This window comes from Ectopseudomonas khazarica (genome assembly GCF_017915135.1).
Classification (GTDB): Bacteria; Pseudomonadota; Gammaproteobacteria; order Pseudomonadales; family Pseudomonadaceae; genus Aquipseudomonas; species Aquipseudomonas khazarica.
Genome location: NZ_CP068551.1, coordinates 3,780,027 through 3,888,493, shown reverse-complemented (window position 1 = coordinate 3,888,493; position 108,467 = coordinate 3,780,027). Strand labels below are relative to the sequence as shown.

At 63.2% G+C, this 108,467-nt stretch carries 110 protein-coding genes and 1 tRNA gene (2 of these 111 cut by a window edge); 38 read left to right on the top strand and 73 right to left on the bottom strand.

The annotated features are described in order from the left end of the window. Positions 1-87 carry the 5' portion of an SMP-30/gluconolactonase/LRE family protein gene (locus JLK41_RS18345; RefSeq protein ID WP_210389545.1) on the bottom strand. 789 nt of this gene lie to the left of the window's left edge, so the window shows 87 of its 876 coding nt (coding positions 1-87); its start codon is at positions 85-87; its stop codon lies off the left edge, out of view. Between the two features lie 51 nt (positions 88-138). Next, on the bottom strand, positions 139-966 hold the full coding sequence (locus tag JLK41_RS18340; protein ID WP_210389544.1) for an NAD-dependent epimerase/dehydratase family protein: 828 nt from the start codon (positions 964-966) through the stop codon (positions 139-141). A 160-nt stretch (positions 967-1,126) separates the two neighbouring features. Between JLK41_RS18340 and JLK41_RS25495 the strand changes: the two genes are divergently transcribed. After that, the gene (locus JLK41_RS25495) at positions 1,127-1,249 is read left to right on the top strand and encodes a hypothetical protein (RefSeq protein ID WP_269814719.1); all 123 of its coding nucleotides are present in this window, start codon (positions 1,127-1,129) and stop codon (positions 1,247-1,249) included. A gap of 74 nt (positions 1,250-1,323) precedes the next feature. After that, the gene (locus tag JLK41_RS18335) at positions 1,324-2,349 is read left to right on the top strand and encodes a LacI family DNA-binding transcriptional regulator (RefSeq protein ID WP_134677106.1); all 1,026 of its coding nucleotides are present in this window, start codon (positions 1,324-1,326) and stop codon (positions 2,347-2,349) included. A 35-nt stretch (positions 2,350-2,384) separates the two neighbouring features. On the opposite strand, the gene JLK41_RS18330 is transcribed toward JLK41_RS18335, so the two are convergent. The 12 genes from JLK41_RS18330 to JLK41_RS18275 all read right to left on the bottom strand — a co-directional run bounded on the left by JLK41_RS18330 (position 2,385) and on the right by JLK41_RS18275 (position 16,894). Continuing rightward, on the bottom strand, positions 2,385-3,488 hold the full coding sequence (locus tag JLK41_RS18330) for a DUF1513 domain-containing protein (RefSeq protein WP_210389543.1): 1,104 nt from the start codon (positions 3,486-3,488) through the stop codon (positions 2,385-2,387). A 2-nt stretch (positions 3,489-3,490) separates the two neighbouring features. Next, on the bottom strand, positions 3,491-4,552 hold the full coding sequence (locus JLK41_RS18325) for an imelysin family protein (protein ID WP_210389542.1): 1,062 nt from the start codon (positions 4,550-4,552) through the stop codon (positions 3,491-3,493). Positions 4,553-4,700: 148 nt separating this feature from the next. Continuing rightward, positions 4,701-6,113 carry a di-heme oxidoreductase family protein gene (locus JLK41_RS18320; RefSeq protein WP_210389541.1) on the bottom strand — a complete coding sequence of 471 codons (1,413 nt, stop codon included), beginning with the start codon at positions 6,111-6,113 and terminating at the stop codon, positions 4,701-4,703. Positions 6,114-6,293: 180 nt separating this feature from the next. Further along, positions 6,294-8,255: a HAMP domain-containing methyl-accepting chemotaxis protein gene (locus JLK41_RS18315; RefSeq protein WP_210389540.1), complete on the bottom strand. Its 1,962-nt coding sequence runs from the start codon at positions 8,253-8,255 to the stop codon at positions 6,294-6,296. 264 nt (positions 8,256-8,519) lie between these two features. Then, positions 8,520-9,299: an IclR family transcriptional regulator gene (locus tag JLK41_RS18310; RefSeq protein WP_047584622.1), complete on the bottom strand. Its 780-nt coding sequence runs from the start codon at positions 9,297-9,299 to the stop codon at positions 8,520-8,522. A 76-nt stretch (positions 9,300-9,375) separates the two neighbouring features. After that, positions 9,376-10,053, bottom strand: a complete 678-nt coding sequence (locus JLK41_RS18305) for a sarcosine oxidase subunit gamma (RefSeq protein WP_210389539.1) — start codon at positions 10,051-10,053, stop codon at positions 9,376-9,378. A gap of 2 nt (positions 10,054-10,055) precedes the next feature. Further along, positions 10,056-12,968, bottom strand: a complete 2,913-nt coding sequence (locus tag JLK41_RS18300; RefSeq protein WP_210389538.1) for a 2Fe-2S iron-sulfur cluster-binding protein — start codon at positions 12,966-12,968, stop codon at positions 10,056-10,058. Next, positions 12,965-13,276, bottom strand: a complete 312-nt coding sequence (locus JLK41_RS18295; RefSeq protein ID WP_037049167.1) for a sarcosine oxidase subunit delta — start codon at positions 13,274-13,276, stop codon at positions 12,965-12,967. Before JLK41_RS18295 ends, JLK41_RS18300 begins: the two co-directional genes overlap by 4 nt. 139 nt (positions 13,277-13,415) lie before the next feature. Next, on the bottom strand, positions 13,416-14,657 hold the full coding sequence (locus JLK41_RS18290; RefSeq protein WP_134677112.1) for an FAD-dependent oxidoreductase: 1,242 nt from the start codon (positions 14,655-14,657) through the stop codon (positions 13,416-13,418). Between the two features lie 5 nt (positions 14,658-14,662). Beyond that, entirely contained in the window at positions 14,663-15,538 is an 876-nt protein-coding gene (gene folD, locus JLK41_RS18285; RefSeq protein WP_134677113.1) for a bifunctional methylenetetrahydrofolate dehydrogenase/methenyltetrahydrofolate cyclohydrolase FolD, read from the bottom strand. Continuing rightward, a complete protein-coding gene (gene purU, locus JLK41_RS18280; RefSeq protein WP_210389537.1) occupies positions 15,535-16,401 on the bottom strand; it encodes a formyltetrahydrofolate deformylase in 867 nt (288 codons plus the stop codon). The genes folD and purU overlap by 4 nt, the downstream gene beginning before the upstream one ends. A gap of 277 nt (positions 16,402-16,678) precedes the next feature. Next, complete coding sequence (locus tag JLK41_RS18275) at positions 16,679-16,894, bottom strand: helix-turn-helix domain-containing protein (protein WP_167494363.1); 216 nt, start codon at positions 16,892-16,894, stop codon at positions 16,679-16,681. A 121-nt stretch (positions 16,895-17,015) separates the two neighbouring features. Here JLK41_RS18275 and JLK41_RS18270 point away from each other — a divergent pair, with 121 nt between their 5' ends. From JLK41_RS18270 to JLK41_RS18250, 5 genes are all read left to right on the top strand, one after another. Then, entirely contained in the window at positions 17,016-18,206 is a 1,191-nt protein-coding gene (locus JLK41_RS18270) for an aromatic ring-hydroxylating oxygenase subunit alpha (protein ID WP_134677116.1), read from the top strand. A gap of 281 nt (positions 18,207-18,487) precedes the next feature. Next, a complete protein-coding gene (locus tag JLK41_RS18265) occupies positions 18,488-20,158 on the top strand; it encodes an alkaline phosphatase D family protein (protein WP_167494364.1) in 1,671 nt (556 codons plus the stop codon). A 427-nt stretch (positions 20,159-20,585) separates the two neighbouring features. Then, positions 20,586-21,116: a sensor histidine kinase gene (locus JLK41_RS18260; protein ID WP_134677120.1), complete on the top strand. Its 531-nt coding sequence runs from the start codon at positions 20,586-20,588 to the stop codon at positions 21,114-21,116. Next, positions 21,113-21,433 carry an STAS-like domain-containing protein gene (locus tag JLK41_RS18255; protein WP_134677119.1) on the top strand — a complete coding sequence of 107 codons (321 nt, stop codon included), beginning with the start codon at positions 21,113-21,115 and terminating at the stop codon, positions 21,431-21,433. The genes JLK41_RS18260 and JLK41_RS18255 overlap by 4 nt, the downstream gene beginning before the upstream one ends. Beyond that, positions 21,430-21,927 (top strand): hypothetical protein, encoded by a 498-nt coding sequence (locus JLK41_RS18250; protein ID WP_134677118.1) that lies wholly within the window; start codon positions 21,430-21,432, stop codon positions 21,925-21,927. The genes JLK41_RS18255 and JLK41_RS18250 overlap by 4 nt, the downstream gene beginning before the upstream one ends. 297 nt (positions 21,928-22,224) lie before the next feature. Here the strand turns inward: JLK41_RS18250 and JLK41_RS18245 are convergent, their stop codons facing one another. The 8 genes from JLK41_RS18245 to JLK41_RS18210 all read right to left on the bottom strand — a co-directional run bounded on the left by JLK41_RS18245 (position 22,225) and on the right by JLK41_RS18210 (position 31,843). Continuing rightward, positions 22,225-25,293: an error-prone DNA polymerase gene (locus tag JLK41_RS18245; protein ID WP_210389536.1), complete on the bottom strand. Its 3,069-nt coding sequence runs from the start codon at positions 25,291-25,293 to the stop codon at positions 22,225-22,227. Next, on the bottom strand, positions 25,290-26,699 hold the full coding sequence (locus JLK41_RS18240; RefSeq protein ID WP_210389535.1) for a Y-family DNA polymerase: 1,410 nt from the start codon (positions 26,697-26,699) through the stop codon (positions 25,290-25,292). Before JLK41_RS18240 ends, JLK41_RS18245 begins: the two co-directional genes overlap by 4 nt. 7 nt (positions 26,700-26,706) lie before the next feature. Next, complete coding sequence (gene imuA, locus JLK41_RS18235) at positions 26,707-27,324, bottom strand: translesion DNA synthesis-associated protein ImuA (protein WP_134677123.1); 618 nt, start codon at positions 27,322-27,324, stop codon at positions 26,707-26,709. Positions 27,325-27,440: 116 nt separating this feature from the next. After that, entirely contained in the window at positions 27,441-28,469 is a 1,029-nt protein-coding gene (locus JLK41_RS18230; RefSeq protein ID WP_152489340.1) for a GGDEF domain-containing protein, read from the bottom strand. A 143-nt stretch (positions 28,470-28,612) separates the two neighbouring features. Then, positions 28,613-29,377: a phosphonate ABC transporter, permease protein PhnE gene (gene phnE / locus JLK41_RS18225; protein ID WP_134677125.1), complete on the bottom strand. Its 765-nt coding sequence runs from the start codon at positions 29,375-29,377 to the stop codon at positions 28,613-28,615. Then, on the bottom strand, positions 29,374-30,201 hold the full coding sequence (locus tag JLK41_RS18220) for a PhnE/PtxC family ABC transporter permease (protein ID WP_047586323.1): 828 nt from the start codon (positions 30,199-30,201) through the stop codon (positions 29,374-29,376). Before JLK41_RS18220 ends, phnE begins: the two co-directional genes overlap by 4 nt. Next, on the bottom strand, positions 30,195-30,995 hold the full coding sequence (locus tag JLK41_RS18215; RefSeq protein ID WP_210389534.1) for a phosphonate ABC transporter ATP-binding protein: 801 nt from the start codon (positions 30,993-30,995) through the stop codon (positions 30,195-30,197). Before JLK41_RS18215 ends, JLK41_RS18220 begins: the two co-directional genes overlap by 7 nt. Continuing rightward, a complete protein-coding gene (locus JLK41_RS18210; RefSeq protein ID WP_047586185.1) occupies positions 30,992-31,843 on the bottom strand; it encodes a putative selenate ABC transporter substrate-binding protein in 852 nt (283 codons plus the stop codon). Before JLK41_RS18210 ends, JLK41_RS18215 begins: the two co-directional genes overlap by 4 nt. A 129-nt stretch (positions 31,844-31,972) precedes the next feature. Here JLK41_RS18210 and JLK41_RS18205 point away from each other — a divergent pair, with 129 nt between their 5' ends. Both JLK41_RS18205 and JLK41_RS18200 read left to right on the top strand, forming a co-directional pair. Then, entirely contained in the window at positions 31,973-32,863 is an 891-nt protein-coding gene (locus tag JLK41_RS18205; RefSeq protein ID WP_210389533.1) for an NAD(P)-dependent oxidoreductase, read from the top strand. Then, the gene (locus tag JLK41_RS18200; RefSeq protein WP_210389532.1) at positions 32,860-33,639 is read left to right on the top strand and encodes a hydroxypyruvate isomerase family protein; all 780 of its coding nucleotides are present in this window, start codon (positions 32,860-32,862) and stop codon (positions 33,637-33,639) included. The genes JLK41_RS18205 and JLK41_RS18200 overlap by 4 nt, the downstream gene beginning before the upstream one ends. 247 nt (positions 33,640-33,886) lie before the next feature. Here JLK41_RS18200 and JLK41_RS18195 read toward each other — a convergent pair whose 3' ends face one another. Beyond that, positions 33,887-36,067: a putative bifunctional diguanylate cyclase/phosphodiesterase gene (locus JLK41_RS18195; protein WP_210389531.1), complete on the bottom strand. Its 2,181-nt coding sequence runs from the start codon at positions 36,065-36,067 to the stop codon at positions 33,887-33,889. Between the two features lie 65 nt (positions 36,068-36,132). Beyond that, the gene (locus JLK41_RS18190) at positions 36,133-38,304 is read right to left on the bottom strand and encodes a hypothetical protein (protein ID WP_134677130.1); all 2,172 of its coding nucleotides are present in this window, start codon (positions 38,302-38,304) and stop codon (positions 36,133-36,135) included. Positions 38,305-38,580: 276 nt separating this feature from the next. Here JLK41_RS18190 and JLK41_RS18185 point away from each other — a divergent pair, with 276 nt between their 5' ends. Beyond that, positions 38,581-39,909 carry a spinster family MFS transporter gene (locus JLK41_RS18185; protein WP_210389530.1) on the top strand — a complete coding sequence of 443 codons (1,329 nt, stop codon included), beginning with the start codon at positions 38,581-38,583 and terminating at the stop codon, positions 39,907-39,909. A gap of 76 nt (positions 39,910-39,985) precedes the next feature. Here JLK41_RS18185 and JLK41_RS18180 read toward each other — a convergent pair whose 3' ends face one another. Beyond that, positions 39,986-40,963 (bottom strand): zinc-dependent alcohol dehydrogenase family protein, encoded by a 978-nt coding sequence (locus JLK41_RS18180; protein ID WP_047586196.1) that lies wholly within the window; start codon positions 40,961-40,963, stop codon positions 39,986-39,988. Positions 40,964-41,110: 147 nt separating this feature from the next. Here JLK41_RS18180 and JLK41_RS18175 point away from each other — a divergent pair, with 147 nt between their 5' ends. Together JLK41_RS18175 and JLK41_RS18170 are read left to right on the top strand one after the other, a co-directional pair. Next, positions 41,111-41,836, top strand: coding sequence for a substrate-binding periplasmic protein (locus tag JLK41_RS18175; protein WP_210389529.1), 726 nt, complete (start codon positions 41,111-41,113; stop codon positions 41,834-41,836). Between the two features lie 87 nt (positions 41,837-41,923). Continuing rightward, complete coding sequence (locus tag JLK41_RS18170) at positions 41,924-43,066, top strand: PQQ-dependent sugar dehydrogenase (RefSeq protein ID WP_210389528.1); 1,143 nt, start codon at positions 41,924-41,926, stop codon at positions 43,064-43,066. A 44-nt stretch (positions 43,067-43,110) separates the two neighbouring features. Here JLK41_RS18170 and JLK41_RS18165 read toward each other — a convergent pair whose 3' ends face one another. Then, positions 43,111-43,302 (bottom strand): hypothetical protein, encoded by a 192-nt coding sequence (locus JLK41_RS18165; protein ID WP_013716575.1) that lies wholly within the window; start codon positions 43,300-43,302, stop codon positions 43,111-43,113. A 241-nt stretch (positions 43,303-43,543) separates the two neighbouring features. On the opposite strand from JLK41_RS18165, the gene JLK41_RS18160 reads away from it, so the two are divergent. The 3 genes from JLK41_RS18160 (at position 43,544) to JLK41_RS18150 (ending at position 45,714) form a co-directional block, all read left to right on the top strand. After that, the gene (locus tag JLK41_RS18160; protein ID WP_037056125.1) at positions 43,544-44,386 is read left to right on the top strand and encodes a CvfB family protein; all 843 of its coding nucleotides are present in this window, start codon (positions 43,544-43,546) and stop codon (positions 44,384-44,386) included. Positions 44,387-44,441: 55 nt separating this feature from the next. Next, positions 44,442-44,517 (top strand) — tRNA-Thr (locus JLK41_RS18155). Positions 44,518-44,631: 114 nt separating this feature from the next. Next, the gene (locus JLK41_RS18150) at positions 44,632-45,714 is read left to right on the top strand and encodes a site-specific integrase (protein ID WP_210389527.1); all 1,083 of its coding nucleotides are present in this window, start codon (positions 44,632-44,634) and stop codon (positions 45,712-45,714) included. 174 nt (positions 45,715-45,888) lie between these two features. On the opposite strand, the gene JLK41_RS18145 is transcribed toward JLK41_RS18150, so the two are convergent. The 7 genes from JLK41_RS18145 to JLK41_RS18115 all read right to left on the bottom strand — a co-directional run bounded on the left by JLK41_RS18145 (position 45,889) and on the right by JLK41_RS18115 (position 54,372). Then, positions 45,889-46,374 (bottom strand): hypothetical protein, encoded by a 486-nt coding sequence (locus tag JLK41_RS18145; protein WP_210389526.1) that lies wholly within the window; start codon positions 46,372-46,374, stop codon positions 45,889-45,891. A gap of 214 nt (positions 46,375-46,588) precedes the next feature. Beyond that, positions 46,589-47,398, bottom strand: a complete 810-nt coding sequence (locus JLK41_RS18140) for an HNH endonuclease family protein (RefSeq protein ID WP_210389525.1) — start codon at positions 47,396-47,398, stop codon at positions 46,589-46,591. Then, positions 47,398-48,996, bottom strand: a complete 1,599-nt coding sequence (locus tag JLK41_RS18135) for an AAA family ATPase (protein ID WP_210389524.1) — start codon at positions 48,994-48,996, stop codon at positions 47,398-47,400. Before JLK41_RS18135 ends, JLK41_RS18140 begins: the two co-directional genes overlap by 1 nt. Before the next feature lie 18 nt (positions 48,997-49,014). Beyond that, positions 49,015-50,739, bottom strand: a complete 1,725-nt coding sequence (locus tag JLK41_RS18130) for a restriction endonuclease subunit S (RefSeq protein WP_210389523.1) — start codon at positions 50,737-50,739, stop codon at positions 49,015-49,017. Next, positions 50,732-52,210, bottom strand: coding sequence for a class I SAM-dependent DNA methyltransferase (locus tag JLK41_RS18125; RefSeq protein ID WP_210389522.1), 1,479 nt, complete (start codon positions 52,208-52,210; stop codon positions 50,732-50,734). Before JLK41_RS18125 ends, JLK41_RS18130 begins: the two co-directional genes overlap by 8 nt. 3 nt (positions 52,211-52,213) lie before the next feature. Further along, a complete protein-coding gene (locus JLK41_RS18120; protein ID WP_210389521.1) occupies positions 52,214-53,368 on the bottom strand; it encodes a Fic family protein in 1,155 nt (384 codons plus the stop codon). A gap of 125 nt (positions 53,369-53,493) precedes the next feature. After that, positions 53,494-54,372 carry a DUF7828 domain-containing protein gene (locus JLK41_RS18115; protein ID WP_210389520.1) on the bottom strand — a complete coding sequence of 293 codons (879 nt, stop codon included), beginning with the start codon at positions 54,370-54,372 and terminating at the stop codon, positions 53,494-53,496. Positions 54,373-54,503: 131 nt separating this feature from the next. On the opposite strand from JLK41_RS18115, the gene JLK41_RS18110 reads away from it, so the two are divergent. After that, entirely contained in the window at positions 54,504-55,487 is a 984-nt protein-coding gene (locus JLK41_RS18110; protein ID WP_210389519.1) for a hypothetical protein, read from the top strand. Positions 55,488-55,586: 99 nt separating this feature from the next. Here JLK41_RS18110 and JLK41_RS18105 read toward each other — a convergent pair whose 3' ends face one another. Then, a complete protein-coding gene (locus tag JLK41_RS18105; RefSeq protein ID WP_210389518.1) occupies positions 55,587-56,015 on the bottom strand; it encodes a hypothetical protein in 429 nt (142 codons plus the stop codon). A gap of 482 nt (positions 56,016-56,497) precedes the next feature. Between JLK41_RS18105 and JLK41_RS18100 the strand changes: the two genes are divergently transcribed. From JLK41_RS18100 to JLK41_RS18090, 3 genes are all read left to right on the top strand, one after another. Continuing rightward, positions 56,498-57,211, top strand: a complete 714-nt coding sequence (locus tag JLK41_RS18100; protein WP_280527656.1) for a TrbJ/VirB5 family protein — start codon at positions 56,498-56,500, stop codon at positions 57,209-57,211. A gap of 237 nt (positions 57,212-57,448) precedes the next feature. Further along, entirely contained in the window at positions 57,449-58,513 is a 1,065-nt protein-coding gene (locus tag JLK41_RS18095) for a TrbL/VirB6 family protein (RefSeq protein ID WP_210389516.1), read from the top strand. A 464-nt stretch (positions 58,514-58,977) separates the two neighbouring features. Continuing rightward, complete coding sequence (locus JLK41_RS18090) at positions 58,978-60,180, top strand: ISL3 family transposase (RefSeq protein ID WP_150605811.1); 1,203 nt, start codon at positions 58,978-58,980, stop codon at positions 60,178-60,180. On the opposite strand, the gene JLK41_RS18085 is transcribed toward JLK41_RS18090, so the two are convergent. The 3 genes from JLK41_RS18085 to JLK41_RS18075 all read right to left on the bottom strand — a co-directional run bounded on the left by JLK41_RS18085 (position 60,149) and on the right by JLK41_RS18075 (position 62,176). Beyond that, complete coding sequence (locus JLK41_RS18085) at positions 60,149-60,427, bottom strand: HigA family addiction module antitoxin (RefSeq protein WP_210391252.1); 279 nt, start codon at positions 60,425-60,427, stop codon at positions 60,149-60,151. The genes JLK41_RS18090 and JLK41_RS18085 overlap by 32 nt on opposite strands. A gap of 444 nt (positions 60,428-60,871) precedes the next feature. Further along, complete coding sequence (locus JLK41_RS18080; protein WP_210389515.1) at positions 60,872-61,828, bottom strand: replication initiation protein; 957 nt, start codon at positions 61,826-61,828, stop codon at positions 60,872-60,874. Positions 61,829-61,831: 3 nt separating this feature from the next. Then, positions 61,832-62,176 (bottom strand): helix-turn-helix domain-containing protein, encoded by a 345-nt coding sequence (locus JLK41_RS18075; RefSeq protein WP_210389514.1) that lies wholly within the window; start codon positions 62,174-62,176, stop codon positions 61,832-61,834. A gap of 789 nt (positions 62,177-62,965) precedes the next feature. Here JLK41_RS18075 and JLK41_RS18070 point away from each other — a divergent pair. Further along, the gene (locus JLK41_RS18070) at positions 62,966-63,292 is read left to right on the top strand and encodes a hypothetical protein (RefSeq protein WP_210389513.1); all 327 of its coding nucleotides are present in this window, start codon (positions 62,966-62,968) and stop codon (positions 63,290-63,292) included. Positions 63,293-63,296: 4 nt separating this feature from the next. On the opposite strand, the gene JLK41_RS18065 is transcribed toward JLK41_RS18070, so the two are convergent. Beyond that, complete coding sequence (locus JLK41_RS18065) at positions 63,297-64,343, bottom strand: GGDEF domain-containing protein (RefSeq protein ID WP_210389512.1); 1,047 nt, start codon at positions 64,341-64,343, stop codon at positions 63,297-63,299. 108 nt (positions 64,344-64,451) lie between these two features. Continuing rightward, on the bottom strand, positions 64,452-64,862 hold the full coding sequence (locus JLK41_RS18060) for a GNAT family N-acetyltransferase (RefSeq protein ID WP_210389511.1): 411 nt from the start codon (positions 64,860-64,862) through the stop codon (positions 64,452-64,454). A 143-nt stretch (positions 64,863-65,005) separates the two neighbouring features. Between JLK41_RS18060 and JLK41_RS18055 the strand changes: the two genes are divergently transcribed. From JLK41_RS18055 to JLK41_RS18045, 3 genes are read left to right on the top strand one after another with little or no spacing between them, the layout of a single operon-like run. Continuing rightward, positions 65,006-65,794: a PP2C family protein-serine/threonine phosphatase gene (locus JLK41_RS18055; RefSeq protein WP_210389510.1), complete on the top strand. Its 789-nt coding sequence runs from the start codon at positions 65,006-65,008 to the stop codon at positions 65,792-65,794. 16 nt (positions 65,795-65,810) lie between these two features. Then, the gene (locus tag JLK41_RS18050) at positions 65,811-67,292 is read left to right on the top strand and encodes a serine/threonine-protein kinase (RefSeq protein WP_210389509.1); all 1,482 of its coding nucleotides are present in this window, start codon (positions 65,811-65,813) and stop codon (positions 67,290-67,292) included. 15 nt (positions 67,293-67,307) lie between these two features. Further along, entirely contained in the window at positions 67,308-68,195 is an 888-nt protein-coding gene (locus tag JLK41_RS18045; protein ID WP_210389508.1) for an FHA domain-containing protein, read from the top strand. On the opposite strand, the gene JLK41_RS18040 is transcribed toward JLK41_RS18045, so the two are convergent. The 4 genes from JLK41_RS18040 to JLK41_RS18025 all read right to left on the bottom strand — a co-directional run bounded on the left by JLK41_RS18040 (position 68,192) and on the right by JLK41_RS18025 (position 70,861). After that, positions 68,192-69,139, bottom strand: coding sequence for an IS481 family transposase (locus JLK41_RS18040; RefSeq protein ID WP_210389341.1), 948 nt, complete (start codon positions 69,137-69,139; stop codon positions 68,192-68,194). The two genes, JLK41_RS18045 and JLK41_RS18040, sit on opposite strands and share 4 nt — an antisense overlap. A gap of 105 nt (positions 69,140-69,244) precedes the next feature. Further along, positions 69,245-69,574: a DUF2025 family protein gene (locus tag JLK41_RS18035; protein ID WP_037056138.1), complete on the bottom strand. Its 330-nt coding sequence runs from the start codon at positions 69,572-69,574 to the stop codon at positions 69,245-69,247. A 127-nt stretch (positions 69,575-69,701) separates the two neighbouring features. Beyond that, positions 69,702-70,121: an NUDIX hydrolase gene (locus JLK41_RS18030; RefSeq protein ID WP_210389507.1), complete on the bottom strand. Its 420-nt coding sequence runs from the start codon at positions 70,119-70,121 to the stop codon at positions 69,702-69,704. 38 nt (positions 70,122-70,159) lie between these two features. Continuing rightward, positions 70,160-70,861 (bottom strand): YebC/PmpR family DNA-binding transcriptional regulator, encoded by a 702-nt coding sequence (locus tag JLK41_RS18025; protein WP_210389506.1) that lies wholly within the window; start codon positions 70,859-70,861, stop codon positions 70,160-70,162. A 217-nt stretch (positions 70,862-71,078) separates the two neighbouring features. Between JLK41_RS18025 and JLK41_RS18020 the strand changes: the two genes are divergently transcribed. Then, on the top strand, positions 71,079-72,119 hold the full coding sequence (locus JLK41_RS18020; RefSeq protein WP_037056143.1) for a DUF1176 domain-containing protein: 1,041 nt from the start codon (positions 71,079-71,081) through the stop codon (positions 72,117-72,119). On the opposite strand, the gene JLK41_RS18015 is transcribed toward JLK41_RS18020, so the two are convergent. Next, positions 72,116-72,850, bottom strand: coding sequence for a sulfite exporter TauE/SafE family protein (locus JLK41_RS18015; RefSeq protein ID WP_037056145.1), 735 nt, complete (start codon positions 72,848-72,850; stop codon positions 72,116-72,118). The two genes, JLK41_RS18020 and JLK41_RS18015, sit on opposite strands and share 4 nt — an antisense overlap. Before the next feature lie 185 nt (positions 72,851-73,035). Here JLK41_RS18015 and JLK41_RS18010 point away from each other — a divergent pair, with 185 nt between their 5' ends. Continuing rightward, positions 73,036-73,929 carry an EamA family transporter gene (locus JLK41_RS18010; protein ID WP_210389505.1) on the top strand — a complete coding sequence of 298 codons (894 nt, stop codon included), beginning with the start codon at positions 73,036-73,038 and terminating at the stop codon, positions 73,927-73,929. A 19-nt stretch (positions 73,930-73,948) separates the two neighbouring features. On the opposite strand, the gene JLK41_RS18005 is transcribed toward JLK41_RS18010, so the two are convergent. The 4 genes from JLK41_RS18005 to JLK41_RS17990 form a co-directional block, all read right to left on the bottom strand. Further along, positions 73,949-74,482 (bottom strand): DUF1003 domain-containing protein, encoded by a 534-nt coding sequence (locus JLK41_RS18005; protein ID WP_175252836.1) that lies wholly within the window; start codon positions 74,480-74,482, stop codon positions 73,949-73,951. 119 nt (positions 74,483-74,601) lie between these two features. Further along, positions 74,602-74,901 (bottom strand): peptidylprolyl isomerase, encoded by a 300-nt coding sequence (locus JLK41_RS18000; RefSeq protein ID WP_268988773.1) that lies wholly within the window; start codon positions 74,899-74,901, stop codon positions 74,602-74,604. A gap of 72 nt (positions 74,902-74,973) precedes the next feature. Continuing rightward, entirely contained in the window at positions 74,974-75,552 is a 579-nt protein-coding gene (locus tag JLK41_RS17995) for a hypothetical protein (protein ID WP_037056153.1), read from the bottom strand. Positions 75,553-75,565: 13 nt separating this feature from the next. Beyond that, the gene (locus tag JLK41_RS17990) at positions 75,566-76,168 is read right to left on the bottom strand and encodes a hypothetical protein (protein ID WP_150605969.1); all 603 of its coding nucleotides are present in this window, start codon (positions 76,166-76,168) and stop codon (positions 75,566-75,568) included. 289 nt (positions 76,169-76,457) lie between these two features. On the opposite strand from JLK41_RS17990, the gene JLK41_RS17985 reads away from it, so the two are divergent. Then, on the top strand, positions 76,458-76,907 hold the full coding sequence (locus tag JLK41_RS17985; protein ID WP_152489298.1) for a hypothetical protein: 450 nt from the start codon (positions 76,458-76,460) through the stop codon (positions 76,905-76,907). A 10-nt stretch (positions 76,908-76,917) separates the two neighbouring features. Here the strand turns inward: JLK41_RS17985 and JLK41_RS17980 are convergent, their stop codons facing one another. Then, positions 76,918-77,970 (bottom strand): GGDEF domain-containing protein, encoded by a 1,053-nt coding sequence (locus JLK41_RS17980; protein WP_037056159.1) that lies wholly within the window; start codon positions 77,968-77,970, stop codon positions 76,918-76,920. A gap of 241 nt (positions 77,971-78,211) precedes the next feature. Here JLK41_RS17980 and JLK41_RS17975 point away from each other — a divergent pair, with 241 nt between their 5' ends. Next, positions 78,212-79,018 (top strand): CAP domain-containing protein, encoded by an 807-nt coding sequence (locus JLK41_RS17975; RefSeq protein WP_244976527.1) that lies wholly within the window; start codon positions 78,212-78,214, stop codon positions 79,016-79,018. Positions 79,019-79,027: 9 nt separating this feature from the next. Here the strand turns inward: JLK41_RS17975 and mdaB are convergent, their stop codons facing one another. Then, positions 79,028-79,615 (bottom strand): NADPH:quinone oxidoreductase MdaB, encoded by a 588-nt coding sequence (gene mdaB, locus JLK41_RS17970; RefSeq protein ID WP_210389503.1) that lies wholly within the window; start codon positions 79,613-79,615, stop codon positions 79,028-79,030. Between the two features lie 151 nt (positions 79,616-79,766). On the opposite strand from mdaB, the gene JLK41_RS17965 reads away from it, so the two are divergent. Further along, positions 79,767-80,075 (top strand): putative quinol monooxygenase, encoded by a 309-nt coding sequence (locus tag JLK41_RS17965; RefSeq protein ID WP_152489295.1) that lies wholly within the window; start codon positions 79,767-79,769, stop codon positions 80,073-80,075. Here JLK41_RS17965 and JLK41_RS17960 read toward each other — a convergent pair. Then, positions 80,062-80,481 carry a helix-turn-helix domain-containing protein gene (locus tag JLK41_RS17960; RefSeq protein WP_037056167.1) on the bottom strand — a complete coding sequence of 140 codons (420 nt, stop codon included), beginning with the start codon at positions 80,479-80,481 and terminating at the stop codon, positions 80,062-80,064. The genes JLK41_RS17965 and JLK41_RS17960 overlap by 14 nt on opposite strands. 73 nt (positions 80,482-80,554) lie before the next feature. Between JLK41_RS17960 and JLK41_RS17955 the strand changes: the two genes are divergently transcribed. Further along, on the top strand, positions 80,555-81,034 hold the full coding sequence (locus JLK41_RS17955) for a DUF2938 domain-containing protein (RefSeq protein WP_244229988.1): 480 nt from the start codon (positions 80,555-80,557) through the stop codon (positions 81,032-81,034). A gap of 8 nt (positions 81,035-81,042) precedes the next feature. Here the strand turns inward: JLK41_RS17955 and JLK41_RS17950 are convergent, their stop codons facing one another. From JLK41_RS17950 to JLK41_RS17940, 3 genes are all read right to left on the bottom strand, one after another. Beyond that, positions 81,043-82,251 (bottom strand): hypothetical protein, encoded by a 1,209-nt coding sequence (locus JLK41_RS17950; protein ID WP_197035125.1) that lies wholly within the window; start codon positions 82,249-82,251, stop codon positions 81,043-81,045. A gap of 88 nt (positions 82,252-82,339) precedes the next feature. Then, positions 82,340-84,349 (bottom strand): peptidase U32 family protein, encoded by a 2,010-nt coding sequence (locus JLK41_RS17945; protein ID WP_047585131.1) that lies wholly within the window; start codon positions 84,347-84,349, stop codon positions 82,340-82,342. An 81-nt stretch (positions 84,350-84,430) separates the two neighbouring features. Beyond that, entirely contained in the window at positions 84,431-84,889 is a 459-nt protein-coding gene (locus JLK41_RS17940) for a BRO-N domain-containing protein (protein WP_134677171.1), read from the bottom strand. A gap of 117 nt (positions 84,890-85,006) precedes the next feature. Between JLK41_RS17940 and JLK41_RS17935 the strand changes: the two genes are divergently transcribed. Continuing rightward, a complete protein-coding gene (locus JLK41_RS17935; RefSeq protein ID WP_037056173.1) occupies positions 85,007-85,417 on the top strand; it encodes a transcriptional regulator in 411 nt (136 codons plus the stop codon). Positions 85,418-85,430: 13 nt separating this feature from the next. Here the strand turns inward: JLK41_RS17935 and JLK41_RS17930 are convergent, their stop codons facing one another. Then, positions 85,431-86,195, bottom strand: coding sequence for an AraC family transcriptional regulator (locus tag JLK41_RS17930; RefSeq protein ID WP_037056175.1), 765 nt, complete (start codon positions 86,193-86,195; stop codon positions 85,431-85,433). Between the two features lie 306 nt (positions 86,196-86,501). Between JLK41_RS17930 and leuA the strand changes: the two genes are divergently transcribed. Then, a complete protein-coding gene (leuA, locus tag JLK41_RS17925) occupies positions 86,502-88,187 on the top strand; it encodes a 2-isopropylmalate synthase (RefSeq protein ID WP_210389502.1) in 1,686 nt (561 codons plus the stop codon). A gap of 52 nt (positions 88,188-88,239) precedes the next feature. Here the strand turns inward: leuA and JLK41_RS17920 are convergent, their stop codons facing one another. From JLK41_RS17920 to JLK41_RS17895, 6 genes are all read right to left on the bottom strand, one after another. Further along, positions 88,240-89,061: an HDOD domain-containing protein gene (locus JLK41_RS17920; protein WP_037056180.1), complete on the bottom strand. Its 822-nt coding sequence runs from the start codon at positions 89,059-89,061 to the stop codon at positions 88,240-88,242. A 186-nt stretch (positions 89,062-89,247) separates the two neighbouring features. Beyond that, positions 89,248-89,724, bottom strand: a complete 477-nt coding sequence (gene eco, locus JLK41_RS17915) for a serine protease inhibitor ecotin (protein ID WP_210389501.1) — start codon at positions 89,722-89,724, stop codon at positions 89,248-89,250. Between the two features lie 165 nt (positions 89,725-89,889). Continuing rightward, complete coding sequence (locus tag JLK41_RS17910; protein ID WP_037056186.1) at positions 89,890-90,237, bottom strand: cupin domain-containing protein; 348 nt, start codon at positions 90,235-90,237, stop codon at positions 89,890-89,892. A 210-nt stretch (positions 90,238-90,447) separates the two neighbouring features. Next, positions 90,448-91,044, bottom strand: a complete 597-nt coding sequence (locus JLK41_RS17905) for a phage infection protein (protein ID WP_210389500.1) — start codon at positions 91,042-91,044, stop codon at positions 90,448-90,450. A gap of 211 nt (positions 91,045-91,255) precedes the next feature. After that, the gene (locus JLK41_RS17900; RefSeq protein WP_210389499.1) at positions 91,256-92,347 is read right to left on the bottom strand and encodes an SMP-30/gluconolactonase/LRE family protein; all 1,092 of its coding nucleotides are present in this window, start codon (positions 92,345-92,347) and stop codon (positions 91,256-91,258) included. Positions 92,348-92,571: 224 nt separating this feature from the next. Next, complete coding sequence (locus JLK41_RS17895; protein WP_210389498.1) at positions 92,572-93,882, bottom strand: methyl-accepting chemotaxis protein; 1,311 nt, start codon at positions 93,880-93,882, stop codon at positions 92,572-92,574. 252 nt (positions 93,883-94,134) lie between these two features. On the opposite strand from JLK41_RS17895, the gene JLK41_RS17890 reads away from it, so the two are divergent. Then, complete coding sequence (locus tag JLK41_RS17890; protein WP_210389497.1) at positions 94,135-94,878, top strand: class I SAM-dependent DNA methyltransferase; 744 nt, start codon at positions 94,135-94,137, stop codon at positions 94,876-94,878. A gap of 9 nt (positions 94,879-94,887) precedes the next feature. On the opposite strand, the gene JLK41_RS17885 is transcribed toward JLK41_RS17890, so the two are convergent. From JLK41_RS17885 to JLK41_RS17875, 3 genes are all read right to left on the bottom strand, one after another. Further along, complete coding sequence (locus JLK41_RS17885; RefSeq protein WP_150605943.1) at positions 94,888-95,238, bottom strand: hypothetical protein; 351 nt, start codon at positions 95,236-95,238, stop codon at positions 94,888-94,890. A gap of 58 nt (positions 95,239-95,296) precedes the next feature. Next, a complete protein-coding gene (locus JLK41_RS17880) occupies positions 95,297-95,545 on the bottom strand; it encodes a hypothetical protein (RefSeq protein WP_037057327.1) in 249 nt (82 codons plus the stop codon). Between the two features lie 158 nt (positions 95,546-95,703). Beyond that, positions 95,704-96,405: an FMN-dependent NADH-azoreductase gene (locus JLK41_RS17875; RefSeq protein ID WP_210389496.1), complete on the bottom strand. Its 702-nt coding sequence runs from the start codon at positions 96,403-96,405 to the stop codon at positions 95,704-95,706. A gap of 119 nt (positions 96,406-96,524) precedes the next feature. Here JLK41_RS17875 and JLK41_RS17870 point away from each other — a divergent pair, with 119 nt between their 5' ends. Further along, entirely contained in the window at positions 96,525-97,424 is a 900-nt protein-coding gene (locus JLK41_RS17870; RefSeq protein ID WP_210389495.1) for a LysR substrate-binding domain-containing protein, read from the top strand. 10 nt (positions 97,425-97,434) lie between these two features. Here JLK41_RS17870 and JLK41_RS17865 read toward each other — a convergent pair whose 3' ends face one another. Continuing rightward, positions 97,435-98,292 carry a DMT family transporter gene (locus JLK41_RS17865; protein ID WP_210389494.1) on the bottom strand — a complete coding sequence of 286 codons (858 nt, stop codon included), beginning with the start codon at positions 98,290-98,292 and terminating at the stop codon, positions 97,435-97,437. 194 nt (positions 98,293-98,486) lie between these two features. Beyond that, entirely contained in the window at positions 98,487-99,194 is a 708-nt protein-coding gene (locus JLK41_RS17860; protein ID WP_047586864.1) for a helix-turn-helix transcriptional regulator, read from the bottom strand. Positions 99,195-99,263: 69 nt separating this feature from the next. On the opposite strand from JLK41_RS17860, the gene JLK41_RS17855 reads away from it, so the two are divergent. Further along, positions 99,264-99,635, top strand: a complete 372-nt coding sequence (locus JLK41_RS17855) for a VOC family protein (RefSeq protein ID WP_037057337.1) — start codon at positions 99,264-99,266, stop codon at positions 99,633-99,635. A gap of 61 nt (positions 99,636-99,696) precedes the next feature. On the opposite strand, the gene JLK41_RS17850 is transcribed toward JLK41_RS17855, so the two are convergent. Both JLK41_RS17850 and JLK41_RS17845 read right to left on the bottom strand, forming a co-directional pair. After that, positions 99,697-100,392 (bottom strand): GNAT family N-acetyltransferase, encoded by a 696-nt coding sequence (locus tag JLK41_RS17850; protein ID WP_210389493.1) that lies wholly within the window; start codon positions 100,390-100,392, stop codon positions 99,697-99,699. Positions 100,393-100,456: 64 nt separating this feature from the next. Continuing rightward, entirely contained in the window at positions 100,457-100,810 is a 354-nt protein-coding gene (locus JLK41_RS17845; RefSeq protein ID WP_134677187.1) for a MerR family transcriptional regulator, read from the bottom strand. A gap of 83 nt (positions 100,811-100,893) precedes the next feature. Here JLK41_RS17845 and JLK41_RS17840 point away from each other — a divergent pair, with 83 nt between their 5' ends. Next, positions 100,894-101,709: an aminotransferase class IV family protein gene (locus tag JLK41_RS17840; protein WP_210389492.1), complete on the top strand. Its 816-nt coding sequence runs from the start codon at positions 100,894-100,896 to the stop codon at positions 101,707-101,709. Positions 101,710-101,791: 82 nt separating this feature from the next. Here the strand turns inward: JLK41_RS17840 and JLK41_RS17835 are convergent, their stop codons facing one another. Beyond that, the gene (locus JLK41_RS17835; RefSeq protein ID WP_210389491.1) at positions 101,792-102,187 is read right to left on the bottom strand and encodes an Ig domain-containing protein; all 396 of its coding nucleotides are present in this window, start codon (positions 102,185-102,187) and stop codon (positions 101,792-101,794) included. Positions 102,188-102,456: 269 nt separating this feature from the next. On the opposite strand from JLK41_RS17835, the gene JLK41_RS17830 reads away from it, so the two are divergent. Together JLK41_RS17830 and JLK41_RS17825 are read left to right on the top strand one after the other, a co-directional pair. Further along, complete coding sequence (locus tag JLK41_RS17830) at positions 102,457-102,792, top strand: hypothetical protein (RefSeq protein WP_210389490.1); 336 nt, start codon at positions 102,457-102,459, stop codon at positions 102,790-102,792. Further along, on the top strand, positions 102,776-102,967 hold the full coding sequence (locus JLK41_RS17825) for a DUF1289 domain-containing protein (RefSeq protein ID WP_210389489.1): 192 nt from the start codon (positions 102,776-102,778) through the stop codon (positions 102,965-102,967). The genes JLK41_RS17830 and JLK41_RS17825 overlap by 17 nt, the downstream gene beginning before the upstream one ends. 35 nt (positions 102,968-103,002) lie before the next feature. On the opposite strand, the gene JLK41_RS17820 is transcribed toward JLK41_RS17825, so the two are convergent. Beyond that, positions 103,003-103,533 (bottom strand): REP-associated tyrosine transposase, encoded by a 531-nt coding sequence (locus JLK41_RS17820; protein ID WP_210389488.1) that lies wholly within the window; start codon positions 103,531-103,533, stop codon positions 103,003-103,005. Positions 103,534-103,686: 153 nt separating this feature from the next. After that, positions 103,687-104,253 (bottom strand): isochorismatase family protein, encoded by a 567-nt coding sequence (locus JLK41_RS17815; protein WP_210389487.1) that lies wholly within the window; start codon positions 104,251-104,253, stop codon positions 103,687-103,689. 359 nt (positions 104,254-104,612) lie between these two features. Between JLK41_RS17815 and JLK41_RS17810 the strand changes: the two genes are divergently transcribed. Continuing rightward, positions 104,613-105,125 carry a hypothetical protein gene (locus JLK41_RS17810; protein ID WP_210389486.1) on the top strand — a complete coding sequence of 171 codons (513 nt, stop codon included), beginning with the start codon at positions 104,613-104,615 and terminating at the stop codon, positions 105,123-105,125. Between the two features lie 249 nt (positions 105,126-105,374). Here the strand turns inward: JLK41_RS17810 and JLK41_RS17805 are convergent, their stop codons facing one another. Then, positions 105,375-106,625: a ribonucleotide-diphosphate reductase subunit beta gene (locus tag JLK41_RS17805; RefSeq protein ID WP_037056419.1), complete on the bottom strand. Its 1,251-nt coding sequence runs from the start codon at positions 106,623-106,625 to the stop codon at positions 105,375-105,377. Between the two features lie 454 nt (positions 106,626-107,079). Further along, positions 107,080-108,467 carry the end of a ribonucleoside-diphosphate reductase subunit alpha gene (locus tag JLK41_RS17800; RefSeq protein WP_175254230.1) on the bottom strand. 1,522 nt of this gene lie beyond the right edge of the window, so the window shows 1,388 of its 2,910 coding nt (coding positions 1,523-2,910); its start codon lies beyond the right edge, outside the window — the gene reads right to left on this strand; the stop codon is at positions 107,080-107,082.

The following is a 108,467-nucleotide window of genomic DNA, read 5'->3' as shown; positions in this document are numbered from 1 at the left end:
GACCCAGTACAGTGCCTGTTCCGCGGCGTTCCATACCGGGCTTTCTCCGGTCGCGTTGCGTGCGTCGACAATCAGTTCTGCTGACATGGCCGTGGTGTGCTCTGGTTGTTGTCGGGGCAGGAGCGGGGCGTGCAGGCGTCAGTCGTCGCCGAACGGGCCGGCGGCCACGAAGGCGCCGCCCTGGTAGATGCGCGCGGGGTCGTCGGCGGCTGGCAGCGGTTGCGCCTCGACCTTGTCGCGGAACACTTCGGAGCTGTCCCTGGCCTGGAAACCGAGGTGGGCGGCGAGGTGGTTGTCCCACCAGACGTCGCGATTGTCCGACATGCCGTAGACCACGGTATGGCCGACGTTGGCCGTGTACAGGCAGCGTTCGATCAGCTGGGTGAGGTCGTCATAGCTCAGCCAGGTACTCATCATGCGGCGATTGGCCGGCTCGGGAAACGACGAGCCGATGCGGATGCTGACGGTCTCGATGCCGTAGCGGTCGAAGTAGAAGCTGGCCATGTCCTCGCCATAGGACTTGGAGAGGCCGTAGTAGCCGTCCGGGCGCCGCGCCGAGCGGGCGTCGAGCCGTTCGTCCTGCTGGTAGAAACCGATGACGTGGTTGGAGCTGGCGAACACCACGCGCTTCACGCCATGGCGGCGCGCCGCTTCGTAGATGTGGAACACGCCGCAGATATTGGCGCCGAGGATTTCCTCGAAGGGGCGTTCGACCGAGACACCGCCGAAATGCAGGATGGCATCGACGCCTTCGACCAGGCGATGGACCTCGGCCTTGTCGGCCAGGTCGCAGTGCACCACTTCTTCGTGCGGGCCGGCGGCGGGGGCCATCTCGCCGATGTCGGACAGGCGCAGGATGTTGGCGTAGGGGCGCAGGCGTTCACGCAGTACCTTGCCCAGCCCGCCAGCGGCACCGGTCAGGAGAATGCGGTCGAAGGGGCGTAGCTCTCGGGACGTGCTGCTCATGCTGGGGCCTGGACTCTTGTTGTTGTTTTGGTGTCATACGTTGTCGTATGACATGGATCGATTATCAGCAGCACCCGATGCGCTGTCAACGTGATAATCGAGGCTTTTCCTCAGGCTTTGCTCTGCGCACGGGTATGCCTCTATAGTCGGCCTGGAACGGATGAAGCCGCATGCCATCTGCATTGCTGCCGTGTTCTGCGCATTCCAGGCGATGGCGCGAGGCCTGTTCCAGGTGTCGCACGATGGCGTTTCGGATATCGGCCAGCGCTGGCCGTTCGACTAAAGTTGTATGATGACTGCGGCTCGGGGGTACTGACGCGAGCCGGGGTGTGAAACCCTGCATGATGGAGCCGTGAGATGAGCCGGAGACCTGCCGGGATACGTAGCAGCACAGCGCCCACACTGATCGACGTGGCCAGGGTCGCAGGGGTATCGCCGATCACCGTGTCGCGCGCCCTGGGGCGGCCGGAGGTGGTTACCGATGCCACGCGCAAGCGGGTGCTGGAGGCGGTGCGAGCTACCGGCTACGTGCCCAACCTGGCGGCGGGTTCGCTGGCCTCCAGCCGCAGCCGGCTGGTGGCGATCTTCCTGCCGACCATCGCCAACTCGATCTTCGCCGACACCGTGCAGGCACTGACCGACCACCTGGCGGCGGCGGGCTACCAGACCCTGCTGGGGCTGACCGGCTACCGCCCGGAGCAGGAGGAGGCGCTGCTCGAGGCGGTGCTGGGGCGGCGCCCCGACGGCATCGTCCTGACCGGCACCGAGCACACCCAGGCCAGCCGTGAGCGCCTGGCGCGGGTTGGCATTCCGCTGGTCGAGGCATGGGACCTGTGCGAGCGGCCACTGGACATGCTGGTCGGCTTCTCTCACGAGGCGGTTGGCCAGGCAGTGGCGACCTACCTGCTCGGCAAGGGCTACCGGCGTGTGTCGGTGGTGGGCATCGACGACCCGCGCGGCCTGCGCCGTTATCGCAGTCTGGTGGCGGCCCTGGAGGGACGTCTGGAGGCACCCGTCAGCGCGCAGCTGTTGCCGGCGCCGGCGACCCTGGCGGTCGGTCGCGAAGGCCTGGCGCGACTGCTGCAGGCCGGCGCGGCCGGGGAGGTGGTGGTGTGCAGTTCCGATACCCTGGCGCAGGGGGTGATGGCCGAGGCGGCCAGCCGTGGCTTGCGCGTACCCGAGGACCTGGCGGTGATGGGCTTTGGCGACCTGTCCAGTGCGGCGCACACCCATCCGCCCCTGTCCACGGTGCGGGTGGACGGGGCGCGCATCGGCCGCGCCATCGCCGAGGCTCTGCTGGCGCGCATTGCCGAGCCGGCCAGCGGACGCCAGCCGCTGCGCCTGGACGTGGGCTTCGAACTCATCGAGCGCAGCAGTGCCTGAGCCTGCTGCGCATTGCCGACCGCTTGCTGCAGCGCCTAGCCCAGGCGCAGGTGGTTGTCCCAGAGCCCGGCCGGCAGGTCCAGGGCCTTGGCCACGATGCGCTCGCCGCGGCAGTCGTACAGGCGGCAGCGGCCCTGGCCCGAGGTCACGACGAAACCGTCGGCGACGGCGCCCACCCCGGCACAGTCCGGCAGCGGCACGTCCAGGCGCACCTCGGCGCTGTCCAGGTCCCAGACGAAGAAGCGATTGCCGCGCGGTGCGGTCATCGCCAGCAGGCGCAGGTCGTCATGGATCGCCAGGCTGGCGGTGTACTGGCTCATCATCGCCCGTTGCGCCTCGCCCAGCGGGAACGCCTGGAGGGCCTGGCCGGGACGCTTGATGGCGAGCAGCGGCACGGCGTCATGCAGGTCGCCCATGTACTGCTGGCCGCTGACCACGGTGCCGTCGCGGGCCACGGCGAGGTGGCGGACGCTGTTCTGCTGGTCGGCCAGCTTCTCCTGGCTGACCAGGCTGCCATCGCGGTGCATCAGCACCAGGCTGGAGTCCATGGCGTCAAGGTTCATCTCCACGCGGCTTTCCGCCTCGGTGCGGATGCCGCCGTTGGCGACCACCAGGGTCTCGCCGTCGGGCATCCACAGCAGCTGGTGAGGGCCCACGCCGTGGGTGCTGTGTTCGCCGCTGCGCTCGAGTCGTTCGCCGTTCAGGCGATAGACGCCCAGCACGCCGCGCCCTGGCTCCGTGGTGTCGTTCTCGGTGGCGTAGAGCCAGTCGCCGCCCTGGTGAAACACCGCGTGGCCGTTGTAGTGGCGGCCTTCGGCAGCGACCAGGGTCTGCAGCAGACGGCCGTCGCGGGTGTCGATCAGGTAACTCTCGGTGCTCGGCCGGCGGCCGACGAACAGCGCCAGCGGCAGGCTCGGGTGCGGCACCACGTCGTGGCAGCGCTCGGTCACGGCGGTGGCGAAGGCCTGCTGCCCATCGAGGTGATAGCCCACGGCATAGTGCTTGCCGTCGGCATCGTCGCGGGCCGACAGCACCAGGGGCTGGCCGGACGGGCCGAACAGGGTCCAGCTGCCGAAGGCGCCGGCGGCGGCCAGGCTCGCCGCCACGGCGCCCAGGCCGAGGAAGGTTCTGCGCTGCATGCTCAGTCTCCGTCGTGGGCGTTGAAGCCGATCTGCACGCCCAGGGCCTTGGCCAGGTCGCTTTCCTGCAGGCGGTGCAGGCGGTTGAGACTGTCGTACAGCTCGTTCAGGCTGGCGCGGCCGGCCTCGTCGGCGAGCAGTTCACCCAGCGGGCGCTCCAGCGCGGCGAGGCGCTGACGGGTCTCCTGGTAGGCCGCGTCGATACGTTGGGCCAGCTCGGCCTGGTCATCGCCGAGCAGCGCCTGGATGCCGTCGCGATTGCCGCCATGCCACAGCAGTTCGGCGCTGGCCAGCGCCGCGCCGAGGTTGGCCAGGCTGGCGGTGCTGCGCCAGGCCTCGGCCTGGTACGGCTGGGGGATGCCCTTGGTCTGGCGGCCGAGCGGGGCGCCGAGCTTCTTCTTCAGGCCATCGATGCCGCTGATCTGCACGCGCAGCAGTTCGGCGATGGCCTCGTTGGCGTCGGCGTAACGGTCGTTGGGGAAGGTCTTCAGCTGTTCGGCCATGCCCGACTTGCCCTGCCACTCGCCGACGATGTTGCCGGCCAGCTCCTGCTGGTGCACGCCGATCGCCTGCAGCAGCGCGCAGTAGCGGGTTTTCTGCTCGGGCTGGGACAGGTCCAGCTCGGGGTCGAAGAGGATGTACTCGTAGGCGGTCAGGCCCTGTACCACCACGCTGGCGTTCGCCAGGTCGTCCGGGGTCAGCTGCGGCTTGTTCTTCAGCAGGGCTTCGACCTGCCGCTGCACCAGGTTCTTCTTGTCCGGCCAGAACTGGATCTGCCAGGCGCGGTTGCCTTCGGCCAGCGGGCCGATCAGCAGCGGCTGCAGGCCGGCCCAGGCGCTCTGCGCGCCGAGAAAGGCCTGGCGGGCGGTCGTCAGGTCGGCGCTGCCGGCGCAGAATGCGGCGGAGCTGGTGGCCAGCTGGCGATCGGCTTCCTGCCAGCTGGTGTAGGCCGGCAGCAGTACGCCGTCGGCCAGCGCGGCGCTGACCTTGGCTTTGGGGTCCTGCTGGCCGCAGCCGACCAGGGCCAGGCCGAGCAGGGAGGCGATCAGGGTTTTGGGCAACATCGCAGGCTCCTTAGAGGGTGTTCACACGATCGATGAGCGAAGACGGGACGAAGCGGTTCGAGGATGCGCAGTTTACTGCGCCGAACACGCAGTCCGGGGGCAATTTCAAGGCCGTGTGGTCGAATGCAGGCATGTTGGCGGCGCTCTCCTAGAGGGAGTTGAGGAAGGCGAGCAGCGCGGCCCGCTCATCGCTGTCGAACTGCAGCACGCGCTGGCGGGCCGCCTCGGCCTCGCCGCCATGCCAGAGAATCGCCTCCAGCAGGTTGCGCGCGCGTCCGTCATGCAGGAACTGGGTATGGCCGTTGACCGCCTCGGTCAGGCCGATGCCCCACAGCGGCGGGGTACGCCACTCGCGACCGCTGGCGAGAAATTCCTCGCGGCCATCGGCCAGGCCTTCGCCCATGTCGTGCAGCAGCAGGTCGGTATAGGGGCGGATCACCTGGTTGGCCAGCTCCGGCTCGGCGGCTTCGGCCGAGGTGGTGAAGCTCGGGGTATGGCATTTCTGGCAGCCGGCCTGGTGGAACAGGCTCTTGCCCTTGAGCACCTCGGGGGCATCGACATCGCGCCGCGCCGGCACGCCGAGGTTGCGGCTGTAGAACAGGACGCTGGCGAGGATGGTGTCGCTGACCTCCGGCTCACCGCCGTGCGCTGCGGCGAGGCAGTCGGCTTGCGCGGCGGTGCAGTTGTCGTGGGGGATCAGCGAACTGGTCAGGCCCATGTCGTTGGCGAAGGCATCCGCGTTCTGCTGGTTGAGGCTGGGCTGGCCGGCCTTCCAGCCGAAACGACCCAGTGCGCTGCGCTGCTGCTGGCGATCCCAGACGCGGTTGGCGCGTCCGGAGATGCCATCGCCATCGGCGTCGTCCGGGTCGGCGGCGGCGAGGATGTCGGCTTCGGCGATGGCTTCGAGCAGGCCCAGGCCGATCATCGGCGGGGCGATGCGCACCGAGAACAGGGTATCCGGGTGCATCGCGCCGTAGCCCAGCTGGCTGATTTCCAGGCGCGGCTTGCGCAGTTCTACCTCGGTGCCGTCGGCGAAACTCACCGGCACGCTGCTGTAGCTGACGCGCACCTTGCCCTCGGGCGCCACCCCGGGGTTGGCCATGTCCTGCAACTGGGTGCCATAGGTCGGCTCGGCGACCACACCCTGTTGCAGCAGGCGCTCGGCATCCTCCGGGCGCGCCGGCAGGGACAGGCGCACCAGCATCGACGCGGCGCTCCGCGCATCCGCCGCCGGGGGATGGCCACGGCCGTCCTTGATGTGGCAGTTCTGGCAGGCGTTGGTGTTGAACAGTGGGCCCAGGCCGTCACGCGCGGTGGTAGTGGCGGGGGCCGTGACCCAGGGGTTGCGGAAGAAGCTGTTGCCTACCGAGAAGTCCAGGCGCCGGCTCGGCGCCAGGTTCGCCGATGGCAGGGAGAAGGCGTTGTGGTCGAACTTGCGCACGGTGGCCGCACCGGCGGACAGCGCTTCGCCGGGCTCCGCTGCGGTGAAGTTCGCTTGCTGTTCGCAAGCGATCAGGGGCAGGACCAGAAGAGGCAGCAAACAGCGCTGGAGCGGCGACATCGGGAGAGCTATCCGGGCGGGCAGGGGAACGGGGCGCCAAGATTAGCAGGCTAACGGAATTTAAATAAGATCAATTAGCGTTATCTGCCGGGGCAAAAGGTCGCGTGCCAGCGGCATGTGCCCGTTGCGGCACGAGTGGCGCGCAAGCGGGCACGGCGCCAACGCCGTGCCCTCGCGGGCTCAGCTGACCCGGAAGCGATTGATCTGTTGTTGCAGGTCGCTGCCCAGGCGCGCCAGGTCGACGCTGGCGGTGGAGGTCTCCTCGGTCGCGGCGGCCGATTGCTCGGCGATATCGCGGATATTGGCGATGCTCCGGTTGATCTCCTCGGCGACCGAACTCTGCTCCTCGGAGGCCGTGGCGATCTGCTGGTTCATCTGCTGGATGCGCGACACCGCTTCGTCGATCCGCGTCAGGGCGGTACCGGCGTGGCGCGCCGCCTCCACGGTCTCGCCAGCCATGCTGCGGCTCTGCGCCATGACGCTCACCGCGCTCTCGGCGCCGTTCTGCAGCGCGGCGACCAGCTGTTCGATCTGCTGGGTGGACTCCTGCGTGCGACGCGCCAGGGCGCGCACCTCGTCGGCGACCACGGCGAAGCCACGGCCCGCTTCGCCAGCGCGCGCGGCCTCGATGGCGGCGTTGAGTGCCAGCAGGTTGGTCTGCTCGGCGATGCTCTTGATCACGTCCAGCACCGTGCCGATGTTGGCGCTGTCGCCCTTGAGCCGGCCGATGGCCTCGGCGGAGGCTTCCACGGTGCTGGCCAGCTGTTCGATGCGGGTGATGGCCTGCTGCACCACCTTGTCGCCCTCGCGGGTCTGGTCTTCCGCGTCTCTGGCCGAGCTGGCGGCGTTCTCGGCGTTGTGCGCGACATCATGCACGGTGGCCGCCATCTGGTTCATGGCGGTGGCGACCTGGTCGGTCTCCATGCGCTGCTGGGTGACGCCGGCGCTGGTCTGCTCGGTCACCGCCGAGAGCTCTTCCGCCGCCGTGGCGAGCTGGGTGATGCCCGCGCCGAGCTGGCCGATCAGGTCCCGCAGGCTCAGGGTCATGGCCTGCATGGCCTGCATCAACTGGCCCAGTTCGTCGCGGCGGTCGCTCTCGATATTGGTGGTCAGGTCGCCGTCGGCGACCTGCCGGGCGATGCCGACCACGCGCTGCAGCGGGGTGACGATGGCCTGGGTGATGAACAGTGCGCAGAGCACGCCGAGCACGAAGGCGATCGCGGCGGCGATCAGCAGGGTCTGTTTGGCGTGGCTGGAGTCGCTCGCCAGCAGCTCGCGCTGCAGCTTGAGCGACTGGCTCGACGCGGCCGTGACCTCGCGCGCGCGGGAGGTCATGTCTTCTTCGCTCTGGTCCAGCTCGCCCAGGTTGTTCTTCAGCTGGGCGAAGTGGCTGCGGTAGGCGGCCAGTTGCTGCAGCGCCTCTTCCACCTCGGCGCGCGCGGCGTCGTCCTGCAGCGTATTGAGCAGTTGCCGGCTCTTGTCGTCGAGCGACTGGAAGTGGCCATCGAGGAGCTGTGCGTACTGGTCGTCGCGGCGCAGCAGGAAGTCCTTCTCGCGACGCCGCGCTTCCAGCAGCTCGCGTGCCAGTTGGCTGGCCTGGTTGGCGCGGTCCAGGGTGTCGATGCTGCTCTGCGCGCCGCTCAGGCGGATCTGTTCGACGGCCAGCTGGCGCAGCTTGGCCTCCAGCTCGGTGAAGCGTTTGAGCGCTGCACGGGCGGACTCTTCCATGGCTTGCTGCGCCTCGCTGCTGGCCTTGCCGGCGGCCTGCAGTTGCGCCAGCTCGTCGCGGTAGCCGCTGGCGTCTTCCTGGATCTGGCGCATCAGCGCCTTGTTCTCCGGGCGCGCCAGCTCCGCTTCCTTCGCGGCGGCCTGCTCCTGTATCTGCTGCGACAGGCTCAGGGCCTGCTGCATGGCGGTTTGATCGTCGCGCAGCAGGTAGTTCTTTTCCTGCTGGCGCGCGCGCATCAGGTTGGCGTCGATCTCGCTGACGCCCAGCAGGCTGTCGATGCGATCGAGGGTGCTGTCCAGGCTGGTGTTGCCGATCCAGGCCGTGGCCAGGGTGATGAACAGGATCAGGCCGAAGCCGCCGAGCAGTTTTTTACGAACACTAAGGTCAAGAAGCATGCGAGTGACAGTTTTCATGACGATTCCCTGTGCTGTGTGGCGGCTGACAACCTCGAACTGGCCTGATGGATCGGCTGTGGCGAACGGGTCGTTGCCGCCGAGGGACGCCGGCAGGGTAAGGCGTGCCCCGGCGTCCATGCGGCTTGCTGCGTGTTCCTGCCAGGAAAGCAGCGCTGCCCTGTTCACAAGGCAGCATAGCAGGCGAAAGGGTGATGACAATTTGATGTCAGTTGCGCGAGGCGGGGCCGCGCGGCGTTGCAGGCGACTGCCTGAACGCCGGAGTCAGCGCCGGGGCGAGGCCCCCAGTTCGGCGGCGATCTCGTCGGCGCACTGCTGCAGGCTCTCGCGGTAGCGTTCGCGCGCCACCGGGCTGTCCATCACCGCCTCAGGGCCGGACAGGTTGATCGCCGCGACCACCTCGCCCCGGTGGTTGCGTATGGCGCAGGCGATGGCGGTGGAGTAGTCGGAGCGGTGCATGACCCAGCCACGCTCGCGGTCACGCTCGATCAGCTGCTGCAGCTCGGGCAGGGTCTTCGGCGCGGGCGGCGGGTAGTCGTCGAGGCGCACGTGCTGGTAGAGCTTGTCCAGCTCCATGGGCGTCAGCGCACACAGCAGCATGCGCCCCATGGCCGTGCAGTGGCAGGGGATGCGGGTGCCGATGGGGATGTTCACCGACAGCCGCTGGGCGGCGAAAGCGCGGCCGACGTAGAGGCTGTCGGTGTGCTCGCGGATGGACAGGTGGCAGGACAGCGAGGTGCGATCGCGCAGCGCATTGAGGTGCGGCATGGCGATGTCCACCAGGTCGCGGCTGGCCAGGTAGGCGAAGCCGTCGCAGAGCACCTGCGGGCCCAGCTCGTAGCTGTTCTTGCCGAGCTTGCGCAGGTAGCCCATGTCGGTGAGCGTGATGAGGATACGGTAGATGGCCGAGACGCTGACGCCCAGGCGCTCGGCGATCGCGTTGCTGCTCAGGCTGCGCACCTCGGCGTTGAACATCTGCAGGATGCTCAGGCCGCGTTGCAGCGCCGGCACGCGGTAGTCCAGCTCGTCTTCGTGGATGCCCATGGCGTTGGCCTCCTGGAGGATGAAGCGCCATCCACCCTGCGCTCGGTCGTGGCCGCGCAGGGTGGATCACGTGGTGTCAGGGCAGGGCGTCGATGCCCACGGGGTGTCCATCGAATTCCTGCATGGCATCGAGCAGCGCGCCCCAGAAGTAATGCGCCGAGGCGCGGTCGCAGAGGAGGTGCAGGCCAGGCAGTTCGTCCTGGGGCAGGTTGGCGACGATGACGTTGACCCGTGCCGCCGAGGTCTGCGCCACGCTGCCGGGCGGGAAGGCTTCGGCGCGCAGGTTGACGCCGCACAGCTTGGCCATCACCTCGCTGCCGTGGCGCCCACTCAGCAGCAACCAGGCATGGCTGTCCTGGCGTGGCAGTAGGTAGTTGGGGCTGCCGTCGAACTGCCAGTCCTGCTCCTGCTGACGTACGCGCGCGCCGGCGTCGAGCAGGCTGCCCAGCAGCAGGTATTCGTTCTGCGACAAGCGCAGCACGGCACTCCCGTCGGCCTGGGCGAGCGCCTGGTTGGGCGCGCCCGGCAGGACGAAGCCCTGCGCCTGCAGGCAGGCCGCGCTGGCGACGCCGCGAAACCCGACCCGTGGCAGATTGCTCAGGTCCAGCAGCGCGCAGCGGGCGGCAATGACGCGCTCGTCCTGGTCGCCATGCGCGGTGGCGATGCAGCTGTCGCCAATCCGGCCCAGGCGGGCCTCGGCGTGCAACCGGTAGAGCGGGCTGCGTTCGCTGAAGTGTTCGGCTTCGATGCTCATGCTCACAGCTCCTGGCGTTGGTTTTCGGGGTCGTAGAAGGGCAGCTGCACCACCGTGGCCTGGACCATCTCGCCGCCTTCGACGCGGATCGGCAACAGCTGGCCGGGTGTGGCCTGCTCGGGCGCGCAGTAGGCCAGGCCGATGATCTGGCCGAGGGTCTGCGAGTATTCGCAGGAGGTGACGTTGCCGCTGATGTCCGCGCCCTTGAGCACCAGATGGCCTTCCAGCGGCTGGCTGCTGCCCCGGGGCAGGGTGAAACCGACCAGTTTGCGGATCGGCGCCTGCGCCTCGAGGATCTCCACGGCGCGCTTGCCGACGAAGAACGGCTTGCTGCGGGCGATGGCCCAGCGCATGTCGATCTCGGCCGGGCTGGTCATGCCGTCGGTGTCCTGGCCGATGATCACGTGGCCCTTTTCCAGGCGCAGCAGGCGCTGGGTCTCGACCCCGAACGGACGAATGTCATGCGCCTTGCCGGCCTCCATCAGCGCGTCCCACAACGCCTCGCCGTAGCGCGCCGGTGCGTGGATCTCGTACCCCAGCTCGCCGACGAAACCCACCCGTAGCAGGCGCACTGGAATACGTGTGCCGCAGAGGGTGAGCAGGCTGCCCTGGCGCACTGCCAGGTAGGGAAAACCCTCGGCGGACAGGTCGACGTCGTGGCACAGCCGGGCCAGCACCTGGCGTGACTCCGGCCCGGCCAGGTTGACGGCGGCCAGGGCGGCGCTGACGTTGGTGATGTCGACGTTCAGGCGCCACTGCGCATTCCACTTGAGCATCTGCTGGTAGACACGGTCGACGCCGCTGGTGGTGGCGCTGACATAGAAGTGCTGCTCTTTGAGGCGCGCGCAGACGCCATCGTCGATCACCACGCCCTGTTCGTTGGTCATCAGCGCGTAGCGCGAACGGCCCACCGGCTGCTTGGCGAAGGCGAAGGTGTAGAGGCGGTTGAGCAGTTCGGCGGCGTCCGGGCCACGCACGTCCAGGCCGCCGAGGGTGGACACGTCGATCAGCCCGACCTTCTCGCGCACGTGGCGCGCCTCGGCCTGCATGCAGGCCTCGCGTTGCTCGGGCGCGCCGTAGTAGGCCGGGCGCTGCCAGATGCCGGCGGGCATCATCTTCGCCCCCAGCTCCAGGTGGCGGGCGTGCATGGCGGTCTGCCGATACGGGTCGAAGCCACGCCCGGCGACCTGCGCCAGGGTTTCCGGACAGAACGGCGGGCGCGCCGTGGTCACCCCGGTTTCACTGACGCTACGCCCGGTGGCCTGGGCCACCAGGCGCGCGGTGGGCAGCGCCGAGTGGCGCCCCTGCGAAGGGCCCATGCCGACGGTGGAGAAGCGCTTGACCAGTTGCACGTCGCGGTAGCCGTGGCGGGTGGCGTTGACGATATCGCGTACCTGCAGGTCTTCGTCGAAGTCGACGAACTCCTTGCCCTTGGGGTGAGGGAAGATCGGCCAGGGGAAGTTGACCCGCGCCTCGCCCGCCAGCTCGCGCAGGGGCTGGCCGCTTTCCAGGCCCAGCGCCTGCAGGGCACGCAGGGCGCCATTGCTGGCGTCGGCCAGCAGCGTGTCGAGGGCGTTGCGCCCGTTCACCGAGCCGACCACCTGCAGCCCGGCAGGCAGGCCGGACAGACTGAAGGCGGCGCTGGCGTCGTCGTAGGCCAGCTTGCCGCCGGCCTGGCACGGCAACTGGTATGCCGGCATGTAACCGGCGGACATGCACAACAGGTCGCAGTCGATGCGCAGGCCGCTGCTCGTGACCTCGCCCTGGGCGGTGATGCGGCGCACGTCGACGGCGCTCAGGTGGTTGTCGCCGAGCGCCTCGTACACGGTGCTGCCGACATGGCAGGCAACGCCCCGGGTCTGCAGGGCGGTGACCAGGCTGCCGTCGCTGGCGCGCTCGCGCAGGTCCACCAGGGCGGCGACCTCGACCCCGGCATCGAGCAGGTCGAGGGCGGCCAGGTAGCCGTCGTCGTTGCCGGTCAGCAGCACGGCACGGGTGCCCGGCTTGACCGCATAGAGGCGGATCAGGCGCTGGGCGGCGCTGGTCAGCATCACCCCGGGCAGGTCGTTGTTGCGGAACACCACCGGCTGCTCGAAGGCGCCGGCGGCGACGATGCACTGGCGCGCGCGTACCTTGTACAGGCGGTTGCCCTGGAGCACCGGCAGGTAGTGGTCGGTGAACCAGGCGTTGCAGGTGGCCTGCCTGAGCACGCGGATATTGGCGTGGCCCTCGACGGCGGCCAGCAGTTCGCTGCGCAGCTCGCCCGCGCGCTTGCCCTCGACGTCGAAACGGGCCCAGGCCAGTGCGCCGCCGAGGTAGCTGTGCTGCTCGATCAGCAGCACCTTGGCGCCGGCATTGGCAGCGGTCAGCGCGGCACTCAGGCCGGCAGGGCCGGCACCGATCACCGCGAGGTCGGTGAACAGGAAGGCCTTGTCGTGGTACTGCGGCTGCAACGCCAGGTTCAGCACGCCGAGGCCGGCTTTCTTGCGCACCAGCGGCTCCCAGACCTTCCACATGCCTTTCGGCTTGTAGAAGGCGCGGTAGTAGAAACCCACCGGCATGAACCTGGAGAAATGCCCGAGCAGGGCGTCGCGGTCCCTGTCCAGGCTGCCGCTGTAGTTCTGCGCGCTGACCTGGAGGTCGGCGGCCAGCGGCTGCAGGTCGGCCAGCACATTGGGCTCGTCCGGCAGCTGCACCAGGGTATTGGCGTCCTGCCCGGCCATCGACAGCGGGCCGCGTGGGCGGTGGTACTTGAACGAACGCGACAGCAGCCAGCGCCGGTTGGCCAGCAGCGCGCTGGCGATGCTGTCGCCAGCCAGGCCCTGGTAGGTGCGGCCCTCGAAGTCGAAGCTGAGCGGCTGGTTGCGGTCGATCAGCAGGCCCAGCGGGGCCGGCAGGCGGACGTCGGCGCTCATGCGCTCACCTCTTCAGGCTGCTTGGCGGGGAGGGTGAAGTCGACGCGCTGGTCGAACAGTTCCTTCGGGTCGAAGGTGCGCAGGATCTCGTCGCTGACGGTGTGGCGCTCGGCGAGGAACCAGTAGCTGGAGGCGTTGTGCAGCCACCATTCGGTGACGACCCCGGCGCGGTTGTCGCAGTTGAACACGTAGTCGGCCCATTCGGCGTCCGAGCAGGTGCCTGGATCGGGCATGCGCCTGAGTTCGCCTCCGTAGGTGAATTCGTTGATGTTGCGGGGCCCGTTGAGCGGGCAGGGCATGATCTTCATTGCGCGTGACTCCTTGGCGAGCCAGGTTGAGCTGATCGTTGTAAGAACCGCGGGGGCGCCTGGCCTTGCCGGCGATCATCGCGGTCTGCCGAATGGATCGCCCGCAAGCGGACTCCTGCGGCACATGTCGTGCGTGTCTTCAGTGGCTCGCCGCCGTGGCGCCCATCTCGTTGACCTGGCGGAAGCTGGCGAAGCGCTCCAGGGCGAAGGGCTGGATCAGCGCGGGCGTCCTGCCGCCGCTGGCGACCAGCTCGGCCATGGTCCAGCCGCAGATCGGCGTGGCCTTGAAGCCCCAGGTGCCCCAGCCGGCGTCCAGGTAGTAGTTGTCCAGCGGCGAGCGACCCATGATCGGGCTGTAGTCCGGGGTCATGTCGGTGCTGCCGGTCCACTGGCGCATCAGCTTGGCGCCGGCCATGAACGGGAACATCTCGATGGCATGGGCCAGCAGGCTTTCCTTCAGGTCCAGGGTCGAGCGCGTGTTGTACAGCGGGTACGGGTCGGAGCCGCCGCCGAAGACGATCTCGCCACGGCTGGTCTGCTGCACGTAGCAGTGCAGCGCGCTGGAGCTCACCAGCGGGTCGAGGAACGGCTTGAACGGCTGGGTGACCATGGCCTGCAGCGGGTAGGTGTGGATCGGCGCCCTGATCCCCAGCTTGTTCATCAGCAGCGAGCTGGCCCCGGCCACCGCCTGTACCACGCAGCCGCAGCGCACGTCGCCGCGATTGGTGCGCAGGGTGGTGACCTTGCCGTTCTCGACGATGAAATCCTGCACCTCGGTGAGCTGGTGGATCTCCACGCCGCGCTTGGCCGCCTGCTTGGCGTAGCCCCAGGCCACGGCGTCGTGGCGCGCCGTGGCACCGTCGATGTGCCAGAGCCCGGCGAGCACGGGGAGGTGGCCGGGGTCGAGGTTGAGCATCGGCACCAGCTCGCGGATCTGCTGACGGTCGATCATCTCGGTGCGGCCACCGAAGTGCTTGTTCACTTCGGCGCGCTGGCGGAAGGCGCGTACCGTGGCGTCGGTGTGGGCCAGGGTGAGCTGGCCGCGCTCGGAATACATGATGTTGAAGTCGAACTCGTTGGACAGCGCCTTGAACATCCGCACCGACTCGGCGTAGAAGCGTACGCCCTCGCTGGTCAGGTAGTTGGAGCGGATCACCGCCGTGTTGCGCGCGGTGTTGCCGCTCCCCAGGTAGGACTTCTCCAGCACCGCGACGTTGGTCACGCCGTGGTACTTGGCCAGGTAGTAGGCGGTGGCCAGTCCATGGCCGCCACCGCCGATGATGACCACGTCATAGGCCGGCTTGAGGTCCTTTGGCGCAGGCAGGTCGACCTCCACGGGGTACTCCGAGGACAGGCCGTACTTGAGCAGGGCAAGGGGCATGGCGGTTACTCCTGGGCGCTCGGCGCATGTTGCTGGCGGGCAGCGGTGACGGTGTTGTGCATCAGCATGGCGATGGTCATCGGGCCGACCCCGCCGGGCACCGGGGTGATGGCCGAGGCCACCGGCTGCACGGCGTCGAAGTCGACGTCGCCGACCAGACGCGAGCGGCCGTCGTCCTCGATGCGGTTGATGCCGACGTCGATCACCACCGCGCCCGGCTTGATCCAGTCGGCGTCGATCATGCGCGGGCGGCCGACGGCGGCGACCACGATGTCGGCCTGACCGCAGAGGCGTTGCGGCTTGACGCTGCGCGAGTGCAGCACGGTGACGCTGCAGTCGGCGGCCAGCAGCAGCGCCGCCATCGGCTTGCCGACGATGTTCGAGCGCCCGACCACCACGGCGTGCTTGCCGGCCAGGTCGCCCAGGGTGTCGCGCAGCAGGCGCATGCAGCCCGCTGGTGTGCAGGGCGTGAGCACCGGGCGCCCCTGGCTGAGGCCGCCGACGTTCTCGCTGTGAAAGCCATCGACATCCTTGGCCGGGTCGATGGCCTGCAGCACCTGTGTCTCGCTGATGTGCGCCGGCAGCGGCAGCTGCACCAGGATGCCGTGCACAGAGGCATCGGCATTGAGCCCTTCGACCACCTCCAGCACCTCCGCCGCGCTGGCTTCGGCGCCCAGGCAGTATTCCAGCGAGCGGATGCCCACCTCACCGGCGCGCAGCACCTTGTTGCGCACGTAGACCTGGCTGGCCGGATCACTGCCGACCAGCACCACCGCCAGCGCCGGCTCGATGCCGCGCGCCTTGAGCGCGGCCACGTCGCCGGCGACTTCGGCGAGCACGCGGGCGGCGGTCGCCTTGCCGTCGATCAGTCGTGCGCTCATCGGAAGATCACCGTCTTGTCGTGGTTGAGGAACACGCGGTGTTCGAGGTGGTACTTGACCGCCTTGGACAGCGCCACCGTCTCGGTATCGCGGCCCACCGCCACCAGGGCATCGGGGGTGTAGTTGTGGTCCACGCGCTGCACTTCCTGCTCGATGATCGGGCCCTCGTCGAGGTCCGAGGTGACGTAGTGCGCGGTGGCGCCGATCAGCTTCACGCCACGGTCGAAGGCCTGGTGGTAGGGCTTGGCCCCCTTGAAACCGGGCAGGAACGAGTGGTGGATGTTGATGGCGCGGCCGGACAGCTGCTGGCACAGGTCATCGGAGAGGATCTGCATGTAGCGCGCCAGTACCACCAGTTCGGTCTGGGTCTCCTCGACGATCCTCAGCAGCTCGGCCTCCTGCTGGGCCTTGGTCTCGCGGGTCACCGGCAGGTAGATGAAGCGGATGCCCTCGCGCTCGGCCATCGGCCGCAGGTCGAGGTGGTTGGAGACGATGGCGGTGATCTGCATCTGCAGCTCGCCCTTCTGGTGGCGATAGAGCAGGTCGGCCAGGCAGTGGTCGTACTTGCTGACCATCAGCAGCACGCGCATCGGCTCGGTGCTGTCGTGCAGCTCCCAGGTCATCTCGAAGCGTTTGGCGACATCGACGAAACCGTCATGGATCTGCCGGATATCGCCGGCGAAATCACTGTTGAAACGAAACACCGCACGCATGAAGAACGCGCCGCTGATCTCGTCGTCGAACTGCGCCATCTCGCTGATGTAGCAACCATGGTCGGCGAGGTAGGAGGTCACGGCGGCGACGATGCCGGACGTGGCCGGGCAACTGATCTTGATCACGTACGGGTGCTTGGCGGGCTGCATGGCGAATCCTCTGCTGGGGGCTGCGGCAGGAAAATCTTCATGAGTGAAAGCGCTGTTCGTCTACGAATAAAATTTACTGTGACGAATCTATTTTTCGTGCTGGTGATTTTTATAAGTGAATGAACGTGCGCTGTCCATGCCTCTTGGGAATTTTTTTATCCCCAGGGGAAACATTGCGACAGAAGGCATCCGGGCGTGATGGGGCTGCATCGGGGGGCAGGGGAGCAGGCCGACACGGCCCGTCGTGAGGCACCTGCGCGCGTCAGCCTGACGGGCCTCACTGGCGGGTGGTGGGCAGTGATTGCCGGTAGGCGCGTGGCGTTTGCGCGAAGGCGCGCTTGAAGCAACGGCCGAACACGGTGGCCGAGGCGAAGCCCGCCTGCTCGGCGACCTGCTGTATCTGCAGGTCGGTGGACTGCAGCAGGCGTCGGGCGATCTTGTGTCGCTCTCGGCGGTGCTGCGCGCGAAGTGGCCCGCGCGAAGGGTTGTCCATTTGCGTCGAGAATACGTCCGCAGAGGTCGAATTTGGTCGATTTTGCCTTGCTAGAGTGAACGCCACCGGCCCGACCCGGTGCCGCGAGTCATCCACAACGGCCGCCCAGAGAGGACCGAGCATGGACAGAGCCACCGAGATTCGCCTGATCGCGCAACTGCTGGAACTCCACGCACGCGGCGAAACCCAGTACCACGAGACGACCCGGAGCCACGCCACCGAGCGCTACACCCGTGCGCAGTGGTTTGCCCGCGAGAAAGAGCGGATCTTTCGCAACCAGCCGCTGGCCATCGGTGCCGCCAACGAGGTGCCCAACCCGGGCGACTACCTGGCTCTGGACTGGCTCGACGGCGTGTCGCTGCTGATGGTGCGTGGCGAGGACGGTCAGGTGCGCGTGTTCGCCAATACCTGCCGGCACCGCAATGCACGGCTGGTGGCCAATGGCGAAAGCGGCTGCAGGAACAGGTTCGTCTGCCCCTACCACGCCTGGACCTACGACAGCCAAGGCCAACTGGCCGGCGCGCCGGATTTCGAGCGTGGTTTCGTCGGGCTGGACAAGGGCCGGCTGGGCCTGATCGAGTTCCCCAGCCGGGTCATCGGCGGCATCGTCTTCGTCCATCCGGACCGCAACCGGCAGGTACCTGCAGACCTGCTCGGCGCAGAGATGCTGTCCGGCATGCGCTACCTGGATATCGAGAACCAGCAGGTCTACAAGCGCCGCAGCTATGTGATCAAGGCCAACTGGAAGGTCCTGCTCGAGGGAGGGATCGAGGCCTATCACTTCAACGTGGCGCACAAGCACACCCTGGCGCCGTTCTTCCTGGGCAACCTGTCCACCTGGGAGAGCTGGGGCGGCCTGTACATGCGCATGATCCTGCCGAAGAAGCCGCTGCTCGAAGCGCCCGACCTGCCCGAGACGCAATGGGACATGCGCCGGATGGCCAACATCATCTACACCCTGTCGCCCACCGTGCTGTTGCTCGCCCAGCCGGACAACATCTCGCTGATCCGCATGGTGCCGCTGGCAGTCGGGGAAACCCGCATCGAAGAAGTGCTGCTGGTCGATCGCCCGCAAGACGGCGGCAGCGAGTGGTCGGCTGACGAACTGCGCAGGCACGAGACCAACCACAATCTGGTGAACAAGATCCTCATGGAGGACTGGGTACTTGGCGAAACCATCCAGGCCAACATGCAGAGCGGAGTGGTCGATGAAGTCCACTTCGGCCGCTTCGAATCGGCCCTGACCTGGCTGCACGACGAATACGAACGCGCGATGGATGTCGAGCAGATGGTCGTCGCCAGGCAGGTATGAGCGGCGAGCGATACAGTACGGAATGAGCGGTGTTCCCTGGACTTGTGTGCCCGGACGGTCGCTGAGCTACGCTCAGTACCGGAGCGCTCGCTTCTTGGGGCCAGGCATTTATCTGCAGTCATCTGGCCTCCTACGGTGTTGTAAAAGTGCGCAATACGATTCGCTATTGGCCTGGACCAGCCTTTTATAGCCGGTCGTTTGCAGCGAGAAGTGCGCAGTCATCCCGATAAATGAACCTGTCTCCCTGTTCGCTCAGCTACCCAAAAACCAGGAGGGTTTTCATGAGCAATGATCATCTCAAGTTCTATGACAAGGAAGATCGCGCTTCTGCGCTGCCGAGATTGTTTGCTGGGGCCATTGTTGGCCACACCACGACCAACACCGCTCGTATCTGGGTGCGCGCCCATACACCGGGAGATTACTACCTGATTGTCTCCGCTGATCCATTGCCAGAAAGCGGCCAACCCTACGACATACATGGCCAGCAATTACGCGTGGAGGACAGTACAGGTTTGACGACTGTGATTGGTGAGTTGCATGAAATCTCACTGAAATACAGTACCGATGTAACCGGTGTGATAGACCTCGACAACTTGAAGGCCGGGACACGCTATTACTACGGGCTTTTCAGTCTGCTCAAAAAGCGCTCTGAGCGTTGGGAGGTTGGCCGGGACGCACAACTATCCTTCTGCACGCAGCCTGCCGACGTCGAGCGCTGTGTTTTTGGCTTCTACAGTTGTCACATGCCCTTTAAGGGTGGCAATGCTTACAACATGGACATGTGGTCCATGTTTGCGGATGTCCTAGAGGACAACGACTCGGACTTTCTGATTGGCGGCGGAGACCAAGTCTATACCGATGGAGACAAGAGCATTGACATCTGGCGCTGGCTCGTCAAGCACCTCAAAGAGGTAGCTCAACTGAGTGACAGCAAACAGCGAGATGTCATGCTCTCCTGGTACCGTGACATCTATCGCTCATATTGGGGCGCTAACTCGACCAAGCAGGTGTATCGCTCCTACCCCAACTACATGATTTGGGATGATCACGAAATCATGGATGGATGGGGCTCTTACACTGATGCTGAATTAGCAGACAAGCTGGACACGATATTTCAGTGGCAGAACACAGCCACCAATCTGACCCTGGCCCGTAACATGTTTTATTGCGCGCGGCAGGTCTATTACGAGTACCAGCATTCCCACAATCCACACACGCCATTCGGTCCCAAGGCAGAAGACTGCCAGTGGGACTACACGTTTCGTTGGGGACCGCTGTCTTTCTTTGTCATGGACATGCGCGGGCATCGTCGATACGACCCGGCACAGAAAGCCAATCCTGCCTATAACCCTGTCCTTGGTGATGACCAGTGGGCACGTCTCACGAGTTGGTTAAGCGCACCTGACAATAACGAGGATGCCTTCTTCCTGGTATCACCGGTACCTGTCATTCATGCCAACGACTATATCGTCAACGTCGCTGATATCAACGCCTTGGGTCTGGCTGACGACCTTCGGGACGAGTGGGATCACTACAGCAACCAGCATGAGCGGAACCGCTTGCTGAAAGAGTGCTTCACATTGTCACAGAACACCGGAAAACCAGTGGTCTTTCTCAGTGGTGATGTCCATGTCGGCGCATCGTTCTCGCTGTTCTGTCGACAGTATCCGGGCGCACGTCTCTATCAAATCACATCGAGTGCCATAACTTATGCCAAGACACCAGGGGGGTTACTGAAGCTTATCGTCAAGAATCGCGGAAAACTTTCCAATTCGGATCTGGATATTGACTATGAGCGGCTCGGCGACGTTTTTCCGGGGCGGAATTTCAGTTTGATGAAATATCAAAAGGTCAACGGAAAATCGCAGCTATTCTGGGACCTCTATGGTAAATCTGGTGAAATTGATAATGCGGTGATCAAGCTGAAGCGAGTGCACATCCTGTATCCGTGAGAGACGGTGGCCGCCGGACCGGAAAAGGGGGCAAATTTATTTACTGTGTGGCTGTCCGCTTGTGGCCGCTTTGAGCCTGTCGCATCAGGCTGGAATCGGCCAGAAGCAGCCGCTTGGTATGCAGTCGCCCAATCCGTGAGCCACTTGCTTTAGCGAGACTAGGATTTGTCAATGGCGTGTAAACGGCACTAAAGTCCAAGTTGATGTCGTCGATCTGGCACCCTTGGCAATCACGCCTGTTTAGAGGTCGGGGTTAGAGGAGGTTAGCCTCTCCAACCTGCGCCTAATGAGCGTAGGTGCTGAGGTTTTCACCTTTTAGCGCCGCTGATATGATGCCACTCGGATCTTGAGCAAAAGCTACTATCGTCATGAACGGCACGCGAAATAGGCGGCAGCTTTCGGCACCGCCCACTTTAGGGAGTAAAAAATGGCGCTTCCAATGTTGCGCGAGCAATACGATTTCAGAGTACGAAGTACTGGCGAACCTATCGATATGCAGGTCTTCTGCCGGCATGTCTGTGCTAATGGCGGTGAATCGGTACTGAAGGAAATTTACGCGCACGCATCTGAAGTCATTTCAAATGTCTATCAGCATGCTCCACGTAGTGAAGGAGATATCGTGGAGTGGTTTTTTGACTGCCGGGTCATTGGAAATGACTTCCAGGTGGCTATCGAGGATGACGGTGTTGGTATATTCGAGTCATTGAAGATCAGTCACGGTTCCAAATTGCCGCTCGAAAAGTTACTACAACCTCCTATCAAAAGGTTGGCACATCGTGGAATGGGACTTTCAGCTCTATTTCGCGACTTTGATAAGGGTAGAGTGTCGAGCGCTATGTTCCAGAGTCCCGCAGGTACGGTCAAACTCGGGTCACCAAATCTTAATTCCATTCCTCTTTCGATAGCCCAGGGTACACGTGTCGTATTTACCGTTCCGCTATGGGTTAGATCGGTATGAAAGGGAAAATAATTGAGGTGAAAAATACCTGCCCCTACCCAGGTGGGCGATACAGACAACATGGCTCGGGAAGTGGCGAAGAGTTTCGTGATGATGTGCTCCAGCCGGCCTTAGAAAACGAGAGGCTAGTAACCCTGGACTTCTCAGGCATATATGGGATGGGTGAGTCTTTTCTTGAGGAGGTATTTGGGGGGCTGGTGAGGATACACGGCCACTCGGAGCAGGAACTAATGGCACGATTAAACGTTATTGCAGATACAGACACCGAACGATCGTTAATCGTCAACAGCATTAAGTCTTATACAAAGCTCCCATGAGTGAGCTTAATTTTATCCCACTCATAACCGGTGTCATTGGTGCCGCGCTTGGCGTATGGATTACCATATCCAGAACCAAATACACGGTTTATTCAGCTGACTTTTCAAAGCGGATGGAACAACTTGTCGCCTTGGTTGACAAGTTTAGCGATTGCGCTTGCCGATATTGGATAAAAGATGCATCCGACCGGCTCAAGATCGAGGCTGATTATGTTCTCGGACTGAAGTCTAGCCTGACTGTAGCAATTGATGCTCTGAATAGAGATTATAAAGGTTTCAATGGCAAACAGATTCTCGATGCACTTAGTAAATTTAATGTAGCGTGTACGGGGCACAATTTTCCAAGTAGAGAGATGACTCAGGGCCATACCGCGCCTCTTGCGGAAATACTTAACACGGCGGAAAAACTGAAATGTGAAATTTTGCGCGCGCGTAAAAATAACTATGGATGGCGCGACGCTGTGAGAAGACCGAAAGCTTCAGTTGAACAATGATGTAAGGCCTACTCAGGGCCTGAAGAAACCTATCGAAAGCGACATTACCGGCTCTTACCGGTTTATAGCGATTGCGGAATCTCAGGCAACGAAGCTTGTGACGAAGCTGAGGAGAGAGGGATCGCAGGTCGGGAGCTATTTATAAGTTCGATTACCAAGCGCTTAGATGGTTTTCATCATGCAGTCCTGCTGTGTGATGGTCGAATCGTTATAGACAACAGAGAGTTGATCGCAATTAATTTATCAGGTGCACTGTCCGCTTTTGGCCGAAAGCAGCCAACCTCCTAACCACTGCAGCTACCTGAAATCCCGGCTCCGTATATCCAGCCCGGTCAGCAGCTGGGTCAGGTCGATCAGGCGGCCGGCGATGAGGTGGCGTACGCCGTCCACCGTTTCCAGGTGGCCGTCGATGCGCAGCAGTTGTGACTGCACGAGTACGCGGCGTTGGCGTTCGGCGAGGTCGTGCCAGACGACCACGTTGATCATGCCGAACTCGTCTTCGAGGGTGACGAAGATGACGCCGCTGGCGGTTTGCGGTCGTTGCCGGCCGATCACCAGGCCGGCGACGCTGACGGCGCGGCCGTGTTCGACCGCCTGCAGGTCGTGCGAGCTTTTGCAGCGCTCGGCGCGCAGCGTTTCGCGCAGCAGGGCCAGGGGATGGGGGCCGAGGGTGGTGCCGAGGGTGTCGTAGTCGGTGAGCAGGTTCTCGCCCACCGTGGGTTCGGGCAGGCTCAGCGCGCTTTCCTGAGAGGCGGCGATGCCGGCGAACAGCGGTAGTTGTTCCTCGACGCCGGCGACGGCCCAGCGGGCCTGGTAGCGGTGCCCGACCAGGCCGCTCAGGGCGCCGGCATCGGCCAGGCGTTCGCTGGCGCTGGCATCCAGGCGGGCGCGGCGGCAGAGGTCTTCCACGCCACTGAACGCGGCGGCCTGGCGGGCCGTTTCGATCCGTCGGGCTTCCTCTTCACGCATGCCGCGAATCATCCGCAGCCCCAGGCGGATGGCCGGCTGCATGCCGTCGCTGGCTTCGAGGCTGCAGTCCCAGTCGCTGTGGCGGACGTCGACCGGGCGTACCTGAATGCCGTGGCGCCGAGCATCCTGCAGTATCTGGTCGGGGCTGTAGAAGCCCATGGGCCAGCTGTTGACCAAGGCGCAGGCGTAGGCGGCGGGTTCGTGGCATTTCAGCCAGCAGCTGGCGTAGGCGAGGAGGGCGAAGCTGGCGGCGTGGGATTCGGGAAAGCCATAGCTGCCGAAGCCTTCGATCTGCCTGAAGATGCGCTCGGTGAACTCCACCGTGTAGCCCTTTTCCAGCATGCGTGAGGTCAGCCGCTGGCGGTGTGGTTCGAGCCCGCCATGGCGCTTCCAGGCGGCCATGCTGCGGCGCAGTTCGTCGGCCTCGCCGGGCGTGTAGTCGGCGGCGACGATGGCCAGTTCCATCACCTGTTCCTGGAACAGCGGCACGCCCAGGGTGCGCTCGAACACCGGCTTCAATTCCGCCGAGGGGAAGTCGACGGGTTCTTCGCCATTCCGGCGGCGCAGGTAGGGATGCACCATGTCGCCCTGGATCGGCCCGGGGCGGACGATGGCGACCTGGATCACCAGGTCGTAGAAGGTCTGCGGGCGCAGGCGCGGGAGCATGGCCATCTGCGCGCGGGATTCGATCTGGAAGGCGCCGATGGTGTCCGCACGGCTGATCATGGCGTAGGTGGCCGGGTCGTTGGCGGGCAGGGTGGCCAGGGTCCAGTGCGTGCCACGGTAGCGCTCGATCAGGGCGAAGCAGCGGCGCAGGGCGCTGAGCATGCCGAGGGCGAGCACGTCGACCTTGAGCAGGCCGACCAGGTCCAGGTCGTCCTTGTCCCACTGGATGACGGTGCGCTCGGCCATGCTGGCGTTCTCCACCGGCACCAGGGTGTCGAGTGCGTGTTCGGAGACCACGAAACCGCCAGGGTGCTGCGACAGGTGACGAGGAAAGCCGATCAGCTCACCGGTCAGCACCAGCACCCGGCGCAGCAGCGGGTTGTGCGGGTCGAATCCGGCCTCCTGCAGACGCTCGGCCGAGGGTGGTTCGTTGCTCCAGCGACCGCAGCAGTCGGCCAGCGCGTTGACCTGGTCGGGCGGCAGGCCGAGCGCCTTGGCGACGTCGCGCACCGCGCCGGCGCCGTGGTAGGTGTTGACCACGGCGGTCAGCGCCGCGCGGGTGCGGCCGTAGCGGCGGAACACGTACTGAATGACTTCCTCGCGGCGCTCGTGTTCGAAGTCCACGTCGATGTCCGGCGGCTCGTTGCGCTCGCGCGAGAGAAAACGCTCGAACAGTAGCCGGTTGCAGGTGGGGTCGAGTTCGGTGATACCGAGCACGAAGCACACTGCCGAGTTGGCCGCCGAGCCGCGTCCCTGGCAGAGGATGCTGTGTTCGCGGGCGAACTGGACGATGTCGTGGACGGTGAGGAAGTAGCTCTCGTACTGCAGCTCGGCGATCAGGCTCAGTTCGTGTTCCAGCTGGGCGCGCGCCCGTTCGGGCACGGCCTGGGGCCAGCGCCAGCAGGCACCGCGCTCGACCAGATGGCGCAGCCAGGAGGTGGCGTCATGGCCCGCAGGCACCAGTTCGCGGGGGTAGCGATACTGCAGTTGGCCGAGGTCGAAGCGGCAGCGTTCGGCGATGCGCAGGGTCTCGTCGAGCAGGGCCCCCGGGTACAGCTCGGCCAGTTCCTCATACCGGCGCAGGTGGCGCTCTCCGTTGGCGAACAGGTAGGCGCCCGCGTCGGCCACGGGCAGGTGCTGGCGGATGGCGCTCATGCAGTCCTGCAGGGCGCGGCGGCCACGGGCGTGCATGTGTACATCGCCGCAGGCCACGGCGGGCAGGGCGCAGGCCTGGGCCAGGTCGAGCAGTCGCTGCAGGCGAGCGTTGTCGTCCGCGCCCCGGTGCAGTTCGACGCCGAGCCACAGACGTTCGCGGAAGCGGCTGCGCAGCCAGGGCAGGGGCTGGGCATCCTGGGCTTCCAGCCAGATCGCCAGCAGCCCATCGAGCGGGGCCTCGAAGTCTTCGCGCAACAGGCGGTAGGTGCCTTTCGCGGCCCGCCGTCGGGCACGGGTGATCAAGCCGCAGAGGGCCTGATAACCCGCCAGGTTCTCGGCCAGCAGCACCAGCTTGGGGCCACCCTCGATCAGCACTTCACTGCCGACGATCAAGGCCACGTTCTGTTTCTTGGCCGCCTGCCAGGCGCGCACGATGCCGGCCAGGGTGCATTCGTCGGTGATCGCCAGGGCTCGGTAGCCGAGGCGGGCAGCACGCTCGAACAGCTCCTGGGCGCTGGAGGCGCCGCGCTGGAAACTGAAGTTCGACAGGCAATGCAGTTCGGCGTAGCCGTTCATGCGAACCAGCCGTGCAACTGCAGGGGGCCACTGCTGCCGACCGGGCGGAAGGCCCAGCCGCGCTGGCCGCTGCGGGTCTCCACGATGTAGTAGTCGCGGCGTATGTCGTCGCCGTCCCACCAGCCGGATTCGATGCGCTCCGGGCCGCAGAGGATGCGCAGCGATGCCTCCTGCAGTGCCTGTGGTTCGGCGAGCAGCCAGCCGGGGCGCGGCGCACTGGCGGGCAGCGCTGCGGCGATTGGTTCCTGCGTCCAGGCGCGTTCGGGGCGGTGATCGGCACGCGCGCCGAGGCCATGTACGGCCTCGTCACCGAGGCGGGCACGCAGGCGTTCGCGCAGCTGTTCCCAGGGTTGGTTCTGCTGCGGGCGTTCAGTGAACAGCTGATGATGCTGCGGGGCGAAGGCGGGCAGTTCGCGTGCGACCAGGCGCACCGCCAGGACCGGCGCGGGCAGTTGCTGGTGTTCCAGCCGGCCACGGGTCAGTTCGAAGAGCATGCCGGCGTCGCGCTCGGCGCTGAGCAGGCCGATCTGCACCCGGGTTTCGTTGCCGGTGCGGTGTTCCAGGTGCAGGGTGAAGCGCTGCACGCCACTGTCGCGGCTCGCCAGGTAGGCGGCGAGGTCAGCGGTCAGGCGGCGTAGCGGGAAGAGCAGGGCCTGGTGCGACGCCACTTCGAAGTTCAGTTCGATGCGGGTGTCGAAGACATCCGGCGGTGTGTAGAACTCCAGGGCCAGGGGGCGCTGCCCGAGCAGGGTGTCGAGCTGCGCCAGCACCTCGGCCGGGAAGCGCCTGGCCACGCTGGCGCGCGGCAGTTCCCAGAGTTGCCGCAGCTGTCTCAGGCCCATGCGGTTGAAGGCGCTGCTCGCGGTGGCGCTCAGGCCGAGGCGATCCACCGGCAGCGGGGCAAGCAGCTGTCGCAGGCCATGCGCATCGCTGGCCAGCAGACCGTCGCCGACGTTGACCAGCACGCGTGCTGCCGCCGGGTTAGGGGCGGCGGCGATGCGGTGCTGAAAACCCAGGGCGGCGAGCTCCGTGCGCAGGCGCGCCTCGAAGGATGGCCAGGGGCCGAACAGACCCAGGCTGGATTGCACCTCCAGCAGCAGGCAGCGCGGGTAGTGCAGGCTGACCTGGGCGCTGAAACCATAGGCCCAGGCCGCCAGGAAACGGTGCCAGCGTTCGATCTGCCCGACGTCGTACTCGCAGGTGGCGAAGTCGTGCGTCAGGGCCTGCGCGGCGGTCAGCGACAGGCCCGGTTTCAGGCCGAGCGCACGTGCGGCCGGGTTGACGGCCTGCAGCACGCGGCGCTGAGGCGAACCGCTGAGCAGCGCCAGTGGCGTCTCGCTGTCGCTGCGTTGGCGCAGCACGCCGTCCATGGCCAGTTGCGGCAGCAGGATGCAGGCCCAGAGCATGTGCGCCTCAGTGCCAGGGGGCGGCGATGGGGCGTGCAGGGGCGAGGCCGCCACGGCACTTGAGCACGCGAATGCGCGCCGGCTGGCTCTCCACGGCCAGGCGCAGCGCTGCCGGCGAAGGGTTCGCGGCTTCCTCGAGCGGGCGATAGGCAAAGGCCAGGGTCTGCCCGGTCGCGGCGGCCACCTGCAGGCGGCGCAGCGCGCGGTCGTCGGCCTGGCGCAGCCAGCACAGCACGGCGCCGCAACTGCCCGAGCGCAGGCACTGCTCGGCGGCCCAGAGGGCATCGCGTGCCTGGGCGCGGATGATGCTCAGGTGGCGCAGGTCGATGCCGGCATCCTGCCAGGCCTGGGGATAGGGCAGGTGGGGCGGAGCCACCAGCACCACGCGCTCATTCGCCTGGGTGAGGCGCGCCAGGGTCGGCCACAGCAGGCGCAGTTCGCCGATGCCGGTGGCGGCCGTCAGCACTTCGCTGAGCGCCGCAGCCGGCCAGCCGCCACCCGGGAGTGCGGCATCCAGCACGGCATGACCCGTCGACGGATTGGACGGTGAAGGGGCGGAGACGACCTGCCCGCGCCAGACACGGCGGGCATCGAGCAGGCGATCGAGAGCGACCACGGATGACATGCGGGTAATGCACCAAGAATACTGTATGGATGAACAGTATTTGCTGCCGACTGGCCAGGGTCAAGTCGCGGGCGATGAAGCGTGCAGCTCGCTGCCCGGGGGCGCCGCTCGCGGACTCAGGAGGGCGCCCGTTCGACCCGGTTGCGTCCGGCCGACTTGCCTTCGTAGAGCGCGGCGTCCGCGCGGGCGATGCTGTGGCTGAGCGATTGCCCGGCGTGGTGCTGGCTGATGCCGATCGACAGGGTCACGCCGATGTGGCTGCCGTTGCCGTCGATCCGCAGCGCCTGGACGGCCTCGCGAATGCGCTCGGCGCTGGCCGCTGCCTGGTCCAGGTCGGTGTGCGGCAGCAGCGCGAGAAATTCCTCGCCTCCCCAGCGACCGATGAAGTCCTGCTCGCGCATCGAGTCCTTGAGCACGCGGCTCACGGCCTTGAGCACCTGGTCGCCCATGTCGTGCCCGTAGGCGTCGTTGATCGCCTTGAAGTGGTCGATGTCCATCAGCATCAGGGTCATCTCGGCCGGCTGCTGCACCTTCTCGGCCAGGCTGATCAGGTGGCGGCGGTTGAACAGCCCGGTCAGCGGGTCGGTGGTGGCCATGCGTGCCAGCTTCTTGTGCGCGCGGGTCACGGTGACCACGTAGAACAGCGCCAGGTAGCTGAACATGCAGAACACCACCGTCAGGTTGAAGACATGCACGGCCAGCAGGGCGTTCGACGAGATCGGCTGCAGCGGTGGCAGGTACCACATCAGGACGTCCAGCCCGACGTAGTAGGCCCACAGGCAGATGGCGAGTATCCAGGCGCTGCGTGCCCGCATGCTGACGAACAGCGCCGGGATGAACATCAGCAGGTAGTAGTGAAAGCCACTCTCCCAGCCGACCATCAGCGTGCCCAGCCCCGCGTGCACCAGCACTTCGATGCGGATCAGCATCACCGCCAGGCGGTTGCGCCGCTGCTTGAAGGCGCGATAGGCGTAGACGTACATGGCCACGCTGATCACGTTCACCCAGCCGAGGATCGGGGAGCCGAGGCCGAGGAAGATGAACAGGAAGGCGACGTCCACGCAGGCGGCCAGCTGGCAGCAGCGCATGGACAGTTGCCAGAACTCGGGGCGGGCCTCGCGTTTATGAGGGTTGTCTGAGGGCATCGCTGAAGGCTTCCTGGCCGTTGCTGGAGCGCCCGGCGCACAGGCGTCGGGTCAGCGCGGCGACGCCGTCGCCGTGCCGGGCCACATTACGAGGCCGCTCGTCGTACGTCCAGTGGCATTCGGCCATGTGCGCGATGTGGCGTTCAGGCGCTGACCCAGCGCTGGCGTGCCCAGCCGCTCAGCGCATCGACCGCCAGCACCAGCAGCAACATGGCGAGAATCACCGTGGCCGCCTGGGCCTCCTGGAACAGGCTGAGGGACATGTAGAGCATCTGCCCCAGGCCACCGGCGCCGACGAAGCCGAGCACGCTGGCCATGCGGATGTTGTTCTCCCAGCGGTACAGGCTGTAGGCCACCAGTTGCGGCCAGACCCCCGGCAGGGTGCCGTAGCAGAAGGCGAGCAGGCGGCCGCCGCCGTTCTCGCGGATGGCATCGGCGGGCTCGCGCGGGGTGTTTTCCAGCGCTTCGGCGAACAGCCGGCCAAGCACGCCGGCGGTGTGCAGGGCCAGGGCCAGGGTGCCGGCATTGGGGCCGAGGCCGGCGGCCAGCACCATCAGCGCCGCCCACACCAGCTCGGGAATGGCGCGCAGGGCGTTGAGTAGCAGGCGCGTGGCGTGCAGGGCAAGGCCACCGAAGCGCCCGGCAGCCGGCAGGGCCAGGGCCAGGCCGAGCAGGGCGGCGAGCAGGGTGCCGATGGCGGACATGGCCAGGGTTTCCAGCGCGCCACGGCCAATGGCCTGCAGGTGCGCGGCGGAGAAGTCCGGATGCAGGAAGCCACTGGCGTACTGGCCCATCTGCGCCAGGCTGTCGCCGGCCACCAGCGCGCCGAGGTCGATGCCCAGGTAGACGAATGAGGCAACCACCGCGCCGAGAAGGGCGAGGAGCAGGATCAGGTTGCCGCTTCTCATGTCAGCCTCGCGCGCAGCAGGCGGCTGAGCTGGTCGGCGAGCAGCACCAGCAGCAGGAAGGTGAGCAGCATGCTGGCCACTTCGCCGCCCGCGAACATGCGCAGCGACAGGTCGATCTGCTGGCCCAGGCCGCCGGCGCCGACGAAGCCCATCACCACCGAGGCGCGAATCGCGCACTCCCAGCGGTACACGGTGTAGGAGAGCATCTCGCCAGCGGCATTGGGCAGCACGCCATAGGCGAAGGCTGCCAGGCGGCTGCTGCCGGCGCCGAGCAGGGCGCGGGCGGGGCGGGCATCGACCGACTCGAAGATTTCCGCGTAGACCTTGCCGAGCATGCCGGCGTAGGTGATGGCGATGGCCAGCACCCCGGCGGTGGGGCCGAGGCCGACGGCACGCACGAACAGCAGCGCCCAGACGATCTCCGGCACGCTGCGCAGGAAGATCAGCAAACCGCGCACCGGCCAGCGCGCCAGGCGGGCCCACCAGGCCGGGCGGCCGCCACGGTGCAGCGCCGACAGCGACAGCGCGCGGCTGGCCAGCAGCGAGGCGGGAATGGCGATCAGCAGTGCCAGGCTCATGCCGGCGGTGGCGATGGCCAGGGTTTCCAGAGTGGCGCGGCCGAGCAGGGCGAGGAACTCGGCATCATGCGCGGGCGGCCAGAAGCCGGCGAGGAAGTTGCCCATGGCGCGGGTGTTGTCGCCCTCCACCAGCACGGCCAGGTTCAGTTCGCTGAGGTCGATGCCCGGCCACAGCAGGAGCAGCGCCAGTAGCGTGATCAGCAGCCGTGGCAGGGCGGCGGGGTCGCGTGGGGCGGTTGTCAGCATCGCGGGATGTGCACCGGCTGCGCCTGCATGGGCACACTGGGCGAGGCCTGCAGCTGCTCGTTGGCGTACAGCGCCTGCAACTGTGCGGGCTGCACGTCGGCGGCCGGCAGGTCGAAGGCGATGCGTCCGTCGCGAATGCCGATCACCCGTGGGAAGTGCGCCAGGGCCAGGTCGACGGCATGCAGGCTGGCGAGCAGGGTCATGCCGCGCTCGCCGGCCTCGCGGTTGAGCACGGCCAGGGTGTGCCCGGCCAGCACCGGGTCCATGGCCGAGACAGGCTCGTCGGCGAGGATCAGCTCCGGCGCCTGGTACAGCACGCGGGCGATGCCGACGCGCTGCAACTGGCCACCGGAGAGCTGGTCGCAGCGCTGGTAGAGCTTGTCGGCGATGTCCAGGCGCGCCAGGGCCGCCTGGGCACCGGAGGCATCCAGCGGGTAGAGCAGGTTGAGCAGGCCCTTGGCCAGGGGCCACTGGCCGAGCTTGCCGGCCAGTACGGCGGTGACCACGCGCTGGCGCGGTGGCAACGGCGGCGCCTGGTGGATCAGGCCGATGCGCGCGCGCAGGCGCTGGCGCTGGCCGGCAGCCAGGCGCCAGGGGTCGTGTTGCAGCAGGTCGAGCGTGCCGCGCGTGGGTTGCAGGCTGGTGGCCAGCAGGCGCAGCAGGGTGGTCTTGCCGGCCCCGGAGGGACCGATGATGGCCACCCGCTCGCCGGGGGCGATGTGCAGATCGATGGCCTCGAGCGCGACCTTGCCGTTGGCGTGGGCCAGGCCCACGCCACGCAGCGTGACACTCACTTCAACAGGCCGGCGGCGCGAGCGGCCTCTTCGATGCCTTCGTAGTTGGCGGGCTGGGTCTCGATGAAGCGGCTGGCGGCCTGCAGGTCGAGAATCGCCTTCTGCTCCGGCTTGGCCGGGTCGAGGGCGAGGAAGGCAGCCTTGATCTTCGCCTGCAGGTCGGCGTCGAGGTTGCCGCGCACGGTCCAGTTGTAGTCGTAGTAGGTCGGGGTGGTGGCGAAGACCTTGACCTTGTCGGTGTCGACCTTGCCGGCGTCGACCAGCTTCTGCCACACCGAGGCGTTGAGCACGCCCGCGTCGGCCTTGCCGGCCTGGACCCAGGCAGCGGTGGCGTCGTGGGCGCCGGAGTAGGCCACGCGGCTGAAGAAGTCTTCCGGCTTGATGCCGTCCTGCAGCATGAAGTAGCGCGGCATCAGGCTGCCGGAGGTGGAGGACACGGAACCGAAGGCGAAGGTCTTGCCCTTGAGGTCCTGCAGCGACTTCACTGCCGGGTCGGAGGTGATGAACTTGCTGGTGAACTCGGCATCCTGTTCACGCTGTACCAGCGGCACGGCGTTCCCGGTTTTCAGGCGCGCCTGGACGAAAGTGAAGCCACCCAGCCAGGCCATGTCGATGCGGTCGGCCGCCAGCGCTTCGACCACGGCGGCGTAGTCGGCCACCGGCACGAACTCCACCTTCATGCCCAGCTCCTGCTCCAGGTAGGCACCCAGCGGCTTGAACTTGCGCAGCAGCTCGGTGGGGGCTTCGTCGGGGATGGCCGAGACCTTGAGGACGTCGGCGGCGTGCGCGAATACTGCAGATACGGACAGGGCGATGCCGGCGGCGAGCGCCAGGGTTTGCTTGAACATGACGGATTCTCCGGTTCAATAGCGGGGAAGGCGTGCGCAGTATAGTGGCCGAACGACGCGCGTGCAGCACGCGCGCACGGACTGCGGGGTTAAGATGCGCGCTGGATACGAACTGCCTGGAGTTGATCGATGACTGCAACGCTGCCCGCCCTGGCTTTTGCCGGCATTGGCCTGATGGGCCTGCCGATGACCCGCCGCCTGCTCGCTGCCGGCTACTCGCTGACCCTGTGGAACCGCTCGCCGGACAAATGTGCGCCGCTGCTGGAGCTGGGGGCGCATCGCGTGGAGAACCCCGCGGAGCTGTGCCGCGATGCCAGCGTGGTGATGCTCTGCCTGGCCAATACCGAGGTGGTGCGCGACGTGGTGTTCGGCCCCGGCGGGATAGTCGAGGGCGCGCGCCCGGGCCAGTTGCTGGTGGACTTCTCCAGCCTGGACCCGGCCGCCACGCGGGAGATGGCCGCCGAGCTGGAGGCGCGCAGCGGCATGCGCTGGGTCGACGCGCCGGTGTCCGGCGGCACGCCTGGCGCCGAGGCCGGTAGCCTGGCGATCATGGCCGGCGGTCGCGACGAGGACGTGGAACGGGTGCGGCCGATCCTGGCGCACCTGGGCCAGCGCCTGACGCGCATGGGTGACGTCGGTGCCGGGCAGGTGACCAAGGTGTGCAACCAGATGATCGTGGCCTGCAACGCGCTGGTGATCGCCGAGGTGGTGGCGCTGGCCGAACGCTCCGGGGTCGATGCCAGCCAGATCGCGCCGGCCCTGGCGGGCGGTTTCGCCGATTCCAAGCCGCTGCAGATCCTGGCGCCGCAGATGGCGGCCAGCCAGTTCGAACCGATCAAGTGGCACGTGCGCACGCTGCTCAAGGATCTCGACACGGCGGTGAAGCTGTCGCGCGAGCAGGGCGGCGCCACGCCCATGAGCGGCCTGGCGGCGCAACTGATGCGCCTGCACGGCAGCCAGGGCTTTCTCGAGCGCGACCCGGCCACGCTGGTGGAGCTGCTGCGGGAGCAATGCCCATGAAGATCGCCGCCAACCTGTCCATGCTGTTCACCGAGCTGCCGCTGCGCGAGCGTGTGCTGGCGGCGATGCGTGAAGGGTTCGACGGCGTGGAAATCCAGTTCCCCTACGAACTGCCGGCCATCGCCCTGAAAGAGGTGCTGGCGCTCAGCGGCTTGCCGCTGCTGCTGATCAACGTTCCGGCTGGCGACCTGATGAGCGGCGGCCCGGGCCTGGCCGGCGTGCCTGCGCGCCAGGCCGAGTTCGATACCGCCCTGCAGGAGGCGCTGAGCTACGCGGCCATGGTCCGCCCGGCGTGCGTCAACGTGCTGCCGGGGCGCCTGGCCGAGGGCGTGAGCCGCGAGCAGGCGCTGGACTGCCTGGCCGCCAACCTGCGCAAGAGTGCCGAGGCATTCGCCGTGCTGGGCATCCGGGTGCTGGTGGAGGCGATCAACCCCATCGACATGCCGGGCTTCCTGATCAACACGCCGGAGCACCTGGATGAGCTGCTGCGCGCGGTGGATCACCCCAATCTGGCGGCGCAGTACGACCTCTACCACATGACCCGGCAGGGGCTGGACGTCGCCGCCGGCGTGCGCCTGCTGGCCGGGCGTATCGGCCATGTGCAGTTCGCCGATGTGCCGGGGCGGGGTGCGCCGGGTACCGGGGAACTGGCCTTCCCGCCGCTGCTGAGCGCGCTGCGTGACAGCGGCTATGACGGCTGGCTGGGCGCCGAGTACAAGCCAGGAGAAGCGGGTACGCAGGCCAGCCTGGGCTGGTTGCCGGCGTTCAGGGCTTGAGGGCGAGCTGCCTGGAGCGCGGCTGAAGCCGCTCCTACGACCCGCCCCGTAGCCCAGATGAAATCCGGGAATGTAGGGTGGACGTCGCTTTTCACGTCCACCGCAACGGTGGATCGGTGAAGCGTGATCCACCCTACGTTCGCTGGCGTGAGGTGTACGTTTCGCGGCTGAAGCCGCTCCTACGGGGTTTGCATGGCTGCTTGAGGGAGGCGCTTCAGCGGCGAGCGTCTGCCCAGGGCGTGAGGACTCAGGAACCGCTCGCTACCCGCTCCAGGGGCCGGTAGTGCGGCGGGAACAGCGAGATGATCTCGGCCAGCGGCACCGGCTTGCTGAACAGGTAGCCCTGCACCTGATCGCAGCCGCGTTCCTGCAGGAAGGCCAGTTGTTCGACGGTTTCCACGCCTTCGGCGACCACCTTCAGGTGCAGGGCGTGGGCCATGGCGATGATGGCATGGACTATCTCGCGGTCCGGGCTGGAGTTGACCACGTCCTGGATGAACGAACGATCGATCTTCAGTGTGTCCAGCGGCAGGCGGCGCAGGTAGGCAAGGGATGAATAGCCGGTGCCGAAGTCGTCGATGGACAGGCTCAAGCCCAGCGCCCGGATGCTTTCCAGCAGGCCGATGGCCCGGTTGATGTTGCTCAGCAACGCGCTCTCGGTGACCTCCAGTTCCAGGCAATGGGCCGGGCAGTGAGTCGAACGCAGCAGCTGTTCGATGCGGCCAGGCAACTGGTCGGTGCCCAGGTTGAGTGCCGAGCAGTTGACCGCGATCTTCAGGCCGGAATACCCCATGTGCTCGAGGTTGTTGAGGTCCAGGCAGGCGCTGCGCAGCACCCAGTGGTCGAGCAGGTCGATGAAGCCATTGGCTTCGGCGATGGCGATGAAGCGGTCCGGCGTGAGCAGGCCGTGCTGCGGGTGGTGCCAGCGCACCAGCGCTTCCAGCTTGCTCAGCGCGCCACTGCGCAGGTCGATGATCGGCTGGTAGTAGAGCAGCAGGCCGCTGTCCTGCTGCAGGGCCAGGCGCAGGTCTTCCTCCAGTTGCAGCTCGAAGGAGGCCTTCTGCTTGAGGTGCGGGTTGAAGAAGTGCACCACGTTGCGACCGCTGCCCTTGGACTGGTACAGCGCCAGGTCGGCATGCTTGAGCAGCTCGTCGGCATTGCTGCCGTCCTGCGGGAACAGGCTGATGCCGACGCTGGTGGTCATCACGATCTTGCGCCCGGCCAGGCTGATCGGCTCTTTCATCTGCTCCAGCATGCGATTGGCCAGGGCACGCGGGTCGGAATTGCTGTCGAGGCTGGCGACCACGCAGAACTCGTCGCCACCGAAGCGGGCGATGATGTCACGCTCGCGCAGCGCCAGGCGGATGCGCTGCGCGACCATGCGCAGCAGCTCGTCACCGGCGTCGTGGCCGAGGCTGTCGTTGATGCGCTTGAAGTGATCGACGTCGAGGAACATCACCGCCAGGCTGCGGTTGGTCACCGCATGCTCCTCGAGGGCGGCGGCGAAGACCCGGTTGAAGCCTCGGCGGTTGAGCAGCTCGGTCAGGGGGTCATAGTGCGCCACCTGTTCCAGCGAGGCCTTGGCCTGGTCGAGCTGCACCAGCAGGCTGTTCACCCGTTGCAGGTCACGGTCCTTGTCATCCAGCTTGTGCCCGATCCACGCGGCCGCCAGGCTCAGGCCCAGGATCAGCAGGGTGATCGAGGCGACGATCAGCCCCAGCTGCAGGCTGTTGTCGGCACTGCGCAACTGCAGGGGCGTGCCATCCGGCACCACGAGGTTGAGCGCCGCCATGCCGGTGTAGTGCATGGCGGCGATGGCCGCGCCCATCACCAGGGCCGCGCAACAGCGCATCCAGCGCTGTTGTCTGGGCGAGCCGACGCGCACGTAGCGGTCGATCAGCAGCGCCGCGAAGCTGGCGCTGATGGCGATGAGTATGGACAGGCTGAACAGGCCGCCATGGTAGTAGGCGTGCGCCGGCGAGCGGATGGCGGCCATGCCGCTGTAGTGCATGGCAGTGATGCCCAGTCCGATGATCAGGGCCGCCAGCAACTGCCGGCCCACGCCGGCCTGCGCCATGCTCATGCAGTAGAGCGCGAGCAGGGCGGCGGCCAGCGCCACCAGCAGCGACAGTGCGGTGGTGGCCAGGTGGTAGTGAATGACCACCGGGGCCTGAAACGCCAGCATGCCGATGAAGTGCATGGACCAGATGCCGCCCGCCAGGCACAGCCCGCCGACCAGGCCCCAGATCAGGCGCATGCTGCGCCTGTGAACCTGCTCCAGGTGCTTGGTGATGGTCAGCGTGCTGAGGCTGCCGATGGTGGCGATGACGTACGACAGCAGCACCAGCCAGGGGTCATGGCTGCAGTCCAGCAGGAGCTGCCCCTGAACGGGCAGGTCACCGAGGAACCTGATCGAGAGTCCTTCCATTACCACCCCCGCTTGCCTGCGGTATGCGTGCCCGGTTCAGTGAAGCACAGGCTCGCCGTTACGGCCTACTTGCCGTAGTCGTTGAGCGAGATCACCCGGGTCTTGCCGATGCGATGGCGGTAGATCTCGCGCAGGTACTTGATCGCCTGCTTGACGCTCTCGCGCGACAGGCGGATGTCGTTGATCGAGACGAACTTCTCGGCATCGTGGATCAGCTCGCGGTACTTCTTCTCGTACATCGGCTTGATCGCGTACCAGTTGGTGTCGAGGATCTTCGCCGGGTCCTCGTGTTCGTTGAGCATGGCGTCGAGCTGCGCCTCGTTGAAGCGCTCGGCGACGATGAAGTCGAGCATGGCGTCGTCCAGGCTGTCGTCGAAACGGTACTGGTCGCGGGCGAAGCAGCGCTTGATGTAGGCGACGATCAGGGTCAGGAAATCGTCCGACAGGCAGGGGCTCTTGACGATCAGGGTGGTCAGCGAGAGGTTGGCCGAGGCGCCGATCACCAGCGCATAGCGCTTGAGCGTGGTGTTGGGGAAGAGGTTGTTGAGGTGGGTCTTGAGCCGGTTCAGGTCCATGTAGGACAGCTTGTAGTCCTTGGGCAGGGAGACGATGGACACCACCGACGAGCAGTTCTTGAAGAAGTGCAGGTCGCTCAGCTGCGCCGCGTCGTAGCCGCTGGCCTTGTACTGCTCGAGGGCCTGGCGGTAGCGCTTGGATTCGATCGGCAGCAGGCTGATGCCCTCGATGGCCTGGGTGACCTTGTTGAAATGCGGCAGGTCGATGGAGCGGAAGAACAGGTCGTCGATGTTCAGCCGGGGCGGGTGCTGCTCCTTGTCCAGTACGCGGAATTTCTCCGACAGCTGGGCGTGCTGCTCGGGTACCACGGATTCGGCGTAGGCCACGGCCACCGGGCCTGCCAGGCTCATGAACAGGTCGTTGGCATCGAGGCGGATGGTCTCGCCGATGTCGATGCCGGCGCGGCGGAAGTAGTTCTGGTCGTAGTCGCTGGTCACTGCCTGGGCGGTGAGGATGTTGAAGATCTGCTGCGAGATGTACTGGTTGGCGTGGCGCTCCATGGCGGTCACGTCGATGTTGTGGATGCTGCCGTCACCGCTTTCCTCGGCGTAGCGCATGATGTCGTTGGAGATCAGCATCATGGCGTTCCACGGACGGATGCGGCGCATCACGCTCTCGGCGCTGTTCTGCTCGTTGTCGAAGTTGTAGGAGAAGTCCCATTCCTCGGCCAGGTACTTGCAGAGCAGGCGCCCGGCGTTGATGTGCAGAGCCTCGGACATCTCGCTGCGCTGGTCGGAGATGTTCGGCAGGATGCAGATGCCGCTGGTGAAGATCGGCTCGAAGACGAAGCCACGATCGCGCTCCGTCTCGGCGTCCTCCGGTGCCTTGCTGTCGAAGGTCTTGCTCATGTAGGCGAACTGCTGCGCCAGGCCGAACTCCGAGGCCATGCCGGAGCCGGTGCCGCCGCCGGCGCTGAAGATATAGAAGTACAGCCGCGACTGGTTGGCCTTGATGCCGCAGGAGTCGATCAGGTAGCTGTGGATGAACTTCCAGTCTTCGTTGGAGAAGCGCTGGGTGTCCTTGTTGAGGATGATCTTGGCCAGGTACTGGCCGAGGATCGGCGCGTTGCCGGCCCCACCGGCATGCACCTCGGACAGGTCCATGATCTTCATCTTGCTGTAGTCGTCGAGAAAGCCGCTCATCTCGCCCTTGCGCGAGAAACGGATGCGCCCGGCGATGTCCTTGTCCAGGTCGCCGAGCATCACCAGCGGTTCGATCAGGAACACCGGCTTGCTGCTCTTGCTCGGCGCGCGCAGCAGGTTGCTGCGAATCCAGCGGCTGGGACGGGAGGCCTGCTCGATGGCCGCCGTGGCTTCGCTGTGAAACTCCTCCAGGTAGAACTGGCGGGCGTTGTAGACCAGCGAGGCGACGTCCAGGGCGATGTTCGAGCCGCAGCGCCCCAGGCCGATCAGGCACACTGAGGGGAACTGCTGGATGCGACTCGACTCGCTGTCGTCCAGTGGCTCGCCCAGGGGGAACACCATGTTGCGCAGGCCATCGAGGTTGTCGAGGATGCGCTCGATGTCGCGTTCGGTGAAGTACAGGTACTGCTCGCCAGTGTCGCTTTGCACCGCCAGCGCGGATGGCGCCAGCAGGGTGTCGGCGAGATCGGCCAGGGTGGCTTCCTTGGCGGGGGCTACGGCGTCTTTTTTAGTTTTCATCAGCGACAGTCCGGCGAGTCAGTGGGATGTTGGCCATTGGCCATGAAATGACCAGTCCCATTGGTTCTAGCACGGAAAAAAACACTTTGCGTTGTTCGGCCGGATATTGGCGCTGGTTGGCCGTCGCTCCCATCGATCTGCATAAATCAAGCGAATGGTCGCAGACAAAGCCAGGCAAAGCCTCTAGATTGCGCATCACTCAGCGTTCGGTCGGTGCTGCCAAGGTAGGCGCCACCGCAGTAGGCCGCACGCGGACAACAACATGGAGACCTTGCCGTGCAGCCCAATCAGCAAGCCGCGAATGCCTGGCGCATTCTGTTCCTGCTCTTCCTGGCCAACCTGTTCAACTTCTTCGATCGCACCATTCCCGCCATCATCATCGAGCCGATCCGCCTGGAGTGGGGCCTGAGCGACCTGCAGCTCGGCCTGATCGGTACCGCGTTCACCATCGTCTACGCGCTGGCCGGCGTCCCGCTCGGGCGCATGGCCGACACCGGCGCCCGGCGCAAGATCATGGGCTGGGGCCTGGCGGCCTGGAGCGGCCTGACGGCGCTCAACGGCATGGCCTGGAATTTCTGGAGCTTCCTGCTGATCCGCATGGGCGTCGGCATCGGCGAGGCCAGCTACGCCCCGGCGGCCAACTCGCTGATCGGCGATCTGTTCCCCGCGCACAAGCGCGCACGGGCCATGGGCATCTTCATGCTCGGCCTGCCACTGGGCCTGCTGCTGGCGTTCTTCAGCATCGGCGCGATGGTGCAGGCCTTCGGCAGCTGGCGGGCGCCGTTTCTCATCGCGGCGCTGCCGGGGCTGATTCTCGCGCTGTTCCTGTTCTTCATCCGCGAGCCGGCGCGGGGCGCTGCGGAAAGCATGCCGGTCAGCAGCGCCGCGGTGCAGCAACCGCTGCGCAAGGTGCTGGCGATCCGCACCTTCTGGTGGCTGGTGCTGGCGGGGCTGGCGTTCAATTTCGCCGCCTATGCCTGCAATGCCTTCATGGTGCCGATGCTGCAGCGCTATTTCGGCCTGGGCCTGCAGCAGGCGGCGATGGCCACCGGGGTGATCGTCGGGCTGACCGGGCTGGTCGGCCTGACACTGGGCGGCTGGGTGGCGGACAAGGTGCACCAGCGCTGGGCCAATGGCCGTCTGCTGTTCGCCGCGCTGAGCATGCTGGTGGCCTGCCTCTGCAGCGCGTGGGCGCTGACTGCGGGACGCATCGATACGGCGCTGTTCGTCGCGGTGTTCAGCCTCGGCTGGCTGTTTTCCTACAACTTCTACACCTGCGTCTACACGGCGATCCAGGACGTGATCGAGCCGCGTCTGCGTGCCACGGCCATGGCGCTGTTCTTCGCCGGCCTGTACCTGCTGGGCGGGGGGCTGGGGCCACTGGCGGTGGGCTGGCTGTCGGATCACTACGCGCAGGCGGCGATGCAGGCCGCTGGCGCCAGCGAGATGACCGAGGCCTTCAAGGCCGTCGGCCTGCATGATGCGATGTTGCTGATCCCGGTGGCGCTGCTGCTGACGCTGCTGGCATTGCTGCAGGCTGCGCGCTGCTTCCAGATGGACGCCGTGCGCATGCGCGAGGGCCTGGGCGGGGCGGTGCCGGCCTGAGACAGAAGCTGCGCGCAGCGCACCCGGCAGACTGGCGCATCCGTGGATGCGCCATGCAGGGCTGTCGCCGGATGCCTCAGGGCACCAGGAGGATCTTGCCGTCCCGCTCGCCGCTGGCGGCTGCGGCCACGGCATCCTTGATGTGTTCCAGGTCGTAGGTCGCCGCGACACGGGTCTTCAGCTTGCCGCTGGCGATCAGCTGCACCAGTTCGCCGAACACCTTCATCTGCTGCGCCGGGCTGGCCTGCTGGAACCACTTGGCCAGCCAGAAGCCGCGCAGCGTCACGTCACGGAACACGAACGAGGCCGGCGACACCTGGCAGGCCTGGCCGCTCATCATGCCGTAGTTCACCAGCACGCCACCGTTGGCCAGGACGGCAGCCAGGTTGTCGGTGCTGACGCCGCCGACCGCATCGATACCCAGGCGCACCTCGGCACCACCGGTGGCCGCACGCACGCGCTTGGCCAGGTCCGGCCCGTCCACCAGCACCAGATCGGCGCCTTCGGCCTCCACGCCGGCGACCGCCGACTCGCGGCGCACCACGTTGATGGTCTTGAAGCCGCGCAGCTTGGCCAGCTGGATCAGGTAGCTGCCAACGCCGGAGTTGGCGGCGTTCTGGATGACCCAGTCACCCGGCTTGAGGTCGACGAACTCGCTGAGCAGCAGCGAGGCGGTCGGCGGGTTGACGGTGAGCATGGCCAACTGCAGCGGATCGGCGTCCGGCAGGGGGATCAGCTTGTCCGCCGGGGCATTCATGGCGCTGACCCAGGTACCGCTGCCGACCGGCAGGAGCACGGTCTGGCCAACCTTGAACTGGCTGACGCCGGCACCGAGCGCCTCGACCTTGCCGACCCCTTCGTTGCCGCCGACAGCAGGCAGCGGCGGCAGCATGCCGTAGGCACCGGTCAGCGTGAGCACGTCGGAGGGGTTGATCGGCGCCGCCAGCACCTTGACGCGCACCTGCCCAGCGGCAGGCTCCGGCAGTTGCAGGGCAACCGCGCTGATGACGTCTTGCGGCACCGGGCCGCGCTGTTGGTATTCGGCTTTGAGCATGGTCAGGGTCTCCAGAAGGCAGGCGCAGAAATGCGTGGAGCCAGTCTAGTCGCGATAGTGCACAACGGAGTGAATCGACCTGCATCCACTCTGGTGATGGCTCCCGCGAGCCGTCTATGCTCAGCTGGACCGACAGCGGGGACCGTGATGTTCAGATGGTGTGTAGCAGCGGCACTGGCATGCCTGAGCCTGACGGCGCCGGCAGATGTGCTGAACGTTGGCTTCGGCACGCACAAACCGCCTTACATCTACGAGGGCGAGCGGCGTGGACTGGAGTACGAGTTGATCGAGCGCGCCGCGCAGAACGCCGGCTTCGAGGTCACCGTCTACTATGCGCCGATGGAGCGCCTGCACCTGATGCTGCGCCGTGGCGAGATCGACGCGATCGCCACCACCCACCAGCGCAGTGGCGTGAAGGCCTACTACTCGCAGACCTACATCTATTACCACAACGTGGCGGTGGCCCTGGCCAGCCGCGGCTATCGCATCGAGCACATCGCCGACCTCGGCAACTACTCGGTCAGCGCCTTCCAGCGTGCGCGGCTGCTGTTGGGCCCCGAGTTCGAGCGCATGGCCCTGAGCAACCCGCGCTACCGCGAGGAGGCCCTGCAGATCAACCGCAACCGCCTGCTCTACAGCGGCCGTGTGGACGTGGTGGTGGGCGACAAGCGCATCCTCCGCTACTTCAATCGCGAGGTGGCCGACCAGGTCGACGTGACGCAGGCGCTGTCCTGGTTCGAGATATTCCCACCCACGCCGTACCGGGTCGGCTTCCGCCTGGATCGACAGCGCCAGCGCTTCGACGAGGGCCTGCGCAAACTGCGCGAGTCGGGCGAATACCAGCGCATCGAGCAGCGCTACCTGGCGGACTGAAATCTGAGGAAACTGTTGCGCGGCTGCCGGCGGACAGGGCCTGTTGCACTATGACGCCTCGCTCGCCACCTGCATGGAGACGCCAGGATGCCGCTCAAGTCGCTCGCCACCTTCGCCTTGCTCGCCCTGTTCGGCAGCCAGCCCGGCCTTGCCGAGGAGCGCCAGCTGCCCACCGAACTGGGGCCCGTGAATGTCGTTACCGTCGCCGAGGGCCTGCGCAATCCCTGGGCCGTCGCCGTGCTCCCGGATGGCCAGGGTTTCCTGGTCAGCGAGCGGCCGGGGATGCTGCGGCGAGTCAGCGCCACGGGGGAGTTGTCGCCGCCGCTGCGTGGGGTGCCCGGCGTGTTCGCCGTGGGCCAGGGCGGGCTGCTCGATGTGGTGCTGTCACCCGACTTCGTCGAGGATCGCCTCGTCTACCTGTCTTACGCCGAAGCCGGTGACGGTGCGGCGGGCACCGCGGTCGGGCGCGGACGGCTGTCCGCCGACAGCCGCGCGCTGGAGAACTTCACGGTGATCTTCCGCCAGCAGCCCAAGCTGTCCACTGGCACGCACTTCGGCTCGCGCCTGGTGTTCGACCAGCAGGGCCACCTGTTCATCGCCCTGGGCGACAACAACGACCGTCCCACCGCGCAGGCGCTGGACAAGCTGCAGGGCAAGCTGGTGCGCATCTACCCGGACGGACGCATCCCCGAGGACAACCCCTTCGTCGAGCGTGCCGGCGCCCGCGGCGAGATCTGGTCCTATGGCCATCGCAACCAGCAGGGGGCGGCGCTCAACCCCTGGAGCGGCCGCGTGTGGACCCACGAGCACGGCCCGCGCGGCGGCGACGAGATCAACATCCCCGAGGCCGGCAAGAACTATGGCTGGCCACTGGCGACGCATGGCATCAACTACTCGATGCTGCCGATTCCCGAGGCCCGGGGCAAAACCCTGGAAGGCACCGAACCACCCCTGCATGTCTGGGAGAAGTCGCCGGCCATCAGCGGCATGGCGTTCTATTCGGGCGAGCGCTTCGCGGCCTGGCAACACAGCCTGTTCATTGGCGCGCTGTCCGGCCAGGCGCTGATTCGCCTGCATCTCGATGGCAACAGGGTCGTGCGCGAGGAGCGCTTGCTGGAATCACTCAACGCACGGATACGCGACGTGCGGCAAGGGCCGGACGGTTATCTCTACGTGCTGACGGATGCGCCGCAGGGGCGCTTGCTGCGCCTGGGGCTGGCGAGCGAATAAGGCGGGGGAGGGGTGTCGGGTGCGCGAGGCGCACCCGCGAACGATCACTTCTTGCTGATGGTGATCTGGCGAGTGCCGCCGTAGGTCTGACCGCTTACACCCTTGGCGATCTGCTGGATCTCGCCACCGCCCTGCAGGAAGGCGGCAATCTGCGCCTCGATGGACTCGCGGGTTTCCACTGCTGGAGCCGGCTTGCTGACTTTGCTGGCGGACGACTTGACGCGAAGGGTGGCCATGACCTTGATCTCTTTTCGATGGGCGGCCGGCCATTATGCCTCAATCAGCCCCATTCTGCTGGGTTAATCGCCAATCAGTCACCTGTGCAAGGCCCTTGCAGGCCCCTGTTCACCGCCTTTAATGGCTTGTTTTCCAGCGACTTAGGCCTCGCGGTGACCGGCTGTCGAATGACTGCACGGCAGGCCCGGAGAGCCGCGAACTCGGGTAGAATGGCCGGCTGTTTTAGCGAGGTGGAACACGATGGCCGTAATCGGGCGGATGAATTCTCTACAGGTGGTCAAGCACACCGACTTCGGGCTGTACCTGGACGGTGGTGCGGATGGTGAAATCCTCCTGCCCAAGCGCTACATCCCCAAGGACACGCCGAGCGAAGTCGAGGACTGGCTCAACGTGTTCATCTACCTCGACAGCGAAGACAAGCTGATCGCCACCACCCTGAAGCCGAAGATCCAGCTCGGCCAGTTCGCCAGCCTCAAGGTGGTGGACATCAACCGGGTCGGCCTGTTCTTCGACTGGGGCCTGCCCAAGGACCTGCTGCTGCCGCACTCGGAAGAGAAGCGCCCGCTGCAGATCGGCGACTACTGCGTGATCTACCTCTATCTGGACAAGCGCACCCGCCGTCTCACCGCGACTGCGCGGCTGGACCGCCATCTGGACCAGGTGCCCGCCGACTATCAGGTGGGCCAGGAGGTCGACCTGCTGGTGGTCGAGCGCACCGACCTGGGCTTCAAGGCCATCATCGACGGCAAGCACTGGGGCCTGATCCACAAGAACGAACTGTTCAAGTTCATCCGCAGCGGCATGCGCGAGAAGGGCTACATCAAGGAACTGCGCGCCGACGGCAAGATCAGCCTGAGCCTGCAACCGATCGGCCGTGAGGCCGCCAGTGGCCTCGCCGAGCAGATCGTCGCGCGCCTGCGCGAGCAGGGTGGTGTGCTGGCGCTGGGCGACAAGAGCCCGCCCGAGCTGATCGCCGAGCAGTTTCGCGTCAGCAAGGGCAACTTCAAGAAGGCCATCGGCGGGCTCTACAAGCAGGGCCTGATCCGCATCCACGACGACCGTATCGAATTGCTCGACAATTGAGCGCGTGGCGACTTGAGCGCGGGCGCGGCAACTCGCATAATGCCGGCGTCTTGTAGCCGGTGTAGCTCAGTCGGTAGAGCAGCGCACTCGTAACGCGAAGGTCGTAGGTTCGATTCCTATCTCCGGCACCAGTAAAATCAAGGCCAGCAGCGATGCTGGCCTTTTTTGTTGGCCTCGTTTTCGATTTTTTGTCCAAATCCTGTCCATCTGGCTTTACTCTGTCCATCTGATCTAGAGGGCAGTCGATGGCGTCTTTCCGTAAACGTGGCGAGCTGCAGTGGCAGGCTCGCATCAACCGCAAGGGCTTTCCTGCGCAAGTCAAAACCTTTTCTACCCGTGCTGAGGCAGAAGCCTGGGCGCGCCAGATCGAATCCGAGATTGATCGCGGGGTCTTCGTCAGTCGTGTTGAGGCTGAAGCTACATCGCTGTCGGAGGCTCTTGAGCGTTACGAGCGGGAGATATCTGCATTCAAAAAGGGTGCTGTCCAGGAGCGCTCTGTGATTGTGGTCTGGAAGGGCACCGACTTAGCCCGTAGGCCGCTAGCTGCGGTGCGCAGCGCTGACCTGGCCAAGCTGCGGGATGAGTGGTTGAAAACCCATAAGTCAGCCACGGTATTGCGTCGCCTGGCTGTGCTATCGCACGTGTTCACCATCGCTCGTAAGGAATGGGGGATGGAAGGTCTACTTAATCCTGTTGAGTTGATTCGTAAACCCCAGGTCAGCAATGCCAGAACTCGGCGTATCTCCACCCAGGCACCTTCTCAGGCTGATGCGCCGAGCAGCGCGCGCCGATTGGGGGATGAGGTCGAAAGGATTCTGGCCGCTACAGGGTCAGACATTCTGCCAGCGATCGTTTGCCTGGCTATTGAGACAGCCATGCGCCGTGGCGAGATTGTGTCGCTGCGCTGGGAGCATATCGACCTCAAGCGGAGGGTGGCTCACCTGCCCAGTACCAAAAATGGCAGTTCGCGTGATGTTCCGCTCTCATCCAAGGCCGTTGCAGCGCTGGAGTCTGTCCGTGGGGAGACGGAGACTGCGGTAGGAAAGGTCTTTGATGTTCGCGAAGACACTGTCACTCAGGCTTTTGATCGTGCCCTCAAACGCGCTCGTTCGATTTACCTGGACGAGTGCAAAAGGGCAGGGGAGGCGCCAGATGGGCGCTACCTGACCGACCTTCGTTTCCACGATTTGCGTCACGAGGCCACATCAAGGCTGGCTGACATCTTCCCGCTTCACGAGCTGACCAAGATCACTGGCCATAAGGACACTCGCATGCTGATGCGCTACTACCATCCTCGAGCAGAGGATCTAGCGAAGAAGCTGACTTAAGGATTATGAGTTGCCTAGAAACGCTGCAAGCCCAGTGAAATCGGGCGTAGCTTAGCACAGGTACAGTTAGCTGAAAGTAGCGTGGTTATTGGTGTTGAGCATAATTTAGCGAAATTTCTAGAAGCTGGTTACTGTACCGCTAGCGTACCGTATCGTACTCCACAGTAGCCCCGATCAGCCGTAATTATCAGTCTTGGCTAGCATGGACTTACGTGGATCTTTCAGTACCTGGTCAAGGTCTGAAAGGCATGCACAAACGAAAGAAGTGAAAACCGCTAGTAGTAATATCTGAACAAAGTTAGACATGTTGAGCGTGCTCGGCTCGACCCAATACCAAACCATCATGAAGCCTAGCATTGCTCCTAGCCCCGTGCGTGCGATGGTAAGCAGCCCTGCACCTACTTCGCTAACGAATCTGTGCATTTTTACTAACCAGCCTTGATGCTTAACTGAGAGAAACCGCCAGCGGAAAATGATCACTCCTAGCACCATTAAAAGAGCAAATAACCATCCGTAGTAGTATATAAAAAATGGAGTCGCCAACAATATATCTAGTGCTTCTTTGAATTTTTCTGCTGAATGGGCGTTTAGGATAACTGGTAGGCCGCCAAGTACCATACCTATGAGCATCTCCTTGGCTGATCCAAGCAGAACGTGCATACAATTCTTAGATACTGATTCCCTTTGCATAGTCGGTACCTCAAGAAAAATAGGACTCAATTTTGTAGGGGCAGCACTTGGAAACTTTGGAGAGTGCTTAGTTGTAGCTAAAACGTAAAGCCTGGCCTCAGGCCATAGTAAGTAGTGAATAGCAAGGCTGGTCGAAAACCAAGTTTTGTACACTATAAAAAGTGGATGCTGTGCTAGGGCTATGTCAATCTATCTTTAGTATTTCTTCTATTTCATGAAGATCTCTATGTGGGCTCAAATAAACGACTGCGGCGCGTGAAAGCTTTTCTGTATCTCTAATCATGCGTCTTAAAGCTAGTTTTGCTTCATGAGCCCCATCCCCGTTTCGGATTTTTCTCACTTGATGGTCGACTTCAATGCGAATTTTGTTTCTGGCGCGAGTAATACGTGTCTCATGAAGATGGAAGATATCAATTGAATTTTCGACTTTTTGCTTTTGATCTTCATTAGCCCCTGGTTTTGGCTGTGGCAAGCCATCGCTGTCGAACCAAAGTAATTTCTCATCATCAGGGTTGAATGGATCGAGAAAGTCGGGAAGCTCCTCTATAAGAAGTGCTTCATCCTCAGGCTTGAATGCTCTGCTTTCAGGGTTTTTTAAAGGGAATCGGCACGCCTTTCCACCTTGAGTTTCATCAAAATTTCGGCGGCTGTTGCAAAATGTACATGCGCAACGGTAGTTCGTCCACTCAAAGGCAAGCCACCAATAGCCGTCATGCAGGGGCTCTTCCTGAACTTTGTTTTTGGGCCGAAAGTGATCGATTGGCATGTCGCCCCTAATGTCATCAGCCTCACAGTACCAACATTTCTTTTTAAGGTTCTCTGGCAGAGTTTCATAAAATTCGCGCCATACATCGGATGACGCTAATTGTTTGAGAATCTTTTTGCGCGCGGATGCGTCGGGCGCTGCAATCAATGCTGCCTTCGCCTGTGCGGATTTAGTCCTCCAAGCCTGTGTTATGCGCTCTTCGATATCATCTTTGCAGATCCAGCGCATTATGAGTTCCTCGTGTTGTCTTGGAGGTATCTGCTTCGTAAGAAGTCGAGGTAATCAGGGTCGTCTGTAGCTAAGTTAAAGCCAAGGTTCTCTAGATCTTCATTTAAGCGCTTAAGGTATTCTGCATCGGTCTCCGGCTTGAACCCTTTTTCTCGTACGAGTCTTTCTTCAGAAAGGTTTTCTTTTGCTGCAAGCGCGTTGCGTGCAGTTAATTTTCTGTTCGTGTCGTCATCCAGAGTGGTCTTCAATCCAAACATTTCGCTACGAAGAATAAGATTGATGCCCATGCCTCTAGGGCTCTCGTCTGGTTCCCTAGCGTAAATTTTATTATCGTCGCCTCGCGACATAACTTGAACTTGTTGTTTTTCAAGCTCGGCGATTGCCAATGGATGGTGAGTTACCATGAGCAAGTGGCTGGTCTCATGATCAGGAACAAAGTCACTTAAAAAGTTGAGGTACTTTACCGCCCATGCTGGGTTTAAGTGAGTGTCGGGTTCGTCCAATAAGAATAACGAGTCTTTGCCGCCGGTGAATTTCAATAAGCCTAGAACTGTTAGAAGTTGTTGTTCGCCTTCGCTTAGCTCTCGGAAAGTAAGTGGTTCATCACTGTTGGCAACCTTAACGCGAATACTGACTTCGGAGATTATTTCGGAAAGTAAGGTGCTCTCTAGCATTTTAAATAATTCGTCTGCGCTTAGGTCCTTAGCAAAGTCGCGCAGTGCGTATACGCTGGGTAGGAATAAGTGGAAAAACTCATTATTTATGTTGTTGCCGGTGAGCGATGTGTCTTCTTGTCGTGTGATTTTTACTGGTGATAAAGTATGTTTTATTAACTCGTCTAAGAAACGGCGTACTACGCCGCGCGCGCCCCAGAATAGCTCACCTTTCTGTTTCGCCCAACCAGGTTGGCGCATTACAAAGTGAATGCTGTCTAAACCTACGATGCCTAAATGTTTTCGTAGAAAAGACTTTTCGAGATTTTCTTTTTCAGATAGGAAGAAGGCTAGTAGTACGAATTGGCTATGATGAGGCTTAGCGTAAAATAGTGGGCGAATATCGCCTTTTAAGTCTAGCTCGTCATGAAGAAGTCTGCGATAAAAGTCTGTGCGGTGTTTTCTAAAATATCCCTCAAGACGATCACTGGGGCCTGAATAGTATGCAAAAACATATTTTGGTAAATAAGGGGCGCTGCCATGTTTGTCTCGTTTTACTTTGGAAAAAGGGACAGGCTTGCCAGTTATTTTTTTTTCTGAAAGATTTCCTGACTGCCGGGTAAGCAAATCTATTATGGTTACTTGATATTGTTTTGCTAGAGTGCCGCGAGCTGGGTCAGCATCAACAGTAACTTCCATCCATTGCGCACTTAAGTCTTTTCCCTGCGGTTTCTGGCCGAGTCGATAAACCAAGTGATAGGAGAATGGTGGTGGCTCGCCCAAGTCAAGATTACGAAAAATAGCTACTAGCGCTTCCAGTACATTGGACTTGCCAGCACCGTTGCACCCAACAATCACCGTCATTAGGTTGTCCTCGTCAAAATCAACGAGGGTATTTTCTAGGTTTTTAAAGCGGGAGCGAATATGTAGCTTATCGACTTTCATAACCTATCCTTCGATGTTCTATCGAGCCTCTACTAACGCAAACCAGTCTTGTCCGCTATCATCTCGCTTAATCTTAAATATTTGTTTGCTATCAATCGCGCTACGGATGTCCAAGAAGAACTGCTCTAGCTGGTCGGTTTTGCTATCGATAGGATATCCGGTGGCAGTTAAAAGTTGCTGGCCACTTAGCGGTCTATCTGCTTTTTTAAGGGCTTCTGAAACACTAATTATTTCTTTTTCCATGGTTTTATTTGTCTTTCTGCGCGGGGCAGTTTTCTTAGGACTTGGAGAGTTGTTTTTTTCTTGGCGCGAGATTCTAATTTTTTCTAGTAGAGCCGCTGCGCTGTTTTCACCGCTGATCAGTTGGTGATTTTTGATGCGCCAGTTGGTGGTTAGCTCGCCTCTAAAAGCTTTGGCTAAAATACTTTGGGATAGGCCCTCGATACGAGATAAGGCGATGATAATCTTAGATTCTACTTTTTCAGCGTAGTCGAAAAGCTGCTTGATTCGGTGGGCGATCTCGTTTTGCTCTTCGATTGGAGGAAGAGGAACTTGTAGCGCTCGCACATCTCCAATATTTATTCCTCGGATGGCTACACCGCGAGTAGCATTTTTCATACGAAGCTGAGTTGAGTCTGCGAGCAGAGCCCAATAAACAAAATCGGTAGAAATCAGAGGGGAAATCGACAGTCTGGCAGTGTCTTGAGTAATATTTGCGCCTTCCAGTTGCTCTGGAATTTTAATTAGTCTTCCGACACTTCCTCTGATCGATAGAAGGAGGTCGCCGGCAGCCAGTCGTGCTCTTTTATATTGAAGATCAATTTCCGGGCTGGTCTTTTTGATTTTAGAAAGGTCCAATTTGTTGCCAGGAAAGTCGGCAACCCGGATGTAAGGAACACCTACCTCCAGTTCAGGGCCGGGCTTCAAGATACCGTAAGTTATTGGTCTTCCGGGAGCGCACATATCGCGTAGCTCAGCAATGTCCCAGTGCGCAGGCAAGCCATCATGTGTAAGGTTATGTGCTTTCTCTGTGGGCTTGGATGCGTTACTTCGTTCATGCCCACCTTGGTTTTCATGCGCGGTTTTCAGGCTTTGGTGGAGTGCAAATGCATTACTTAATGGTGGTTGTGATGCACGCCATTCCTCCGTCAGCCGGCCGGAAAACGCTGCGGCGAGGACGGATTGGCGAAAGCGTTTTAGCAATGTAGGGATTGCATCGACTCGCCTTCGTAGTGTGTCGACCTGAGAAAGAAGTTCATCAAGTTTTTGGGCTATGCGAATTTGCTCTGTGACTGGTGGTAGAGGAATTTCGTACTCTCTAATGTCTGCTGCTTTAATTGCAGGGTATAGAGCACCTTGTACTTTGTCACACATGCTCTCGATAAATTTAGTTGATCGGACGACCGCAAAGATCCAGCGGGGATCGACTTCAATTGGTCTGAGAACATCGAATCCGGTGGATGCGAAGGATCCGTGAAGCTGTGTATCAATAAGGGCGACAGCATTTAAGTTAGGGCGAGTCATAGAGACAATAACATCGCCACTCTCAACTTCTTTGCGTGCACGACTAGGGGCATTAGCACCCTGCAAGTGTTGAGGGTTGGACACGACTTTTAAGTCACGATTAATGCTTGCAATATCGATATAAGTGAACTCTTCATCTATTGCAGGTACACGCTGTTTGGGCTGGTCGCAGATGTCGCCTAAACGGGTTATTACCCACCCTTCAGGATGCTTACTCATCCCCGGCATCCAGTGCGTGTATCAGTTGATTCAGGTCACGTAAAGCTGCGGACAACTCGGCCATGACTTCTTCTGCCAGCAATTCCGGTGCTGGCAGATCATGGGCATCAAGGCTATCAGCGTCCTTGAGCCAGCTTATATCCAAAGAGTCACCATTAGCAGCAATGTCAGCGCGGTTGAATACGCGAAAGCGGCTAAGTACGCCGATACCTTCAACATTTTCTGCGCGCGGGCTGTTCCCATTGGGGTCTATGCCATAGGCGTCTTCAAAAGGTTTGAGATGAGTCGCCACAAAAGGTGTGCGTTTGCCGAAGTTTGGCGCATTGCTGCGCAGGTCATAGACCCATACACGCTGGGTGCAGTCTTTTTGCTTGCGCGGCTTATTGGGGCTTCCCTTTTGGAAGAACAGTACATTGGTCTTCACGCCTTGAGCGTAGAAGATGCCAGTGGGTAGTCGCAGGATCGTGTGCAAGTTGCATTTGTCCATCAGGTCGCGGCGTACATCTGTACCGACTCCTTCTTCGAACAGCACGTTGTCCGGTAGCACCACGGCTGCGCGGCCGCCGGGTTTTAGGTTCAGGTAGATGTGCTGGAGGAAGGCCAGCTGTTTATTGCTGGTCTTGTAAGTTAGGTCGTCACGGGTCGGGCCACCACCGCCCTTCGCTGTGCCGAACGGTGGGTTGGAGAGAATTAAGTCTGCCTTGGGAAGGTTCATTCCTACGTGGCTCAGGGTGTTGCCAAGGCGAACCACTCCTTCAGCATCACCGTCCATGCCATGCAGTAGACAGTTCATTAGAGCTAGGCGGCGGGTTCCAGGTACTAGCTCGACGCCGACGAAAGCGTGGTTGCGTTGGAAATGGCGCGCCTTTTCATCCAGATCGGCGTGATCATTGGTATTTTGCTTAATGTAGGCGTCGGCAGCTATAAGAAAGCCCGCTGTGCCAGCAGCCGGGTCTTGGATTATTTCACCAGCTTGGGGGCGGATGACGCGAATGATGCTGTCGATCAGCGAGCGCTTAGTGAAATATTGTCCAGCACCAGACTTGGTCTCGCTTGCATTCTTTTCTAATAGCCCTTCGTACAGGTCACCTAGGCCGTCCTTGCGGGCATTAAACCAGTTGATCGCATCTAGGCTCTTGATGAGCTGATCAAAGTGGTGTGGCTCTTTAATGTGGGTCTGAGCATCGGCGTAGATTGCGGCGATTATTGGATCGCTGCTTTTGCCCAGTTCCAGCAAGATATACCGATAGTGGTTAAGCCGGGTAATACCTGTCTTGCTGGTAAGATCTGCCCAACGGCAGCCGTCTGGCAGCTTATGTTCGAAGCTGGCGTTATTTTGCACCTGCTCATATTCCATCTTAATAAAAAGCAGTAGAACCAGCTCTGTAACGTAGTCGCTGTAGTTGATGCCATCGTCGCGCAGTACGTCGCACAGACTCCAGAGTTTCTGGACGATGTCGGTATTGATCATGTTTTACTCGGTGTCGAGGCCAGGCAAGATGCTGCCGGGCTGGTTGATCTGATAACGGGTGCTACGGCCACCGCCGGGCAGCCGCCGCAGGCAGCCTTTTTCCAGCAGGTCACTCAAATGCCGAGTTGCGGTGGCCTTAGATACCTGTGCCACAGATTGGTACTGCGCAGCACTTATGCCTGCCTCAAAGCCTTTCTCGCCGCCGTCAAGCAGCCGGTTGAGTACTTTGATCTGTTCGGGGGGGAGAGAATCTGTGCGGTGTGCCTGCCAAAAGCGCGCTTTGGCTAGTATGCGGTCGATTCGGGCAAGTGCCTGCTCCAGACTTTTGAGCAATGTGCCGAGAAACCACTGCAGCCAGGCAGTGATATCCAGCGTGCTTTTCTGGCTAGCTTCGAGGATGCGGTAATAGCCGGCTCGGTCGTCGAGGATGCTTGCGGACATGGCATAAAACCGGATGGCTTGCTGTTCGCCCTGGGTCAGTGCCAAGTCTGTGATGGCGCGAGTAAGACGGCCGTTGCCGTCATCGAAGGGGTGCACCGTGACAAACCAGAAATGGGCAATACCTGCGCGCAATAGCGGGTCGAGACCAGCATCGCTGCGGCTGCTCTCGAACCAAGCGAGGAACTCGGCCAATTGAGTTTCCAGCCCGGCGCGCGGTGGAGCTTCGTAATGCACGGTAGGACGGTCGACGCGGCCTGAAACAACCTGCATGGGCTCATCGCCACGTAGCATGCCAACCCGTAATGGTCGAGCTAGCAGGTTATCGTCACTAGGGAACAGCCAACAATGCCAGCGATATAGCCTCTTTAGGTCAAGCGGCTGTTGATGTGCGCTGGTGGCATCGAGCAGTAATTCAGCCAGACCTTCAGAGCGTGCACTGACTCGGCCTTCTTCGCTTATCCCCAACCGCTTCGCCAGGGAGGAGCGGACCGAGCTGACATTTAACTGCTCGCCCTCAATGGCTGATGAGGTGACGATGTTCTGTAGCAGGACATCCAGGCTGCTCTGTGCTTCGGTATCGCTACCGACAGCGCCCAGCATTCCGAGCAAGCGCCCCTGGGCCTGGGTGCAGGCTCGCAGCAGCGGGGCAAGCGAATCGGCTTCCCAGTTGAAGTGTGGCCAGTCGGGCTGCTGCCAGATCCAGAAGGGTTCATTCATGGGCTTGCTCATTTGTGAGCCGATTAGCGAATCTATTCGGCTCATTGTGTGAGCTGATAATGCCGGCTATTCGGCTCGTTGTCTAATCATCAAGCCAGTCTGTTTGGCTTGATGAGCGTGCCTGGTCAGGGTTGTTGATTCAGCTCTTTCAGGCGTATTAGTACTTCTTCCCGAGATAGAGGGAAGAAAATCCAGTTCCTGTACTTAGGGTTATACTCGCCGCCCAGCTCATTCCGCCAAGATTTAAGCAGCTCAGCGATCTGTGGATTAAATGACCAGGAGCGCACGGCAACTGAGCCTGTAGGCAGTATTCGGGCGGATAACCACATCCCCATGATCGTATAGCGGTGCTCGATACATTTGGCTTGGGGTTCAGCTGCAGGGGGCTTGGCTGCAATGGATTGCCAATCAATTGCCGGTTGCGCAGGTATTAGTGGCGGTTCGGGATAAATCCAGATTTTGTTGCGTGTCTGCTCCAGGATATGGGCTTTCACCTCTTCCGAGGGAATGGGCTGCTTGTCGAACAGCAGTTCGCTGAGGTCAATTTCGACGGTATTAATACCGGCGCTTTTGATCCGCTCCAGTTTTTCTTCGCTAATGAACGAGGTGACCGCGACCTCGATGAATAGCTGACTGCCATCTCTCAGCTGGGCGACCAAGTCTGGCTGGAATCCTTGCTGTGGGACTTCCTCATCCACCCTTTCGAAATCCCACCAGCTAGTTTTGTCTTCGCTCCCCGGCCAAGTGCCAGGCATTGGGGGTAGTTGCAGGCCGAGCTGGTTGCGGATGACTTCTTTGGCATACAGGTGCAGCAGGCTTTCGCGCTGGATGAAGCAGCTTTCCTTGTTCGAGTGGTGGGAGAAGTGATGCTCACGGATCAGGCCTTTGCGAGCGACTACCGGCTCACCGCAGGATGCGCAGGTGCAATTGCACGCGAGCCCACGCATGGCGTTTTCAATGGTGATCAGTTGGCCGTTTGGATCGAGTGCAACGAACATGCTCATGGGCTAAGCCTCTGGTATTAAGACGGCTCCAAGAGTCATGATTCGAGCAGGTTAAAACCTCCCTTCAACCCTACATAAAGGGGTTCGCGGGGGATGCTTGGCCCCTTATTTACAGGGCCTCTGGAGGGTTTGTGCTGGACGTAGTGCGTTGCCTAGATGAAGAACTGCGGCAGTCGCCTGCCTATGATTTGAAGGCCTATAAGGTGATCCGGGTTTTGTTGGAAGCTAGCATTATCGCGTTGGAAAAAGGCAACGAAGACCCTCAGACCTTTGACCGTGCGACATTGCTAGAGATATGCGACCCGAAAGCGAAGGCAACTGGTCGTGACCCTGCTCGATGGCTATCTAGCTCCATGCTAGAGACATTTATGGACGCCAGAATGAACTCTATTCGACGGCGTGTGGAGCAACTGGGGTTGAAGCATCTGCCCGTCATCGAGAGCAGTGACGGGAAGGGTGGGGCAGGTAATCAGAAGGTCTATTGGCTTGCAACTCGGCCGATTGGAGACAGTGAAAGCGGCGCGCTCGGAGAGCAGTCGCCTGGGCAAATCATCTATACCAGAACTGAGAATGGCGACGTTCGGCCGGCATTGTTCCTAAGGCCATTTTTTCGCAAAGGAGTTCTGGAGAACCGTAGTTGGAGCGGTGTGATGATGTTGAGCGCTGTACTGATTGGTGTGGGGCTTCTGTTGCTTTGGGTTCTGGCATCGATATGGACTCTCTCTGCCCTTGACCAAGCGCTTACGCTACGCCAGCTGATAAGCAGTGCTTTCGTGGCTTTCATGGCTTGGTTTATATGGCGCTACGTGCATCAGCCATGGTTTCAGTTGATAGAAAGTCGAGTAGTAAAAGCACCGGCGATCTTGCTTTCGTTAAAGGAAGACTCTGCCGAACTTGAGATGTACCGTGACGATGCGAAAAGGCCCTGGACCAGGTTCGTACGCTTCTCAAGTGACTGTCCATTCTGTGGCGGCCGGATTTTGCTGGCAGAAGGTAAGCCTGATCATCAGGTACCCATTGTCGGCCGATGCGGTGAAAGCCCGCATGCGCACGTGTTTAGTTTCGACCGGGCAAGGCTATCGGGAGTTTATATCGGCCCAAGGCTTCAGCTTTAGATTTTCGCGGACGCGAAAATCCTTCGGTGACTGTCTGGTCGTATTTTTTCGCGTCCGCGAAAATCACAAGGTTCTGATGCCAAAATTTCGAGCTGGAATTTAAATTGCGCCTTCCGAGCGTAGGCTTTCCATGGTTTGCTTGTAGAGCTCGTCTACGTGCTGTGAAAGTTCAAGCGGGCTCATTCGGGCAAGGTCGGACAGATAGTCATCTCCCTCAAGCAAAGCTTTCTCGGCAGGCCAGCTGACACTCACGCTTACGGCTCTGTCGCGAAGTTCGGTGATGGTGTGCCGCTCCGTTGACGCACACGGTAGGGACTCCAACGCCGAAGCGATGGCCAATAGCTTGGCCTTGTAGCGCTCCATCGCCTCATCAGTACTTTCTCCTGATTCGACGATGAATGACATCAGCTCATTCTCTTCGTTAGCTGCAAACCAGAGCGTCCGATTCAGCTCGTCCATGTCTGCAAATAGCTCTCGGTACTCGGATAACAACTGGGCAAAGAGCCGATCTTTCTCTTCTTGGGTCATTAGTTCTTCTCCTTGAAGGTACTCAGCGAACAACTACCTGGGTCTAGGTTAGCTTTCGAGGTCATTTTCGCGTCCGCGAAAAATCAAAAAAACACGGAGATTTTCGCGTCCGCGAAAATTTTATTAGCTGTCAAATACGGCCCGTTTGTAAGCAGGTGCCGGGTGCGATTCTGGCAATTATGTCAGAAATGCCGCTCGCCGGCCTATCCTGCACTAGTAAAATTAATCCGCTCCGGTGCTTGGCTGTTTTGTTGCGTTAGTAAACAGATCGGATATAAGAAGTAAGCGTTTTGGACACCGTTGGTGATCAGTAGGCTAGCGATAGAGATCAGTTCGATAGCATTTCGGATACATTTAGTGAGCAATAACGCTCTATTTATGATTATTTATATGTGCGTTAAAGTGTTCGGGGTTAATGGTTGCGCGTTTACTGTTCTAGATTTCTGCTATGCGTGATATGACTTTTGAATTGGCGAGGGGCTATGACTGCTTGTACTAAAGTACTGCCGAGGTTTTTCGGGGCATGGTTGGTGGTTGCTGTGCTAACTGCGCATCAGGAGGCCCGCGCAGGGATACCAGTAATAGATGGTGTATCCAACGGAATGCGTGTTGCGGAGTTTGCACAAACCGTCGTGCAGTGGGGGAAGGAAATTGCTGAAATGCAGGCGCAATATGAGCAGCTGGTTCAGCAATACCAGCAGATGCGAGATACGCATGACAGCATGAATGGCAGTCGGGGAATGGGTGGTTTGTCTAGAAGCGATTACGGATATCTAGCAGGTGATTGGCAATCTGTAATGGGGGAAACAAATTACAGCGCTGTGCTTGATGCGGCGCATATTTGGGGTGCTGAGCAAACTGGATTATCCATCGATGGTGATGCCATGCGCGTGTATCAGGACTCACAGCATCAGAATGCTTTGAGTCTTTCGCTGAGCGAGCAAGGGTATAACCAGGTAAGCGCTAGATTTAGGTCTTTGAATGATCTGTTAGAAAGAGTAAACAGTGCTGTGGAGCTGAAAGATATCCAGGATTTGCAAGCCAGGATACAGGGGGAGCAAATGCTACTCCAGAACGAACAGAACAAAATAGCTTTGTTGGCGCAGCTACAGTCTGGTCAACGTGAAGTGCTTGACCAGCAGTCGCGAGAAATCGCAATTAAAGCCGGTGGGTTTGTTAAGCGTGAGGGCTGGTAGGCATGAAAGGAATTACGCCTCTAGTAGTGGTGACTTTGTTGCTCATGGGCTGCAAAGAGGGCGCTCCATACGTGGAGAATCCCTCAAGAATCATCTTGGATGGAAGGGCATACACTCAGCAAGAGTATCTGGAGCGCTTCTGTACAGAAGCGCCTAGCGATCCAGAGTGCTTGAAAGTGTCAGCAGCAATGAACAGGGATTCTGCTGAATTCGTCAAGCGTAAAGGGTGGTAAAGCAATGGACGCCGCTGAATTTGGATTTTTCAACAGAATATTCTCTGAGCTAGATACTGCCCTGGGTGTGTATATCAGTGACGTTGTAGCTGAGGTAATAGGTTCCCTTGGCGCAGTGACCGCACAATTGTTAGTGCTCTATTTTATTATCCATGGGTTCATGATGATGCGAGGGATGATTGAAGAGCCGGTCACGGACTTCGCCTGGCGAGTAGTTCGGCTTTCTATCATAACTGGAGTGGCACTGAACTTAGGTTACTACAATAGCGCCGTGGTCGACTTCATTTGGCGCTTTCCCGAAGCACTTGCTGCCATTGTCGTTCAAGGTGCTGCTGGTTCGGGATCTGCGTCATACCTAGATAGCTTAATGTCGCAAATGTACTCGCTTGGTAGTGCGTTCTGGACCAAAGGTACTGCCTCCACTATTCCGCATGTTGGACTGATTCTTTGTGCGGTTGCAGTTTGGGGTGTGGGTTTGCTTCTAACGGTTTACGCTGCATTTCTCTTGTGTCTATCTAAATTTATGTTGGCTATCCTGCTTGCTCTTGGGCCGATATTTATAGTTTTGCTGATGTTCGATTCAACGAAACGTTTTTTTGAGAGCTGGTTGGGGCAGGCGCTAAATTACGGTTTTTTAGTGGTGCTTGCAGGTGCGTGCATAAAACTAGTTATGAGCGTGCTTGAAATGTACCTTCTGGAAGGTGGCGCAGCGATAAGACTTGATCCTCAAGTAAGTGATATAGTACCAGCTGCTGGTATTTGTATTATCGGCTCGCTCCTGCTTGCACAGGTTAACTCTGTTGCGTCTGCTTTAGGTGGTGGTGTAGCAATAACTACTTTAGGTGCTGCAGGTGCAGCTTATAGCAAGGCTAAAAGTGGCGTAATTGGTGCAAAAGATATTTCTTCCGGAAAAACTCTCTCTGATATGCGCTCTGCTCGCCGTCAAAGGGAAAGTAATGCCAGGTGGGCGAGTCAGAATCCAGGTAAAACCGCTCGAGCTGCTGGTATTCCTATGGCAGCGTTTAGGCAGCTAACGGCACCGCGTTTTAACAAGGTGTCACGGAGTTAACGCACGATGTTATTAGAGGTTTCTGTCGCCTTAGTGGCAACGCTTGTAATGGCGGTTTTGTCAGGAAAATGCATCAGCTTTTTTCGTGCCGTACTTAGTTCTGAGAAGATAGCGGTAGAAACAGTAAACTGCTTTGTATTGAGCGTCTGCTTGCTAGTAACCTGGATGACCGTCTTGCAGTCTTGCGTCGATGTATTCAATGGGGATCCGGTAAGCGGATTACTAGGTGTTTTTGCATTCTATATCGCGCTGGCTTTCCTCCTATTTAACAGGCTGCGTCGTTCTCGTGTTGGAGGGGCCATCTGACTTCTATTCAGACCGGATAAGGACTAATGGAAAGTCCTCACTTCTGAGGGCTTTTTTGTGGTTCTTCGCGGAGTCTGGGGGAAGAGCGCGTTGACAGTCAGGGAAGTGGGTAAATTGGCAGTCGCCAAACGAACCAACCCCCACGCCCTGCTGCCACCGTGCATCCTATTGATCTTGCCCAGTTCTGGCCAGGCTACGCAGTCGTCGCCTGTCGCCCCTCTGCCGACAACATCCTGTTGATCGAACTCAAGCCTCAAGCCGACGCCATCCCCGAATGTGGGCGCTGCGGCCAAGCTTGTCCGCTGATCCACGAGCGCCGACTGCGTCGGATACGCGATCGGGATTTGTTGGATCAGCGCGTTCTGCTCCAGGTGCCTGTGCGCCGCGTTGACTGCCTGCGCTGTGGGCGGGTGACCGAGCGGATCGCCTGGCTGGAGCCGGCGTCACGTCTGACGCGGCGCTTGCAGGCCTGGCTCGAGGCTTTGCTGCAACTGCTGCCGATCAGCCACGTCAGCCGCCTCACCGGCATACACTGGCACACGCTCAAGCAACTCGACAAACGTCGGCTGGATGCCGCCGTCGGCACCTTCGAGCCGGGTGATGTGCGTTGCCTGGTGATGGACGAGTTCGCCCTGCACAAAGGCCATCGCTACGCCACGGTGATCATGGATGCCGAGCGCACGCGGGTGCTATGGGTCGGTCATGGCAACAGCCGCGAGGCGATCCGCCCATTCTTTGAGTTACTGGGCGAGCGCTGCCAACGGATCGAAGCGGTGGCGATGGACATGAACACCGCCTTCGATTTGGAGGTGAAGCGGCACTGCCCTCAAGCCGAAGTGGTGTACGACCTGTTCCATGTGGTGGCGCGCTACGGGCGTGAGGTGATCGACCGTATCCGCGTCGACCAGGCCAATCTCCTGCGCGATGACAAACCGGCACGCAAGGTGGTCAAGCAGAGCCGCTGGCTGTTGCTGCGCAATCGCGAAAACCTGAAGGACGGCCAAGCCGTGCAGTTGCAGGAGTTGCTCGCCGCCAACCAGCCATTGGCCACGGTCTACGTGCTCAAGGATGCGTTAAAGGAAGTCTGGTACGCCCCCACTGTGCGGGAGGGTTGGCGGCGCTGGCGAAGTTGGCTGCGGCATGCTCGGGACAGCGGTCTGGCGCCGCTCCAACGCTTTGCCCGGAATCTGCGCAAATACGCCCGTGGCATCCTCGCAAGCGCCCGCTTCCCCCTGCACACCAGCGTCCTGGAAGGCGTGAACAACCGCATCAAGGTGATCAAGCGGATGGCCTATGGCTTCCGGGACTCTGACTACTTCTTCCTGAAAATCAAGGCCGCCTTCCCCGGGAAAGCGCGATGAACCTTTTTTGTTGCTCCTGCCAAAGGCCATAAGCTGCTTGTTGGGCCATCCAGTGCCCAGCTCTGCCCAGGCCCGCCAATTCGAGCTGTGTAGCGAGTTCAATGGTTAAAGGTGCAAGGCACTGTAGGACAGGCCTGAGTTGGCTCAATGGATAGTTCAGGCGCATAGCAAAGTCCTGCGTTGATAGTTTCAAAGCTGGCACGATGTCTTCACGTAGCGCTTCTCCGGGATGCGGAGGATTGTGCATAGGTGGCATTCGTTCTGTTCCACAGGTGGTAGGTTTCATAGCCTGATCACCATCTTTTAATGTCTGGCTGAACACAATTATGCCAAGCCTAGCGCGCACACGCGCCCGGTTGAGCGGTCGGCCGGCTTTTTGGCCGAGCGTGATTTATCCGGGTCTTAGCGCCCGCAGGGTGGCCGTAGGCCAGGGCAGGCCAGCCTCACCGGCCTGCGCCGCTTAGACAGGCTTCCACTCCGGCCCTGCGGGCGCAGCTTGGCTTTATTACAACTCGAATACCTGAGTCTGCTCTGGTGCGGGTAGATTAAAGATAGAGAGAAGGTAGAAGGCGTTTATCTGGCCTGCACCCCTAGTCCCGCGGGCACTGCAGCCATTGGGGCGGAATGCAACACCGATAAAGCGGAACGCAACACCGACAAAGCGGAATGCAACACCGATACAGGCGGAACGCTACACCGATGTTTTTTGCCGTTTATGCACAACCTTTCGCCAACTGGCCTGCGCTTTTCCCTTGGTACTGAGCTCCAAGCGGGAGCCCGCGATAATTTCTAGCCGTTCAAGCTCCTTAAGGGCTGCTGATAGCGCGGTTTTGAATTTTCGCATTGGACTGGTGTAGTGAAGCTTGGCCTTGAGCCAGTCGAGCGAATAGCGCTGTTCTGTGTCTGCTGACGTTGCGACCAGCCGTTGGATAGCCTTAGCCATGTCTTGCCCTTGAGTAATCTCCAAGCGCTTGGCCCAATGAATTAGCGCAAACTCCCTGTTGTTGAACAGCTCGCCCCAACGGGGATCAATTCGATACGTGTAGGCTTCTAGCTCATCGTCGTAATCGAACCCTTCTATCAAATGCAGTGCTCTCGTCCGGCCGATGTGTAGTTTGCTTAGTCCCGCTTTGGTCGCTTCGATAGTGAGCATCCCGAAGCTGAGCTCGAGCATTGCCCGGTGTAACCATTTGTATTGCCATGAGCCTGTATCTCGGCCAATTGCTCGTAAAAATGCAGCGCGATTGAGCGTTACAGACTCTCCTAACGGCCCATGCCTTATTGCCTCGTGCAGAGCGTGCAGCCAGACGTCGGCTTGGGACTCATCTAGCTGCTCGCCAGAGTACTTGATAACGGCATCTCTTCTGCTAACGAGAACAGTGTTCTTGTGCTGGATTTTTCTTCCACGAGCGATAGGCGCGAACAAGCTTGAGCGCGCTATGTGATTTGGCATCGCACGCATGAAGTCCTCGAGCCCAGGTAGGAACAGCTGATCTGTTTTCTTCGGGGAGCCAGCCTTCTGTTCCTGTGGTTCTGGAGTGTTCAAGCCCTGAGCTTTAGCAGAGCATTTCTCTTCGAGTATCCGAATGCCCTGGCTCAATGTTGCTATGCGAGGGCGCTGAGCCTGTGCTGGCTGATCTAGGGGCATTGCTCACCCCTGGTTGCTAGCGTGATTACTGGGCCCTTTGGTGGGCATGCTGCTCAGAAGCGTGGCCTGCTGTTGTACTTTTGTTGGTCGACCCCGCTTACGTCTGCGGTTGAGCGGGTTGCTGGGGTCTATGGCGCACAATTCGTCGATGTACGTCGCAACATCAAGCAGGCGAAAGAGACGCTTACTACCGAGTTTGAAAGATGGAATTGGGTATTTGCCCTGACTGATCGCGTTGCGAATCGTTTGTTCGTTCTCGCTGGTGATTTCACTCACTTGCCGAACGGTCAGTGTTGGCGGGTAGAGAGAGGCCAAAAAATTGATAAGGGAAAGCTCGGCCAGTGCCATGATCGTTACACCTCTTAAAAGCGACCGCAGCACTGCTGCTGATCGCGTCTGAGAGAGGTGTGTGATCCGGTTTCTGCCTTCCCTTCGGTTGCGGGATGGTTCACGGCTGTTCGTGTTTTTTACGAAGAGGTCGGCGTAGCTGGGGGTGACTGATACGACATCCTAATCCCAGCCCAGGCAGCAGAGGTTTCTCGATACTCTGCCTTGGCTCTTCTCCACGGGGGCTAGCCCGCGCTACTTCTCAGGTCGCTTTTGCTTGCCTTATCCACACAGTTTCAGTGGCAAGCTCAACCGTCATGCTCGCTCTGAAATCCTCTAGGCCCGTTCCCCATGACGGATTTCTCGGGTTCGCGCCACGCTGCGAGGTTTTCAGTTGGCCGATTATAATTGGCCTTAACTAGACGGTGTCAACGCAAGCAAAATCGCTTGTCATGACGGGAATCTTGTCCAAATCTTGTCCATCTGAGGGCATTTTCTTACCGGTAGAGCTGCCTATAATTGCTTCTAATCGATGCTACTGAAAATCAAGTAACCCACTGATTTGTAAGTGCTTATTCTTGATTTTGTTGTTTTAAATCAATGGCTTGGGAAGGCCTGTTGGTGCACTCGTAACGCGAAGGTCGTAGGTTCGATTCCTATCTCCGGCACCATTTCCAGCAAAGGGTTGGCTTCGGCCAACCCTTTTTCGTTGCGGCGCTGCAAAATCCCTGGTGTTGCTGTCCAAGCAGCTGTGACGATGGCTTGCGGGTTGCCGGCCTGGCGCCGGGCCTGCCCTGATGGGAGTTACTCATGTTCGCACGTTCGCTCGTCCTGATCCTGGCTGCGGCCTGCGCTGGCGTTGTGCTGGCCGACGAGCCGCAGACCATTCGCGTCATCCCCAAGAGCTACATCAGCCCGGGCGCCAGTGGCAGCGTTTCCGGCTCGGTGCGCTATGAGCAGCACAATCTCTATGGCGGGCAGCGCCTGCCGCAGGGCAGTGTGAGGCAGGAGAGCCGCTACGGCAGCCAGTCCAGTGAGACGTGCGGCGGCATTCGGCAGAGCACCGAGTACCCCGGCGGGCTGATCATCGAGCGTCAGCCAGGCAGTGGCAGCTATCAGCAGCAGCGCAGCCGCTGACGCATCAGCGGTTGGCGGCGAGCTTGTCGGGGTGGCCCGGCGCGTCGGCGATCACTGCGCGGTTGCGCCCCTCGCTCTTGGCCCGGTACAGGCATTCGTCGGCGCGCTGTAGCCAGCTTTCCCAATGCTCGCCGCTGTGCAGGATGGCCCCGCCGATGGACACCGTCACGCCACCGCCGGGGGTTTCCAGCTCCTGCTGTACGCTGCGCAGCAGGTTCTGCGCGGCCGTATGCAGGCCTTCGAGGCCGGTGTTGGGCAGCAGCAGGAGGAATTCCTCGCCTCCGAAGCGGAACAGGCGGTCCTCCTTGCGCGAGCAGCGCTTGATCAGCTCGACGAAGGCCACCAGTACCTGATCGCCCACGTGATGGCCGAAGCGGTCGTTGATCTGCTTGAAGTGGTCCAGGTCCATCACCAGCAGGCCGTAGCTGTCGCTGTGGCGGCGATGGCTGGCCATGGCGATCTTCAGCTCTTCGTTCATGGCGCGCCGGTTGCGCGCGCCGGTCAGCGGGTCGTGGATGGCCAGCAGCTGCAGGCGGTCGCGCTGATTGCGGGTGCGGAAGGCGAAGATGAAGCTGAGCACGCTGGCCATCATGCAGGTGACCAGGAACGAGATCATCTGGTAGTGACTCTCGAACACGCTGCCAGGCACCAGCAATGCGTAAGTGACCAGGCTGACCAACACCACGCTGGTCGCCAGCAGCGCCTTGCCGGGCGTGACCATGAAGAAGTTGAAGAGAATCAGCGGGTAGATCCAGAACAGGCCGTTGACCCCCAGGTTGATGGCGATCAGCGTGGCGCCGAGGGAGAACACGCCCGCCAGGTAGATGCCGGGCTTGACCGTGTCCCGCGTGGCCCAGGCGTAGAGCACGGCGAAGAGGGTGGACAGGACGATGACCGTGTCCGCGATGCCGACCAGGTAGTTGCCGTGCAGCAGGCGATAGACGGCATACGGGGAGATGCCGATGATGCCGAACAGCCCCATCAGGGTGATGATCGAAAGCTGAAAATCATTGCGCAGGCGCTTCAGCAGGCGAGCGGTCTGGGTAGCCATAGCGTTTCTTTTCATTGTTGTGGACCAAGCATGCAGAGCTTCGACCGCTCATGGCAAGGGGCATTCCTGAGCAAAGTGCCAGTATTCCTGCCCTCGGCGAAAGGTGGCTCAGTGAGCGCGCAGCGATACTAACGGCTTGTTGCGTCGATAGCGGGCCAGCCGTTCGGCTAGTTCGGCCGGCAGCGGGTCGCAGTCGACGAATCCCTGGCGCTGATAGAAGCAGCGTAGCTGCGGATGGCAGAACAGCCAGATGGCTTCGGGATGCTGCGCCAGACAGGCGCGCAGCAGTTCGCCGGCCACGCCCTGACGCCGCAGCGCGGGCGCGACGAACAGGCCGGTCAGCCACTGTCCGGCGCTGACCGGGCGCAGGCTGAGGGCCGCGACGATGCCCCCGCTGCTCTGGGCGACCCACACCTCATCGCCTGCCTGGCCGCGCATGGGCGAGCGATGGCTGCGATAGAACTTGTTGAGCAGCGGCTGCAGCTCGGAGGGCAGGCAACGGTAGTGAGGGGTGGACATCGACCGGCACGGGTGAGGACAGGGCCTGCCATTTAACCGCAGATTTTGGTTAACGACTGCGCATTTGCGCCCTGTCGGTCCGTGACAGCTCTCCGGCAGCACCGCATCATGAGCGCGCTCGTCCATCGCTCAAGGATTCCCGCGTGTCCCGACCGTCGCCCCCCACCATCGTGTTCGCCGCACAGAGTTCGGCCGGGCGGGTGCGTACGCACAACGAAGATGCGCTGGCCTGTCGGCCTGAACTCGGCCTCTGGGCCGTTGCCGACGGCATGGGCGGGCACGCCAGTGGCGAGGTGGCCAGTGCCAGGGCGCTCGATGGCCTGATCGCCGCCGTGGCGCAGGGGCAGACACTGGAGGCGGCGGTGCAGGCTGCCCACCAGGCCGTGCTGGCCGCCGCCGCGTCCTGCGATGGCGCGGCGGACATGGGCAGCACTCTGGTGGCGGTGCGCATGCAGGGCGATGCCTTCGAGCTGGCCTGGATCGGCGACAGCCGCGCCTATCGCATCGCCGCTGACCGCATCGAGCAGCTCAGCCACGATCACAGCTGGGTGCAGGTGATGATCGACGCCGGCCAGCTGAGCGTCGAGGAGGCGCGCGAGCATCCACGGCGCAACCTGATCCTGCAATGCCTCGGCCAGGGTGAGCCGGTGCTCGACGTCGGCCTGCTGCATGGTCACCTGGCGGCCGATGAACTGTTGCTGCTGTGCAGCGATGGCCTGACCTGCGAGCTGGATGACCCGGCCATCCAGCACTGCTGCGCCGAGTCGGCCACCCTGGAAGCGATGGTCGAACAGTTGCTGGGGCTGGCAAATGGCCATGGCGGTAGAGACAATATCAGCTGCATCGTCCTCGGCCTCGCTGCGCCTGCCTCGCCCTGCGAGGCGCCGGCGCGCAGCCTGCTGAGCAAACTGTTCAAATTCCGTCAATCCTGAGTGCCAGTCGAGCCGTATGAACCAGCCTTCGATCAACGTACCCGGTTACAGCATTCATGGTCGCCTGGGCAAAGGAGGCATGGCGGAGGTCTACCTGGCCACCGAGGAGGCCCTGCAGCGCCAGGTGGCGCTGAAGGTGCTGCTGCATCGCGAGGATGAGGAATTCACCCAGCGTTTCATCAAGGAAGGCCACATCGTCGCCTCCTTGCAGCATCCGTCGATCATCACCATCTACCGCATCGACCAGCTGGCCGATGGCCGCCACTTCCTGGCCATGGAGTACCTGGCCGGTGGTGACCTGGCCCAGTACAAGGGGCAGCGCCTGGAGCCCGCGCGGGCCTTGCGCATCGTCCGGCAGATCGCCAGCGCCCTGGTCGTGGTGCACGACAAGGGGCTGGTGCACCGCGACATCAAGCCCGGCAACATCCTGTTCCGCGACGACGGCACGGCGGTGCTCACCGATTTCGGCGTGGCCAAGGCGCTGCAACTCGACAGCGACCTGACCCAGTCGGGGATCGCCGTCGGCAGCCCGGCCTACAGCAGCCCGGAGCAGGCGCAGTGCCAGGCGCTGGATGCGCGCAGCGACATCTACAGCCTGGGCGTGATCCTGCTGGAGATGCTCACCGGGCATAACCCCTTCCGTGGCGAGAACTACACCCAGACACTGATGAACCAGCTGCAGCTGGAGCCGCCGCAACTGCCCGAGCCGTTGCGCGAGCTGCAGTGGCTGCTCGAGCGCATGCTGGCCAAGGCGCCGGACGAACGCTTCGCCGACTGCCACGTGCTGCTGGCCAGCCTGGATGAGCTGCAGGATGCCGAACAGGAGCTGACGCGCATGACGCCGGCAGTCAAGGCGCCGCCACGCCAGGCCCGCCGGCGCTGGTTGCCCTGGGCGCTACTGGGCGTGCTGCTGCTGGCGGGGGCGGGCGCCGGTGGCTACTACTGGCAACTGCAGCAGCGCATCGCCGGCTTGCTCGTGCTGGGCGAGGCGCGTCTGGCCGCTGGGCAGCTGCTGACCCCGGCGCAGGACAACGCCGATTACTACTTCCGCCAGGCGCTGCTGCTGGATGCCGACAACGCCCAGGCCAGCGATGGCTTGCAGCGCGTGCTGCAGGCGCGCATCCAGGGCTATCTGCAACTGGCCGAGGAGCGCCTGGCCGAGGGCCTGCTGATCCTGCCCGAGGACGACAGCGCGGTGCACTACTTCCGCCAGGTACTGGGCTGGGAGTCGGACAACCTGCTGGCACTGGCCGGGATCAACCGCGTGGCGCAGCGCTTCATCGATCAGACCGAGGCGGCCTACGCGCGGCGCGAGTACAACCTGGCGCTGGAGCAGATCAAGCAGGGGCTCGAGGCCGAACCCGACAACGAGCGGCTGCTGGCGCTGTACGACGGCCATCAGGAGCGTGTGCGCCAGGCCACGCAACCGGCTGCACGGCCGGCGCAGCGTTCCTCGCAGAACCCGATCAAGCGCCTGCTGAACAACCTTTTCGACTGAACCGAGGCATTGACGATGCTCAGACTGCAGTTTCTGGATAACCGCCAAGCGCCGGTCTGGTTGAGCGACGAGCGCCTGACCATCGGCCAGGACAGCCGCAACCAGCTGGTGCTGGGCGATGCGGGCATCACCAGCTTTCATGCCGAGATTCGCCAGCACCAGGGCTACTACTACCTGAGCGATGCCAGCCAGGGGGCCACCTGGGTCAACGAGCAGCGCATCGGCAGCCGTTTTCAGCTGCGTGACGGCGACCGCCTGCGCCTGGGCAGCGTGGAGCTGCAACTGGTCGACCCCGCCAAGGCGAACGTCAGGACGGATGCCCCGGCGCCGCGCTGGTTTCTCCAGGTCATCCAGGGCGAGCACCAGGGGCGCAAGTTCCACATCCACGGCTCGATGACCTTCGGCCGTTCGAGCAAGTGCGAGTTGTGCTTCAGCGACCTGGAGCTGTCACGCCGGCACTGCGAGTTCTTCCTCAAGGACGACGTGCTGGAGATCAAGGACCTGGCCTCGGCCAACGGTGTGCTGGTCAACCAGCAGAAGGTCAGGACCGCCATGCTGCAACCGGGGGACCAGCTGAGGATGGGCTCGGTGACGCTGCTGGTGATCGGCCCCAAGGTCGACGTCAGCGAGGAGCCCGACGAGGACGCCACCCAGTTCATGCGCGTCGCCGACCTGCCCAAGGCGCTGGCGGGCAAGGGCGCTGGCGCGGCCACGCAGGCCGCGCGCCGCCAGCCGGGCGCCGCACCCGCAGCGGCCAATCCCCTGCGCGCCGCCGCCCAGGCAAAGGCCGTTGCCGAGGCCACGCCTGCTGCGCCCGGCAGCGCTCGGCTGTGGCTGGGCGGCGCGCTGATCCTGGTGCTCGGCGTGGTCCTTGGCGCGCTGTCGATGCGTCTGCTCGGCTAGATGTGTAAACCCAGTACGTTGTTCAGTGGAAGCGGTGCTCTGCTGATCGGGGGCAGGTATCCGAGGCTGGCGTGCAGTCGGTGCCAGTTGTAGTGATGCAGCCAGGGCAGCAGGTGCGCTGCTCGCTGCTGTGAAGTGTCGTAGCTACGGGCATAGGCCCATTCACGCAGGCTCGTTTGGATGAAGCGCTCGGCCTTACCGTTGGTGCGTGGCGTATAGGGCTTGGTACGGATGTGTTTCAGCCTGAGTCGAGCACACAACCGTTGAAACGCCCGGGACCGATAACAGGCGCCGTTGTCTGTCATGACGCGCCGAAAGCAGATGTTCAGCCCGCGGTAGTAGCGCAGTGCTTGCAGCAAGGCCCGGCAGGCGCTGCTGCCGCGCTCATCTGGATGCAGGCTGGTGAACGCCAGTCGGGACGCATCGTCGATAGCCACGTGCATGAACTCCCAGCCGGCGCCGTCGGAGCACTGCTGACGGTCGCCAGTGACTCGATGTCCGGGTTTCCAGAAGCGGCCAAGCTTCTTGATGTCCAGGTGCAGGAGATCGCCGGGATTGGCGTATTCATAACGCACCACCACAGGAGCAGGTTCCAGCTCAGCCAGCCGATGAAAGCCGGCCTGCTTGAGGCGGCGGGCCACGGTACTGACGGCCAGGCCGAGTATCTGGGCGATCTGCCGGTAAGTCTTGCGAGAGCGACGTAGCTCGATCAGTTGCTCGACCAGAGCGATTGCCGTGGCATGGGGGCATGAGTGCGGACGTGATGAACGATCCATCAGGCCAATCTCACCTTCCTCACGAAAGCGTTTGAGCCACTTGTAGGCTGTACGCACACTGACGCCAGCGGCTTGTGCCGCATCTTCGACTCGCAGACCGTTGAGCATGCGCTGCACGAGAAGGGCTCGACCTCGCGGGGTAAGACGGGCATGTTTATGCAGGTTCATCCGGGGCTCCTGGAAGGCTGTGTTGGTCGCGCTTCCAGAATTCCGGGAATGCCCCGGATGAACAACCTACTGAGAGATCACAGCTAGAGCTCCAGGCACGACGATTCAGGCCGAGGCCAGGCGCCGGCGTTCGGCATGGATTTCCGGCAGGTCGCTGCGGCGCAGATAGACCCGCAGCGGCTCGCTGAGATTGACCCGGTCATCGATGCGCTGCTCCTGCAGCCAGGCCAGGCGCTGGCGATCCAGGCGCATCAGCTCGCCCTCGGCTTCGTGCCAGACGTATTCGCAGGTGGGGGTGATGGTCTCGGCGGGGACATCGAGGCCGAAGCTGTCTTCGGAGAAACGCAGCAGGTACTGCTCGGTCTTGGCGTTGTAGCCGACGAAACCCTGCAACTGGTCGGCGGCCTGGCAGATCTGGGTGGACGTGATACTCATGGCAAACCTCGTTTCCTGTGGGGTTTGCAGGCAAGGCGAATGGTTCTGTTTATCGGCGCAGCCTAACCGCCGGGGCTGACGCTCGCGTTGCCGTGGATCAAGAAACCGCCGGGCGTCGAGGGTGGCCTTACCGGGTGTGCGGGTTGCCAGGCAGGCGTTGCAGGGCCGGCAGCACCTGTTCGCGCAGCAGCGGCGCGAGGTCGTCGGACAGGGGCGCATCGAGGGCCAGCCAGCGCAGCTCTTCCAGCTCGGCAGCCGGTTGCACGGGGTGGGGCAGGCTGGCGCGGTAGATGTCCGCCTGCAGCCAGGTGTCGGCTTCGTTGGCAGCCGCCGCCTGGAACTGGCCAAGCGCGTGCAGCGCATCGGCGTCCAGGCGCAGTTCCAGCTCCTCGAACAGCTCGCGGCCGAGTGCCGCCAGCGCGTCCTCACCGGCTTCGCGCTTGCCGCCGGGCAGCATGAAGAAGCGCGTGTTGCGCTTGCGTACCAGCAGCAGGTGGCCGCGTTCGTCGAACAGGCAGGCGGCGGCGATGTGCAGGGTGGTGGTCATGAGTCAGGCAGCGGGCGTCCGGGGACGCCCGCCAGGCATCAGCCGGCGAGGCCGACGTAGACGTTCTGCACGTCGTCGTGACCGTCGATGGCCTCGAGGAAGGCTTCGACTTCTTCCATCTGCTCCGGCGTCAGGCTGGTGACCGGGTTCTTCGGACGGTAGCCGAGCTTGGCCGAGTTGACGGTAAAACTTTGCTCCGGCAGCGCCTTGCACACCGCGTCGAGGTCGGTGGGGTCGGTGATGAACAGGGTCGCGCCCTCGTCATCGGGCACGAAGTCCTGGGCACCGGCTTCGATGGCAGCCAGCTCCGGGTCCGCGCCGTCGTCGCTGCTGGCCTCGATCAGGCCGACATGCTCGAAGTCCCAGCTCACCGAACCGGAAGCGCCGAGCTGGCCCTTGCGGAACAGCACGCGGATTTCGGCGACGGTGCGGTTGACGTTGTCGGTCAGGCACTCGACGATCAGCGGCACCTGGTGCGGCGCGAAGCCTTCGTAGAGGGTGCGCTCGTAGTTGACCACCTCACCGGACAGGCCGGCGCCTTTCTTGATGGCGCGGTCCAGGGTGTCCTTGGGCATCGAGGCCTTCTTGGCCTGGTGGATGGCAAGGCGCAGCTTGGGGTTCATGTCCGGGTCGGCGCCGTTGCGCGCAGCGATCATGATTTCCTTCACCAGCTTGCCGAAGATCTTGCCTCGGGCATTGGCGGCGGCTTCTTTGGGTTTGGCTTTCCACTGGGCGCCCATCTGGGGTCTCCTGGCCGATAGGTGAAAAGGCGTCGGCACGTAAGCGCGGCCTGACGATCGGATAGGCTGCGGATTCTAGTGCCTTGCGCGCCTCAGGGCACCTGCAATTTCGCCTGGCTGTCGTGCCGGCGTTCGCGTTGCGACGCCGTGGCGCTTGCCTGGGCCGGCATGGCGGCAGAACATGGCGGCCCCGCGCAATCGTCAGAAGGAGTTGCTCATGCCGCGTTGGAGTCCGTTCATGGCCTTGTGGGTCGCTGCCACGGCGCAGGCTGCGCCCGAACAGGTGCCGCTGTACCGCGAGATCAAGGATTGGGTGGTCGCCTGCGACAACCTGCGCGGCTGCGAGGCCATCAGCGCTGCCGACGGTTTCGACTACCGGCCCCTGAGCCTGAACCTGCAGCGCGCTGCGGGGCCCCGGGCACCGTTGCAACTGTCCTTGCACTATGCCGAAGCGGGCGGTTACGCACCGCTGCAACTCGATGGCCGGCCCCTGGCGAGTGCCGGGCGCCTGCGCCTGACGGAAGAGGACGACGGGGCCGCGTTGCTGGCCGAGGGCGCCGATGCCCAGGCCGTGCTGGCCGAGCTGCGCAACGCCAGTCAGTTGCGCATGGACGAGGAGCGCGAGTACGAGGCGGTGGTCTCGCTCAGCGGCCTTTCCGCCGTCCTGCTGCTGATGGATGCCGTGCAGGGGCGGGTGGATACCCAGGGTGCCCTGTACCGCCCGGGTTCGCGCCCGGACAGCGAGGTGCCGGCTGCGCCGCCGGCACCTGAGCTGCGCGCTCATCCCGGTGTCACGCCGCTGAGCGAGCGCGAAAGCCAGGCCATCGCCGCTGCGGTGATGGCGCAAACCCGTGACCAGTGGGCCGAAGAGGACATGGGCGGCGAGCCCGAGGCCGAGGCTTACGCGCTCAACGAGCGCGAAGCCCTGGTGCTGATCCAGACCTGGTGCGCGGCCTACAACTGCGATTTCGCGGTGTACCGCGTCGACCGTCAGGCGCCGCATGCGCAGCGCGATCTGCAGCTCGACCCGCTGCCTCTGGGGCATGACGGGCTGTCCGGGTGGGTCAGCTACGACAGCGACAGCGGCGAGCTGGCCTACCTGTACAAGGGCCGCGGCATTGCCGACTGCGGCGAGGCCGGCAGTTGGCGCTTCGATGGCGCGCGCTTTCAGCTGGCCTCGTTCAGCTATCTGGGGCGCTGCGCCGCGCGCAATCCCGGCGAATGGCCCGTGCTGTGGCGAGTGGCCGAGCCCGACTAGAGGTAACGCCAGATCAGCTGCACGCCCGCCAGCAGGATGCCCAGCCGGGCGATGCGGTAGAACCACAGGTGGTTGATCCGCGATTGCAGCCACAGGCCGCTCCAGACCCCAAGCGGCACGATGGGGGCGAGCATCAGGCTCAGCAGCAGGTTGTCCCGGCTGAACTGGCCCAGCGCGGCGTAGGGGAACAGCTTCGCCGCGTTGGTCAGCAGGAAGAACAGGTTGACGGTGGCGACGAAACGCACCTTGTCCAGCTGCTGCGGCATCAGGTGCATCATCACTGGCGGGCCGCCGGCATGGGCGACGAAACTGGTGAAGCCGGCCAACGTCGACAGCAGCGTGCCGCGACCCTTGTGCAGCGGTCGTGGGGCCGGGTGGCTGGCGATCAGGCCGAGGCCGACGAACAGGATGGCGATCACCCCGATCAGCAGGCCGATGGCGCGTTCGTCGAAGAAGCCGAAGGTCAGCGAACCGATGGCGATGCCCAGCGCCGCGCCGGGCAGCATGACCCTGAGGTTGGCCGTGTCCCACTTGCGCCAATAGGCCTTGAGGCCGACCACGTCGGCCAGGCAGAGGATCGGCAGCATGACGGCGACGGCCTGCTTCGGCGACGTCGCCAGGGCCAGCAGCGGCACGGCGAGACCGCCCAGCGCACCGCCGAAACCGCCCTTGGACAGCCCGGTGAGGAAGATCGCCGGCAGGGCGAACAGCAGGAAATCGTGCAGGGTCATGGCGGGCCACGGGCAGGAGACGAGGGCGCAGGTTAGCAGGCTGGCGAGCAGCTGGCTGCGTGGCCGGCGCGAGGTCGAGGACGGCGTGCCACGCACTGTGTGGTGTTTTTCGCTGCGTTCTGTGTCTGCCGGCCTGTCGCCTGCGCTGCTCTAATGGCCGCTCCCTTCATTCGAGGACTGTCTCCATGTCGCCCAAGGATCTGCTACTGGCGTTGCTGGTGATCGTCGTCTGGGGTCTGAATTTCGTGGTCATCAAGGTCGGCCTGCACGGCATGCCGCCGATGCTCATGGGGGCGCTGCGCTTCATGCTCGCCGCCTTTCCGGCGATCCTCTTCGTGCGGCGCCCGCAGGTGCCCCTGCGCTGGATGCTGGCCTACGGCATGACCATCTCGCTGGGCCAGTTCGCCTTTCTGTTCTACGCCATGTACGTCGGCATGCCGGCGGGCCTGGCGTCGCTGGTGCTGCAGTCGCAGGCCTTCTTCACCCTGTTCTTCGCCGCGCTGTTTCTCGGTGAGCGCCTGCGTGGCAGCAACCTGTTCGGTTTGCTGGTGGCGGCCAGCGGCCTGGCGCTGATCGGCCTGCAGGGCGGCCAGGCGATGACCCTGGCCGGCTTCGCCCTGACCATCGCGGCAGCGTCGATGTGGGCGCTGGGCAACGTCGTCACGCGCAGGCTGGGCAAGGTCAACCTGGTCGGCCTGGTGGTATGGGGCAGCCTGATACCGCCGCTGCCGTTCCTGGCCCTGTCGTTCTGGCTGGAAGGCCCCGAGTTGATCCTGCATTCGCTGCAGAGCATCAGCCTCGACTCGATCCTGGTGCTGGCCTACCTGGCCTTTGGCGCCACCATCCTCGGCTATGGCCTGTGGAGTCGCCTGCTGTCGCGTTACCCGGCCAGCCAGGTGGCACCGTTCTCGCTGCTGGTGCCGGTGGTGGGTATCAGCTCCTCGGTGCTGCTGCTGGGCGAGCGCCTGGGCAGCCTGCAGATGGTCGGCGCGGTGCTGGTCATGGCCGGGCTGCTGATCAACGTCTGGGGCGGGCGCCTGCTCGACAGCTGGCGCCAGCGCGCACCCGGCGCCATCTGAACCGGCGTGCCGTCGTGGATCAGGCCTCCGGGCGCTTCTCCGGCAGGCGCTCGAGGATCTGATCCAGGCGTTGCTGGATGCGCTGGTCGATCTTCTCGTGCAGACGCATGATCTCCAGCTCGGCCCGCAGGTTCACCTCGAAATCCAGGCGCGCGGCCACGCGGTCCTTCGCCGCCTGGCGGTTCTGGCTCATCATGATGATCGGCGCCTGGATCGCGGCCAGGGTCGACAGCATCAGGTTGAGAAAGATGTAGGGGTAGGGATCGAACGCCAGGCCGAAGTGCGCCAGCACATCGCTGTTGAGCAGCATCCAGCCGAGCATGGTCAGCGAGAAGCAGACGATGAAGGTCCAGGACCCGCCCACCGAGGCGACCCGGTCCGACAGGCGCTCGCCGAAGGTCGATTCGGCATCCGAGGCATCGGCCACGTCGCGGCTGATCGGGCGGCGCTGGCGTAGGGTTTCCAGGACGTGGGTTTCTTCCGGCTCGAGCTCGTGCAGGGCTTTGCCGAGCAGGTGCTGGGCGAGTTGTTGCAGAGGGTGCGGGGTATTCATCGGGCGCAGCTCGCGTGAGGGGATGGCGAGATGCTGAACCGGAAGCGCGCCGCTGTCACCGGGGACAGCGCGGAGAAGGGCGCGAAGGGCCGTGTCGACAGCCCTCCGCTGGCGGCAGGTCAGTCCTGGCGGCTGGTGACTTCCAGCAGGTGGTAGCCGAACTGGGTCTTCACCGGGCCCTGCACCACGCCGACCGGCGCGCTGAATACCACGGTGTCGAATTCCTTGACCATCTGGCCCGGGCCGAACGAGCCCAGGTCGCCGCCGTTGCGGCCGGACGGGCAGCTGGAGTTGTCTCTGGCCAGTTGGGCAAAGTCGGCGCCACCTTCGATGGCGGTTTTCAGTTCGTTGCACTTGTCTTCGCTGGCAACCAGGATGTGGCGGGCAGTGGCGCGGGCCATGGGATACCTCCTATGAATTGAGCGGCAGAGCCTAGCGCAATCGACCCGACAAGCAAACGGTCGGCTTCACGCTTGGCTGCGCCAGGGCGATTACAGCAGGTCCTTGTCGACGGCCTGTTGCAGGGTGCTCTGCGTCAACTGCCGGAGCAGGTTGTCGCTGCGGTCCTGGAAGGGCACGGCGAAGATCAGGAACAGGTGCATCCAGGTCGTCAGCGACTCCTGCTGCTGGGCGGTGCCGAGTTTCTCTCCATTGCCGTCGCGTACGGCCATGCTCATCGTCAGCGTGTTGTCGAAGGCGCCGGGAATCAGGAAGAAGGTCGCCCCGGTCAGTACGGCCAGTCCCATGTTGCCCGTCTCGTGGTTGTGCAGGGTGACGGTCAGGTACAGGTCGGACTCCTCCTGGGCGGTGGTCACGCGCGAAAAGCGACCGCTTTCGGAGAGCGTCTGCGAGATCACTTGTTCCAGTTTGGCGACGTCGGCCGTGCTGACGCGCGGGTTGTCATTGACCTGGTATTCGCCGAAGACCTTGAGGTAGACGCTCGGTTTCTCCTGTTCGGGCGAGGCGAGCGGCCATTGGTCGACCGTCTGCAGCGAGTGATGGGAGTAGGTCATGCAACCCTGCAGGCTGGCCGAGGCGATCAGCAGGATCAGTGCAAAGAGTTTCTTCATGGGGAAATCCTTTTCAGTGGGTCAGTTGTCGGGTGCCGTCCTGCAGCAGCTGCTCGACCAGCTCGGTCAGCTGCTGTCCGCCAGACGGGAACATGTAGTCGTAGTCCCAGAGGCCGGTGTTCTTGTCCACCACCAGGTTCTTCTGCGACAGCGCCAGTTGCCGGCCCTGGTTGTCGAGGATCTGCAGCTCGGCTGCCAGGTCGTACTTGTCGACGTAGATCGGTCCGTTCACCCAGATCCAGATCGTCAGCGTCAGCAGTGCGCCGGGGACGTAACCCGGGTGTGGCGTGCGTTTGCCTTTCAGCGAGGAGAAGTCGAACTGCAGCTGGACGTCCTGTTCATTCAGCTTGGCGGGGAAGCTGATGACGCGCTTGAAGTACTCGCCCTTCTCGATGTGCTGGCTGATCTGGGCGGTCAGCTGGTTGCCGATGTTGCGCCGGGTGTTTTCATCGATACGCGTGTCCGTGACCTTGACGTCCTTGATCATCGCGCTGCCCGGCAGGGAGTGTTCGATGATCTGGCTGGGAGGGTAGATCGGACCTGCCGGGGTGAACGACATGCAGCCGGTCAGGGTCATGCCGGCAAGGCCGGCCGCGAGAAAGCGTGCTTTGAACATCGATGAAGCATCCTTGGCGTATTGCTGAAAGGGCAGGTATCCGTCGGTGGTATCTGGATTTCCGCCTGAGCGCTGTCCCTCTGCCATCCTTCGGCGCGGCGGGATATTAGCGTCAAAATGCCATCATTGGAATGGCGAGCTGCAGTGTCTTTCCGCTTCGCCTGGCAACGGATTGCCTCGCGTCGGCAACGTGCTGCCGACGCGGGCCTGGAAGCCCCGTGGATACTGGCTTTCAGAGCTGGCCCGTAATCTGCTTTATCAGAGGCTGAACGCTTTTCGCGGAGGCCCCATGACCAGTATCAACAACAGCATGCCTGCCATGCTCAGCTACTACGGTAGCCAGCTCAACAACCGTTCCAGCGCCGCCAGCGGCGACAGCGACACCTCGAGCAGCCAGGACCCGCTGGCCGATCTGCGCCGTTTCGCCAAGCAGGTGGTGGCGCGCAGCGAGGGTGGCTTGCTGCGCGCGATGCAGGGTGGCACGGCGCAGGCGGCCACCGGCCTGCAGGGCCTTGGCGAGAGCAAGGCGGCGGGGTCTTCGGCGATCCAGTTGCCGGATGTCGAGGACCTCGACCGCGACGATGCGGCCAAGCTGCTGGAGCAGGTGCAGAAGATGGTGGATGCCGGCATGGACGGCAGTGTGCTGATCGCCGGCCGCAACGGTGAGCAGCAGACCGACTCGCTGGAAACCTACCGCCAGTGGCTGCAGGAGAAGGGCGGGCTGAGCGTCTACGCCTGATGCCGCTGGCTCAGCCGGGGACCGCGTCGATCGCGCTGGCCTCGTCTTCGTCCGCGACCACCTGATTGCGCCCGGCGCGCTTGGCGGCGTAGGTGCGCCTGTCGGCGGCTCGCATCAGTTCGTCCAGCGACTGGCCGTCGCTGCCCAGGCTGGCCACGCCCGCGCTGAGCGTCATGGGCACGGCGCTGCCGGCCACCTCGAGCGGTTTGTCCGCCAGGCGCTGGCGCAGGCTTTCCGCGATCTCCCGTGCGCGCCCCGGCGGGGTGCCGGGCAGCAGCACGGCGAATTCCTCGCCACCCATCCGGCAGAACAGGTCATTGATGCGCAACCGCTGCGTCAGCACCGTGGCGAAGTGGGCCAGGGCGCGGTCGCCGACCTCGTGACCGAAACGGTCGTTGATCTGCTTGAAGTGATCGATATCGACGAACACCAGTGACAGCGCGGTGTCGTTGCGCAGGGCGTGCGCGCGTTCGCGCTCGAACACTTCGCTCAGCTTCATGCGGTTCGCCAGGCCGGTCAGCGCGTCCGTGGTGGCTTGCTCGATCAGGCGCTTCTCGTTGAGCACCCGACTGCGTTCGTAGATATGGGCGAAAATCATCACCGCGAGGCTGGCCAGGCCGAGGTTGGCGAGTATCACGGCGTTGACCAGCTGCTGCTCCGCCGGCAGGCGCTGGTTGAAGGTGAACAGGCCGATGCCGACGAACAGGATCGAGCCGTACAGGCCCAGGCGCAGGCCGAGTAGCATGTAGCAGATGATCGGAATGGTCTGAATCCAGGCGAACACGGCGAAGGTGGTATGTGGGCGCGACAGCGCCACGATCATGATGCTGAAGAACGGCAACAGGTAAATCGTGGTCAATAGCTGCAGATTGCGCGTTCGATCGATGATCATCAGCATGTACAGCGACACGCCGGCGTAGCCGATCTCGAGCGTGGCCAGCAGCCAGTTGTCGCGCAGCAGGTTGACCACGAAGAAGAACAGGCCGCCGACCAGGGTGATCCAGAGCAGGGCTTTGAGGACCAGGCGTCGATGTTGTTCGTTCTTGGCGAAGTGATCGGGCATTGGCTGTTCTCTGGCAGGATCGGGCAATCGTCTGGGCAGTTCGAGATGACACCTGGGGCTTATGCAGGAACCCTGCCGTCTGCGCGGCAAACCCGCAATCACTGAGGGTTTCGCGCAGGTCGGCGCTGATCATGATGCTGTGCTGGAGATGGCGACAGAATCACGACGTTAGTGGAGAGAGGGCGGTATGACAACGGCAGGCAAGAGGTGGGGACGCGGATCAGGGCTGCTGGCGCTGCTGATGGTGGCCGCCGTCACCTCGGTACAGGCGGGCGAAGATGTGGCATTGATCGACGCGATCAACGCCTATCGGGGCGAAATACAACGCTGCGGCGTGCAGGCCTCGGAGCCATTGCCACCGCTGGCGGACGACCCGCGCCTGGTGCTGCCGGCCAATGGCACGGCGGACCTGCAGGACGCGCTCGGCGCCGCCGGCTATCCGCTGGTCAACGTCAAGGCCATCACGCTTTCCGGGCCGCGTGATGCGCGCTCGGCCATGCAGGCGCTGAGCGAGAGTTTCTGTCGGGTGCTGCTCGACCCGCAGTTCATCGACGTCGGGGTCAGTCAGCAGGGGCGTGACTGGCGCATCGTGCTGGCGCGGCCACTGCTCAGCGGTCGCCTGCAACCCTGGCAGGCCGAGGGCGAGAAGCTGCTGATGGCGATCAACCGGGCGCGGGCCCAGGCGCGCCATTGTGGTGCCCAGGCCTTCGGCGCAGCCGATCCGCTGGCCTGGAATGCGCCGCTGGGCAGCGCGGCCGAAAGCCACAGTCGGGCCATGGCCAACGACAACTTCTTCGCCCACCAGGGGCGCGACGGACGCACTCCGGGTGATCGCGCCGAGCTGGCCGGCTATGGCGGCGGACGCGTTGGCGAGAACATCGCCGCGGCGCTGGATACGCCGGCCAAGGTCGTCGAGGGCTGGCTGGCCAGCCCCGGACATTGCGCCAACATCATGAATCCCGAGTACAGCGAACTGGGCGCCGCCTACGCCAGCGACCCGCAGAGCGATGCCGGCATCTACTGGACGGCGCTGTTCGGCGGGCAGTGAGCCGCCGCCTCAGGCGCGGGCGAACAGCGTGGCCAGGTGCTGTTCATAGCGCGCCACGTCGCGCTCGATGTCCGGCACCTTCATCACGTCGTTGCAGATGAAGGTGGGCAGGGCGTTCATGCCAAGAAACTCGTTGGCCTTGTGGAACGGGAAGTACACCGCGTCCACGCCCTTGCCCTCGAAGAAGTCGCTGGGGTCTTCGAACGCCTGCACCGGCGCGTTCCAGGTCAGCGACAGCATGTACTGCTTGCCCTGAATCAGGCCGCCGCTGCCGTACTTCTGCGAGGCATCGGAGCGGGTGCGGCCGTCGTTGGCGTAGAGGCTGCCATGGCCGGCGGTGAACACCTCGTCGAGGTAGCGCTTCACCGTCCAGGGCGCGCCCATCCACCAGCCGGGCATCTGGTAGATGACCACATCGGCCCAGAGGATTTTCGCGACTTCCTCGTCGACGTCGTAGCCGCCGTCGATGAAGGTGGTCTTCACGTCGCAGCCGGCGCGATCGAGGAAGGCCAGCGCCGCGTCGTGCAGGGTGCTGTTGTACTGGCCGTGGGAATGGGCGAAGGCCTTGCCGCCGTTGAGCAGGAGGATCTTTTTCATCGGGTGTCTCCAGAAAATGTGGCGGCAGGTTAACCAGCCCCGCGCGTGCGAAACACCCAGGCACGCTCAAATGATTGTTGACTGAAAGTCATGAAATTGAGCGTTTGGCATGCGCTAACCTGGGGCTTTCCTCACCTGCCCAGGAGCCCTCATGCACGCATTCATCCTTCACGCCCACACCCGGCCTGAGCAGGCCGCAGCCTTCGAACGCCTGTTCCGTGCCTACGTCGAGCCCAGCCGTGCCGAGCCGGGCTGCATCGAGTACCACATGCTGCGCGACGCGCAGGACCCGACGCTGTTCATCTTCTACGAGGTATGGGCGTCGCAGGCCGCCCTGGACGCGCACATGGCGCTGCCGCACATGCAGGCGTTCCATGCACGGCGCATGGACTACCTGCGTCGCGATCTCGAGGTTCGCCGGGTCGAGGTGCTCCTGCCCGCCGCGCTCATCGCGCAGTAGCCCGGCTTCTGCTGGCCTGCCGGCTGGCCAGGGTCATCAGGCGCTGGAAGGTGGGGCAGGCCAGGTGGTTCTCGGCCGGGCATGCCGCCGCATGGCGCAGGCCGTCGCGAATGGCGCTGAGGCGGCGGATGGTCTGGTCCAGCTGCTCGGCCTTGCGCTCCAGGCGCTCGCGGTCGATGGCTGGGCCCCCTTCGCTGGCGAGCATCCCGGCGATGTCTTCCAGCGAGAAACCGGCGGTACGCCCCAGCGCGATCAGCGACAGGCGTTGCAGCACCGACTCGGCGAACACCCGCCTCAGGCCGTTGCGGCCGATCGAGCGGATCAGCCCCTTTTCTTCGTAGTAGCGCAGGGTCGAGGCCGGCAGCCCCGACCAGCGGGCGACGGTGCCGATATCCAGCTCTTTCATGCTTGACCTCAAGTCGACTTCAACTAGCAGCCTTCTATCACAGGCATTTCAGCAAGGTTGAATGGAGGTGGTCATGGTAGTCGAAATCATGGTGCTGGGCGTCGGTGCGACGCTGTCGATGGACCTGTGGGCGTTGCTGCGGCGGCGCTGGTTCGGCGTGGCGTCGCTGGACTATGGCTGGGTCGGGCGCTGGCTGGGGCACATGCGCCACGGCCAGTTCCGCCACGCGGCGATCGCCAAGGCGGCGCCGCTGCGGGGCGAGCGTCTGCTCGGCTGGGGCTTCCATTACCTGACCGGGCTGTTGTTCGCCGCCGCTTTCCTGGCCTGGGGCGGTCAGGCCTGGCTGCAGCGTCCGGCGCTGCTGCCCGCGCTGCTCTTCGGCGTGCTCACGGTGGCCGCGCCGCTGCTGGTGATGCAGCCGGCCTTCGGCATGGGGATGGCCGCGAGGCGCACGCCCAAACCCTGGCTGGTGCGGCAGCGCGCGTTGCTGACGCACCTGGTGTTCGGCCTGGGCCTGTACCTGAGCGGGGCGGCGCTGGCCTGGCTGGGCTGACGCCTGGTTCAGCCCTCGACCGGGATGCTGAACAGCACCGCCGCCAGGCCGACCAGGCCGAGCAGGGTGAAGCCGGCGATCTGCAGGTGACGCCGCAGGCTGGCCGGCTGCTGCGCGGCGCGTACGGCGGCCAGCAGCGACTGCACGCCGTAGTACAGGGCGAAGGCCCGCGAGGCGTGGCTGATGATCTCGAAGACATCGAACAGCCAGGTCAGCAGCAGGCCGGTGAGGGTCAGCAACACGTAGCCGTGGCGCGCGCGCAGGCGCTGGCCGCTGAGTTCGTTGATCAGCCCGCCCGAGGCGCTGGTGTCGGCCACTGCGGCGCTGAACTGGGCGCTGAGGGCGGCGGCGATCAGCAAGGGCGGCAGCACCAGGGCGACCACGCCCATCAGGTCGATGATCGCGGTCTCGTCCAGGGTCATCGTCTGCTGGTGGAAACTCAGCGTCAGCAGGGCTGCATAGACCAGGTAGATGGCGCTGGCGAGCCACTGCGCATGGCGCATCGAGCGCACGCGCGTGGCGGCGTCGTAGTGCTGGCCGAGGTAGCGCGAGGTCTCGAAGCCCTGCACGGTGACGATCAGCCCCAGCAGCAGCTGCAACGCCAGCGTGCCCTGCGTGCTGGCCGGGCTGTAGGCCAGCACGCTCGCCATGTCCTGCTGCGCGGTATGCACGGCGAGGCCGGCGAGCAGGCTGGCGATGATCGCCAGCTTCAGGCTCACGGAGAACTTCTCCAGGCGTTCCATCACGCTGAAGCCGCGCAGGTAGCCGGCGGCGAGGATGAGCAGGTAGATCAGCGTGGTGATGACCTTGGGCAGCGTGCCGCCCCGCACGTCGACGATGCGCCCGGCGAACGCACCGAAGAGGTTGAGGTAGTAGGCCACGGAGATGAAGTAGGCGAAGGCCAGCACCCAGGACGACAGCCGTTCGCCAAGGTCCTGCAGCGGCGTGCCCCGGCCCTGGGGCGAGTCGCCCAGGTAGCGGATGTTGAAGCGCATGGCGCTGCCGAAGGCATAGCCCAGGGCGCACAGGACGAGCATGGCCAGCGGCGCCCAGCTGCCGAAGTTGACCAGCATCACCGGGCCGAGGATGAGGAAGCCGCTGCCGATGATCGAGGCCAGTGGGGTCACGGTGGCGCGCCACATCGGTGCCTTGGCGACGCGCGGCCAGAACAGCAGGGCGGCCACCAGCAGCAGCGTCAGCACGATCATCGCGGTCACTCGCGGACCTCCGGCAGTCAGGGATTCGAGGGCGCCTATTCAAGCGCCATGCGCCCGGCGCTTCAAGCGCGCGGGCGCAGGCTGTGAATCAGTGCGAATAGCCCTCGGGCTTGCGGATGGTCTTGAGCAGGTCATCCGGGGTGATGTGGCCGACCACCTGGGTGGCGGCACTGCCGGGTTGTGGCAGGTCGAGGATGTGCCCCTTCATCTTGCCGATCACGTGCATCTCGCACGGCTTGCAGTCGAACTTCAGGGTCAGCACTTCGTCGCCGTGCACCAGCTGCATCGGCGCGACCTTGGTGCGCACGCCAGTCACGCCCTTGGCCTGCTTCGGGCACAGGTTGAAGGAGAAGCGCAGGCAGTGCTTGGTGATCATCACCGGCACTTCGCCTTCTTCTTCGTGGGCCTCGTAGGCCGCGTCGATCAGTTGCACGCCATGGCGATGGTAGAAGTCGCGGGCCTTCTGGTTGTAGACGTTGTAGAGGAACGACAGGTGCGACTCGGGGTAGACCGGTGCCGGATCGCTCTCGGCCTTGCGCTGGCCGCGCGGATGGGCGGCGACGCGGGCCTCGGTCAGCGCCTCGATGGCCTCGCGCCGCAGCGCCTTGAGCTGCGAGTTGGGCACGAAGAACGCCTGCGGCGCGTCGAGGCTGACGCCCTGGGCGTGGTAGATGGTGGTGCCGAGCTGGGTGAGCAGGTCGCGCAGGCCATCCAGCGCCTGTTCGGGCTTGTTGGCTGCGCCGAACGGGCCGGGCAGGGCGACCTCGACACTGATGCCTTCTTCGCTGGTCGCGGTGAGCTTCAGCGCGTCTTCACGCAGCTCGACCTTCCAGTTCACGCCGATGCGGCGCTCGGCGCTGGTGCGCTGCAGCGCTTGCTGCCAGTTGTGGTCGAGGTTGCGCGAGAGCGGATGGTTGGGACGCAGGCGCAGCAGGCCATCGGGCATCTCGTTGGGTTCGACGCGGTAGCGGTAGCGCTTCTCGCCGTCCTCCTCGAACTCGCCCTTGAGCTCGGCGATGTTGGCGCGAAAGCCCACCACCTCGCGCTTGACCAGCACGTTGAGGCCGTCGCCGTTGGACAGCGGCGCGTGGGTGACGGCGATCAGGTCGCGCTTGTTCACCTTCTCGACATGGCCGACGGCGAGCCCGGTGAAGGTCGGCGAGTCGAAGGCGCCGATATCCACCTTGCGTTCGGTGACGAAGTAGTCGGTGCTGCCACGGTGGAAGGTCTTGTCCGGGTCGGGCACGAAGAAGTGCGCGGTACGCCCGCTGGAGGCGCGGGCCAGGTCCGGGCGATCCTCGAGAATCGCGTCCAGCTCGCGGCGGTAGTGGGCGGTGATGTTCTTCACATAGGCCACGTCCTTGTAGCGGCCCTCGATCTTGAACGAGCGCACGCCGGCTTCCACCAGGGCGCGCAGGTTGGCGCTCTGGTTGTTGTCCTTCATCGACAGCAGGTGTTTCTCGTAGGCGATCACGCCGCCTTTCTCATCCTTGAGGGTGTAGGGCAGGCGGCAGGCCTGCGAGCAGTCGCCACGGTTGGCGCTGCGCCCGGTCTGCGCGTGGGAAATGTTGCACTGGCCGGAGAAGGCCACGCACAGCGCGCCATGGATGAAGAACTCGATGGCGGCATCGGTGGCATCGCTGATCGCGCGGATCTCCTGCAGGTTCAGCTCACGCGCCAGCACCAGCTGGGAGAAACCGGCCTGGTCGAGGAACCTGGCCCGTTCCAGGGTGCGGATATCGGTCTGGGTGCTGGCGTGCAGTTCGATGGGGGGGATGTCCAGGTCCATGACGCCCATGTCCTGCACGATCAGCGCATCCACGCCCGCGTCGTAGAGCTGGTGGATCAGCGCACGGGCCGGTTCCAGTTCATCGTCATGCAGGATGGTGTTGAGGGTGGTGAACACCCGGGCGTGATAGCGGCGAGCGAACTCCACCAGCTTGGCGATCTCGCTCACCTCGTTGCAGGCGTTGTGCCGCGCGCCGAAGCTCGGGCCGCCGATGTAGATGGCATCGGCGCCATGCAGGATGGCCTCGCGGGCGATCTCGACATCACGCGCAGGGCTGAGCAGTTCCAGGTGGTTCTTGGGCAGGGACATGGTGATTTCTTTTATCAGGCTGGGCACACGGGCAAGGTGCGCATTGTAGCGGCCTGATGACCCCGCGGCACCTGGGCGTGATCAACGGCGCTCCGTGCTGCCGTCCAGGCCCAGCAACTCCGGGCGTGTGCCGAAGACCTGCATGACGTCGCCCAGCGACATCCACCAGTCGTCATGCCATTTCAGCACGCGCAGGCGTTTGTCGGCGGTGTTCAGCTGCCGGTAGCTGGGCAGCCCCACGCTGCTGAACAGGTGCGGCAGCAGGGTCTGGTACAGCCAGGTGCGCAGGCGGCGTGCGCGCGGGCTGGCGTCGTTCAGGCTGAGGCGCAGCAGGTTCTCCAGGTCGATCATGGCCTGGGGCGTTTCCTCGTTGCCGAACAGGATGCCTTCCGGGCGGCACAGGCGCAGCAACGAGGCGTTCCAGTCATCCATCTCCAGTGCCTGGCAAACGGGGCCGGCGGCGAACCAGAAGTGTCCGTCGGGCGTGCGCTGGACCGTGAAGCGGATGTCTTCGAAGCTGGGGTGGAGTGGGCTGATCATGGCGCTCTCCTTGTGCACGAAACAGCGATCGGTGAAATGCGATGAAATCATGAATTTCATATAAAATACAACAGACTGTTCAATCTAGCGTGGGGGCGGAATTTAACGTCCGCGTCCATGACCGAGAAATCCGAATTCGCCCAGCGGCTGCGCAGCGCCATGCTCGCAGCTGGATATCCAGACCGCCCAGCCGTGCTCGAACGCGAGTTCAACTCGCGCTATTGGGGACGTTCGGTGACGTTTCAGGCTGTTTCGCGCTGGCTGCGTGGCGAGTCGATCCCCTCCCAGGACAAGCTGCAGGTCCTGGCCGAGTGGCTGCGCATCGAGCCGCAGGTGCTGCGCTTCGGTGAGCGGGCCGGGGTGACGGTGCGCGAGCAGCGCGGGCGCTGGGAGGACCCCAAGTTCTACCAGGAGCGCGAAGTCATCGAGACCTTTCTCGGCCTGCCTGCGCAGCAGCGCAAGGTGGTGCGTGAGGTGGTGATGGCCCTGGCCCTGGCGGCCAAGGCCAACGGCGAAGGCGAGCGCTGACGGGGCGGCGGCGTCACCGATAGAAGGCCGAGGGCGTCACGCCGAACTGCCGGCGGAACGCGGCGGCGAAGGCGCTCTGGCTGTCGTAGCCGTGCTGCAGCGCCACCTGCAGCACGGGCAGGCCCTGCGCCAGGGCTTCCAGCGAGAGCAGCAGGCGCGCCTGCTGGCGCCAGCGGCCGAAGGTGACGCCGGTGCTGCGCTGGAAATGGCGGTGGAAGGTCTTGCTGCTCATCGCCAGTTGCGCCGCCCAGTGTTCGGCCGAGTCGCTCTGCGCCGGGTCATCCGCCAGGCTCTGGCACACCCGGGCGATGCGCGGGTCACTCGGCCAGGGCAGGTGCAGCGGCAGCACCGGCAGGCTGCTCAGTTCATCCAGCAGAAAACGCATCAGGCGGCCATCACGGCTGTCGGCGGTGTATTGCGCCGGCACCAGGGTGGCGGCCTGGATCAGCTCGCGCAGCAGCGGGTTGACGTCGATCACGCGGTTGCCAGCCGGCAGCCCCGGGGCGGCATCGGGATTGACGAACAGGCTGCGCACGCGGGTGACGCCGCGCATGTGCAGGGCATGTTCGCAGCCGGCCTGCAGCCACACGCCCCGGTTCGGTGGCGTCACCCAGCGCCCGGCCGGGGTATCGACCACCAGCACGCCCTCGATGGCGTAGATCAGCTGTGCGCGCGGGTGGTTGTGCGACGGCACCCGGTGGCCGCTGGGGTAGTCGACGGCCACGCCGGTGACCGGCATGGCCAGCGATTCATAGGGCAGTTCGGTGTGATCGACCATGGCGGGCTGCGCGGTGGGAGGGCGAGCCAGCCTAGCGCTGTGCCGCCAGGTTGTCCATTTCGCGACAGTGATAGGCCATTTGGCGTGAGATGGTCGAGGCCGTGCGCTCTACGCTGGGCACTCATCCATGCAGGCACCACCATGACCGTCCTCATCCCGCTGCTACCCACCCTGAGCCTCGGCCGGGGTCCGACTCGGTGCGTGATCGCCACGCGCCGCTGATCTCCCCCTGATCCCGGCCTCAGGCAGCCTGCAGCGCAGGCAGGGGAGATCACGCTGTTCTCCGTTCCCCATCGAGGCTTTGTCATGTTGCGTAATCCGCATAGCAAGTACCGCGCGTTCCCCCCTGTTGACCTGCCTGACCGGCGCTGGCCGCAGCAGCGCCTGCACCAGGCGCCGATCTGGCTGTCCACCGACCTGCGCGACGGTAACCAGGCGCTGTTCGAACCGATGAACCGCGAGCGCAAGCTGCGCCTGTTCGGCGAGCTGGTGCGCCTGGGATTCAAGGAAATCGAAGTGGGCTTTCCCGCCGCCTCGCGCACCGACTTCGACATCATCCGCCAGCTGATCGACGAGGGTGGCATCCCGGACGACGTCACGCCGATGGTGATGAGCCAACTGCGCGACGACCTCATCGAGCGGACCGTGCAGGCCGTGGCCGGCGCGCGGCGGGTGATCGTGCACCTGTACAACGCCATCGCCCCGGTATGGCGCGAGGTGGTGTTCAAGCTCTCGGTGGATGAGGTGGAGGCGCTGGTGGTGCGCCATATCCAGTCGTTCAAGGCGCTGACGCAGGCCCATCCCGAGACCGAGTGGGTGTTGCAGTATTCGCCGGAAACCTTCTGCATGGCCGAACTGGAGGTGTCGCTGCGCATCTGCAACGCCGCCATCGCGGCCTGGGACGCCGGGCCTGGGCGCCCGATCATCATCAACCTGCCGACCACTGTCGAGGTCAGCACCGCCAATGTCTTCGCCGACCAGATCGAGTGGATGCACCGGCGCCTGGCGCGGCGCGAGCATGTGCTGCTCTCGGTCCACCCGCACAACGACCGCGGCACCGGCGTGGCCTGTGCCGAGCAGGCACTGCTGGCGGGCGCGCAGCGGGTCGAGGGCTGCCTGTTCGGCAATGGCGAGCGCAGCGGCAACCTCGATCTGGTGACCCTGGCGCTGAACCTCTACACCCAGGGCATCGACCCGGGCCTGGATTTTTCCGACATCGCCGGGGTGGCGCGGGTGGCCGAGGCCTGCACCGGGCTGCCGATTCACCCGCGCCATCCCTACGTCGGTGACCTGGTGTTCACCGCCTTCTCCGGCTCGCACCAGGACGCCATCGCCAAGGGCTTCGCCGCTCGGACGCAGGATGGGCCGTGGCAGGTGCCGTACCTGCCGATCGACCCGCAGGACCTGGGGCGAACCTACGACAGCATCGTGCGGGTCAACAGCCAGTCCGGCAAGGGTGGCATCGCCTACCTGCTGCAGCGCGACCAGGGCGTGCAGATGCCGCGCCGCCAGCAGGTGGAGTTCAGCGCCATCGTGCAGAAGCAGGCCGACAGCAGCGAGACCGAACTGTCCAGCGCCGAGCTGTGGCAGCTGTACCAGCGAACCTACCTGGCCCCCGCACGGCCGGGCGGTGCACTGGTCTATGTCGGCCATCGCCTGCAGGACGACGGCGAGCACCAGCGGATCGAACTGGATGTCGAGGTGGCCGGTCGGCCCCTGCAGCTGCGTGGTGCAGGCAATGGCCCGCTGGCGGCGGCGGTGGCCGCCCTCGACCTGCCGCTGCGTGTCGACGATTACCAGGAGCACAGCCTGGGTGGCGGTAGCGAGGCCTGTGCGCTGGCGCTGGTGGAGGTCAGCTGGCCAGGGCAGCCCGGCTCGCGTTTCGGCGCCGGCCGCGATGGCAACCTGTTGCGTGCCTCGCTGCAGGCGTTGCTGGCCGCGGTGTCGCGCTTCGCCCCGAGCACGCAGCGGCTCGCCGAGCGCTGCCGCTGAGGAGGCCGGCAGGGCGGGCAAAGGCGGTGCAGGCGCGCCGCCGGGTCAGGCCTCAGCCCAGCAGTTCGGCAAAGGCCTTGTCCGCTTCGAGCACCTCCGGCAGCGCAGCGAACAGCGTGTCCAGCGCCACTTCCTCGAACAGCGGACCTTCCAGGCTCTGCTGCGCCTGCTCGCTGACGCCATCGAGCTCGATGGTTTCGGCGACGAGCACCGACTGCGCGACCAACCGTGCGTACTGGCTGTCGCCGGGGGCCTGGGTCGGGCGGGCCTGGTAGGCGATGGCGTGCTGGATCAGCTCCGGCAGTTGCCAGCGGCGCGCCAGCTCGGCGCCGACCTCCGGGTAGCCGAAGCCCAGTTGCAGGTTTTCCTCGGCGGCATGGGCGGCGGCTTCGCGCTTCGGGTGGCGGTTCATGCGTCGGGCGAAGTCCGGTGCGCCGGTCTGGATCAGCAGTTCGCCGATGTTGTGCATCATGCCGCAGGTGAAGGCGGCATCGGTGTCCAGCTTGCGCTGCTTGGCCAGGCAGCGGGCGATGCTGGCCACGCGGAAGCTGCGAATCCAGAAGCCCTTGAGGTCGAAGCCGGTATCGGCCTGGAACGCACCCGTCATGGCCGAAGCCAGCACCAGCGTGCGCAGGGTGTTGAAGCCCAGGCGCATGGCGGCGTCCTCGACGCTGACCGCCTCGCGCGCACCACGAAAGCGCGGGGAGTTGGCCAGGCGCAGCACCTTGGCCGCGATCACCGGGTCCCGCTCGATGTTGCGGGCCACGCTCTCCAGGCTGGAGGAGGGGTTGTCGAACTGTTGGATGAGTTCCTGCGCGACTTTCGGAATGCTGGGCAGGGTGTGCAGCTGGTCGAAGAGGCTTTCTATATCCATGGTGGCTCCGATAGATACGGGCGTGGCGCTGGCGCTCGGTGAGAAAGTGCTCTTTGAGCATAGCCGCGCCTGCGCTCGCGGCCAGTCGCGCAGCCGCTGGTTAGAGCCTTTTCGTCGTGCCGCTGGCGTCGAACAGGCACGCGGAAGCACCAGCCGGGAAGGGGGCTGGTGCTTCCGCCTACAGCCTTACTGGCGCGGCGCCGTGCTGGTCTGCGCAGCGGCGGACCACACCCGGTAACGCACCTCGACATCGGCTGGCGCGTAGATCACCAGCGGCAGCTTGCTGTTGTAGCGCACCAGTTGCGGCTCGCCGCCGACACGCACGAACGCCTGCTTGCGACTGCCGTCCGGGCAGGCCATCAGGGTGCTCATGGCCGGGCCGACCTTGCTCAGTTCGTAATAGCTGTAACCCCAGCCTTCGACGTTCTTCTCCTGCCACTGGCCGCCCAGGCGCTGCTGGTTGCAGTCCACTTCCAGGGTCTTGCCGGCGATGATCTCGACCTTGTGCTCGGCTTCGTTGGCCTGGGCCGGCAGTTCGATCACGTGGCGGTTGTAGCCGTCAGCGGTGGCAGGGTAGGGCTTGAGGGCTTCTGGCGTGGCGGCGCAGGCGCTCAGGGGCAGGGCGCAGGCGAGGGCCAGCAGGGGCAGTTTGCTTCGGGTCATGATGATTCCTTGCTGAAAGGCCTTGTGGGCCGTCCGTTATGAGGGGGCCGCCAGGTCGGCGGAGCAACACTGACCATCTGGAATAGGCCAGGTTCCCCTGTTTTTCAAGCAAGGTGGGGCGAGTGGGCGGGTGCCACGCCGGGGCGCCCGCCGACAGAGGCCTGATCAGGCGAAGACGAAATATTTGCGTACGGTTTCGACCACTTCCCAGGTGCCCTTCATGCCGGGTTCGACCACGAAAATGTCGCCGGCCTTGAGGTGGATCGGCTGCATGCCGTCCGGGGTGATGATGCAGTAGCCTTCCTGGAAGTGGCAGTACTCCCACTTCACGTACTCCACGCGCCACTTGCCGGGCGTGCAGATCCAGGTGCCCATGATCTTGCTGCCGTCTTCGGAGGTGTAGGCGTTGAGGTTGACGGTATGCGGGTCGCCTTCGATGCGCTCCCATTTGCAGGCGTCGACGACGGGCATCGGCTGGGTATCGCGCAGAACGGTGATCGGTTGGTTGGCCATGGAGCGCTCCGGTGAAGGATCAAAGGGGCGTTCACCATAGAGGGCGCGGGCGGCGGTCAGTTGCCTGGGGTCGACATGGGGCTGTTCATTCGCGCAGTGCAGATGCCGTTGCGGCCCGGAAAAAGCGAAGGCCGGCGTTTCGGGCCGGCCTTGCGGTGTGGCGCATAGCATCGAGTCATACGAGGTTCTCGATCCGTTCGTGGAAGGGGTTCAGGCGACGCGGTTCTCGATCAGACGGTCGGAGCCACCTTCGGCGACGCGATTCTGGATCAGACGGTCGGAGCCACCTTCGGCGACGCGGTTCTGGATCAGGCGGTCGGAGCCACCTTCGGCAACGCGATTCTGGATCAGACGGTCGGAGCCACCTTCGGCGACGCGATTCTGGATCAGACGGTCGGAGCCACCTTCGGCGACGCGGTTCTCGATCAGGCGGTCGGAGCCACCTTCGGCAACGCGGTTCTCGATCAGACGGTCGGAACCACCTTCGGCAACGCGGTTCTCGATCAGACGGTCGGAGCCACCTTCGGCAACGCGGTTCTCGATCAGGCGATCGGAGCCACCTTCAGCGACGCGGTTCTCGATCAGACGATCGGAGCCACCTTCGGCGACGCGGTTCTGGATCAGACGGTCGGAGCCACCTTCAGCAATGCGGCTTTCGATCAGGCGATCGGAGCCACCTTCGGCGACGCGGTTCTCGATCAGGCGGTCGGAACCCCCTTCAGCGACGGTGGGTTGCACGGAAGAGGCGGCGAATACGTTGGCAGCCAGTACGGAGAGAGCGAAGCTGAGGATGAGTTGGCGTTTCATGATGTTGTGCTCCAGGGGTGTTGTGGTTGGGTATGGAGCAGATGGTACGCATTGAAATTTTTCAGAGAACTTCATTGGCATGATGGTGAACATCGATGCCACTGATGCTTGCCGCAATGCCCGTCCCAGAGCGGTTGGAGGTGCTGCTGGCGCCGTCTGGCGAGCTTGGGTGGCGGGCCAGGCCACGGCTCTGGCGGCCGTGGCCCATGCCTCATTTGCTGAAGGTGGCGCCGCGAGTGTTCACGTACAGCGAGTAGATGGAGTGGCTGCTGGCCATGAACAGGCGGTTGCCCTGGGCGCCGCCGAAGCACAGGTTGGCGCAGCGTTCCGGCAGGTAGACGTGGCCGATGGCCTTGCCCTCGGTATTGAACACGCGCACGCCGTCCAGCTCTTCCGGCTTGCCCTTCGGTGAGCCGTTGCTGCCCCAGCCACACCAGAGGTTGCCGGCCTCGTCGCATTTGATGCCGTCCAGTGCGCCCGTGGCCCCGCCGTCGATGTGCTTGCGGCGCGCGCCCAGGCTGCCGTCGGCGTTCACCGCATAGGCCCAGACCAGGCGATTGGGCTTGGCGCGGCCCTCGACCACGTAGAGGGTCTTCTCGTCCGGGGAGAAGCACAGGCCGTTGGGGCCGGCGAGCTCGTCGAGCACCCGGGTGACCTTCAGCGTCTGCCCGTCGATGCGGTACACGCCGTGCGGCAGCTCGATCTGCACCTTGTGCCCTTCGTATTCGTTGCCAGCCTGGAAGGGCGGGTCGCTGAACCAGACGGAGCCGTCGCGCTTGACCACGATGTCGTTGGGCGAGTTGAAGCGCTTGCCCTCGAAGTTGTCGGCCAGCACGGTGATGCTGCCGTCGTGCTCGGTCCGGGTGATGCGCCGGCCCAGGCCTTCGTTGGTCGAGCCTTCGCAGGCGATCAGGCGGCCCTGGTTGTCGCGGGTCAGGCCGTTGGAGTAGTTCGAGGATGCGCGATAGACGCCCAGGGACTGGCTGATCTCGTCCCAGCGCATGATGCGGTTGTTGGGAATGTCACTGACCAGCAGGTAGCGGCCATCGCCCACCCACACCGGGCCTTCGGCCCAGCGCAGGCCGGTGGCGACCTTTTCCACGCTGGCATTGAACAGGCGCAGGTCGAGGAAGCTGTCGTCGAGGATCTCGACCGCCGGATCGGGATAGCGCGGGTTCAGCGGTTCCCCCGCACGGGCCAGTTGCGGCAGGAGCGTGCCCACGCCGGCGGCAGCGACCGAGTAGGCGAGGGACTGCTTGAGAAAGTGGCGGCGCGAGCCGTCCGGGCGTTGTTCGTCATTCATCGTCAGGGTCCTTGTTGTTCTTGTTGATCGCGGATGCGACTCGGCAAACTTATACGATGTATGACGACTTTGAAAATGCTGTCATCCGAATTACGCGGTCATTCCGCGCAATCCAAGTGCTGAAAGGGGATTGTCCACTCAGGGGAATGGGGCGGTCGAATGAGGTTGTGTGATGACTTGGGCGAGATGCCGGTGCCGAGCCCGCTCACCGGCGTGCCCTTGCCTCACAACTGGGTGGCGAAGCTCTCCACCGCCTTGACCACACGCTGTGCGGCATCCTGGATTTCCTCGATCACCTGTCCGGCCTGGCTGGACAGTTCGAGGCCGCGCTCGGCCTGGGCCTTGCCGCGGTCGATGATCTCCACGGCGCGTTCGGCCAGTTGCTGGTTCTGCCCGACCACCGAGGTGATCTCCACGGTGGCGGCGCTGGTGCGCGAGGCCAGTTGCCGAACTTCGTCGGCCACCACGGCGAAACCACGCCCCTGGTCGCCTGCGCGCGCCGCCTCGATGGCCGCGTTCAGGGCCAGCAGGTTGGTCTGGTCGGCAATGCTGCTGATGTTCTTGACGATGGAGCCGATCAGCTGGGATTGCTTGTCCAGCGCCTCGATGCCCTGAACGGCCTCCTGCATGCGCTCGGCCAGGTCGTTCATCGCGTCGAGCATCTGCTGCACCACTTCGGCGCCATTGCGTGCGCTGCTGTCGGTGCCCTTGGAGGTCTCGAAGGCGATGCCGGCCGCCTGGGCCACGGCTTCCTCGCGCTGTACCTGGTCGGTGATCACCGTGGCGAACTTGACCACCTTGTACAGCCGGTCGTGGGCGTCGGTAATGGGGTTGTAGGAGGCCTCCAGCCACACGTCACGCCCGTGACTGTCCAGGCGCTTGAAACGATCGACGACGAAGTCGCCACGGCGCAGCTTGTCCCAGAACTGCGCGTACGCAGGCGAATTGACCTCGCTCGGATCACAGAAGATGCGGTGATGCTTGCCCTGGATCTGCTGCAGGCTGTAGCCCATGGCGTCGAGGAAGCGCTGGTTGGCCGTCAGGACTTCGCCGTCGAGGTTGAACTCGATCACCGCCGTGGAGCGCTGCAGGGCCTTGATCAGGTTCTCGTGCTCGCGCGAACTCTCGATGGTGCGGGTCAGGTCGCTGGCGTGGATGGAAAAGAAACGGATGCGCCCGGCACTGTCGCGCACCGGCTGCAGGATGGAGCGCAGCCAGGCTTCCTCGCCACTGCCGCGCAGCAGGCGGATGACCCCGGCGAGGTGCTCGCCACGTTCCAGCGCCTGGCGCACGCGGTGGTGAAAGTCGAGATTGCGCACGTGTTCGGGAATCAGCTTCAGCAACTGCTCGCCGCGCAACCGATCCGCCGTGTAGCCCATTTCCTTGAGGAAATTCTCGTTGGCACGTTCGATACGCCCCTGGGGGTCGAGGATCAGTACCAGCATCTCCTCTTCCAGGCTGGCGCGTACCTGTTCCACGGAAGAAAGGTCTTCACGCAGTGCCTGCAACTCTTGCTTCAGTCGACCGTTGAACATGAGAGCCATCCCGCTGAACGTTGACGCCATTGTTTCGGCTGCGAATCACGGGAGTTTAGCCAGAGTTGCGCGGGTGTGAAGGCGAGCAGGGGAATTGCCCTGCCCGTTGGCTGCAGGCCGCCGTTGGCGGGCGCCCGGTGCGTTGCTCGGCCCTGGCGCGAACGGGGCGATATTTTCGTCGCCGCGACGGCTGCGGCGGCGACGCTTGGGATATGATGCGCGCCCCCGAGATCCCGCTCCCTTCAGGTCATCATGTCCGGCAATGCCCTCTACACCGACCTGTCGGGTTATTACGACCTGATGTGCGCGGATATCGATTACGCGGCGCAGAGTCATTGCGTGCAGCGCCTGCAGCAACTGTTCGGCAACGGTGGCCGGCGCCATCTCGACCTGGCCTGTGGCACTGGTCCGCACGTGCGCCATTTTCTCGATGCCGGCTACGCCAGCAGCGGCCTGGACATCAACCAGCCGATGCTCGACCGTGCGGCCCTGCGCTGCCCCGAGGCGCGCTTCGTCCAGCAGGACATGTGCGCGTTCCAGGTCGACGAGCCGCAGGACCTGATCACCTGCTTTCTCTATTCCATCCACTACAGCGCCAGCCTCGCGCGCCTCGAAGCCTGCATCGCCAGCGTGCATGCGGCCCTGGCCGAGGGCGGAGTGTTCTGTTTCAACGCCGTGGACAAGCAGCGCATCGACAACGCATCGTTCGTTTCCCACAGCGTCTGCCAGGCCGATGGCCGGTTCCGCTTCAGCTCCGGCTGGCATTACCGCGGCGAAGGCGAACAGCAGCTGCTGCGCTTGCGCATCGAACGCCAGCTGGGCGAGCAGTGCGAGGTCTGGGACGACGAGCATCCCATGGTCGCGGTGAGCTTCGCCGAGCTGCAGGCCCTGCTGGCGCAATACTTCGAGGTGCAGGTGCTGGAGCATGACTACCAGCGGCTGCTGCCCTGGGATGGCCACGCCGGAAACGCGCTGTTCGCCTGCAGCAAGCGCTGAAGAGGGCGGTCAGTACAGGCTGATCTTTTCGCCCGTCAGCAGGTTCTCGGTGCCCAGAAAACTGATCGAGGGAATGAAGTCGATGGGCAACTCATCGCCTTCGACCAGAGCGTAGCGCGCCAGGTAGTAGTAGACGATGTCACAGCGCTGCACGCGGATATCCTGGGTCAGGGAGTGGATGGGAGCGCGCCAGGTCTGCTCCTTCTCCTGGCACTCGGCGCTCATGCTGAGCGCATCCTCGACGGCTTCTCGCTCCGCGTGGGCGACGGCCTTCTCCAGTTGAACCCTGATCAGCAGCTCTTCAGGGCTGGTACAGCCGGCCAGCGACAGGGCGGCGAGAAAGAACATCCATTTATGCATTGCAGCTCCAGGTAATCCATTGCCGAAGGGGCGGTTGCTGGCAAGTGCCGGGCGTGTGTCAGCGGCCTGCTGCCAGGAACAGGCCGACCATCATGAACACCACTGCCGTGACGATCAGCTGATGGACGGCATTGTTCTTGAATTTGTACACGACCCCGTCCTTCTGGGCGTACAGATCACCCGTCAGAGCGATGAGGAGGGTGGCGGGGATGAAGAACAGCAGCGAGAGGAAGACGAACCAGCGCTTGCGGTACACCGGTACGTTTTCATAGCTCATGCGGGTTCGTTCAAAGCGGTTGATATCCATATCGTTGTTCCAGGCAGGGGCGCGAGCAAAATAGTGGCTCGCGCTTCGGGGCTGGATGATAGCCCGAGCTGACGTCCGGGCCGTGTGATGGATTTCCTATTGATGTCGTAACGTCTCCTCGCGGGTGGAGGCGCGCTGATCATCCACCGGGAGGGTGTTCAGGCCGGCTCTGCAGCGCGCTCGGCCTGCAGTGAATGCTGCAGCTCGCCCACCAGCGCGTCGACCTTGTCCAGCGCCTGCGCGACCGATGCGGCCAGCAGTTCACCGCCGAATTCCTGGCCCTCGATGGCGATCTGGTGCACGCGGGTGATGCCGATGAAACCCAGTGCGGTGATCAGGTTGGGCTCCAGGTGGTTCATGTGCGCCATCTCGCCGCCCGCATCGAAACCGATGCCGCCCCTGGCGGTGAGGATCACCAGATGGCGTGGCCGGTCGGCCAGCCTGGGGATGTAGGGATCGAGCAGGTTGCTCTCGTCGATGTCCACGGTGCGGCCGGGGCGCACCACCTGATCGATCCACGCCTTGAGCGCTGCCGGCATGCCGAAGTTGTACAGCGGCGTGCCGATCACCAGCACGTCCGCCGCGATCAGCTCGTCGACCAGGCGATCGCTTTCGGCCAGGGTGTCGCGCATCCAGGGCTCGCGCCTGGCCTCCGGGGTGAAGGAAGAGGCGATCCAGTCGTGGCTGATGATCGACGGCGGGGTCTGGCCGATGTCACGGTAGGTGATCGGGTCCTGCGGGCGGCGCGCATGCCACTGGCTGACGAAGCGCTGGCTGAGGTTACGGCTGTGCGAACCGTGCTCGTCCTTGCCGGCAAGGCCGGGGCGGGCACTGGCGTCGAGGTGCAGGATGGATGTCATGTCGAGTCTCCTGATCGAATTTGAATTCATCTGTGATTAACCGCAGACTCAGGCTAATTTCAGCCCTGGTTGGCGACAAACGATCATTGTTTTGCGCTACGGATGAGGAAAATTCAGCCATGAGTCGACGCCGACTGCCTTCGCTCTCTGCCCTGCGGACGTTCGAGGCCGCTGCCCGTCACGAGAGCGCCAAGCAGGCGGCCGAAGAGCTGTCCGTCACCGCGACGGCGATCAGCCACCAGATTCGGGCGCTGGAGGAGACCCTTGGCGTCGCCCTGTTCCTGCGCAAGCCGCGCCAGCTGGAGCTGACGGCTGCCGGGCGGGAGCTGCAGCAGGTGCTGGAAAGCGCCTTCGACAGCATCGGCGCCGCAGTCGAGCGGCTCAGCGCCGTGCCGAGCCGCCAGGCCATCACCCTCAGCACCACGCCCGCCGTGGCGGTGCGCTGGCTGCTGTCCTGGGTGTGCATGCTGCGCGACGCCCATCCGGACATCGATCTGCGCATCCATGCATCGCATGAGCCGGTGGCGCTGGACGGCGTCACGGCGGATATCGCCATTCGCTATGGCGACGGGCGCTGGCCGGGGCTGGTGGCCGAGAAGCTGTTCGACAACACCTTCGTCCCGGCCTGCAGCCCCTTGCTCAACCTGCACGATGCCGCCGAGCTGCCGCGGCATTCGCTGATCCACTTTCGCAACCAGCTGGCCGTGTCATCGCCCGTCGACTGGGTGGTGTGGCAGAAGCAGGCGCAGGTTCCCGGCCTGGATGTCAGCGCCGGGCTGGTCTTCTCCGACGAGACTCACGCCGTCTCCGCTGCCGTCGGCGCCCAGGGCGTGGCGCTGATGAGCCGGCAACTGATCGAGGACGAGCTGCGCGAAGGGCGCCTGGTGCAGCCCTTCGGCCCGGTGCTGGAGGGCAAGCCGTTCTTTCTGGTCTACCCGGAAAACCGCCGCCACGACCCGGCCATCCTCGCGGTGCGGGACTGGATCATGGCGGTGCCGGGCGGGTTGTGCTCGCTGTAGCGACGGCGCTTCAGGCCGGCAGTGGCGGGCGGGTACGCAAGCTCAGGCCGGCATGCAGCAGCAGCGTGACGAGCACCAGCGCGCCGCCGTAGAGCGTCGCGCTGGCTGGCGTTTCCTGCAGGAAGTACCAGACCCACAGCGTGCCCAGCACGCTTTCCAGCAGATAGAACAGCGCCACCTCGGCGGAAGGCAGATAGCGTGTCGCGTTGTTGATCAGCAGCGTGGCCAGCGGCATCTGCAGCAGTCCCATCAGCGCCAGTGCCCAGTAGCTCGGGGCGTCCAGGTCGAAGGGCCTGGCGTTGGGCCAGGCGATCAGCGCGGCCAGCAGCCCGCCCAGGGCGATCAGCGGCATGCGCTCCAGCGCCGGGTAGCGGCGCAGCAGCGTCAGGTTGGCGCCCACGGCCGCCGACGACAGCAGGGCATAGCCATTGCCGGCCAGGTCGCTGGTGCTGAAGGCGCCGGCAAATACCAGGACGATCCCCAGTGCCGCCACGCCGATCGCCAGCCAGGTGCGCAGCGCCACCCGTTCCCCCAGAAAGCAACGGCTGAGCAGCGCCGCGAACAGGGGCGCGGTGCAGAGGATGACCACCACGTTGGCAACCTGGGTGTGGACGATCGCCAGGACGAAGAAGATCGAGGTCAACGCCAGCAGCAGGGCCGAGCCGGCGCTCGCCAGTGGCTGCGCCAGCACGCTGCTGCGCTTTCTGGCCGACAGCGAGAACACCCCCAGCGCCAGGCACATCAGCAGCCCGCGCCAGAACGCGATGCTCCAGCCATCGGCCTGGGTCAGGCGCACCAGCAGGCCATCGAAACTGAGCAGGGCGATGCCGCTGGTGACGAGCAGCAGGCCGCGTGCTGAATCCTTCATCCGTGTGTCCTCGACGTGTCGCTGGCGGGCATTCCGTTCTTGCCTGGCGCGGCCTCGATGAGGTGCACGCCAGACGCTGCGCCGATGATGGCCTCGGTGCGCCGTCAGGACCTGTCCAGAAACGCCTCGGATGCTGCGCTTAGCGACCTGGCGGCAGCCACGGAGACGGACATTCGCCCACGCTGCCCGCTCGGCTACTGCGTGGGCTGGACGACGATGCCGCGCTGGCGGTTGTACGCCTGCCACTGCGCCAGCAACCAGCCGCCCTGACCGCTGAAGCGCTCGCTCGAACGTGTGCAGGCGCTGATCCGCTCCAGGCGGAAGTGCCGGAAGTCGTTGCGCAGCTCGCACCAGGCGGCGAGCATCTGAAAACCGTCGAAATAGCCCAGGGCAATCGGCCGCAAGGTGCGTCGGCTCAGCGTGCCCGCTTCGTCCGTGTAGTCGATCAGCACCTTGCATTCATCGCCAATGGCCTCACGCAGGGCGCGTGCCGTGGTGCCGTCATCGCTCGTGGAAGGGGCGGGCCCGGCAAACAGCGGGGTCTTCTCCAACTGTGCCTGTGCCTCGGCGCCAAGCACCGCACGCAGCTTGCCCTGCACGTTCTGCGCCGCCTGGCGCAGCGCCGGGTCCGTCCGGCGCTCGACCCAGCGCAGGCCGAGCAGCAACGCCGCCAGCTCTTCCTGGGTGAACATCAGCGTTGGCAGCAGATAACCCGGCTTCAGCAGGTAGCCGATGCCCGGCTCGCCGTGAATATCGGCGCCCTGGCCTTGCAGGGTGGCGATGTCCCGGTACAGCGTGCGCAGGCTCACGCCCAGCTCAGCGGCGAGCGTCTGGCCGCTGACGGGCAGGCGGTGGCTGCGCAGGATCTGCAGGAGCTTCAGCAATCGTTCGGTGCGTGTCATCGCGCCATGCTGACAGGAACTGTCAGTAGGGTCGACTAACGTGACGCTCCCATTGTCAGGAGGTCCACCATGAACCGTCCCAATCTGCTTGTCCTCTACGTTGCCGACCCACTGCGCAGCAGCGCCTTCTACCGGCAACTGCTGCAACAGGCGCCCAGCAGCGAGTTTCCCAGTTACGTGTCCTTCGCGCTGAACGACCAGCTGCACCTGGGGCTGTGGTCGGAGCAGGCGGACAATTTCCAGTCCTCCGGCAGCGGCCATCGCAGCGAGTTCGGCTACCTGGTCGAGCGGGAGGCGGATGTCGAAATGCTCTACGCGCGCTGGCGGGCGCTGGGCGTGGAGATCGAGCAGCCATTGGCCCGTGCGGTGTTCGGGCCGACCTTCGTCGCGCTCGACCCGGACGGCCACCGGCTGCGCGTGTGCATGCGCGATGCCAGCTGAGCGCCGCTGTCGATGGCGCTCGGCGCCTGATGGAGCCCCGCGCCCGGCGTGGGGCAGCGCCTCAATGCAGCGCGCGTGAAGGCAGGCGCTCGTCGACCAGTCGTTGCGCCTGCAGGGAGAGGCTGTCGAGGTGCGCATCGCGTTGTTTTTCCGCCTGCTGCATGGCGCGCTGGCCGTGCTGCTTGAGCAGGTAGGCGTGAATCTGCCTGACCTCCGTGGAGGCGAACACCGGCGCCAGGTCCGCGACCGCCACCATGCCGCCGGAGCGGTAGTCGCGGCTGTTCATCAGCACCTGTGCGCCCTGGGCGGCCAGCACCTGGAGGCCCAGGGTTTCGAACAGCGGCACCTTTTCCGCCACGCAGGCCAGCTCCAGGTGCGGACGGTGCGCCAGCACACGCTGCAGCAGCGCCCGGCCGATACCCTGGCGACGGTACTCGGTCTGCACCGCCAGATAGGCGAGGGTGCAGGCGGCAGCATCATCGGGGCTGGGCAGGTACAGGGCAAAACCCAGCACGCGGGCCGGGTCTTCATCGTCCAGTGCCAGCAGCAACTGCACCGGGCCTTCGGCCTCGCCGTTCATGGTCTGCAGGTGCAGGTGCACCTCGTAGCCGATCACGTACTGGTACAGCTGATACAGCGGGTTGCTCGGCAGCAGCGGCACCGCGCTGACATCGCCGAAGCAGTCCACCACCATCTGCAGCACCTGGCTCTTCAGGGACTCGGGCGGCGGGCTGCTGAGGTGGGAGAGGGTGAACATCGGCGCGGGGCTCCACTGGGTAATGGCGTGGGTTGGGGATTGTAACCCGCAGGCAGCATCAGCTTTACGCTTGTTCAACTTCGCGCAGAAACCCCTGCAGAATCTGCCTGCTCTGCGCAAGCTCCAGCGCTTTCTGGTCGGCTATGCGCAGCTGCTCGCGCAGGACGTCGCGCAGTTCATCGCAGGGCTCGAAGGCGAGGCCTTCGCCTCGCACGCATGGCAGAAACTTCAGGATGGTCGCCAGGGTCATGCCGGCCGCACCCAGCAGCCTGATGCGCTCGACGGTGCGCAACTCCGCCATGGCGTAGTCGCGATAGCCGCTGGCCGTGCGATCCGGTTTCAGCAGCCCTTCGGCTTCGTAGTAACGGAGCATGCGGATGCTGACTCCGGAGCGCCTGGAAAGCTCACCTATTCTCATCGTTCTTGCGCCTTGACCCTGACAGTGCTGTCAGGGCTGATGATAGAAGCTCGATCAATCGAGCACCATCAGGAGCACGTTCCATGGCGACCCCGTCCACTCCCTATCCATCGTTCATCGATGGTCAGCCTGTCTCTGTCTCGCGGCTCAGTCCTCTGGCCTTTGCAGGTTTCGCGCATTTCACGGCCATGCAGGTCAGAAACGGCAGGGTCAGGGGGCTCGACCTCCATCTCAAGCGCCTGCATGACGCCTCTCTACAGCTCTTTGGCCGGGCATCCGCCGAGGCGTTGATACGCTCGTACATTCGCTCCGCGATCGAGCAGGGCGGCAGCGATCAGTCGCTGACCGTCACCGTTTTCTCGCCTAATGGAGAGTTCACCTCTGCGAGCATGGATGTCGAGCCGGCCGTCTTCGTGCGAACGGCGCCGCCATCCTCCGGGCCCGAGGGGCCGTTGCGCCTGAGCGCCATCGAGCACCAGAGGCCCCTGGCTGCAGTCAAGCATGTCGGTGAGGTCGGCAAGACCTACTTTCTGCATCAGGCCATACGCGAGGGCTTTGATGATGCGGCCTTCATCGACGGGCATGGCCATCTGAGCGAGGCCACGATCTGGAATCTGGTGTTCTGGGACGGCGACGCAGTGGTCTGGCCCAGGGCCGAGATGCTGCAGGGCAGCATGATGGGCGTCGTTCAGCGTCAGCTCGATGCGCTCGGAATAGCGCAGCGCCAGGAGTTCATCAGCCATGAGCGGTTGCAGGATTTCCGCGCGGCGGCCGTGATGAACTCATGGACACCGGGAATTGCCGTTAGCGCCATCGGCGCACATGCATTCGCAGTGGCACGGCCCTTCATGGCGTTGTTGCACGAGGCGTATGAGGCCGAACCTGGCGTGCTTCCCTGAGCAGGGACCATGCAGGCGGATTCGGTCGATGGGCTGCGTCAGTCGTCCCCGGCTACGGCCGCTCACGTGGCGGTGAGCGGCGTTACTCGGCGATCTGCAGCCTGTAGGTGCGCTCGGCGCGTCGGCCGGCGCACTGCGTGCCATAGGTGAGGGCGACGAGATGAACCTCGTAGCTGCCCGGGCGGGTCGGCGTGCCGCTGATCCAGCCATGGTCGTCACGCTCCTGGTGCTCGATTCGCAGGCCCGGCGGCAGGGGCTGCGAATCGTTCACGTAGATGCCAAGCACCGGCGCCGGAGCGTCGCGGACCGCGAGCCTGACGCTGTAGGCCTCGCCCATTCGACCTGCCGGCAGGCTTTCAGGGTGCAACACCGGCCCGGCATTCAGCGCACAGCCCATGCTCATGGCGCCTTGCAGCAGCGTTTCGCAGCCTGTGAGCAGCAGCGGGATGGATGCAATCAGCAATGACTTTCGCAGCATGGGAGTCCTTTCAGCCAGATTCGGCGAGTCGCTACTGCGGCTCGAGCAGATGGACGGCAACACTGCCGAAGGGGGCTGTTCATTCTCACCTGCATCGTCGGCGCACCCTGCAATTCGCCTGGGGTGTGGCTGCCTGCCGCTACGACATCGAGCCGCCGAGGCGCGAGCATAAGTCGAAAGCGCCTGGTTGAACATGAATCCGTTTCCTTTGCGGGCAGGCCGCTCGGGTAAAATGCGCGGCGCACCGAACCCGTCTGCAGAAGAGCCTTATGCCATCGCCGAAACGAAAATACTCAGCTGTGGAGCGCGAGCTGATCCGCACCCTGACCGACGCCTGCGAAACGGCGAAAAGCGAGATCCTCGGTTTCCAGTGGTTGACCCATGATGTGGACTACGCGCAGTTTCCGCAGAGCCTTGTGGTGACCTGGGTGTTCGATAGCGAGACGAGCCGGGCACGGGCGCTGGCCAGTGCGGACAAGGCGAGAATGCAGGCGCTGACGCTGGCGGCTTTCGACGAGGTGGGCATCAGCGTATCCCGCATCGACGATCACGTGGCGTTCTCGGTCGAGCGAACGGCAAGGGGCAAGCGTGGCCAAGGACATTGAAAACCCCTGCGTATCGCTGTGCCAGCTCAACGGCGAGTTGTGCGTCAGCTGTGGGCGCACGCGCGAAGAAATCCGCAAGTGGCGGGGCATGAAACGCCCCGATAAGATGGCCACCGTGCAGAAAGCCGCGGCGCGGATGAAGGCGATTGCCAGGAAGAAGGGCAAAAGTCAGTAGGGTGGATGAGGTCTTCTTATCCACCAGCGGGTGGCTCATTCACCATAGTTCTCCTCGACCTGCTCCGGCACAGCGCACCAATCTGCAGGGTAAATACCTTCCGCCACTGCCCGATGGAAACTCGAATAGGGCCAGTCCATCAGCCGTTGCACATGGCCGTGCTTGAGCGGGTTGTAGTGGATGTAATCGAAGTGGTGTTGGTAGTCGCGCTCGTCCCGAATCAGATGCTCCCAGTAACGTCGTTGCCAGATGCCCCGTTCGCGACGATTTTGCTGGCTGGCGTTGAGTGTTTCAGTGCCGGGCAAGCGTCTGCTGAAGGCGAACTTGATCACCTTCCAGCGCCGGGCGAAGTCGGCATCGCCTGGCGGGAGTGTCCACAGGCAATGCATGTGCTCGGGCAGCACCACCCAGGCATCGATATGAAAGGGATGGCGTGCTTTGGTGGCGCGTACCGTTTCGCGCAGCAGGTCGATTTCGCGGATCAGCAGATCGCTGCCACGATCGTGCAGGTTGACGGTGAAAAAGTAAGTGGCACCGGGAACGCGGGCGCGTCGGTAATTGGGCATGGCGGCTCATCCTTGAGCGCGGGTGATGCCAGAACCATGGTGGACAAGCTGCGCGTTGTCCACCCTACAGGTCGCATCCCGCGTTCAGACCGTAGGGTGGATGACGCTCTTTTCATCCACCAGCAGCGGTTGTCCGGGCTACTCCCTGTCACGTCATTGGCTGAGTTGCGTAATCAACATGTCTGATGTCATGACCTCGGCATATTCGGCGCCCAGTATGGCCAGCGTCAGCGCATGAACGGTCGAGGCATCCCAGCAGGTCCCATCTGGTCCAATGACAGGTACCGCGGTCGTGGCATCCGAAGGGAGGATGATGGTGTAGCCGAGTGCTTTTCCGGCGCGGACCGTGGCATCCATGCTGTTATGGATCACAACGCCAGTTAGAACGATACGTTTCGTTTGCATTCCTTTTAAAACAGCATCCAGCCGGGTGCCTATGAATGCGCAGTTTTCATTCTTGATGATGACGGCTTCGCCCTCTATTGGCGCGACTTCCTTTTTGATGCCATTCCTGGGGCCATGAAGGTAATAGCTGGAGGTGGGCGTCTTTTCATCGTGCTTCACATGAAGAACCGGCCAGCCATTTGCTCGCCACAAATGCAGCAGCCGTTGGATGACGGACAGGTAATCGGGATGACTTTTGCCATCCCAGACAGGCTGATCGATGGCGTCCTGAACGTCGAGGATGATCAAGGGGGTTGGGCCGGGCGTGTCCTGCACTTTCGTCGTCTCCTTACGATGAGTGTTTAGTGTGCTGCGGTGTTTCTCTATCAACAACCATGCAGTCCGATAGCTTCAGCGCCTCGGTGTGGTGGCCCGGCTGTGACGCTCTGCGTAGTCTGCTGGCGTAGGGTGGATGACGCTTTTTTCATCCACCATCAGCGATGGTCCGGGCTGCTTGCTTTGACGATGGCATGAACCTTGGTGGACAAGCTTCGCGTTGTCCACCCTACAAATTACGCGAGCAGGTATTCCTGCGTCGGGTGGATGAAGCTCTTTTCATCCGCAGTTAGGAATTGTCCGGCTACTCGCTGATATCCTATTCGAGTCCATCATTAGTTATATAGACGGTGGCTGTCTTGTCTAAAAGTCTTTGGCTGGTTGTTGCGCTGCTCTTTCTAGGGTGTGCAAGAAATTACGATTCACCTCCTGCGGAGCTTGGTTATTTTAAGGGTAGTCGTGAGGGGAATACATCATTGTATGAAGTGAGCTTTTCATCGACTGTCAATTTTTTGAATGTCTTTGAACAAAACAAACGCCCTATAAGCAGCATGCTTCGCTGTTCGCTCGAGGGTGGTGAAGTTTCCATGGACCATGAAGCCGATCAATATTCAGCCAGCGGTTTGGTTCCGGTCACTCAAGCGGTGCGGCATGGCGATACCTGGGTATACAGGTCGGCATTAAGTTTCTATGAAAGCCTCAATGGCGGGCGAAGTATGCGTGCGCTGAAGGGTGATGAGTTGCGGCGTGTTCTACAGGGCAAGCAGTTCGTTCCCTGCGTGTATACAGCTACGGCTTATGGCTTCAAATCGTACCGTTCAGGCGTCCTGCAGATTCCCTCTGCAGACATTCTATATGGGCTGAATGAGTAGCTTGAACAGGGCGTGTTTCAGCGGTCTTTCGTACCTGAGGCATGGCCCTTTTCAATCATCGGTTTGATCTGCCACCTGTTGTGCACTGCATGCCTTTTGATACTCGTCATATCGAAATATCGTTGATTGGCTGGATCGTGAAATAGAAAAGCCCCGCACGAGGCGGGGCTTTCATTTTCTCTCGCTAGGCTGAACATCCATATCCAGGCAAAGCGCTTTTGAGTGTTCCTAACGGTCCAGACCCAGGAATCAATCCCAGCTCAACGCCCCACCAGTCTGATACTCGATCACTCGGGTCTCGAAGAAGTTCTTCTCCTTCTTCAGGTCCATGATCTCGCTCATCCACGGGAAGGGGTTGGTGGTGCCCGGGTATTCTTCCTTCAGGCCGATCTGGGTCAGGCGACGGTTGGCGATGAATTTGAGGTAGTCCTCCATCATCGCCGCGTTCATGCCCAGTACGCCGCGCGGCATGGTGTCACGCGCGTATTCGATCTCCAGCTGGGTGCCCTGCAGGATCATCTGGGTCGCTTCGTCCTTCATCTGGGCATCCCACAGGTGCGGGTTCTCGATCTTGATCTGGTTGATCACGTCGATGCCGAAGTTCAGGTGCATGGATTCGTCGCGCAGGATGTACTGGAACTGCTCGGCGGTGCCGGTCATCTTGTTGCGGCGGCCCATGGACAGGATCTGGGTGAAGCCGCAGTAGAAGAAGATGCCTTCCAGTACGCAGTAGTAGGCGATCAGGTTGCGCAGGAACTGGCGGTCGGTTTCCGGGGTGCCGGTCTGGAACTTGGGATCGGAAATCGAGCGGGTGTACTTGAGGCCCCAGGAGGCTTTCTTCGCGACGCTCGGGATCTCGTGGTACATGTTGAAGATCTCGCCTTCATCCATGCCCAGCGACTCGATGCAGTACTGGTAGGCGTGGGTGTGGATCGCTTCCTCGAAGGCCTGGCGCAGGATGTACTGGCGGCACTCGGGGTTGGTGATCAGGCGGTACACGGCCAGGACCAGGTTGTTGGCAACCAGGCTGTCGGCGGTGGAGAAGAAGCCGAGGTTGCGCATGACGATGCGGCGCTCGTCTTCGCTGAGACCGTCCGTGGATTTCCACAGCGCGATGTCGGCGTTCATGTTCACTTCCTGCGGCATCCAGTGGTTGGCGCAACCATCCAGATACTTCTGCCAGGCCCAGTCGTACTTGAAGGGTACGAGCTGGTTGAGGTCGGCGCGGGCGTTGATCATCTGCTTGTCGCCGACCTGTACGCGCGCGGCGGCGCCTTCGAGGTCGTCCAGGCCTTCCTGGATGTCGAGGTCGTTCAGGGCCTTCTTGGCGCGGGCGACGGCGTCGGAGTCGTTGGCGTCAACGGCGCGCGCTTCTTCGACCGAGCCGGCAGCTTCGCTGTCGAGCTTGTCGAAGTTGGTGCTGGCGCTCTGTGCGGTGGCTTTGCTTGCGGCGACTGCTTCGGCGCCGTCTTCCTTGTCGAATTCATCCCAGCTCAGCATGGCTTGGCTCCTGCGTGAGGGCCGGCGAATGTACCGGCCTGTATGGATATACAGATAATTTGAATTATGTTCCGTTGCGTGGTGCGCGCAAGGGTGATCGGGTACCGCTGGTCAGCAGGCGGTGGATTGCTGGCTGACCGTTGCCGCTCGACCCGGAGGAGGAGGGGCGGGAAATTGTGAGAGGGGCAAGGTTTGCGTAGGAGCGGATTTATCCGCGATTTTCGCGGCTGAAGCCGCTCCTACGGAAGAGCCTTGCCCTCTCCCTGACCCTCTCCCGCAAGCGGGAGAGGGGATTTACCGCTGATTTGCTTTAGAACTGCAGCAGACCTTCGAGCGTGTAGCTGAGCGAGTGAGCGCTAGGCGCCTGGTAGGTCGGAGCCCCTGAGCGTACTTCAGTACGTGATGGGGGCCGGCCTGCCAGGCAACGACGCGGGCGCCGCTCAGATACGCGCGCTTACTGGCACGCCTCGCAGTCGGGTTCGTCGATGGCGCAGGCTTTCGGTACTGGCGCCGGGGCCGGGGCGGCTTGCTGGGCAGGGGCCTGGGCCTTGGCCGAGAAGCCGTCGTCACCACCAGCGGATACCGCGTTGAGCTTGCCGGTGTTGATGGTGGACTTCTCGGTGCTGGTGGCGGCCAGGGCACGGAGGTAGTAGGTGGTTTTCAGACCACGGTACCAGGCCATGCGGTAGGTCACGTCCAGCTTCTTGCCCGAAGCGCCGGCGATGTACAGGTTCAGCGACTGCGCCTGGTCGATCCACTTCTGGCGGCGGCTGGCGGCGTCGACGATCCACTTGGTTTCCACTTCGAACGCGGTGGCGTACAGGTCCTTGAGGTCCTGCGGGATGCGCTCGATCTGCTGCACGGAGCCGTCGTAGTACTTCAGGTCGTTGACCATGACCGGGTCCCACAGGCCGCGGTTCTTCAGGTCGCGTACCAGGTAGGGGTTGATCACGGTGAATTCGCCGGAGAGGTTCGATTTCACGTACAGGTTCTGGTAGGTCGGCTCGATGGACTGCGACACGCCAATGATGTTGGAGATGGTCGCGGTCGGCGCGATGGCCATGATGTTCGAGTTGCGGATGCCTTTCTTCACGCGCTCGCGCACCGGCGCCCAGTCCAGCGACTCGGAGAGGTCGACGTCGATGTACTTCTGGCCACGGGCTTCGATCAGCAGTTGCTGGGAGTCCAGCGGCAGGATGCCCTTGCTCCACAGCGAACCTTCGAAGCTGCTGTAGCTGCCGCGCTCGTCGGCCAGGTCACAGGAGGCCTGGATGGCGTAGTAGCTGATGGCTTCCATCGACTTGTCGGCGAAGTCGATGGCGGCATCGGAACCGTAGGCGATGTGCTGCAGGTACAGGGCGTCCTGGAAGCCCATCAGGCCGAGGCCGACCGGACGGTGCTTGAAGTTGGAGTTACGCGCCTGGTCGACGCTGTAGTAGTTGATGTCGATGACGTTATCGAGCATGCGTACAGCGGTCTTGACGGTGCGGCCGAGTTTCTCGATGTCCAGCTTGCCGTCGACGATGTGGTTGACCAGGTTGACCGAACCCAGGTTGCAGACGGCGATCTCGTCCTTGTTGGTGTTCAGGGTGATCTCGGTGCACAGGTTGGAGCTGTGTACCACGCCGACGTGCTGCTGCGGGCTGCGCAGGTTGCACGGGTCCTTGAAGGTCAGCCACGGGTGGCCGGTCTCGAACAGCATCGAGAGCATCTTGCGCCACAGGTCCTTGGCCTGGATGGTCTTGTACAGCTTGATCTTGCCGTACTCGATCAGGGCTTCGTAGTACTCGTAGCGCTCTTCGAAGGCCTTGCCGGTCAGGTCGTGCAGGTCCGGTACTTCGC

What these genes read in the sequence shown, in the direction of transcription:
- JLK41_RS17855 (WP_037057337.1), top strand. Translation starts at nt 99,264, where the DNA reads ATGAACCGTCCCAATCTGCTTGTCCTCTACGTTGCCGACCCACTGCGC.
- JLK41_RS18060 (WP_210389511.1), bottom strand. Translation starts at nt 64,862, where the DNA reads ATGTCCACCCCTCACTACCGTTGCCTGCCCTCCGAGCTGCAGCCGCTG.
- JLK41_RS17880 (WP_037057327.1), bottom strand. Translation starts at nt 95,545, where the DNA reads ATGGATATCAACCGCTTTGAACGAACCCGCATGAGCTATGAAAACGTA.
- JLK41_RS17935 (WP_037056173.1), top strand. Translation starts at nt 85,007, where the DNA reads ATGACCGAGAAATCCGAATTCGCCCAGCGGCTGCGCAGCGCCATGCTC.
- phnE (WP_134677125.1), bottom strand. Translation starts at nt 29,377, where the DNA reads ATGAGAAGCGGCAACCTGATCCTGCTCCTCGCCCTTCTCGGCGCGGTG.
- JLK41_RS18015 (WP_037056145.1), bottom strand. Translation starts at nt 72,850, where the DNA reads ATGACCCTGCACGATTTCCTGCTGTTCGCCCTGCCGGCGATCTTCCTC.
- eco (WP_210389501.1), bottom strand. Translation starts at nt 89,724, where the DNA reads ATGACCCGAAGCAAACTGCCCCTGCTGGCCCTCGCCTGCGCCCTGCCC.
- JLK41_RS18210 (WP_047586185.1), bottom strand. Translation starts at nt 31,843, where the DNA reads ATGTTCAAGCAAACCCTGGCGCTCGCCGCCGGCATCGCCCTGTCCGTA.
- JLK41_RS17820 (WP_210389488.1), bottom strand. Translation starts at nt 103,533, where the DNA reads ATGCCCAATTACCGACGCGCCCGCGTTCCCGGTGCCACTTACTTTTTC.
- JLK41_RS18195 (WP_210389531.1), bottom strand. Translation starts at nt 36,067, where the DNA reads ATGGAAGGACTCTCGATCAGGTTCCTCGGTGACCTGCCCGTTCAGGGG.
- JLK41_RS18205 (WP_210389533.1), top strand. Translation starts at nt 31,973, where the DNA reads ATGACTGCAACGCTGCCCGCCCTGGCTTTTGCCGGCATTGGCCTGATG.
- JLK41_RS17945 (WP_047585131.1), bottom strand. Translation starts at nt 84,349, where the DNA reads ATGTCCCTGCCCAAGAACCACCTGGAACTGCTCAGCCCTGCGCGTGAT.
- JLK41_RS17845 (WP_134677187.1), bottom strand. Translation starts at nt 100,810, where the DNA reads ATGAGAATAGGTGAGCTTTCCAGGCGCTCCGGAGTCAGCATCCGCATG.
- JLK41_RS17805 (WP_037056419.1), bottom strand. Translation starts at nt 106,625, where the DNA reads ATGCTGAGCTGGGATGAATTCGACAAGGAAGACGGCGCCGAAGCAGTC.
- JLK41_RS17985 (WP_152489298.1), top strand. Translation starts at nt 76,458, where the DNA reads ATGACCAGTATCAACAACAGCATGCCTGCCATGCTCAGCTACTACGGT.
- JLK41_RS18005 (WP_175252836.1), bottom strand. Translation starts at nt 74,482, where the DNA reads ATGAATACCCCGCACCCTCTGCAACAACTCGCCCAGCACCTGCTCGGC.
- JLK41_RS18075 (WP_210389514.1), bottom strand. Translation starts at nt 62,176, where the DNA reads ATGGCACTGGCCGAGCTTTCCCTTATCAATTTTTTGGCCTCTCTCTAC.
- JLK41_RS17875 (WP_210389496.1), bottom strand. Translation starts at nt 96,405, where the DNA reads ATGACATCCATCCTGCACCTCGACGCCAGTGCCCGCCCCGGCCTTGCC.
- JLK41_RS18295 (WP_037049167.1), bottom strand. Translation starts at nt 13,276, where the DNA reads ATGAAGATCATGCCCTGCCCGCTCAACGGGCCCCGCAACATCAACGAA.
- JLK41_RS18240 (WP_210389535.1), bottom strand. Translation starts at nt 26,699, where the DNA reads ATGCTCTGGGCCTGCATCCTGCTGCCGCAACTGGCCATGGACGGCGTG.
- JLK41_RS17965 (WP_152489295.1), top strand. Translation starts at nt 79,767, where the DNA reads ATGCACGCATTCATCCTTCACGCCCACACCCGGCCTGAGCAGGCCGCA.
- JLK41_RS18050 (WP_210389509.1), top strand. Translation starts at nt 65,811, where the DNA reads ATGAACCAGCCTTCGATCAACGTACCCGGTTACAGCATTCATGGTCGC.
- JLK41_RS18315 (WP_210389540.1), bottom strand. Translation starts at nt 8,255, where the DNA reads ATGAAAACTGTCACTCGCATGCTTCTTGACCTTAGTGTTCGTAAAAAA.
- JLK41_RS18310 (WP_047584622.1), bottom strand. Translation starts at nt 9,299, where the DNA reads ATGGGCATCCACGAAGACGAGCTGGACTACCGCGTGCCGGCGCTGCAA.
- JLK41_RS17865 (WP_210389494.1), bottom strand. Translation starts at nt 98,292, where the DNA reads ATGAAGGATTCAGCACGCGGCCTGCTGCTCGTCACCAGCGGCATCGCC.
- JLK41_RS18115 (WP_210389520.1), bottom strand. Translation starts at nt 54,372, where the DNA reads ATGAGCATGTTCGTTGCACTCGATCCAAACGGCCAACTGATCACCATT.
- JLK41_RS18170 (WP_210389528.1), top strand. Translation starts at nt 41,924, where the DNA reads ATGCCGCTCAAGTCGCTCGCCACCTTCGCCTTGCTCGCCCTGTTCGGC.
- JLK41_RS17975 (WP_244976527.1), top strand. Translation starts at nt 78,212, where the DNA reads ATGGTGGCCGCCGTCACCTCGGTACAGGCGGGCGAAGATGTGGCATTG.
- folD (WP_134677113.1), bottom strand. Translation starts at nt 15,538, where the DNA reads ATGAGCGCACGACTGATCGACGGCAAGGCGACCGCCGCCCGCGTGCTC.
- JLK41_RS18120 (WP_210389521.1), bottom strand. Translation starts at nt 53,368, where the DNA reads ATGAATGAACCCTTCTGGATCTGGCAGCAGCCCGACTGGCCACACTTC.
- JLK41_RS18145 (WP_210389526.1), bottom strand. Translation starts at nt 46,374, where the DNA reads ATGCACGTTCTGCTTGGATCAGCCAAGGAGATGCTCATAGGTATGGTA.
- JLK41_RS18230 (WP_152489340.1), bottom strand. Translation starts at nt 28,469, where the DNA reads ATGCCCTCAGACAACCCTCATAAACGCGAGGCCCGCCCCGAGTTCTGG.
- leuA (WP_210389502.1), top strand. Translation starts at nt 86,502, where the DNA reads ATGTTGCGTAATCCGCATAGCAAGTACCGCGCGTTCCCCCCTGTTGAC.
- JLK41_RS18275 (WP_167494363.1), bottom strand. Translation starts at nt 16,894, where the DNA reads ATGGACAACCCTTCGCGCGGGCCACTTCGCGCGCAGCACCGCCGAGAG.
- JLK41_RS18290 (WP_134677112.1), bottom strand. Translation starts at nt 14,657, where the DNA reads ATGCCCCTTGCCCTGCTCAAGTACGGCCTGTCCTCGGAGTACCCCGTG.
- JLK41_RS18010 (WP_210389505.1), top strand. Translation starts at nt 73,036, where the DNA reads ATGTCGCCCAAGGATCTGCTACTGGCGTTGCTGGTGATCGTCGTCTGG.
- JLK41_RS18100 (WP_280527656.1), top strand. Translation starts at nt 56,498, where the DNA reads ATGACTGCTTGTACTAAAGTACTGCCGAGGTTTTTCGGGGCATGGTTG.
- JLK41_RS18300 (WP_210389538.1), bottom strand. Translation starts at nt 12,968, where the DNA reads ATGAGCGCCGACGTCCGCCTGCCGGCCCCGCTGGGCCTGCTGATCGAC.
- JLK41_RS18030 (WP_210389507.1), bottom strand. Translation starts at nt 70,121, where the DNA reads ATGACCACCACCCTGCACATCGCCGCCGCCTGCCTGTTCGACGAACGC.
- JLK41_RS17890 (WP_210389497.1), top strand. Translation starts at nt 94,135, where the DNA reads ATGTCCGGCAATGCCCTCTACACCGACCTGTCGGGTTATTACGACCTG.
- JLK41_RS18160 (WP_037056125.1), top strand. Translation starts at nt 43,544, where the DNA reads ATGGCCGTAATCGGGCGGATGAATTCTCTACAGGTGGTCAAGCACACC.
- JLK41_RS18250 (WP_134677118.1), top strand. Translation starts at nt 21,430, where the DNA reads ATGAGTGAGCTTAATTTTATCCCACTCATAACCGGTGTCATTGGTGCC.
- JLK41_RS18190 (WP_134677130.1), bottom strand. Translation starts at nt 38,304, where the DNA reads ATGAAAACTAAAAAAGACGCCGTAGCCCCCGCCAAGGAAGCCACCCTG.
- JLK41_RS18260 (WP_134677120.1), top strand. Translation starts at nt 20,586, where the DNA reads ATGGCGCTTCCAATGTTGCGCGAGCAATACGATTTCAGAGTACGAAGT.
- JLK41_RS18105 (WP_210389518.1), bottom strand. Translation starts at nt 56,015, where the DNA reads ATGACCCAAGAAGAGAAAGATCGGCTCTTTGCCCAGTTGTTATCCGAG.
- JLK41_RS18330 (WP_210389543.1), bottom strand. Translation starts at nt 3,488, where the DNA reads ATGCAGCGCAGAACCTTCCTCGGCCTGGGCGCCGTGGCGGCGAGCCTG.
- JLK41_RS18135 (WP_210389524.1), bottom strand. Translation starts at nt 48,996, where the DNA reads ATGAAAGTCGATAAGCTACATATTCGCTCCCGCTTTAAAAACCTAGAA.
- JLK41_RS17840 (WP_210389492.1), top strand. Translation starts at nt 100,894, where the DNA reads ATGGCGACCCCGTCCACTCCCTATCCATCGTTCATCGATGGTCAGCCT.
- JLK41_RS17955 (WP_244229988.1), top strand. Translation starts at nt 80,555, where the DNA reads ATGGTAGTCGAAATCATGGTGCTGGGCGTCGGTGCGACGCTGTCGATG.
- JLK41_RS18305 (WP_210389539.1), bottom strand. Translation starts at nt 10,053, where the DNA reads ATGAGCATCGAAGCCGAACACTTCAGCGAACGCAGCCCGCTCTACCGG.
- JLK41_RS18175 (WP_210389529.1), top strand. Translation starts at nt 41,111, where the DNA reads ATGTTCAGATGGTGTGTAGCAGCGGCACTGGCATGCCTGAGCCTGACG.
- JLK41_RS18020 (WP_037056143.1), top strand. Translation starts at nt 71,079, where the DNA reads ATGCCGCGTTGGAGTCCGTTCATGGCCTTGTGGGTCGCTGCCACGGCG.
- JLK41_RS17885 (WP_150605943.1), bottom strand. Translation starts at nt 95,238, where the DNA reads ATGCATAAATGGATGTTCTTTCTCGCCGCCCTGTCGCTGGCCGGCTGT.
- JLK41_RS18335 (WP_134677106.1), top strand. Translation starts at nt 1,324, where the DNA reads ATGAGCCGGAGACCTGCCGGGATACGTAGCAGCACAGCGCCCACACTG.
- JLK41_RS18165 (WP_013716575.1), bottom strand. Translation starts at nt 43,302, where the DNA reads ATGGCCACCCTTCGCGTCAAGTCGTCCGCCAGCAAAGTCAGCAAGCCG.
- JLK41_RS17930 (WP_037056175.1), bottom strand. Translation starts at nt 86,195, where the DNA reads ATGGTCGATCACACCGAACTGCCCTATGAATCGCTGGCCATGCCGGTC.
- JLK41_RS17910 (WP_037056186.1), bottom strand. Translation starts at nt 90,237, where the DNA reads ATGGCCAACCAACCGATCACCGTTCTGCGCGATACCCAGCCGATGCCC.
- mdaB (WP_210389503.1), bottom strand. Translation starts at nt 79,615, where the DNA reads ATGAAAAAGATCCTCCTGCTCAACGGCGGCAAGGCCTTCGCCCATTCC.
- JLK41_RS18320 (WP_210389541.1), bottom strand. Translation starts at nt 6,113, where the DNA reads ATGTCGCCGCTCCAGCGCTGTTTGCTGCCTCTTCTGGTCCTGCCCCTG.
- purU (WP_210389537.1), bottom strand. Translation starts at nt 16,401, where the DNA reads ATGCAGCCCGCCAAGCACCCGTACGTGATCAAGATCAGTTGCCCGGCC.
- JLK41_RS18265 (WP_167494364.1), top strand. Translation starts at nt 18,488, where the DNA reads ATGAGCAATGATCATCTCAAGTTCTATGACAAGGAAGATCGCGCTTCT.
- JLK41_RS17860 (WP_047586864.1), bottom strand. Translation starts at nt 99,194, where the DNA reads ATGACACGCACCGAACGATTGCTGAAGCTCCTGCAGATCCTGCGCAGC.
- JLK41_RS18340 (WP_210389544.1), bottom strand. Translation starts at nt 966, where the DNA reads ATGAGCAGCACGTCCCGAGAGCTACGCCCCTTCGACCGCATTCTCCTG.
- JLK41_RS17940 (WP_134677171.1), bottom strand. Translation starts at nt 84,889, where the DNA reads ATGATCAGCCCACTCCACCCCAGCTTCGAAGACATCCGCTTCACGGTC.
- JLK41_RS18130 (WP_210389523.1), bottom strand. Translation starts at nt 50,739, where the DNA reads ATGAGTAAGCATCCTGAAGGGTGGGTAATAACCCGTTTAGGCGACATC.
- JLK41_RS17830 (WP_210389490.1), top strand. Translation starts at nt 102,457, where the DNA reads ATGCCATCGCCGAAACGAAAATACTCAGCTGTGGAGCGCGAGCTGATC.
- JLK41_RS18025 (WP_210389506.1), bottom strand. Translation starts at nt 70,861, where the DNA reads ATGGGCGCCCAGTGGAAAGCCAAACCCAAAGAAGCCGCCGCCAATGCC.
- JLK41_RS18095 (WP_210389516.1), top strand. Translation starts at nt 57,449, where the DNA reads ATGGACGCCGCTGAATTTGGATTTTTCAACAGAATATTCTCTGAGCTA.
- JLK41_RS18125 (WP_210389522.1), bottom strand. Translation starts at nt 52,210, where the DNA reads ATGATCAATACCGACATCGTCCAGAAACTCTGGAGTCTGTGCGACGTA.
- JLK41_RS18070 (WP_210389513.1), top strand. Translation starts at nt 62,966, where the DNA reads ATGTTCGCACGTTCGCTCGTCCTGATCCTGGCTGCGGCCTGCGCTGGC.
- JLK41_RS18150 (WP_210389527.1), top strand. Translation starts at nt 44,632, where the DNA reads ATGGCGTCTTTCCGTAAACGTGGCGAGCTGCAGTGGCAGGCTCGCATC.
- JLK41_RS18180 (WP_047586196.1), bottom strand. Translation starts at nt 40,963, where the DNA reads ATGCTCAAAGCCGAATACCAACAGCGCGGCCCGGTGCCGCAAGACGTC.
- JLK41_RS17850 (WP_210389493.1), bottom strand. Translation starts at nt 100,392, where the DNA reads ATGTTCACCCTCTCCCACCTCAGCAGCCCGCCGCCCGAGTCCCTGAAG.
- JLK41_RS18065 (WP_210389512.1), bottom strand. Translation starts at nt 64,343, where the DNA reads ATGGCTACCCAGACCGCTCGCCTGCTGAAGCGCCTGCGCAATGATTTT.
- JLK41_RS17980 (WP_037056159.1), bottom strand. Translation starts at nt 77,970, where the DNA reads ATGCCCGATCACTTCGCCAAGAACGAACAACATCGACGCCTGGTCCTC.
- JLK41_RS18045 (WP_210389508.1), top strand. Translation starts at nt 67,308, where the DNA reads ATGCTCAGACTGCAGTTTCTGGATAACCGCCAAGCGCCGGTCTGGTTG.
- imuA (WP_134677123.1), bottom strand. Translation starts at nt 27,324, where the DNA reads ATGTCATCCGTGGTCGCTCTCGATCGCCTGCTCGATGCCCGCCGTGTC.
- JLK41_RS18200 (WP_210389532.1), top strand. Translation starts at nt 32,860, where the DNA reads ATGAAGATCGCCGCCAACCTGTCCATGCTGTTCACCGAGCTGCCGCTG.
- JLK41_RS18040 (WP_210389341.1), bottom strand. Translation starts at nt 69,139, where the DNA reads ATGAACCTGCATAAACATGCCCGTCTTACCCCGCGAGGTCGAGCCCTT.
- JLK41_RS17895 (WP_210389498.1), bottom strand. Translation starts at nt 93,882, where the DNA reads ATGTTCAACGGTCGACTGAAGCAAGAGTTGCAGGCACTGCGTGAAGAC.
- JLK41_RS18080 (WP_210389515.1), bottom strand. Translation starts at nt 61,828, where the DNA reads ATGCCCCTAGATCAGCCAGCACAGGCTCAGCGCCCTCGCATAGCAACA.
- JLK41_RS17905 (WP_210389500.1), bottom strand. Translation starts at nt 91,044, where the DNA reads ATGAAACGCCAACTCATCCTCAGCTTCGCTCTCTCCGTACTGGCTGCC.
- JLK41_RS17960 (WP_037056167.1), bottom strand. Translation starts at nt 80,481, where the DNA reads ATGAAAGAGCTGGATATCGGCACCGTCGCCCGCTGGTCGGGGCTGCCG.
- JLK41_RS17870 (WP_210389495.1), top strand. Translation starts at nt 96,525, where the DNA reads ATGAGTCGACGCCGACTGCCTTCGCTCTCTGCCCTGCGGACGTTCGAG.
- JLK41_RS18245 (WP_210389536.1), bottom strand. Translation starts at nt 25,293, where the DNA reads ATGAACGGCTACGCCGAACTGCATTGCCTGTCGAACTTCAGTTTCCAG.
- JLK41_RS18035 (WP_037056138.1), bottom strand. Translation starts at nt 69,574, where the DNA reads ATGAGTATCACGTCCACCCAGATCTGCCAGGCCGCCGACCAGTTGCAG.
- JLK41_RS17835 (WP_210389491.1), bottom strand. Translation starts at nt 102,187, where the DNA reads ATGCTGCGAAAGTCATTGCTGATTGCATCCATCCCGCTGCTGCTCACA.
- JLK41_RS18220 (WP_047586323.1), bottom strand. Translation starts at nt 30,201, where the DNA reads ATGCTGACAACCGCCCCACGCGACCCCGCCGCCCTGCCACGGCTGCTG.
- JLK41_RS18085 (WP_210391252.1), bottom strand. Translation starts at nt 60,427, where the DNA reads ATGCACAATCCTCCGCATCCCGGAGAAGCGCTACGTGAAGACATCGTG.
- JLK41_RS18270 (WP_134677116.1), top strand. Translation starts at nt 17,016, where the DNA reads ATGGACAGAGCCACCGAGATTCGCCTGATCGCGCAACTGCTGGAACTC.
- JLK41_RS17990 (WP_150605969.1), bottom strand. Translation starts at nt 76,168, where the DNA reads ATGTTCAAAGCACGCTTTCTCGCGGCCGGCCTTGCCGGCATGACCCTG.
- JLK41_RS18255 (WP_134677119.1), top strand. Translation starts at nt 21,113, where the DNA reads ATGAAAGGGAAAATAATTGAGGTGAAAAATACCTGCCCCTACCCAGGT.
- JLK41_RS25495 (WP_269814719.1), top strand. Translation starts at nt 1,127, where the DNA reads ATGAAGCCGCATGCCATCTGCATTGCTGCCGTGTTCTGCGCATTCCAG.
- JLK41_RS18325 (WP_210389542.1), bottom strand. Translation starts at nt 4,552, where the DNA reads ATGTTGCCCAAAACCCTGATCGCCTCCCTGCTCGGCCTGGCCCTGGTC.
- JLK41_RS17995 (WP_037056153.1), bottom strand. Translation starts at nt 75,552, where the DNA reads ATGAAGAAACTCTTTGCACTGATCCTGCTGATCGCCTCGGCCAGCCTG.
- JLK41_RS17900 (WP_210389499.1), bottom strand. Translation starts at nt 92,347, where the DNA reads ATGAATGACGAACAACGCCCGGACGGCTCGCGCCGCCACTTTCTCAAG.
- JLK41_RS18140 (WP_210389525.1), bottom strand. Translation starts at nt 47,398, where the DNA reads ATGCGCTGGATCTGCAAAGATGATATCGAAGAGCGCATAACACAGGCT.
- JLK41_RS17920 (WP_037056180.1), bottom strand. Translation starts at nt 89,061, where the DNA reads ATGGATATAGAAAGCCTCTTCGACCAGCTGCACACCCTGCCCAGCATT.